The organism is Paenibacillus auburnensis, from assembly GCF_927798115.1.
Lineage (GTDB): Bacteria > Bacillota > Bacilli > Paenibacillales > Paenibacillaceae > Paenibacillus_AQ > Paenibacillus_AQ auburnensis.
The window spans coordinates 1,958,129-2,073,471 of sequence record NZ_CAKMMG010000001.1; the positions used below are offsets into that span (position 1 = coordinate 1,958,129).

The window sequence follows — 115,343 nt, forward strand, 5'->3', positions numbered from 1 at the left end:
GCGTTTGCGGATATCCATGAATTTCTGTTTCAATCCGTCAAAGTCAGCATCTGGGTGTTCATAGAACAACCACATTCCTTTTGCAGCATCCATTGGGGAACCGCCGCCGAGTGCGATGATACAGTCCGGTTGGAATCTGTTCATCATAGCAGTACCTTTTTCAACAGTAGTAGTCGATGGATCCGGTTCAACTTCCGAGAACACTTCGATAGCTACAGGTGTTTGGCGTTGACGCAGGTAGTGCTCTACTCTTTCAACATAACCCAGTTTAACCATCATAGGGTCCGTGATGATTGCTACACGGCTGATGTTAGGCATTTTAGTCAGGTACTGTGTGGATCCTTTTTCAAAGTAAATTTTGTCAGGTACTTTAAACCATTGCATATTCACGGTACGACGGTTCACCCTTTTCACGTTGATCAGATTGATTGCAGTAACGTTCTGCGATACCGAGTTGCGTCCATAAGATCCGCAGCCCAGGGTAAGCGAAGGGATATTCGTATTGTAAATGTCGCCGATGGCGCCATGTGTCGAAGGCGAGTTCACAAGAATACGTCCTGTTTGCAGGCGGTTCGAGAACTTCATGATAACTTCTTCGTTGTTGGAGTGGATAGCCGAGCTGTGGCCCATGCCGCCAAATTCAACGATTTCTGCAGCGCGTTCGATACCTTGGTCTGCATTTTTAACTTTGTAGCAAGCCAGAACCGGGCTGAGTTTTTCAGCAGACAGCGGATATTTAGTGCCTACGCCTTCGATTTCAGCTACCAGAATCTTAGTACCAGCCGGAACCTGAATACCGCACATTTCAGCGATTTTCACTGCCGATTGACCTACGATTGCTGGGTTGACTGCGCATTTTTCAACGTTCATTGCGCCGTTTGTCAGCTTAGCAGCTTCATCTTTGTTAACGAAGTAGCAGCCATTCGCGATCATTTTCTTTTTCACTTGGTCAAAGATTGCTTCTTCAATAATAACGGCTTGCTCGGAAGCACAGATCATACCATTGTCAAAGGTTTTGGAAAGGATGATGTCTGTTACGGCTTGATCGATGTTAGCACTCTTCTCGATGAAGGCAGGAACGTTACCAGGACCTACGCCGAGTGCCGGTTTGCCGCAGCTGTAAGCTGCTTTAACCATTGCCGATCCGCCGGTTGCCAGGATCAGTGCAACATCAGGATTGTTCATCAGTGCGTTTGTTTTGTCCATAGTAGGAAGTTCAATCCATTGGATGAAGTTCTCAGGTGCACCAGCTTTTACGCCTGCATCATGAAGGATTTTGGCTGCTGCAGCACTACACTCTTGCGCTGATGGATGGAAACCGAATATAATAGGGTTACGTGTCTTAGCGGCGATCAGTGCTTTAAACATCGTGGTGGATGTTGGGTTGGTTACCGGTGTGATACCCATTACAATTCCGACTGGTTCAGCAATCTTCTGGAAGTTGTCATAAGTGTTATCTTCAATAACGCCTACTGTCTTGTCGTACTTAATTCCGTGCCAGATATATTCAGTTGAGAAGATATTCTTCGTAATTTTGTCTTCGTATACTCCGCGTCCTGTTTCTTCGACGGCCAATTTCGCCAAGTACATATGTTTGTCGAGACCTGCCAACGCCATTGCATGAACGATTGTGTTAACCTGCTCTTGATCTAGCTCCATGAACGCATCCAGGGCTTTCTTTGCTTTATCCACCAAAGTCTGAATATACTCTTCAGCGGTGGTTTGTTTCACTTGGGCGGCGACTTCGTTTTTAACTGCCATCTCCCTCGTCCTCCTGTCAATTTTTAGGTTGTTTTTCTCTACACATTTATCTTATCACATCCTCCTCGTCTTGTATAGTGAATTCTTTCACAAAGTATAAAGTTTTTTTGATTTGTTTTCAAAGCGCTTTCATTCGATCATAATCAGGATTTAATTCCAGTTTTTATAAATTATTTTGGTAATATTTATAATGTAACTCCATGCTGCTTCTGAAATCCAGGATTCTCCAGGTTCTCAGGGATATGAAATTGCTGCTTTTTGTCTGATATTGGCAAACAAAAAACAAGACGAGCTGTTCTCCCGATCCGGAAGAATGGCCCGTCTTGTTTTCATTTTTGGTGTTACCAGCGCATTCTATTCTACTTTAATAGTATCGAAGAATTTCTCCTGCACCGTTTTGGCGGCTGCATCCAGCTGCGCTTTGGAGTCTGTGCCTTTTTTGGAGAACAGCTCCTGGATCACATTGGACATAGTTGCATAATAATCCTGAGTGTTGTACTGTGCTTCAGGCTTACCATCCAGCAGAGCCATAATGTCAGGGTTGTATTGATATACAATGTCGGAATACTTGTCGTATACGGCTTTTGTTTTCTTGCCGAAATCAGAATCAGCAGCATAGTAGTCCAGAAGCGGCGGGATAAAATACTTGCCGTCCGCCTTGCGCTGCTGCAGAATCGCATCGAGCGCATCCAGGCCTTTATCAGAGAAATAATCAAATGTAATATAGCGGAAGGCCATTTCCTGCTCATCTTTAGAAGCGTTCGGATTGATTACCAGGTAATCGCCGCCGAGCACCCCGGTATGCTTGCCGCCTTTTTCAGCTGCCGGCATCGGATAGGTAAGCACATCCTCCGGTTTGAGTCCGCCCTGATTCAGCGCCTGTTCAATGACACCGTCGGAGCCGGCCATTACCATCGCCGTACGCCCCTGTTGGAACGCCCCTACAGCATCCCCCCAGCCGAGTGCCCAGTCCTGCGGAATAGCATTCGCTTCCCATCTCAGCTTCTTATAGAAATCCAGTGCTTTTACCCCTGCTTCGGAATTGAAGGTAGCAACGACCTTGCCGCCCTCCACATTCTGGATCTCTCCACCGGCTTCGAACAGGAAGTTGGTCCAGTTCCAGCCAGCTTCATTGCCTTTCCCCATTGGGGCGATCCCGGAAATCCCTTTTTTGGTATCAGCTACCCCTTTGGCGGTGTTCAGCATATCCTCCCAGGTCCAGTCCATCGCCGGAACGGCTACACCTTTGTCATCCAGCATCTTCTTATTAATCATTGTGGTGGTTACATACCCTTTTTGGGTGACACCGTAGACCTTACCATCAATGATGAACTGATTTTGCAGCACCGGATTGATTTGATCCTTGTACTCATATTTGTTCCAAAGCTCCGTTATATCAGCAGCCCATCCCTTTTCCACCAGGAATTTGGCTTCTGTAGCATAGGTGTTAAAGAAGGTTGGCGCTTCATTGGCAGCCATTTTCACTCCGATTTCACTGACATTGTACTGCCAGTCATCCTTGATAATCTCTACGTTCGGATATTCCGCCTGAAAGCGTTTGATCCTGTCGTCCTCCTGCGCCCTCATCTCAGTCAGGTCAGGCGTCGGATAGTGAATTTTGATCGTTACTTTTCTCTGGGTAATATCATCGGCAGGTGCATTTGTAGCAGCAGTGCTGTTATCCGTATTTGCTGTGGCAGGTGCCGGAGACGCTTCCTCCCCTGTATTTCCCTGGGCATTTCCGTTGTTGTTATTGTTGCCGCCGCAAGCGGATAACAACGAACCGGCCACAAGGAGACATGCTAATACGCTGGAAAATTTACGCATTGAAACTCCCCTTTTCAATTCATAATTAACTTACAAATTCATCTTAAAAGAGAAATCGTTTACAAACGAGGTGTATTTATATTCCTTTCATGTGCAGGTTTACGATCCCTTGTAAAATCAGTTATCGTACTTAACCTTTCACAGCCGACAAGGTCACTCCGCGCATGATGAACTTCTGGAAAATCAGGAACACTAGAATCGGCGGCAGAGACACCAGGAAGAGAATTGCAAACTTAATATTCGTATTCAGCGCCTTGACGTTGATAACATACTTATAGATCGCAGTCGCGAGCGTATATTTATCCTCAGTATGCATGACCAGTGATGGCCAGAACCAGTCATTCCAGGCTGTAGAAAATATAAAGATGGCCAGCGTAGCAAAAATCGGCACGGACAGCGGAACAGCTATAGAGAAAAAGCTTCTCGGCTCCGAGGCCCCGTCAATCCGCGCAGCTTCAAAGATTTCCGGGTGAATTCCGTCAAAAAAGTTCTTCAGCAGCAGGAAAAAGAACGTGTTCGCTCCGGCTGGCAGCCAGAATGCCGCATACTGGTTGAGCAGGCCCAGCTCCTTCAGATTGACAAAGTTCGGAATCATATAGCTGGTTGCCGGGATAAACAGTGTCATCAGGAAAAAGAAATAGAAAGCTTTGCGGTACGGGACATTCATCCGGGAAATACTGAACGAGGCCATGCCGAGTACCACGAGTGTCACTACCATATTCCCGACAAATATATAAAGGGTATTCTTCAGGAACATCAGCAGATCAATGTAATTCACCGCATCCTTCAGATTGCTGAAATGCCACTCCTGTGGGAAAAAATGCGGCGGAAAGGAGTTGACCTCCTGGTTGGATTTCAGGCCGTTAAACATGGTCATCAGGATTGGATACATCATGGTGAAAACCATTATGGCAATAAAGAATACCATAAGGCCGTAGACGACTTTATTACTTGTCTTTTTCAGGTCATGCTCGGATAAAATCCCTCTCTCTGCGCTCTTCATCCTAATTATCCTCCTTCCCCAGTTTGAACTGTAAAATGCCCAAACCGCCCAGGACGATGAACATCAGCATGCCTAGTGCCGTTGCCGTTCCATAATCAAGCTGGGTGAACGCATACTTCACGATCAGGAGTGCATAGGTCAGCGTGGTCTTATTCGGCCCGCCGTCCAGCAGCGCCAGCTGTGACTGGTATCCTTGAGAGGTCGCGATAATCTGCAGAATCAGCATCAGGACAATCAGATTGCGCAGGGAAGGCAGTGTAATATGGCGGATACGCGCCCAGACACCGGCTCCGTCAATCTCTGCCGCTTCATACCAGTCACGTGGAATACTGAGTACGGCGGCCAGATAGATCAGCATCCCCGAGCCAAACTGCTGCCATGTTTCCATAAACACAAGCGAGAGCATAGACCACCTGCTGTCCGTCAAAAAAGGGATCTGGTCCGCCCCAAGCGTGCCAAGTAAGGCATTAATCGGTCCGACTGGATCATAGAGCCATCTCCACAGCCCATACAGAACCACCGCAGGCATCACATAGGGAAGATAAGCTGCTACACGCACAACCCCTCCGAATCTCCGGAGTTCTGAGATCGCAATAGCGAAGGCAATCGGCACCCAGAAGCCGACGACCAGACAGAGCAGCATGTAATACAGTGTATTTTTGACTGCGATCAGGACATCGGGGTCCGTGAGTGCTGTAGCATAATTGTCGAAGCCTACAAAGGTATTTCCTTTGACAAAATCCACAGTATAAAAGCTGTACAGAAAGCCTTTGAAAATCGGCACCCACATAAACATAATGAAGATGACAAGGGCGGGCACGAGAAACATATAGCCCCAAAAATTCTTTTTCCAGCGGTTCTGTTTGTACGGTTTACTCCCCGGCTTCGCCGGCAGCTCATCGTTTAAGATAGCAGTCTGGTTCATCTGGCTCCCTCATTCCTTTCGTCCTTCAGCACATTGATAAAGTGCTTCTCAACTTAATTGTAGGAAAGGCGGAGGAGGCTGAACATGTCTATATCTACCGAAGTCATGAGCGATCTTACTTCTTCAGTTCACTTGGGCTGATGCCATAGTATTTTTTGAAAATCTTGCTGAAGTGCTCCGGCGATTCATACCCGACCCGCTCGGCAATCTCATAGCGGCGCAGATCAGTATTCAGAATCATCTCCCGGCTGTCCTCCATCCGCAGCTTAATCACATATTCCCACAGGTTATGGCCTGTGTTTTTTTTGAAGAGGTAGCTGAGGTAGTTGGGGCTGACATGATTTTTTTTGGCAACCTCATGGATGGTTAATCCCTTCTGGGCGTAATTCTCATCGATATACTCCTTGGCCTTCTGCACGATCAAGTTGCTGCGCGTATGCAGTTCCTCTGCTGAAGGATCGGCGGCATAATTGTTCCAGTTGAAATCGCCGTAATAGAACACATAATGGTCGCTATGCTCCTTGTTCCAGAGAATGGCCTTGGATGCCTGCCGGTTCAGCACCTCCATGAATGACAGCCCCTTAAGGATCTGGCTGATTCCAATGACTGCATTCAGATGCAAAAATTTATGGACATTAAAATGCAGACTGCGGCCCAGCGCATCCAGCCTGCCTACCTGGCCCGTCCCCGCTTCTTCGTAGCTCTTCTCGTCCCATTGGATAATGATCGTGATTTCTTCATCCGGGGAGTAAAACGCAGTAGAGCTCCATTCCTGATCCAGCAATTCTTTGGCAATATTGAGCGCCCCATAACGAAGCAGGCCTCTGTCACGGGAGCTATAGTTCTTGCCCCCCATACTTTCGTCAGGCAGCGGAAGCTTGATTTTGATTACGGAGAAATAAGGACCCTCCAGCATCAATTCATCCAGCTTAGCCATCCCTGCCTCGTCGTTTAGAACAGCGGCCGGGTCTGCCAGCAGCGCATTCAGCACCTTACTGTATTCCGGCAGCGGCTCCTCCAGCTTGAAGCTCTCGCCAAGGCCGGCCATGAAGGTGGCCAGCTCCGGCGACGGCCGGTCCATTTTGAGCAAAACATTCCGCACAGAATCAAGAAACTGCTCGCTGTTGAGCGGTTTAATTAAATAATCCTTCGCCCCCAGCCTTACGGCCATCTGGGCATATTGAAAGGTTTCATGCGCTGAGATTACAATCGTCTGCACCCAGGGCTTCGCCAGCTTGGCATGCTGCATCAGCTCAATACCGCTCATCGCGCCCATCTGGATATCAGTCACCAGCAAGTCGACCTCCTCCATCCGGATACAGTCAAGCGCTTCAAACCCGCTGTTCGCGGTATAAATATGGTCGATATCCAGTCCGGAAGAAGCAAGCAGATTGCTGAGCCCCTTGCAAATTAGCGGTTCATCGTCCACAACCAGAATATTGAACATATGGTGATTCCCCCTTCTATTCTTGAACTTCCGTTTTCGGCAGCATGACAGAAGCCACTGTTCCGCCTCCCGGACGGGGGCCGTAGCGGATACCATAGCCAGGGCCGAAATGCAGCTGCACCCGCTGGTTAATATTGCGGATGCCGTAGCCGCCCGTTGGATTAGGACTATCATCATTCAGCACATGAGCGATCGCCTCGTAGTCGACCTGCCTATAACCGTTATCTGCAATAGTGATCAGCACCGTATCATCTATGGCTGCTGCTGTAATGATGATCTCGCCGTCCTCATCCATATTTTTGACCCCGTGAATAATGGCATTCTCAATCAGAGGCTGCAGTGTTATCTTGGGAATCAGATTGCTTTTCGTTTCCGGTGCGATGTTCCAGATGACGGCAAACACATAATCATACCGGTGCTGCTGCAGCTTGATATAGGCGCCGGCATGCTCCAGCTCCTCCTCCAGGGTAATCAGCTCTCTGCCCCGGCTTAAACTGATTTTCATCAGCTTGGATAATTCCTTAATCATTTCCGCAGATTCCACATTGCCTTCCAGCGAGCTTTTCCAATAGATACTCTCCAGTGTGTTATATAGAAGATGAGGGTTGATCTGCTGATACAGCAGCTGCAGCTGTGACTCCTTCTGCTTGATCTCCATCTGGTATTTGTACATTATGAGGCTGTTCAGCCTGCGCGCCATATCATAGGTCGAGGCGATCAGCACGCTGACTTCATCATTGCTGCCTCTTTTGGGCGTCTCGGGGACCCGGTTGCCCGGCTCATATTTACGTACAAAAAAAGCCAGCTTCTGCAGCGGTGTCATCAGGGAACGCCAAAAATAAGTGATAATGATCAGACCAAACAAGGCGTAGGCAACCGTTATGTATTGAATGACCCGCTTCATTTCATTCTGCTGCTGCAGGAGCGCTTTTACCGGAACCTTATAGACCAGCTTCTGCCCCAGCATATGATTATTGTTCACGACATAAATAAAATCATTGGTAATCACATCCCGCGTGCCCTCCGGATCTCCGCTCTCCGCACCCTCGGGCAGCTCTATAATCTCTCCGGTGGAATTCGTGGTCGAAGCCAGCACCCGGTTACTCATATCCGTCAAGTAGATTTCCCCGTCGGGCAGTGAAATGGATTTCATCGACGCGCCGATTTTCGCCTCCATTTTGGTCACCACCAGCACGCCTATTGTTCCTGCCCCAAGATAGATGTTATTTACCGCTCTGACGTAGGTAAGGGTCTTCAGGTTCTCAGCCTGCGGGCTAAGACGGTCCATGAACATCAGATACCCCCGCCCCTTCTGCCCCACTACCTGCTTAAACCAGAAAGGCTCCTCTTCCTTAGTAAAAAAATAAACGCCCGCCTTCTTCACCTGCGGAAAATTGGGGGCAAAAAAGTAATAATTGTGCGGATCGTATACGTACAGCGAGTAATAAATCGCATCGCCCCGCTCCGCTCCCTGCGAATAGCTGCCGAGCAGCTTTTCTACCGTTTCATACCGTTCAACGCGCTCCAGCACCGGATCAAGTCCGCTCATATTCAGCTGCTGCAGAATCGGATTCTGAATCACTGTCGTGGTGATCTTATTCACCGTATCGATATCCCTGTTAATGATCGCAAAATTTTGTTTATTCAGCTCCACATAGGCATTCGTCACATGACGCTTTAAAATCTGCTCCGCCTTGTAGTTCCCAAAGCTGTTAAGAATCAGGATCGGCGCAAACATAATCAGGAACAGCAGAATCAGCTGCTGCTTGACGCTCAGCCTGACAATAGGTTTCATAAATGCGGACAACATCCCGGATTCACCTCCAGTTTCAATAATATAACAAATGGATAAGCGCTTACATAGGTTTATTTTAAAGTCAATTAGGTGTGTTTGTATGCAATTTTTCCGGTGAGCAGTGGTTAGAGAGGCTTGTAGGAGTCATTGCGCGGAACATTTGGACCTCCGGCCGCTGTTGTCTCCGGATTTCTATGATTTATACCGCGCAGCGGATCAAATCCGGAGACAAAGGCGGACGCTTGCGCTCCTCCGGTTCCAAATTTCCACTCCATGACTCCCTGCCTCTCCGGTTACTGCAAAACGGAAAAATTGCATTCGGGGTGGTGGCAGGGGAGGAAGAACTCAGAGAGTAATAAGGAGTCATTACGTAGAACATTTGGACCTCCGGCCGCTGTTGTCTCCGGATTTCTATGATTTATACCGCGCAGCGGATCAAATCCGGAGACAAAGGCGGACGCTTGCACTCCTCCGGTTCCAAATTTCCACTCCATGACTCCCTGCCTCTCCGGTTACTGCAAAACGGAAAGATTGCATTCGGGGTGGTGGCAGGGGAGGAAGAGGGCAGCAGCAAAAAAGGAACTGTCACCTGACAGCTCCCTTCCGTTTACTTGTTTAGCACATTATGATATTAGGATTTATTGTGATCAGTTCTTTCTCCACAAATCTGTACCGGTGGTAGGCAATCGTGCAAGTAAGAGAATTGGGGCCATTCCTAAGGTTAAAATAAGCAGCTTTGAAGGCTCTGTCCAGACGTGATACGTTATCAATGTTAACTGCCGTCCCCCGATTTACGATGCTGAAATGACATCCGGTGCTGTTAAGCGCACTGACCCAGTAACGCAAGGGACCCATGATGTAATATACGCTTTCCCTCGTTTGTACCAGGATAGACTGTGATTCGCTAGTATTGCACTTAAGAAACAAGATGTGCTGGAAGTCGACAGAGATGATCCCGCCAGATCCGTCCGGAGCTTCGGTCACGGATAAACAATTCACGGAACACACTCTACTTTCTTGTTTTTTTAAAAAGAGGAGACCATACGTGCCAAAACAAAACACAGTGATAGCTTACATTTTTTTCAAAATACAATGCTATTATATTCAATATTTATCCACTCGTATAGCAAATATTTAGAGGACTATTGCAGAAAGTTATGCCGAAACGTTAATCGGAATAACTGGTCGCCGATCGCAGTTAAATCGTTGTAAATTCCCGTTGGTTCTGCAATACTATCTATAAAATTATGAATTAAAGGGGATTAGATTATGGAACCCGTTGCACATAAGGGCAGTTACTCACTGGTCCGCGCACGATCCGCTATCGCGGCAGGTTATCGCCATACCGTCGGGCTTCATTCGGACGGCACGGTGACGGCTGTGGGCGATAATAAGTATGGACAATGCGATGTAAGCGGCTGGCACGATATTGTGGCGGTTGCGGCGGGTAATGCACACATAGGTAGTGCTCATACTATCGGACTTAAAATGGATGGTACGGTTGCGGCTGTAGGGTGGAATAAGTATGACCAATGCAATGTAAGCGGCTGGCACGATATTGTGGCGGTTGCAGCGGGTTGGCGCCGTACCGTCGGGCTTCAATCAGATAGCTCGGTGGTTGCTGTGGGCCGAAATAATGAAGGCCAATGTAATGTAAGCGGCTGGCGTGACATCATAGCAGTTGCAGCAGGTGACTGGCATACCGCCGGGCTTAAATTGGACGGTACGGTGGTGATAGCCGGCAATAACCGGTATGGACAAAGCAATGTAAGTGACTGGCACGATATTGTGGCGGTTGCGGCGGGTTACCTTCATACCGTAGGGCTTAAATCAGACGGCACGGTGGCGGCCGCGGGTTGGAATAAACGTGAACAATGCAATGTAAGCAGCTGGCACGATATTGTAGCGATTGCGGCGGGTAGTAGTCATACCATCGGGCTTAAATCGGACGGCACGGTGGCGGCCGCAGGCTGGAATGTGCATGGGCAATGTAATGTAAGCGGCTGGCGTGATATTGTGGCGGTTACGGCGGGTTGCGCTCATACGATCGGGCTTAAAACGGATGGTACGGTTGTTGCTGCGGGTGATAATCAGAATGGTCAATGCGATATAAACGGCTGGCGTGACATCGAGCTGCCTGGCAAATAGTTATCAACACATCATATAATTAGAAAAGCCATGCGACTATTTCTCTCGCATGGCTTTATTGCTAAAGTGGGACAACCGGATTATTTACCGTAGCCGTTCATCTGCAGCCAGGAAGCGCAGGCTCCCGTCCAGCCGCTGGTATGCAGCTCCCCGGTGGCGAGCCCCAAACCATGTGTCCCGTGGGTATAGACATGAAGATCAAACGGAACCCCCTGTTGGCGCAGTGCGGCGGCGAGCAGCAAACTGTTCTCCACCGGCACACTCTCGTCATCCGCAGTATGCCAGAGGAATGTAGGCGGTGTATCGGCTGTAACTTGCAGCTCGCCGCTGAGCTGACGGACCAGCTCTTCTGCGGGATGCTCTCCGAGCAGATTGGCTTTGGAGCCTTCATGCGTCACACCTTCCATCATGGAAATGACCGGGTAGCAAAGGATCGAGAAATCCGGCCGGCAGGACTGGCGGTCCAGCTCCTCGCCCGCTTCCGGATTCCCCCGGTCAAATAAGCTGGAAGCAGTCGAAGCCAGATGCCCCCCGGCGGAGAATCCCAGGATTCCAAGCCTGCCCGGATCAATTCCATATTCATCCGCCCGCAGGCGGATGGTGCGCAGCGCTCTCTGAGCATCCTGCAGTGCACTTGGATATTGATATGGTGCTACGCGGTAACGCAGCACAAAGGCTGAAATCCCAAGCGTATTCAACCACTCGGCTACTGGGCCTCCTTCATGATCGGCACGCAGCCAATAGCCGCCCCCCGGACAGATCAGTACTGCGGCATTCCCTTTGCCTTCCACCTGATACGGCGTAATCGCCGGACAATCTTCCTCGCTGCTTCCCAGTGCCCCCGGAGCCCCCTCCGGCCATAACAATAATGTTTCCATCTGCATCCCTCAAGCTTTCTTCTATAATAGAATAATTAGTCTAAGGAGTTGCTTTACCCTCGACCATTAGTCTATCAAGCCCTTACAATTCATGCAATCCGGTAATGACAAGATCCGCCTCACGCAGGACTTCCGGTCTGCCGATGCCGACCACCTGCATGCCTGCCGCTTTTCCTGCCGCCACTCCCGCCTCCGCATCCTCGAACACCACGCACTCCCGTGGCTGCAGCCCGAGCTCATGACATGCTGTCTGAAACACCTCGGGATCCGGCTTCGCTCTAGATACTTTGTTGCCGTCAATAACAGCGTCGAACATCCCGGCAATATTCAGCTTATCCAGAATAAACTGCGCATTTTTGCTGGCTGAACCCAGCGCGATGCCTACACCCCTTTCTCTCAGCCTGTTCAGATATTCCTTAACGCCGGGCAGCAGCTCGGACTGATCCAATTGCGAGATATACTCTACATAGAGACGGTTCTTCCTGTCAGCCATCTCAAGCTTCTCGGCCTCCGTAAATTCCAGGCTGCCAATCTCCAGCAAAATATCGAGTGACGTCATCCGGCTGACTCCCTTCAGCCGTTCATTATGTTCTTCTGTAAATTCGAAGCCCAGCTCTTCGGCCAGTGAACGCCAAGCCAGAAAATGATATTTGGCTGTGTCCACAATTACACCGTCCAGATCAAAAATCGCGCCTTTCATTTGCTCCAGCATGATTTCCTGTCCTCCCTAATCTTGAACATTCTGCAAAATTACAGTGCGCCTTGCTGTTCATCCGCGGTTATTGTGCCTGCCAGCTGCAGCCGCAATCGCACTCCCGGCCGGCACAGCTGCCGCTCACCGCCAAACGCAATCAGTGCCAAAGCATTGCGATTACCCGTTGCCGCGGTCACTGTAATCTCATTCCGGCTAATCCGCAACCTGAAGCTGTCCCCAAGCAGGATCAGCGGTAATTCCACGACATTCCACTGCTCCGGTAACGCTGGTTTGATGTAGAGCACCTTACCGTCAAACTGCACGCCCGCAAAGCCAAGCACTGCCGCCATCCAGGCTCCCCCATTAGCAGCCGGATGAGTTCCTCCAATATAGAGGTCCCCGACATACTGCTTGGACTCACCGGTAAGATCCACGGTTGCGGTCCGCATAAAATAAGGATATCCCCAATCCGGTGAACCGATATCGGCGGCCACCAGCGCATAGATACACGGGCTGAGGCTGGAGCCGTGCTCTGTCCGGGGCTCATAGAACTCCCAGTTTGCCTGCTTCACTTCCCTGGAGTAGGAGCGTTTGAACAGATTAAGCATCAGCACAACATCCGCCTGCTTCAAAATAGTGGTTGTCGTTGCCAGGCCATTGCCCCCGCCCCAATATTCGTTTTTGTGGATGACCCGTGATTTCAGTTCTGCCAGTCCCACCTCTTCCAGCTGGAAATAGCGGTCGAATTGCTCAATGAGTAGTGTCTCCGAATCTGGCTGCGGCACATAAAAGCTGTCCAGCATCGTTTGGAATTCTTTCAAAAACGGGCCGTCCACGAATTGCCTGGTCAGCTTCCGGAACTCCTCCGGGAATTTGGCCTGCAGCAACTCTGCACTCTTCAGCGCAACCTCCAGCGTTTCTTTCACCAGGGCATTTGTGAACGCATTGTTGTTCACCCGCTCATGATATTCGTCCGGCCCGGTAACATCGAGAATCTCATACCGCTGTTTGACCGGATTGTAGTAGGCATAAGAATAGAAGAAGCGCGCACATTCCCAGATAACCTCAGCACCGCCCTCTGTCAGTAAGGTGTCATCTCCGGTGAATATCACATACTGCCAGATCCCGTGCACCACATCCGCGCTGATATGCACCTGCTTGTCGCGGAAATAGGTGCGCAGCGGACGGCCGGTAAACACATCATTAACATTGAAAAGGGTACAGGCGTCATCACCGGAATCCTGGCTTTCCCAGGCGTAGAACGCGCCTAAGAATCCGTATTCTGCCGCCTTCCGCCGTGCTCCTTCCAGCGTATGGATGCGGTACATCAGCAGATTCCGGGCTGTCCTAGGATCACTGTGGAGGAAGAAAGGCAGCATGAACATTTCAGTATCCCAGAACACAGCGCCTTTATACACTTGCCCCGACAACCCCCGGGCCGGTATCGAAACCTTCTCTGAGCCGGTTGGCGCAATAATCAGCAGCTGATAGATGCTGTACCGGAGCGCAAACTGGGCAGCATCATCCCCTTCAATCATGCAATCACTCTGCAGCCATCTCTCCTCCCATGCATCACGGTGAGCCTCAAGCAGACGATTATAACCCGCTTCTTCCGCAGCACGGACATTCTGCTCGGCAAGTAAGGCCGGATTGTCACCAGCATCGAGCCCCGTATAGACCGCTGCAAATTTAAACCATTCATAAGTCTCTCCTGCTTTGGCATCGAATGAGATCACCCGGATTGCACTGTCACCGGCTGTTTCTTTTGCATCGAAGCTGAATACCGTCCTTTCAGCTACTGATACCGACACCCCCAGCTCACCGGTAACCGCACTTGAGCGGAGCACACCTTCCACGAACTGCTCCTGCCGCGCATGCAGATGCGGGCCGTTTATATCCCATACATCCCCATCGATTCCGCTCTCAATCACAATCCGGCAATCCACCGTACTGTTTATGCTTAGCTTGCCGGCCAGGAGATGTAATTGATCCATGCTGACGAAACGTTCAGCAGTGAATACCAGCTGTCCGCCTCCGGCGAGGCCGTAAACCGTCTCCCGCTTGTGAACCGCGCTGCGTATATCAAGCTCCTGTGTGTGTCTCTCAGGTTCAGTGTTCAGCACTCCGAGCTGTTGTCCGTTGCAGCTGAGTCTGGTAAACAGCCCGTTCGGGGCGTTCACCGGCTCGCGCCACTTCCCGCCTGCCTGATCATATACACCAGCCAAGGTGACCGCGGCAAGCTGTTCCTTGCCGAACTCCTCTAGCGTTCCTCGGTATCCCATATAACCGTTGCCGGTCATAAATTTGTTGCCGTTCGTCGTGATCCGCTCCCGGTCAAAGCTCTGATCTTGTACCGTCCAGCTCATCCGGCCATCATCCCTTCGCCCAGCGGGAGTACGATGCGGTCCGCACCAACCTTGATCTGTAGACCATTCATAATGATCTCTGTGCTTCCGCCGGAGACAGCCTGTATCCGCACTGAATCCTTAGTAACCTCCAGTTTCAACAGAACTCCCTCATACATAACCTGGAAGCTGTAGGAGGTCCAGCGTTCTGGCAGTGAAGGCTGGAAGCTTAACCGTTCCCCGTCCGAGCGCATGCCGCCGAAGCCGTAGACGATGTTCATCCAGGCAGCGGCAATGGAGGTGGTGTGCAGACCCTCTCGGGTGTTGCGGTTATAATTATCCAGATCAAGCCGGGTTGCGAATTCGAAGAAATGATAGGCTTCCTCAGGTTTGCCGATTTCACTGGCCAGAATCGAATGGATGGATGGTGAAAGCGATGATTCATGAATACAGCGCGGCTCATAATATTCGTAATTGGCACGTTTGGCCTCCTTGGAGAATTGGCCGCTATAAAGGAACATGAACATCAGTACATCAGGCTGCTTAATCATGTCATAGCGGTACAGGCGGTCATAAGACCAATTCGAATATAGCGGAAATTCCGTCACCGGAATCGAATGAATATCAATATGCGGCATATCAAAAAATCCGTCATGCTCTTCATAAACACCGCTGTCTTGATCTAACGGAATCCGCATATGCTCCGCCTTGCTGCTCCAGTCTGCCAATTCGTCTTCACGGAGCGCTGTCTTAGCAGCCAGTTGGGCAAAGGCCTCCGGCACAGCCGCCTGCATATGAGCCACCGTTTCCAGGGTATATTCGAACGATTTTTTTGCCATCAGGTTGATATAGCAGTTATTATTCACCATTAATTGGAATTCATCAGGACCCATTACGCCAAAATAACCGAACTGGCCGCTGCGTGCCCCCCATTGACCGCGTGTGGCATAAAACCGGCTGATCTGAATCAGCATTTCAGCACCTTTATTGTAGAGGAATTCCCTGTCGCCCGTATTTTTTACATAATGCCAGATACCGTAGGACACAGCCGTCCCGACATGAAGCTGCAGGTTAGAATGCTGCCACAGATCGCAGCTTTCGGTTCCGTCAATTGTCGCAATCGGATAACAGGCCCCCTCGCAATCTACAGCCTTGGCCCGCTGCATAGCCTCGGGTAATGTTTTATAACGGAATTCCAGCAGGCTTTTGGCCGCCTTCGGATTGTTGAACATATAGAATGGCAGACAGTACGACTCCGTATCCCAGAAAGCAAGCCCGCGGTAGGCTTCACCCGTCAAGCCTTTTGCGCCGATATTATAGCCGGGATGGTCGCCATGGTACGTCTGGTACAGCTGAAAAATACAAAAACGGATGCCCTGCTGATTCTCCGGGTCACCTTCAATAACGATATCGCTGGTCTCCCAAATCCCTTTCCAGTATTCGGTTTGCGCGTTGAATATTTCAGCCTCATTCAGCCCTGCAGTTGTTGCAGCAAGCTCCATCCCTTCTTTCCATAGTACATCTGCTGCCATGGAACCGCTGCTGTCTGCACAATTGACGGCAAGCTTCGTATAATGGACCCTTTCTCCTTCTATTAAAGGTAGGGTGAATGACTCTCCGATAAATTTATCCCGCTCTACACGCGATGGGCTTAGCTGGACCGGAGACTGCAGGACAAACCCGGAAAACAGCTTATTGCCCGTAGTCAGTGTCTCCGCCATAATCGCGGTAATCCCGTCCGCCCCTCCGCTGCAAAGTCCATTCCACATGCTCTGGCCACGTTCCTCATGGATCATCCCAAAATCAAGTCCCGTACACACCTGGATATTGCCCGTGAAATTTAGCGGCTCAAAGTCAACCCTCTGCAATCCGAGATGGGACATGGTCATACTAACCAGCCGGGTAAAGGTTAGCTTCAGTTGTTTGCCGTTCTCCAGGTGCCAGACAAATTCGCGGCAATAGGTGCCGGTGCGGAAATCCAGCCTGCGGCTGTAATCCGATATCTTACTGAAAGCCAAATCTAGCTGTTCGCCGTCAAGCGTAATCCGGGTATACAGCCAGTCCACCGCATTCACCATATAGCGCAGAGAACGGATAATGCCTTTGTAATGGTTGCCGATTGCCTGCTCTTCATTCAGACCGTTGAAATAACTGCCCGGGAGCGTATCCCCGCTGTAGCCCTCCTCAGCATAACCACGCACACCCATATACTCATTGCCCAGTGAAAAAATCGATTCCGAGGTCCGGTTCCGCTCCTGATCAAAGCCCTCTTCAATAATCGCCCAAGGGTCAACCTTTAAATATTTATCTGCTACTTTTGCCATATCTGATTTCTCCTTCTCCCGAGTGTTAACGCTCCTATTCAGCGTACCTTTCAGGAGATAAGAGGCCAATGTCCGACTGTATCAGAGGTATGTGCATTTTTACGGAGATAAAAAAACAGCCTCCCCACAATTGTGTAAATTGGGAAATGACTGTTATAATAAACGTTAACTATGGATTTTCTCCCCCTGTTACGGAGAAAATCATATTAAATCTCACACGTTCGAAGTGAAAATTATCACAATGTTAAAAATTCGACACTTTTTATCGAAAATTTTTAACCATTATGAGGAATTACAAGGTATAATTAATTTAAAATTTACTGAAAAACTGAGGGAATAAAGGGGATGTCGATTATGATAAAGGAACATTACAATGTTATCGAAGCCCACGGAAATACAAACTGTTTCTCCGAACAGAACTTTAACAGACTTCTAGTCACAATGAAAGAACGTATGGTCCCTGAAGGATCACATCTGTTCTGGGAGGGTGACTACTCGGATAAATTGTTTTATATCAAACGTGGACGTGTGAAACTGACCAAATCTACCGACGAAGGCAAAGAACTGATTCTTTATATGTATCAGGCTGGTGACATGGTAGGCCAAGCTGACCCGTTCTTCAGCACGAAGCACAGCTTCACTGCCGAAGTAATTGAGGAAAGCGAGGTTGGCGTAATTGAGCAGAAGGATCTGGAGATTCTGATCTGTCAACACTGCGACTTCGCCATCGACTTTATGAAATGGATGGGTATCCATCACCGTCTCACACAGACGAAATTCCGTGACTTAATGATGTACGGCAAACCGGGCGCACTCTGCTCCACACTGATTCGTCTTGGCAACACCTACGGCGAGAAGAATGGTGACAATATTCTGATCAACAAGAAAATTACGCATACGGATCTGTCCAACATGATCGGTGCTACTCGTGAGAGTGTCAACCGGATGCTGAGCGATCTGCGTAAAAAAGATGCAGTTGAATATGAGAATGGCATGATTGTCATTAAGGATCTTAGCATGCTGCAGGAAATCTGCCATTGCGAATTATGTCCTAACGAAATTTGCCGTATCTAATTTCCTAGTAACATTACCCTCTATTCTCCTCATTGAAACATATATGGCCCAAATATTCTGCACAATAAAATAGAGTGGTCAAGGCGCTTATCTGGCGTCTTTTTTCTTATGTATGAGTTCTATGGCTCCCAAGCACTTTCATCTCCCAATGCTCATGGTAACCTGTCTGTGAAGGCAGACATCCGCTGGTTAGCCACTCTGCTGCAAGCACTGCAATAGGCGACGCCGAGTCCAGTGTTATTGCCGGTAAATCCACCCATTCACAGCCGAGGGAATCCTGCAAGGCAAAGGTTGCGATATCGGACACAGGGTGATCCTCATTGACCTCAACCGTATACAGTGCAGCAATGTGATGCATATGTGTAAAAGAATCCTCTTGATAGCGCACAAAAAAATCAAAAGCTCCCAGGTTGTTCTTCACCCGGACAGACAGTCCAGTCTCCTCCAGGAACTCTCGCACCAGTCCGTCTGTCAGCGCCTCATTCTCCTCCAGCCGCCCCCCGGGAAGATCAAAGCTTCCGGTATACGCTCCTCTGCCTTTGTGAATAACCAGCAGCTTACCAGCCTGCTCACAAATCCCGTAAACCCCAAAATGGATAAAGCTCTTCATTGTGGCCCTCCCCCGGACATTTCTAAATCCAGTGTAACAAAAAAACTGTCCTGAGGGCTATTGCCTCAGAACAGTTTATCAATCTATGCTTAATGTTTGCTGAATTTTGAGCGAACCGGAGAGATCAGCCAATACGCCATACCGACGAACAGACCGCCGCCGATTATATTTCCCAGTGTGACCGGAATCATATTGTGAATCCAGCCTGCAACCGTTACCGTCTCTGGATGATTCGGCAATAAAACGGCCACACTAAGCAGTGTCATGTTAGCCACGCTATGCTCATAACCGCTGGCGATGAAGGCGAACAGACACCACCAGATAAGCACCAGCTTGGCAGCTTCACTTTTAGCACGTGAAGACATCCATATGGCCAGACAGACCAGCCAGTTACAGAGAATACCCCGGAAGAATAGCTCTGAGAAGGGAAGTGTCATCTTTTTGGCTGCTGCAGCGAAAATCAGATGCTCCGCAGGTGCAGCCTTAAACAATCCGGTCCCCTGAATCAGCAGGGCAAGAATAATGGCCCCGCCGACATTGCCTATAAAGACAATAACCCAGTTCTTGAGCGTATCCCACACCGTAGTTCTTCCGGCAAGTGTACTTACTGTAAAGAACATATTGTTCCCGGTAAACAGCTCGGAGCCCGCAAAGATAACCAGTGTCAGCGCGATCCCGAAGGAGGCTCCCATGACCAACGGCTGAAACGGTGATTTGATAGCAGCCAGAGGCGCACCAAGGGAGAAGATAAGGATAATTCCGATTCCGACGTAAGCCCCGGCCAGTAATGCAGCCAGAAAGTACCTCGGCAGACTCTCATTCATTTTGTCACGTTTGCTGACTGCTGCCTCTACGATGTTCTCGACACTTTGCGTAAACATCTTTCCACCCCGCCATTTCTCTACATAATTTAGCTTTGGATCATTGTTTCTTACAGGATGACATTTACGTTATCGCCATCCACCGTAACGGGGAATGTGGCAACGATGCCTTTATCCGGAGCCTGAACCTCTCCATTGCGAAGATCGATCTTCCAATCGTACAGCGGATCGTACAGATAATAGCCGGATACAATTCCTTCTGCCAACGGACCGCCTTTTGGATGCGGACTCCGGTTTTCTACGGCATAGAATTGGTCATCAGAAGTCCGGAATATAGCCAGCTCCACCGGACCGCAGGCGACTACACGGCCTATCTGCGGCAGGAATTGCTGAGGCGTGCCTAGCGTATACTTTAGTTTTGTGCTTTCCATCGTCATCTCTCCCTTGGGTTCCGTTTTAGAGGTTAGCTTTTTCGAACAGTGCGCTGCGGGTATTATCATCATCCAGCATTTTTTTCCATGGATCTGAAACCTGGGCCAAGGCAAAATCAATCCGTGCAGCCAGTTCCTTGCGGTTCTCCGCATTGTCCATAATCACGCGTTGGATGTTCTCAAGACCCATACGTTCCACCCACTCGGAGGTTCTTTCCAGATAGTTCCCGGTTTCACGGTAGTACTGCATAACGGCTGAACAGACCTCAACCAATTCTTCATCCGTCTTCACCTTGCAGAAGGCATCAGCGATACGCGGCTTAATTCCGCCGTTTCCGCCAATGAACACTTCCCAGCCGCCGTCATTGCCGACGATACCGATATCCTTGGTGCAGGATTCCGCACAGTTACGCGGGCAGCCGTTAACAGCCATTTTGAATTTGGCCGGGAAATCAAGCCGTTCATATTTGCGCTCAAGCATAGCTCCTACACCCATCGAGTCCTGGGTGCCGAAGCGGCAGAACTGGTTACCGACACAGGTTTTGACGGTCCGAAGCGACTTGGCATACGCATAACCGGATGGCATATCCAGCTCTTCCCAGACTTTAGGCACATCCTCTTTTTTGACACCAATCAGGTCCAGACGCTGTCCGCCGGTTACCTTCACTACCTTCACATCATATTTAATAGAGACATCAGCAATCCGTTTCAGATCCTCCGGTGTAGTTACACCGCCATACATCCGGGGAACGACGGTAAATGTGCCGTCCTTCTGGATATTCGCACTCATACGCTCATTAACGAAGCGCGATTCCTTCTCGTCTTCATGCGTGTCCGGATAGATCATACCCAGGTAGTAGTTCACAGCCGGACGGCATTTGGAGCAGCCCTCAGCCTGTTTCCAGTCCAGTACATTCATGACTTCCTTGGTAGTCTTGAGCCCTTTGGCAGTAATCTCGGCAACAATCTCATCACGGCTGAGTGTTGTACAGCTGCAAATGCCGGCCTTGGCACTCTCCTGGAAGCTGTCACCAAGGACAAACTGGAGAATCTGTTCCACTACAGGCTTACAGCCGCCGCAGGAACGCGTGGCTCCGGTGCAGGCTTTGATTTCATCCACAGTGGTAAATCCGTTCTCTGTCACTGCATCGACAATCGCCTTTTTGGTGACCCCATTACAGCCGCAGACGATTTCTTCATCGGCCATCGTTTCGACAGACAAGCCTTGTTTGGCTCCGCCACCGCCGCAGCAGCCGGTGCCCATTACTTCATTGTATATTTCATCAGTCATTTCAGAGCCCTGCTTCACCAGCTTCTGCAGGCTGGCCGATTCGGTAACATCACCGAACAATACTGCACCGACGATAATATTGTCCTTCAGCAAAATCTTCTTGTAGGTTCTCTTCCACTCGTCTTTCGCTGAAATAACCGTATGCTCAGCTGTTTCCGTAAATTCACCAGCGGAGAATACATCTACTCCGGAAATCTTCAGCTTCGTAGCCACAACCGATCCTTCATACGGCTGGGTGGATGCTCCGACGAGATGTTTGGCTAATACCATACCCTGTTCAAACAGTGGTGCTACCAGACCGTAGCAAGTCCCGCGGTGTTCCGTACACTCTCCGACAGAATAGACGTTCTCCATAGAAGTCTGGAGATAGTCGTTCACAACAATCCCGCGGTTAACGGTAATGCCGGAGTCTTTGGCAAGCTGAGTATTCGGCTTAATGCCGACAGCCATCACCACGAAATCCGCCTGCAGCTCCGTACCGTCACTGAATCGCAGACCGTTAACCCGCTCTTCGCCTGTCAGCTCAACTGTCTGCTTACCCATGGCAAACTTCACGCCTTGACGTTTCAGTTCTGCCTGCAGCATGGACGAAGCTGTATGATCCAACTGACGCTCCATCAGGTCCTCCAGCAGATGCACTACCGTCACATCCATGCCGAGATTAACCAGACCTTTGGCTGCTTCGAGTCCTAGCAATCCGCCGCCAATTACCGCTGCTGTACGGTACTGTTGTGCTGCCGCTAGCATGGCATCGCAATCCGCGATATCGCGGAAGCCAACCACACCTTCTTTAGTGCTGCCCGGTACGGGAAGAATAAAAGAGTTCGAGCCTGTTGCAATAATCACTTTATCGTATGAAACGCTTAATCCGTTATCCGCAATGACCTGACGGGTATCTTCATCAATCCGGACTACAGTAGTCCCAGTATGCAAGGTAATATGGTTGTCTTCATACCACTGGCGGTCATTCAGAATAATGTCCTCAATGCTTTTGCTGCCTTCAAGAACATATGACAGCATAATCCGGTTGTAGTTAGGATGAGGCTCGCTGCCGAAGATGGTAATATCATAAGCGCCGCCCAGCTTGAGAATCTGTTCAATTGTGCCTACGCCTGCCATCCCGTTGCCTATTAATACTAATTTTTCTCTCTCCACTCTCACTGTTAAAACCTCCCCGAAGCATCTAAATTCCTATGAAAACATATCTCTTAAGAGAATTATACATTTTAAATTTGAACTGCATTTGTGATTGTAATCACATTAAATGTGAATCTTTTCACAATTTACATCCCATGTTAGCTTGCAACGATTCAGTGGATATTTCCAAATAAAACAGCCATGTTTCTCTGCAGCCGGTAGCGGCAACAAAGAAACATGGCTATAGAAAAAGACTGGTCAGATCACAGCATTACTATCGCACTTCAAGTGATAACTCCAGTTCGTCCTGTATTCTCAGCTTCATATCGATACCGCTGTCCAGCAGCGTCTTATCGTTCAATTTCAGCTTCCATTCCTCATTGGTTAGCGGTTTATACTCCTTGACAGTCAGCACCGTCCTATTATTCTCCGCCAAATGAACAATTCCGCTGCTTATCAGCAGGCCCCTTACAGACAGATTATCCGTAAACGGCTGAACGTAAGAATGAGTCAGCTCCGGCTGCTCACTCCCCCCGTTCACTGTAAGGATAACAGGCAGAAACGGAGTATTGGGTGCTGCCTCCTGTGCAGTAATCACTATATTATCTTCCTGCCTAACTCTGGTATTCATATCTGTAATCCGCTTGCCGTTCAATTGAATTTCCCACACCATATCTTTAGCCAGTGATACTTTATTTACAGTAAGCAGCGTAGATCCATCTTCAGCAAAAGTGACGAGACCGCTGTTCTTAAGCAATTCCTGAATCGTTATCTCCTGCTTATATGCATCACTAAGCTGTCTGCCTGAACTCCCGGTTAGATCATTGTCTCCAACCTTAAGAGAAAAACCAGGCTGGATTGCCCCAGCGTCTGCAATATTCCCCTCCAGATTGCTATTATGCTCAGAACAGCCTCCCATGATCACGATAAATAGAAGTCCCAGACATACGCGTCCCATCAACTTCACTGACATTCCCGGCACCGCCCTTTTTGCCTGAATCACAGCTTCCAGCATTTTCTCAGGCTTGTAGTCTTTATGTATAATGTCCTTTTCGCTTCATTATTTTCACATGATTTATTAATTAAGGCAATATGAACATGGCCCTTCTGCCTAAAAAAATATCTCAGCCATCGCAATTCCGGCAGTACAACAAAAAAAGTCCCCGCAGGGACTTCTTTTTACGATTCATCGGATTATTGATAGCGCAGGAAAAGGTTATTATTCTCCAGATGCACATGCTCGAAGGTCATTCCTTCCAGCTCCTCAAGCCGGGCATACGTCAACCGGTAAGTCGTGCAGGCATGCTCAGGCGGGGTAAAGTCATTCGTCACAGCGCGGAGCTCACGCAAAATCTCCCCTGCTCCATCATGTTCCGCTTCCAGACCACTCAGCAGGCCGCGCAGTTCAGCCAAAGCTTCCTCGCTCGGATTCGCGCTGTAGGCAAGCATTTTCGGAAACTCAATTTCTTCTTCCTGTGCTGTATGCTTCAGCAGATCTTCACGCAGCAGGTTGAATAAGCGGTAGACTTCGGCCAAATGCGGGGAATCCTCGCCGTGGACACGGAATACCTTGGTTACATTCTGGCTGATCAAAGGCAGCTCTTCACGCAGGTAACGGTGATGCTTGTTCACGATATGTTCCACCAGTTCCTCTGAAGATGCCCCGTTCCACTTGGTGTCTTCTTCTAGCACAGGATGCTCCTGGGCTAGCTTGTGCAGATCGCTTAGCATCGCATCCGAATCAAGCCCTTTCTCTGCAGCAGCCTCCGCCAGCGGCTTCACGCCTCCGCAGCAGAAATCGATCCGTTGTCCTTTGAAATAATCCGCCGCCTTGGGAAATTGCAGTACGATATCTCTCACCAGATCCTCGCCGCTAAAGCTAAGCGCCTCTGTTGTATGGTTTAATTGATTGGCCGTCATATGGGGCCCTCCCTCACGTTATTGGTTTAGGTTTTTCTTTACTCCTACACCATAACGCTCGCCGGAACCTCAGTTTGTGATTGTACGCACAAATACATAAAATTTTATTGAAAGAGGAGATTTGATGACAAGCTGCGTACAAAAAAACACCTCTTAATAGAGGTGTTTTCCTTGAAGATCTGCAATACTTCACTGAACCGTAGCCTGCATATAGGTCCGTTTGCCCTGCGCATCCTTCAGGTAGGGTCCGAGTCCGGCAAAACGGGAATGGTCCACATACACACCGGTCATCCACCTGCCCTCGGTCAACCCGCCGTTCCACTGCAGGACAAGATCGGGGGCGGATATCCATTCCTGATATACTTTTATATTATTCTCTTTATATTCTTTAGAAGGTTTGCCGTTCTCCGTCAGACGCACCTTGTTCAAATAGGTCGGCACAAAATAGGAAGAGATGGTATCGAGATCATCACCGTCTAGAAATGCTTCATCACCCAGATACGGCTGAAAAAGCACGGTATTCTCATACATTGACCAGATTAGCGCCTGCAGAACCATACTCTGCCGGATCCCGTTGTGAAAGGTAAACAACCGCTGATTGCCTGCAGGTTTTCCTAGTGCAGCAGCTGAAGGCTCCAGGCAATGCCGCTCGCAGCCTATACATTTCCAGCCCGAGGGACTCTGAATCCACTTTTGAAAAACGCTACCGCTATCATTGTCTCCTTTATATAAAGAAGAGATAATTTCATAGGGCACTCCTATCCACGCGTCCCACAAGGAATCAGGAAGATGGCCGTGCAGCATGAACAGCGCTTTATCATAAATGAGCTGCACTTTGATCGAAGCGGCTTCCAGTTCGGCAACATCCTCTTTTCCATAGGTTATTTCCCGGGAAAACAAGGTGGTTTTCATCTTCCTCGCCTCCTAAAAGTTTTGTTAGCGTTACATCTTCGAGTCACAACGACAAAACTTGCTCCGAAAGCATACACTTAGTTTTGTTTGCGTTACATCTTCGAGTTCACTACGACAAAACTTACTCCGAAAGCATATCACGAAAGCATATCCCAATTTTGGTTGCGCTTCCACAATAAATATGCAGAATAGCGATAGGTACTGAACAGGCGGGTGGCAGCAGTTTTTTTCTATTATATTACATCCTGCAGTGTGTTGTGCAAGTTTTATTTATTAAAATTTGAAAAAGCCCCTTCTCCGGCATGCGGATAAAAGGGGCTATCAATAGGGCTCATACGGTGGGACTACTCAACCCAGCTCTCGGCCCAGGACTGAATCTGCTGCATAACCGGCTCAAGTGCACGGCCTTTAGGAGTTAATTCATACTCAATGCGCACCGGTGTTTCAGGGTACACATGTCTTACCAGAATACCTTCGCACTCCAAATCCTTCATTCGTTCAGACAGCATCTTATCACTCATCGACGGAATCAGTCCCGAAATATCCTTGAAACGCTTCGGGCCGCTCATCAATGTCTGGATAATAAGTCCATTCCAACGTTTGCCTAAGAAAGAGAAGGCCGTTTCGAATCTTGGGCACATCGTCAGCTGATGTTCTTCCATTGTTCTCACCTCTCAGTTGTGAAACTTACGATTAGTTAGTATATATAATTTTAACACATTTAAAGCATAATGAACATCGTTTACCAAAAAAAAGTTCATCAGCCCCACCTTATTATATCCTCGGTGTCAATCCCCTGTGCCTTGCCGCGGCTTGCGCTGGGCAATTGCCTCTGTGACCACGTATGCGAGGTCATCGTTGCTGTATAAGGACAGCACGCCAAGAACTGTATCATCAGAAATATAACCTGCCTCATCCTCAGGTACAGTAAGTGCAAGTGCATGGCTAAGTGCGGCATTGCCTTCCTGCTGTGGATAGGCCTGCAGATAGAGTGCATGCGGATCAAGCTTGTTGTTCACACACCACTGGGCAAACACAAGGATCATCATTTCCTCATCCCGCTTATAGCTCTCGATGATCTGTTCCTCCATTGATTTGCTGTAATCGTCCATACCCGTACTCCTCTCTGTTCATCTGTCAATCGGCAAGCTCAGCCGCCAGCTTATGGCTGGCTAACACGGCGGAAGCTGAAATGCCGCATTGCTCCGGTGTATTCATGGTACTTAGAAAATGGTTCACGACACCGCTGAAGCCCCTCCGCTCTAGGACCGTATCCCAGCTTCCGAAGCCTTGAGTACGCGGCAGCGCCCCCTTCTCATAAAGGATCGCCCGTTCCATATCGGACACTTCCACCGATCTTCCGCTGCCGTGAAGCTCCAGCTTCTCAATATCCGCTCCGGCATCCCGGACCATACTGTACATTCCGGTAGCGCCTGAATTCCAGCCAAGCATTCCGGAAGATTGCAGGAGCCGGCCTTCACTGTCGGAATTCAGGCTGCTTCTCAGCAGCTCATAATCATTGCCGCACAGCCAAAGCAGCAGATCCAGCATATGAATCAGGTCATCATGGATGGTCTCGCGGCTGCTGCCGGATTGCAGCTTGGTGCGGTGTTTGACCGCATGGCAATGGCTAATCCCGCCCGCCTTCTCAAGCCAGGCTTTGGCTGCCGTATACATCGGTGCGAAGCGGCGGTTAAAGCCGACAGCGAGGAGTTGTCCTTTATTCTCTGCCATTTCCGCCATCCGACGTGATTGTTCCAAGTCATATGAAAGAGGCTTATCTACATATACTGCCAACCCGTGCTCGAGACACTTCGTAACAAGCTCATAATGGGTAGGCGTAGGACTGTGCACGAACACGGCATCCAGTTCCCAGGACAGCAGCTCATTTACATCTGTCGTACCCTTGGGAAAACGGTAGGAGCGGACAGCTCCCTGGACAGTGGATTGTGAATGACTGAGTACGCCGACAACCTCCGCCTGATCATGCCGGGAGAGCAGCGGCAAATACACTTTACGGGCAATATCGCCGATTCCGATCATCGCCACTCTTTTACGTACAGGAGTATTCATGGCATATCTTCCTTTACAAGTTGTCTTATAGAAGTATTATACCGTGACATCCCGCCGGGACAATGATCTTTGCTTCATTAATTACTTTTTTTTCAGTATGATGAGATGAACAGGTTAAGAAAGGGCATAGTAAAATGAGAAAATGGCTTACAGCAATACTTTATGTTTCGGGTATTATTCTTGCGTTTATCTACAGATATGATCTGCTGGACTGGCTGCGCGAGGATCATAACCCCTTTTTGTCCTTGCTGGCCGCAACGGCGCTGGCATTGTTTCCGGTCCTGCCTTATAAGTTAATCATTGGCTTGTTCGGCTATGCATATGGGAGTCTCACCGGCGCGCTGATTTGCTGGAGTGCCACAACACTTGCAGCAGCGATAATGTACGGTGTTGTTAAATATTTGTTTCAAAAGCAAGCCCGAACCTATCTCGCGTCCGTTCCAGCGATGGAAAAATTCACATCCGCTGTGCAGCGGCGTCCGTTCGCTTCCATCATCCTGGCCCGGCTTGCACCGGTTGTGCCGCAGACCGCAGTAAATATCTATGCCGGTGCTGCCGGCTTGCCCTTTTGGAGCTATCTCGCCGCTTCCGGACTCGGTAAAATCCCTGGAATCACACTCTACGCGTATCTCGGAGGCCAGTTATTCCAGCATCCGCGGAGCGCTGCTATCGCAGTAGTACTTTATGCCGCTGTACTCTTACTGGCCGGTTTGTCCCTGCGCCCACGTGCAGCCGGCAGTACAAAAGGCCGATAAGAACTGAAGGACGGTGCTGGCAGACAGCGCCTCTTTGCTTTATAATTAAATTGAATTGTGATCTATTTAATTGCATTCTACGGATGGAGGGATATTTATGAGTGATGTTCAATCTGACAATATAGGCTTCAAAACGGAAAAAGCGACCTTTGCAGGTGGATGTTTCTGGTGTATGGTATCCCCTTTTGAAGATTTACCGGGAATTGAAGGGATCATTTCCGGATATACAGGCGGACATACGGTTAATCCGACCTATCAGGAGGTTTGCTCGGAGACAACCGGTCATGTCGAAGCGGTTCAGATTACGTTTAACCCGGATATTTTCCCGTATAGCAAGCTGCTTGAGCTGTTCTGGCAGCAAATTGACCCTACTGATGCCGGCGGCCAGTTTCATGACCGCGGAACTTCTTACGGTACGGCAATCTTCTATCATTCTGAAGAACAACGGCTCGAAGCAGAAGCTTCCAAAGCTGCGCTTGCGGCCAGCGGACGCTTTTCAGCACCAATTGTGACGCCGATTCTTCCAGCCAAGCCCTTCTATCCCGCTGAAGAATATCACCAGGATTATCATCATAAGAATCCCGGACATTACAAACGTTACCGGAAGGGCTCCGGCCGGGAAGCTTTTATCGAAACCCACTGGAAGCATAAAGAGGACAAACAGAGCCTCAAGGAACGGCTCACCCCGCTTCAGTATGAAGTAACCCAGAATAATGCTACCGAGTCGCCGTTCCGCAATGAATTCTGGGATCACCATGGTGACGGCATCTATGTGGATATCGTATCAGGCGAGCCGCTGTTCAGCTCCCAGGATAAGTACGATTCCGGCTGCGGCTGGCCAAGCTTTACCCGCCCGATCCGCGACTATGCGGTCAAAGAAAAAACAGACCTCAGCCATCTGATGATCCGCACCGAAGTACGCAGCAAAACCGCCGATTCGCATCTCGGTCATGTATTCAACGATGGTCCCGGCGAGAACGGATTGCGCTATTGTATTAATTCAGCGGCACTGCGGTTCGTCCCCAAAGAAGATCTGGAAAAGGAAGGCTATGGCGAATACCAGGTACTTTTCCAGCATGCATAAGCTATAGGCCACATTTCAAGCCACAAAGCCTCCACTCCGTGATTGTACGGAACTGGAGGCTTTGTTATTCTCACGAATCCGAATTGTTCATAAAAGCCGGCTTTGCCTCTAATCATTGCTGTCCGGAAATTCCGTCTGAAAAGAAAAAATCACAACGATTCCCCACTTCTAAATACAGCGTATCAACCTTTATTCTCTGTCTCTTTCCCGGTTTCCTCTGTGACTGGAGCATCACCATGTATTTCTTCTCCGCCGTCCCGGCCAGACAATTCCCGGTTCTGCGCACGATTAGCCGCCCGGATCCGCTGCATGTAACCGTCATCCCGCCGCTTCAACTTTTTCCGCAGCCACAGTACGATAACAAGAATGATTCCCGCGACAATCAGGATAGGAAGTGCAGCCGCCAAGAAAACGATCAGCCACTGGAACATGACGGATAAGGCATGCAGACTGCTCGTCAGCGCATCGGAAGCCCGCGTCAGCAGCGGCCCCTGCTCTTTTTGCTTGATATCCGCGATACTTTTATCGGTCTGATAGAGCCGCAGCTCTACAGTTGAGAACGATACATTCTGATCAATGTAACGCATTCTGCCTTTAATCTGTTCGATTTGCTCCTGAATTGCACCAAGCTGATTGGCAAAAGCAACGAGATCTGCGGATTTGGTCGCTTTTTTCATAAATTCGATATATTGGCTCTCCATTAGCTGTTTAGCTTTGAGCCGTGACTCCAGATCCACATATTCTTCCGACACATCCTGGCCTTCAATATTCCGCTGAATCCCCTCATTTTTAATCTTCTCCAAATTATTCAGAAAAGGGGAAAAGCCGGACGCAGGAACCTTCATAATAAAGGTCCCGCCTTTTTCATATTCAGACATGCTCTCCGTAAATCCAATGATATATCCGCCGGACAGCGTGATCATATTACGTACTTCAGACTGTGCGGCAGCATAATCTTCGACTTCCATCGTGAGGTTTGCTTTATACATCAGCTTTTTGTTCAGTCCCGCTACGACATCAGTACCAGTCAACCCCGCCGCTGCTTCTGCCGCCTTATCTGAATCAGAACCCTTGACTGCCATGCCTTTTGTTCCGGCGGCAGCATTGGCATCAACACTAGAAGAGCTTGCGGATTTATCCGCACTACCTGATCCCGCTTCAACTTCAGCGGCAGCAGGTGCTGCTTCCTCTGCAGGAGCATTCGCTACTCCTTGATCTGACTTCATATTGCTTGTGCTGGCTGAATTAGCCGCCGAGTTCTCATTACTGGAACCACAGCCAGCCAGTACAACCGCCAAAACTAATAATCCAGCCAAGTAATGCAGACCCCATTTTCGCATTCTCATTCCTCCAAAAGTGTAGTGGATTCCCGCTTCTTTTGTTCCGCAGATACCCTTTGTCTATTTTTGTGAATATCCGCCTAACTCTTTGACGCTCCAGATACTGGAAGGTTGCATTAAAACTATGGATCCGAAGCCTTTTTTGAACCTTTTTTCCAAAATTAACAATCTGCACAAAAAAACAGGACCATTCAGCGGCTGAATGGTCCTGTTTGCGAATCCCCTCTATATTTGCTACAATTAAAATGTCTGAAAAAGGAAAAAATCCAAATACCCTTTATTCAGAAGAATAAGGGTAAGGTTCTGTTCGGACAAGCTCCACCTTGCTGAACAGAGCAGCACTATTTGCACTGAGCATATTACCAATCTACTATAAGGGGAGGTGACCCTCATGGCAAAAGACGTACTGTGTGCAGTGAACTCTTGCACCTATTGGGCTGAAGAGAACAAATGTAACGCTGAATCCATTTTTGTAGCTTATCACAGCTCCAAGGAGCCTACGCAATCTGAAGAAACAGATTGCAAAACATTCGAAAGTAAATAAGTTAGACATCGAAGGGACCCTCCACGGTTCCTTCTTTTCTGTTTCTCATTCTATCAAGAATGAGAATTATTATCAAGTGTTTACATGAAAAAATCTGTATCTAACACTGCAACCTCCGGACTGGCGCTAAATTGCATGACTTGATGTAAAAACGTGCACTTTTAATGCTTTATCAAGAGGACACAAATCGGAGGGTGCAATTAGTTTTGAAAGGCCAGCTGAGAGAATCTCCCCCCCAGCTGGCCTACCGTTTATACTCTGGCTTCCTTTCTAATAATCTCTGCCGCCTGTACCATGTTGCGCAGGGCAGCTCCCGTCTCCTCCCATCCTCTTGTCTTCAGCCCGCAGTCCGGATTGATCCAGAACTGCTCGGCATCCAGCACGCGCAAAGCCCGTTCAATACTCACGGTCATTTCCGTCACGTCCGGCACACGCGGGCTATGAATATCATATACGCCTAGTCCGATCCCCTTATCATATTCCTGCTCTTCAAAGCTTACGATTAGCTCTCCGTGGCTGCGTGAAGTTTCAATAGAGATGACATCCGCGTCCATCGCTGAGATCGATCCGATCATGTCATTGAAATCACTGTAGCACATATGGGTATGAATTTGTGTTGTAGCCTTCACCGGGTTCGTAGCGATCCGGAACGATCTGACGGCCCAGTTCAAATAGTGCTCATGGTCTTCTGCCTTCAGCGGCAGCCCCTCACGGATGGCCGGCTCATCTACCTGGATCATTTCGATTCCGGCTTGCTCCAATGCCTGAACCTCTTGGCGGAGGGCGAGTGCAATCTGCTTCGCTACCTCTTCGCGGCTTAGGTCATCCCGCACGAAGGACCAGTTGAGGATGGTCACCGGTCCGGTCAGCATCCCTTTCACCGGCAGCTTCGTCAAGGACTGGGCATAGACACTTTCCTTGACCGTCATCGGTTCGATGAAGGCGACATCGGCATATATGACCGGCGGCTTCACGCAGCGAGAGCCGTAGGATTGTACCCAACCGCCTTTGGTAAAGAGATATCCGTCCAGCTTCTCGCCGAAGAACTCTACCATATCCGCCCGCTCAAACTCCCCATGCACCAGCACGTCCAGTCCAAGCTCTTCCTGGAAGGCAATCGCACCCTCAATCTGTTCGCGGACAAAGCCGTCGTACCGCTCCTGATTCCACACGCCTTTGCGCCATTTGAGCCGGGCCTGGCGTACCTCAGCGGTCTGCGGGAAGCTTCCGATGGTCGTCGTCGGCAGCAGCGGCAGCTGCCACTTCTCGCGCTGCACCTTCAGCCGCTCTGCATACGGCAGGCTGCGGCTATCCGGAAGCTGCTCCAGCGCGCGGACCTGCTCTGCTACATCCCGGCGCCCGCGCTCAGGCAGCGCCCGGAAGCGGGCCAGCGCTTCACGGCTTTCTGCCAGCGCTGCAGCATAGGTGTCTTGCTCGCCCCCGGCTGCGGCTGCGATCAGACTCAGCTCGGCCAGCTTCTCATCCGCGAAGGCAATGGCGTTCTTCACTGTGCTCTTCAACCGGTCTTCGCCCTGTACCGATACAGGCACATGTAGTAGGCTGCAGGAAGGCTGCAGAATCAGACGGCTGGCCGGCACATGGGTGCTCAGTTCGCTGACCAGCTCCAGCTTGGCATCAGCATCACTGCGCCAGATGTTGCGTCCGTCAATAATGCCGGCGAAGAGCCATTTATCCTCCGGCCAGCCCAGTCGCCGGACCGACTCCAGATTGTCACCGCCATCATGGACGAAATCAAGGCCGATACCTTGTACAGGTAGCTTCAACAGGGCTTCCAAAGGCTCTACGGCTTCGAAATAAGTCTGGAGCAGCAGCTGAAGCCCCGGTACCTCTGCGGCGATTCTGCTGTAAATTGACTCCAGCAGCGCTCTCTCTTCTATAGTCAGCCCTGTTACAACTGCTGGCTCATCGATTTGTACCCAGGCTACTCCCTCTTGCTGCAATTCCTGCAGCAGCTGCACATAGACAGGCAGGAATCGCTCGGCAACCTGCGCGATTTCCGCCGCAGGGTACCCTTTGGATAATTTAAGGAAGGTATAGAGTCCGGTAATAACAGGTTTGCCCTCAATGCCCGCCTGCTCCTTGGCGAACCGGTATGCGGCAAGCGGCTTGTTGGCTGTCAGGCGCGGAGTCTGGTTGCCAATCTCAGGTACGATATAATGGTAATTTGTATTAAACCATTTGGTCATTTCGCAGGCGGTTGCTTCGGTGTTACCGCGCGCCATGGCGAAATAAAGATCGAGGGAGACTTCGCCTCCGTCATAACCATAACGCGGCGGGATAATGCCGAACATCGCGGCCGTATCAAGCACATGATCATAGAACGTGAAATCATTGACCGGGATTAGGGTGATTCCTGCCTCCTGCTGTGTTTTGAGATGCTGAAGCTGAAGCCCGGCCATTTCTGTGCGGAAATCCTCCTCATTGATTTTACCGCCCCAAAACGCCTCAAGGAGCTTCTTCCATTCCCGGTTTCTGCCGATTCTCGGATACCCGAGACTGCTTGTTATAATCTTGTCAGCCATATTGAATCCCTCCTATTTTGAATAAACCATATGAATATCGTTGTTATACGATGCATTGAGATAACAGGTTAAGTGCCATGTATCTCTGACTCTGGCTCTTGAATTGGCTCGAGCTCTGCCGCTGCCCGCTTTCCTAATCTGATGCCATCATACTGAATCGCAGGGGGCTGCCGCAACAGATTCCTGGCTTTCCAGCTATACACTTTCTCTATAGCAGGTGCTGCCTGGAACTTCTAAGCACTGCTTATGCAGCATAAGCCCATGCACTTTCTCCTCACGATTTCCACTCCAAAAGACCGGAAACAACGGAGAGGACGCAGAAAAACGGCAATACCTTCCGTTAACCGGTTGGCACTGCCGTTCTACTGAGCGGGCTATAAATTAGGTTTATGGGTAACGTTTGTCCGCTGCTTAGAACCAGATCAGATAGACCACTAAGGCCAGCAGAATCCGGTAAATCGCGAACGGCAGCAGCTTGATCCGGTTAATCAGTTTCAGGAAGAAGCGCATCGAGATCAGTGCGAACAGAAAGGCGCTGATAAAGCCGGCGATAAAAAAAGGCAGTGCATCCAGCGTGAAATACTGCCAGTTCTTGATCAATGAAATCATACTCGCGCCGGCCATGATCGGTACCGCCATAATAAAGGTGAAATCCGCTGCGGCCCGGTGGCTCATCCCCAGCAGCACGCCTCCGGATATTGTCGAGCCGGAGCGTGAGAAGCCCGGCCAGAGGGAAATGCACTGGATTAACCCGACCGATATCGCCTGCCGGTATGTAATTTGATCGACACTTTCTGTTTTGACCTTCTTAGGGGCAAACCGGTCGGCGCAGATCATGAACACCGCCCCGACTACCAGCCCGATTAGCACCGTCGAGGTCGAGAACAAATGTTCATCAATGTAATCCTCGAACAAGAAGCCGAAGATCCCCGCCGGAATAAGTCCGACAATGACCTGTGCCAGCTTCAGCCGGCCTTCCGTCTCCACCTGCGGCACTCCATCCGGCACAGCCGTCATCTCTTTGCGGCTGAACCGCTTCAAGCCCAGCAAATCAATGAACCGGTTACGGAAGATAATAACCACCGCAAGAATGGATCCCAACTGGATCACGACCTTGAACGTATTGGCCGTGTATTTTCCCAGAAACTCCTGCGATTTCAGCCACATATCATCGACAATGATCATATGGCCTGTGGAGGAAACCGGAGCAAACTCGGTCAACCCTTCTACAATACCCAGAATAATAGCTTTAATAATAGTTAGCAGCTCCATGTCTATCCCTCCTTATGATTAAGCTTATCCGCGGGCTTTGCCCGCTGTCTGGCGTCTGCGGAAATACAGCAGTCCCAGTATAAGAACTCCAGCCGCAAGCAAGACGTATACGATGTTCGAGTACGTATCCATATACCCTGCGATATCCTCCCATGATTCCCCCAGCGCCGCACCCAGCAGAATGAGCAGGAGATTCCAGGCCAATGTGCCGATGGTGGTGAACAGCAGGAAGTGGCCGAATTTCATCCCGGACATCCCGGCCGGAATCGAGATCAGACTGCGCACCAGCGGAATCATCCGGCAGAACAGCACGGTCCAGTAGCCGTATTTATCAAACCAAGCATCGGCCCTGCGGATATCCTTCCCACTGATCCGGATCCATCCGCCCCAGCGTTCGACGATCCGCTCCAGTCTGCTTACATCCAACATCCGGCCGATCCAGTACAGCACGACTGCACCAAGTAGTGATCCGGCAGTAGCCGCAATCAGCACACCGGTAATGGTCATATCGGAGGTGGTGGTCATGAATCCGCCGAACGGGAGGATGATCTCTGATGGAATCGGCGGAAAAATATTTTCCAGAGCCAGCATCAGCAGAATACCGGCGTAGCCGAACTGCTCCATAAAGTCAGTAATCCATGTTTTCATTAGCAGATCCCCGCTTTCAGATCAGATTTTTTTTGAGATTGCGCAGATAACGGCCGCGGATCAGGATGAAATACAGCCCCTGCGCTGCCAGGTAACCGGCCAGCACCGCCCCTGTTTCAGCAGCAATGGACAGATAGAAGAGCCGCTGCAGGGCAATAAAAGCAAACAAACTATGCATAATGGCTATCCCTACCGGCACGAAGAACATCAGCGCAAGCTGCAGGGTTAAGGAACGGTCCAGCTCCTGATCGGTCAGCCCCATTTTGGACAAAGTGGAATACTGCAGCCGGTCATGGTCAAGATCCGTATAGAGCCGGAAATACAGGAAGCTGCCTGCGGCGATAAAAAACACGGTACCGACCAAGAGCGAAGCGAACAGCATTGTGCTGTACAGCGTCTTCTGAATTTCAAACAGCGTCCCGCTGACCACAACCGCATAGGGGGAGTCCCTTTCATAGGCTACCTTTCCTTTATCAGCGAGTGTCCCTGCAATACCGGAAGTTTGCGGGAAATCATCAACGTAGAAGCCGGTATAATAGTCAATCTGCGCCGGAATAATCGAGTGGAACAGACTGTCACTGACTACAACTCCGCTGAAATCCCCGCCGTCCCGCCCATCCAGCTCAGGCAGCAGGTATTCGGCAATCGGGACATGCTCCGTATAACCGGTCTCCGCAATCTCCGTGCCCTGTTCTAGGGTGTACACCGCTTTGATCCGGCCCCACGTTAAGCTGCGGTCCCGCTGGGAGCCGATCATCACCAGTCCTTCGTTCCCTTGGAGCGGCTGCTCATGGGAAATGAATCCGGCATGCTGGAGAGCCAGCTTATAATCGCTGTAGGCCATCAGCGGAAGCTGACGGGTCCGGTCCGGCCCGGTCTGGGACTTCACTTCCGCGTATTTGACCGGTATTGACAGAGTTTCATAAGGCAGGCCCAGACGCTCCAGCTCATCCCGGATGCCCCGTAAATCTCCTTCTGCGTTGTAGCCGGCCTGACTCCCTTTGGCCACATAACCTACTGCCGCAGGATAATCCAGCTTCAGCTCTCTAGACAAGGTATGAATGGATGCAAATACCCCTACAGAAGTGAATGAGACTGCGGAAACAATGGTCACCATAAAAAACATCCGCCCGTTGTCCTTCCAGCGGTGAGACAAGCCTGAGAGCATAATCATATGGGTCTTATGCCAATAGAAACGGCGCATCCCCCGCAGGAGCTTAACGATGTAGAGACTCAGCTGTGTATAGAACAGATAGGTCCCGGCAACCGTAATGGCCACCACCGGGAACATGACCATCTCAACGGAAGCTGCTGTTGCCGAAGCTGCCAGACCATAACCGCCCAACAGCAGCAGCGCAGAGACAACAGCCAGCAACGGAGACACCCGCGGCTCCTGCTCCGCTTTGCGTCCGCTCTGGAACAACCCGCGTGGTGATTCCCGGCCGATAAAGGCAAAGGTGCACAGGGAGATCAGCACGAACAGGAGGGCGAAGCTGCTGACCGTTAACAGGGGTGCCTGCCAGGAGAAATAAAATTTCAGCGGAGCGATCCCGAGAAATTCAGCTCCGATCATTAGAAACAGCTTGCCGAGCAGCAGCCCAAGCACAGTGCCGGTCAGAATTGCAGAGCTGCCGATCAGCATATTTTCCAGAAACACCATCTTGTTCAGCTGTCCCTTGGTCATCCCGTGCATCAGCAGAACGCTGAATTCCAGCTTGCGTGACTGGAGAAAAGAGCCTACGGAAACGAGCATGAACAGCGAGGAGAATACAAAGATAATCCCTTCCGCCACCATCATCGTATTAGCCGCCGTGCTCAGAATCGTATCCCTGGCGATGTCCGGATGAAAAATAAACAGCGCACAGAGAAAGAAAACCATTACGGAAAAGGCACTGCTCACAAAATAAGCGGCATACTTGCGTTTATTCCTTGCGACATTCCTATAAGCGAACTGGCGAAAGGTCATGAGTAGCTCCCCCCAGCAGCGACAGCATATCGATGATGTTCTGGAAAAAAGCCGCCCTGCTGCTGCCACGGTACATCTCGCTGTAGAAACGCCCGTCTTTAATAAAAATCACCCGGTGGCAAAAGCTCGCTGCCACCGCATCATGTGTAACCATCAGTACTGTGGCACCTTCCGCCTCATTCACCTCGGCCAGCAGATTCATGACTTCGCCTGCTGCCTTGGAGTCCAGGCTGCCTGTCGGCTCATCCGCCAGAATCAGCGAAGGGCGGTGAATCATCGCCCGGGCAATCGCTACCCGCTGCATCTGGCCGCCGGAAAGCTCATAGGTCCGTTTGGACAATAGTGGCGTAATTTCCAGTCTCAGCGCGGCTTCCTTCAGTCTGCTCTCCATCTCCGCTACGGAGACGCCGGCAAGCGTCAGCGGAAGCACGATGTTCTCCTCCACGGTGAGCGTATCAAGCAAATTATACTGCTGAAAGACAAATCCCAGCTCCTTGCGGCGGAACAGGGCCTTATCCTTACGCCCCAGCTTGTTCGGGTCCCGTCCGCCGATCATGACTTCACCCGAGGTAGGTTCATCGATCGTTGCGATGACGTTCAGCAGGGTAGTTTTTCCGCTGCCTGAAGGTCCCATAATACCGACAAACTCCCCTTTCTCCACAGCAAAGCGGATATGGTTCAGCGCATGGATGGACACCTTGCCCTCATATATTTTGGATAGATTATGAACGTCTAACAGGGGCAAGTGCGACCGCTCCTTCTGTGATTTGTATTGTCTTCATTATACAAACTGTAAACTTTAGCTGCTATTTCTGAAACTTACAGTCACCTTACATAATTGTAAGCAAGACAGGGTTGACAGCGATTAGTGGAACGACTATATTTATATGCATGAGCATGCATTTATTATTTTCCTAGACCTCTTTACATAAAAGCATGCCAAATTCAGAACCCTGCCAAGGAGAGATAAAAATGAACGATCTGTTCACGCCTTATGAGCTAAAGGATTTAAAGCTGAAAAACCGTGTGGTTATGCCTCCTATGTGCCAATATTCAGTTACAGACAAGGACGGGATCGCTACGGATTGGCATTATAATCACTACGTAAGCCGGGCCGTTGGCGGAACCGGACTGATTATTATAGAAATGACCGACGTAGATCCGGATGGCCGGATTACCGATTATGATCTGGGCATCTGGTCGAATGAGCATATTGCCGGTTTGGCGAGAATTGTAGACGCCTGCCATGCCTATGGGGCCAAGGTGGGGATTCAGATTGCCCATGCCGGACGCAAAGCCGAAGATGCAGCGGTGCCTGTGTCCTCCTCTCCTATCCCGTTTGATGACAAATCCAAAACACCGCGTGAGCTGACAACGGCGGAAGTGAAAGAAATGGTGAACAAATTCCAGGCTGGTGTAAGACGGGCCGTTCAGGCCGGTTTCGATGTCATTGAGCTGCACGGCGCCCACGGTTATCTGATTCATCAGTTTCATTCCCCGCTCACCAACCGCAGAACCGATGAATACGGCCAGGATCTTACTCTGTTCGGAAAAGAAGTCATCGCTGCCGCCAAACGTGAGATGCCGGAAGGTATGCCGCTCATTATGCGCATCTCGGCGCAGGAATATGTTGAAGGCGGCTACGGCATCAAGGAGAGTCTTGCTATTGGCGCAGCCTATAAGGAAGCGGGAGCCGATATTTTCCATATCAGCGCCGGTGGTGAAGGAGCGATTGCTGCTGCAGGCAGACCGGGTACACATGCTGCCTATCAGGTTCCGCTTGCACGGGCCTTCAAGCAGGAGCTGGCAGTTCCGGTAATTGCTGTAGGCCGGCTGGATGAAGCAGCGCTCGCCAACGCGGTTATCGGCAATGAGGACGCTGATCTTATAGCTGTGGGCCGGGGGATGCTGAGAAATCCATACTGGACGCTGGAAGCCGGCGTACAGCTCGGTAAGAACCCGGGGCTGCCAAAGCAGTATGCCTTTGGTTTCCCCAGAATCAGCAACTAAGCTAGAGGCTGATTCATTCAGATCGGCTGCGCGTGCGGTTTTCAATCCCTCGGGCTTCTTTTCTCGCAACCTGCGGGGTGATGATGGTATAATGGATACTACTTAATTTCATGTGCCGGCATACACCGGGAGAGGATTTTGCAGATGAAGAATAACCTGGAGGATGAGCTGATTACCAGCTGGTTGTCTCTGACTCATATACAGATGAATGTGGCAAATGAACTTGAAGCGAGGCTACAGGAGAATTACCAGCTATCCCTGAAGGAATTCTACCTGCTGCTCTTTCTCTCTGAGGCTCCGGAGAAGAAGCTGAAGCTCCAGCAGCTGGAGTCGATGGTCGGGCTTAGCCAGAGCGCTGTTTCCCGGCTGGTCAGCCGCTTTGAAGCCAAGGGCTGCGGAGCGCTGGAGCGGAAATCCTGCGATGCTGACCGCAGAAGTATTTATACTTCGCTGACTGACTACGGGCAGAGCAAGGTAGACCGCGCGCGGGTAACCGTGAACGAGGTGCTGGCTGAGGCCTTTCCCCGGAGCGAAACCGCGCAGCTGCTGGAGCAGCTTGCCCGCCTGAAACAGCAATAAACTTCTGCTGTCTTTGGCAGAGACAACGCAAAACCCGCCGGCCCTTTTATGGGACGGCGGGTTTTCTGTAGTGGACAAGAACACACATCACCACCCCGGCATACACCAGTAATAAACGAACCGTGAGGTGTGTGTATGCTGTTTGCGCTGATGCAGCTGATTGGCGGTATTATTCTTTCTATAGGATGGATTCCGCAAATTGTTCAAATCTTAAAGACGAGGTCTGTCTCCGATTTAAGCTTGAAAGCCTATCTGTTGATGCTGCTCGGCATCGGTCTGATGGAGGCTTATGCGGTAAACTTGGCTGCTGACGGGAACGGCTTGGCCTTTCTGATTACCAATACGCTGTCCCTCGCCGTTGTTTCTACCGTCGTTCTCCTGATCCTGCGCTACCGTTCACCGCGTTTCCCGAAAAAGTAATCCGCACCGTCGTCCCCTTGCCGACCTCAGAGGAAATCTCGACCTCATGCCCCAGCTTGCCGCAGATCTGCTTGACGAGATACAGGCCCATCCCGGTTGATTCCTGAAAGCTGCGCCCGTTCACACCGGTAAAATACGGATCGAATACCCGCGGCAGGTCGCCGGGGGGAATGCCTACCCCTTCATCACGCACCTCAAGGATAACCCTTCCCTGCTCCCCTGCATAACCATGAAAATATACAAATTTGCCTTCCTCAACCGTATATCGCAGCGCATTAGTAATTAGCTGAGTGAGTACAAAAGTCAGCCATTTCTCATCTGAAGTGATGGTGATGCCGCTGTCCACGGAAATGGCCGGAAAGACCCGTTTGCGGATGAACAGCCGCTTCTGCTCAGAAGTCACACTGCGCACAATGTCTGTAAGTTTCAGCTGCTCTACGTAAAAATCATGCTCGAACGTATCCAGCCGGGCGGTGTAGAGCACCGTATCCAGCCCTTTTTTCAGCCGGTCCAGCTCGTCGCCGATTGCGGTGAATGGAGGTCCGTCCTTGTCCTGTATGATCAAATGGATCACCGAGAGCGGTGTCTTCATGCCATGCACCCACTGATTAATGAAATGGATATGCTCCTCCAGCTTGTGGCGGTAGCTGTGCAGATCATTCTGATAGAGCCGGAACTGCTGGGTCAGCAGTGTGCGCAGGCTGTCAGCAAGCGGTGAGCTCTGGGCGGGACCGCCTGCTTCATCAAGCGAGCCCGGCGGCGACTGCAGCCGCTCATAGAATGAGCGGTTGCTAAGATAACGGTAAGCCAGATATCCCAACAGCAGGCAGGTGCTGAGCAGCCCAGCATAGAGGCTCACCTCTACCGCACTTCCGCCATCCAGCCGGTATATCAGTGTGATGATCAGCAATTGGGCTATGTAGACTACGATCAGCGGCGTCTGTTCCCGCAAAAACAGCTTCATCCTACGCTTCCCCCCAGTTGCCCGATAACCGGTAGCCTTGACCGCGCACGGTCTGAAGCCCGTCCTGGATATCCAGCACGGCCAACTTTTTGCGTACCCGGGTGACATAGACATTCAGCGTATTATCATCAACGAACGCCTGCTCATCCCAGATTTTCTCCAGCAGCCGGTCGCGTGTGACGATCATGCCGACTTTTTTCATCAGTTCATCGAGAATTTTCGCTTCGGTGTGGCTAAGCTCAACCTTAGCGCTGCCGCGTGACAGAACCAGCCGCTCTACATCAAGCATCAGTCCGGAAACGCTCAGGCTGCGCTCATTGCTCCCCGCGGCATAGGAGCCGTAGGCACGGCGGAGATGGCTTTTGATTTTGGCAAAGGCAATCTCATAATCAAACGGCTTCGTAATATAATCATCCGCACCGTTCTCCAGTGCCATGACCTGATCCATTTTACCGTCACGGGCAGAGATGAACAGAATCGGGCAGGTGGAAATCCCGCGGATCTGGCGGCACCAGTAGTAACCGTCGAATTTGGGCAGATTCACATCCAGCAGCACCAGATGCGGCGCATATTGCTCAAACTCCGCTTTTACCGCATCAAAATCGCGCACGGCCTGCGTCTCATAGCCGAACTTATGTAGATAATTCTGAAGCAGGGTTACCAGTCCCTGGTCATCCTCAATAATGAATATTTTGAACATAGGAGGCCTCCGGTTGCATCCTTAGCGTAAGCCAAGGGGGTTGCCCATAATATATACAGTCCCTGCAGGCTAGTCAAATATTAACCCATCATGCTATCCTCACAAAATAAAAAGCCGTCCTTCCGGCAATCCGGTAGGAACGGCTGATTAACTTGTTGCAGGCTATCTGCCGTCAAGCAGATTGCCCAGCCCGCCGAGGATGCTTCCTTCTTCCTTGCGTCCGGAATTGCCTGCAGCGGACAATATGCGGTCCGCCATCCGGCTGAACGGCAGCGACTGCACCCATACCTTGCCCGGTCCGCGCAGGGTGGCGAAGAACAGGCCTTCACCGCCGAACAGCGCTGTTTTTACACCTTTAACGAATTCGATATTGTACTCCACCGATGAAGTCATAGCGACCAGACAGCCGGTATCAAGCTTAATGGTTTCGCCTGGCTGAAGGGTCCGCTCCATCACGTAACCGCCGGAATGAACGAAGGAGAGGCCATCTCCCTCGAGCTTTTGCATAATAAACCCTTCCCCCCCGAAGAACCCTACACCCAGCTTGCGCTGGAATTCGATGCCCACAGACACCCCTTTGGCCGCACAGAGGAATGCATCCTTCTGACAGATGATTTTCCCGTTATACTGCTGCAGGTCGAGCGGGATGATTTTGCCCGGATAAGGGGCGGCAAAGGTTACACTCTTCCGTCCATACCCCCCGGTGTGAGTAAAGAGGGTCATAAAGAGACTTTCCCCCGTCAGTATACGTTTACCCGCACCCATCAGCTTGCCCATCAGCCCGTTCCCCCGCTGGGAACCCGAGCCGTCGCCAAAAATGGTCTCCATGGTGATCTCCGGGTCCATCATCATAAAGCTGCCCGCTTCCGCAATTACACTCTCTCCGGGGTCAAGCTGCACCTCTACACACTGAATTTCTTCACCCATAATGACATAATCGATTTCGTGAGCACTCATTCCTGTTTCCTCCTAAGTGTTTTGTTGAGCACAGCTCCCAGACTTCCTGCAATTCTATGATGTTTGAATGAGATATATACGTTCAGTGTAGAGGGGCGGTTCCTGATTATCAATGAAAAAAGAAACAAAAAGAGGCCTGCAGGAATCTAATCCCGCTGGCCTCTCATCATGAACCCTGTGACTGAGGGTTAACTTTGCATTATTCACATTACTGTACCATCGTGCGGCTTACCCAGCTTCGGCTGAAGCTTTGGCACTTTGCTCAGCTTCGCTCTGCCGAAAGAAGTGGTAAAGGTGATTACATAACCGGCAACTACCACGGCCATCACCGTATACAGCGTCTCCTTAACCGGCATGTAGAACAGCGACAATGCCAGAACAATTACATCCATCAGGATGAATACAGTACCTACTTTAATTCCTTTCCATTCACTGATCAGCAGCGACAATATATCATCACCGCCGCTCGCCCCGCCGCCGCGCAGGACCAATCCCGCTCCTAGACCTGTCAGTACACCGGACAACAACGCCGCAAGCGGCAAGTTATCCTGCAAGTTGATCACCCATCCGGAATAGCGTTCCATCAGTCCATAGAACAGCGTGAAGGCTCCTACGGAGATGAAGGTGTTGACCACGAACGACTTTCCTTTGAATATCACTGCGATTAGAAGTACTGGAATGTCTAAGAGTAGTGTAGATAATGAAGGCGAAATTCCTAATACGTATTTGCCGAGTAATGCCAGGCCAACAAACCCGCCCTCGGTCAAATGATTCTGATAATTAATGTGATAATAAGTAAACGCTAATAGCAAAGTTCCGGACAAAATAACGGTGAGTCTTAGCGGCAAATTTGTGCCACTGTTGTGATTCCTCATACAGGTCTCCCCTTATCGTAGATGGCGGCTTAGACGTCACCGATGCCTCTACGAGGGTCATACCAGAGGAGCTATTCCTTCGCATACAATACTCCCTTCCCTTGTGAGAGGCGGCTTCGTCAATGAACAACGTACGCACATTCTACAGGGAAGCTAAGTATAAGACAGATCATAACGTTTCCAAATCGTCCTTTGGGGAATCGTCCTTCGGGGACACATGGTATCCTGATCCTTTCTCTAATTTAATAAGTTCTGAATAGATTATACCACGCCGCAGGTACTCTCTAAACATTTTTCCAGTAAAATAGTTCACGAACTGTGTAAAATCTGTGGTTATTCCTGATTACGGAGCAAACGGTTGACCGTTTCACGCCGGACGCCGATCAATTGCCCAATTTCTTCCTGTGTTAACAGATCTGTCAGCTGTGCGCCATACGCATATTCATTCATCCAGCGGGTCAGCAGGTCCATCCGTTCAGCCGGCGATCCAACCGTAAGATGATCTACCCGCGTCTGCATAAAACGCACCTTTTCCTGGAGCAGTAGTGCAATCTCCATGACTTTCCCCGGATTCTCACGCAGCTCGCGGTACCATTCCGCAGCCGGAATGACATCAACCTCGCTTTTCATCATCGCGACAGCTGTTCCATGCGCCTCCTTTGGCGAAATGAGGGAATGGTGGGGAACGGTCTCGCCGGGATACAGAAGGTTAAACAGCACCATATTCCCGTTCTCATGCAGCCTTGTTACTTTAAACAGCCCGCTTTTCACCCGATACAGATAATCGCAGCTGTCTCCCTGTCGGAACAAGGCTTCCCCTTTGTGCAGAATCATCTCGCTCTCTCCTTTAGCTTCACTTTATATATATTGGTCATTATACAGAAATACGCCTGAAAAATGCAGCAGACTACAACAAAAAAACTGCGGGCAGCAGAAAGGTGTCTGATGTCCCGCAGTTTTTTATTGTGATTAATGAAATTATTGTTTATCCTGCAGCGGCTTCTTCCATAGTCCAAATGCCAGACCGGAGATGACGGAACCGATCAGAACGGCTAGCAGGAACAGCAGCGCATTGCTGGAAAGAGCGGCGACGAAAATCCCGCCGTGAGGCGCAGGGACGTTAATATGCCAAAGCTGAGTGAGGCCGCCGGCTACGGCTGAGCCTAAGATACAGGTAGTCAGGACACGCAGCGGATCGGCTGCAGCAAAAGGAATCGCGCCTTCCGTGATAAACGATAAACCAAGCACATAGTTGGTGATACCGGATTTGCGTTCGGTTTCCGTGAATTTATTCTTGAACAGCGTAGTTGCCAGTGCAATTGCCAGCGGAGGAACCATCCCCCCTGCCATAACGGCTGCCATCATCAATCCGTTCTCATTGCCGCTTGAGGTAAATACCCCGATTGCAAAGGTGTATGCTGCTTTATTGAAGGGACCGCCCATATCAATAGCCATCATTCCGCCAAGAACAATTCCCAAAAGGACCATGTTTCCGGTACCCAGATTGTTAAGCGCATCAATGAGCCCTTCGTTGAGCCAGCTGAAGACTGGATCAAACAGGTAAAACATTATGGCACCAGTGATCAGCAGACCAAACACTGGGTACAGTAGAATCGGCTTCAACCCGTCAAGGGTACGCGGCAATCCGGCAAACGCCTTGCGGAGGCCAACGATTACATAACCGGCCAGGAAACCTGCAGCCAGACCGCCGAGGAAACCGGCGTTGGAATTCAGGGCCATGATACCGCCAACCATCCCGGGCATGAGCGCCGGCCGGTCGCCGATGCTCATCGCGATAAATCCGGCGAGAATCGGGATCAGGAAGTGGAACGCACCGTCTCCGCCGCCGATCGTCTGGAGCAGCTTCACTAGCGGATTGTCAACGCTGGCCACCTGCTCGATCAGGAAGGAGATCGCCAGCAGAATACCTCCGCCGACTACAAACGGGAGCATATGCGAAATACCGTTCATCAGGTCTTTATAGATTTTGCTGCCGATGCTGCCGGACTTCGCAGCCGCTGTGTCATCATGGCTGCTTCGTCCTTCGCTCTGGTAGATCGGAGCATCGCCTTTTACAGCCTTGCTGATCAGCTCTTCCGGCTTCCGTATGCCGTCGCTGACCGGTCTTTGCAGCACCGGCTTGCCGGCGAAGCGGGCCATCTCTACATTCTTGTCGGCGGCAATAATAACGCCGCTGGCCCGGCGGATCTCATCCGCAGTCAGCACATTCTGCGCACCTTCGGAGCCGTTGGTCTCCACTCGGATATTGACACCCATTGCCAGCGCTTTTTTCTTAAGGGCATCCTCTGCCATAAAGGTGTGGGCAATCCCGGTAGGGCAAGCTGTTACAGCGACAACGAAGCTTGAGGAAGCCGGATTTCCTGTAATTACAGAAGCTGACTTAGCTGCTCCTGCAGCCTCGTTCTCTTGCGCTTTAGCCTCTTCTTCTGCCTGCTTGGCATCAAACAGGGCAGCAACTTCATCCGGCGTATCTGCATTCATGAGCGCTTCGATGAATTCGCTTTCAATCAGTAGCCTGGACAACGAAGCCAAGGTGCGCAGGTGCATATTTCCAGCACCATCGGGTGCTGCAATCATAAAGAACAGCTTAGCAGGTTCATCATCCAGTGAAGCAAAATCGACACCGGCACGGCTTTTGGCGAACACTACGGTTGCTTCATTGACCGCCTTTGTCTTGGCATGAGGCATTGCAATCCCTCCGCCGATCCCCGTGCTGGACTGGGCTTCGCGCGCCAGAATCTTTTCTTTGAACAGCTTCTTGTCACTGATCCGTCCGCTGGCCGCAAGACTGGCGATCAGTTCATCAATCGCCGCTTCTTTCGTTGTGGCCTGCAGGTTCATGATCATTGTATCTTTTATCATCAGGTCTGTAATTCTCATGTTAATCAGCTCCCTATTTTCCTATAAATGCCGCTTGCTTATAACTGTGAAATTTGGATCTGCGGCCGAAGCTGCTCAATAAGCTCCCCGTCCGCCAAATCATCAGAGAATGCAGTCGCACTTCCCGATGCAACGCCTGTGCGGAATGCCTCCAGCACATCCCCCGTCTTGGACAACGTACCCACGAACCCGGCAATCATCGAATCCCCGGCACCTACAGAATTCTTCACCTTGCCTGCCGGCGCGTTCGCATAAAACACCCCCTGCTCTGAAATGAACAGCGCTCCTTCACCTGCCATGGATACAAGCACATGCTGCGCACCCGATTCCAGCAGCTTGCGTCCGTAAGTGATAATTTCCGCTCTGGTGCTGATGGTCACGCCAAACAATTCGGCAAGTTCATGATGATTCGGCTTGACGAGCAGCGGACCATGGATAAGCGCCTGCTTCAAGGCCTGGCCGGTCGTATCGATGACGAATTCCGCCCCCTGCTCCTTGCATACTCCAATCAGCTTGTTATAGAAGTCTTCGCCAAGCGACGGGGGAATGCTCCCGGACATGATAACGATATCTCCGGACTTAAGATTATAAAGCTTGTTCATCAGTGCATCGGCTTCCACCATACTGATGTCCGGTCCGGCTCCGTTGATCTCGGTTTCTTCGCCGGATTTCAGCTTTATATTGATCCGGGTGTCACCACAGACCGGAACAAAATCGCTGGAGGTGCCTTCTTCCTGCAGCCAGTCCTCAATGAACTGTCCGGTGAACCCGCCAAGGAAGCCGGTCGCCGTATTTCTAACTTTGAGCTGATTCAGCACGCGTGATACGTTGATCCCTTTGCCTCCCGGCAGTTTCAGATCACGTGTCATACGGTTTAAGCTGCCGAGCCTCAAATCTTCAACTTCCACGATATAGTCAATGGAAGGATTGAGTGTGACTGTATATATCATTTTTATCCCTCATTATTGTGGTTTACTTGATTTCAGACGATGGTAAAGTCTACATCCAGCGCTTCGAGCCCGCGGATAAAGCTGTCCGGCGTGTCCGAATCCAGGATGAAATGATCGATTTCCTGCAGGTCAGCCACTTTGCAAAAGGAGACCTGCCCGATTTTGCTGTGATCCGCCAGCAGAATGGCCTGCTTGGCAACGGCAATCATTTTGCGTTTCGTGGCTGCCTCCAGCATATTCGGGGTGGAAATCCCGTCGTGCAGATCAAGTCCGTTCGTACCGAGAAAGGCTTTATCCACCCGTACCATCTCCAGAGACCGTTCCGTCATCGGGCCTACAAAAGCCATTGTATCCGGCCGCAGCATGCCCCCGGTAATCGAAACTTCGATATTCCGGAAATCCTTCAGCTCGTTCAGCGCCATAATCGAATTGGTAATGACCTTAAGATTGGAGAAGCCCTTCAGCATCTTGGCAATCTGCAGGGTCGTCGTTCCTCCATCCAGCAGGATCGCGTCGCCTTCCTGAATCAGCTCGACCGCCTTACGGGCTATCCGTAGCTTCTCCTCCTGGAACCGGTCTTCCTTGTCCGGAAATGCGGCCTCAAAGTTGACACTTTGCAGTGAAACCGCTCCGCCATGTGTCCGCTTCAGCAGCCTTGCTTCCTCCAGCTCCTTCAGATCCCTGCGAACCGTCGATTCCGAGACACCAAGCTGCTGGCTGAGCTCCTGCACGGATGCTCTCGTCTGCTGCTCCACGAACTGCACAATGCTGCGTTTTCTTTCCTCTTCAAACAGCACATCCATCACTCCTTGGATGCAGTACGCGGGCTTATATTCTGCCAGCCCTGCATCATCTATGCTTACAATTGATAATTTTGCTCATTTGCTTGGATCGTAATGACCGTTATTGATCATTTGTGCTCATTTATGATTTTAACAGCGTTTTCAAGGTCTGTAAAGCGCTTTTTTGATCACAAATGCGCATTCAGCTCTTTGCTGGAAATATCCTCCCGATTGCCTATCTCATCTAGGTAGACAATGACATATTTTATAATACATATGGCGAAAAGCGGGTGAACAGAAAATGGCCTATAACAATAACGGGAACGGTGGCAGTAAGAGCAATAAGAAAAGCAGCAGTAGTTCCGCCAGCAATGGAAATCAGGTTGAATCTGCGGAACTGTCAGCTGACGATTATGAGATTATTGCTGCCGGACTTTCCGTTCTGGGAGAATTCTTCGCTTTCTTAGCACTCGTCAAGGCAAAAGAAGTTACTAAGGAAACAGGGGGGCAGGTAGATCTGGCGCCGGATCTGTTTATTCAATCACGAAAAAAGGCGATGAAACGGAAATCCCGTCCATCGCGCTGATGTTTTTTATATGCAGCCGTCTTCCCTCAAGAGCCTGTTAAACGGACTCCAATGGAAGGGTCTGATGCTGCTCCAATATTTCACTAACCTGCTTGCGCTGATCCTCCGGAACATTCACAATAACAAGAATGTGCTCCTGCTCCGCATGCTCCGCATACCGGGCGGCATCCTGCTTAGGAATTCCTATACTAATCAGGCTGACAGTAAGGCCATCACCTTCCAGGTCAGCCCCTGCCAGCTTGCGCGCAGCTGGTCCTGCGGCCACAGCAGTATCATCAATCATATCCAGCCCTACCCCAAGCTCCCGGTCGGTTCCGAACAAGCCCGAATTGCCATTTCCGCTCTCCGTTTTTCCAATACCGGTATCATGGCTGATGATCTCCAGCGTATTCTTTTGTTTCGTGACGGCTGAGATTTGCTTCGCTTTAATTCCACTTTTACGCAAGGACTCGATAGCAAGTGCAGCATCGCTCCTGTGCCCGAATATCCCTATAACCAGTGTAGTCATCTGCAGTCCCCTCCTATTATTGCGATATTAACCGCCTATTTTACCGCTTAAACCAGGATAGGGGGTATGGGGTGCGTAACCCGGCTGAATCAATCCCTAGCAATTCGGTTATAAAGATAGAATCGGGATTATGTTACTAGAACATCCATGATCCTAAATGATACATAATGTGTAATTAGATAATAGGAGGTGCTGCTATGCTGCAAAGTAAGTATTTTCGGACCTGTCTGTCCATTATCGCCTTCTTGACGATTCTCTATCTGGGCTCCAAGGTTTTTTTTCTGTTTAATCCTGTGCTGGCGATTCTAAATCTGCTGCTGGTGCCAATGATGCTGTCGGGATTCATGTATTATCTGCTGCGGCCGCTCGTAAAGTTTCTGGAGAAGCATAATCTGAACCGGGCACTGTCTATTCTTTTAATCTATCTGGTGTTCATCGGCCTGTTCGTGCTCTTCTGGATCCTCGTCTGGCCAACGCTGCGCGAGCAGTTCCAGAATTTTATCGAGAATATGCCTAACTTTGTCCAAGGAATACAAGATCAATTCACCAAGCTGCAGAGTGATCCTACCTTCTCGCGCTTTTTCAAAGGCGATACCGATCTTTCGGTGAGAGTCTCCGAATATTTGAGCAATGGCGTCACATGGGTGACCAACTCTATGTCCAATCTTATCGGCGTCATCTCCAGTATTGTCGTCATCATAGCCACGCTGCCGGTTATTCTGTATTACATGCTCAAAGACGGGCATAAGCTGTCGCCGATTCTGCAAAGCCTGATTCCACGGAAATACCGCAAGGAAGGCCAGGATATTCTGGCGGATATCGACAGTGCGCTGAGCGGTTTTATCGTTACCCGTGTGCTGCTGAATGTTGTACTTGGCATCATGCTGTACATCGGGTTTTTAATTATCGGGCTGCCCTATTCACTGCTGCTCGCAGTTATCTCCATACCGCTTAACTTCATTCCTTATGTTGGTTCGCTGCTTGCCGCTGTACCGGTGGTTATCGTCGGATTCATTGAATCGCCATCGATGGCGGTCTGGTCGCTCGTCATTATTGTCATTGCCCAGCAAATTCAGGATAATGTACTTTCTCCGATCATTTACGGTAAATCGCTGGATGTGCATCCGCTGACCACGGTTGTTCTTGTACTGGTGGGTGGAGATTTCTTCGGGATTATCGGGGTATTAATTGCTCTGCCGGTCTACATGATTGCCAAAATCATCTTTTTGCGGATCTACGAGATTGTCATTGCAGAAAGGGTGGAGGAAATTCATATCACCCCGGAGGAGAAGCTATAGGAAAAATAAAAAAGGCTGTGCCACTCCTTCCGGAGGGCACGGCCTTTTGTTAGGGGATCTGCTCAGCCCCGCAGGGAACGGACCACAAATAGATGTGAGCCTTTCATCAGGTTCTGTCCGTCCTGGAGGGTAACCGAGCCTTTGGTATGCGAGATGATTACCGAATTAAACGCGATCAGCTGATCACCTCTCCAGACGGTTACCGCTGATTTAAAATAAACTGCATTGTCAAACTGCTGCCGTTCTCTCATGACGTATCCGACGGAGTGTAGAACCGGGGGCAAAGCTCTCTCTTTGGGAGCGAGTGCCTTTATGAACACAATGTCACGAAAAGGTACAGCAATTTCCTGATGGCCGATAACAGCCACCGAAGCCGCAGGGTCCCATTTGCGCAGCACGCCCTTCATGATCGTATACGGCGGTTCGCCGCAATACATAATGACAGGTCTGCCTACCCAATGCTTCATTGCTACACCCCCTTCGCTGTGTCCTAGCTACCTATACATTCGGTATGGACCAATCTATTCCTTTCAAACCATGCGACTCCAAAAATTGATTTGCCTGTGAAAAGGGCCGGCTGCCTAAAAATCCGCGGTGTGCGGAGAACGGACTTGGGTGCGGAGACTGAATGATTTTATGCCGGCTCTGGTCAATGTTAGCCCCTTTTTGCTGGGCATGGCTGCCCCAGAGGATAAATACGACCGGTTCTGTCCGTTCATTCAGCTTCTCCATAATGGCACCGGTAAATGTCTCCCAGCCCAGTCCTTTATGAGAATTGGGTTGTCCTTCACGTACAGTTAAGACTGTATTGAGCATCAGCACGCCTTCTTCGGCCCAATGCAGCAATGAGCCATGATTCGGAGCCGTTACCCCTATATCGTTCTGCAGCTCCTGGTAAATATTGCGCAGTGAAGGCGGAATCCGCACCCCGGGCTTCACCGAAAAGCTTAACCCGTGAGCCTGGCCCGCTCCATGATAAGGGTCCTGTCCCAGTATAACGACCCGCGTCTTGCTGTAAGGCGTCAGCTTGAGTGCCGAGAACAGCAAATCCTTCGGCGGGTAGACCGTATATTGGCCGTACTCCGCATCTAATGCATTAAGCAGCTCCTGAAAATAGGGTTTCTCCGTTTCCTGCTGCAGTACCTCGTCCCAATCGTTGCCAAACATCCCCGGTCTCCTCCCGCTTTTGCCTGTTGGTAAATCTATCGTTAACTAATATAATCTATTACCCAATATCCGGGGGCTATTTCCGCCCGTAGTCCGCCTTGATCTCGCCCCACTCCTTGGTCTGCCATTTCAGGACCTTATTGTCATAGGTGTTCGTCCGCAGCCAGTGCTCTGCCCTGTCAATCAGCGTCCAGATCTCCTCTGTAGAAGCATCCCGCGCCAGTGTTGTGGCTACCTTCTTCTGCTTGACCCATTTCATGGCATTGACGGAATCGCTGTAAACAGTTTTGCTGCTGCCCTCTTTTTTCAACAGCGCCAGCGCGTGGACGATCGCCAGAAACTCACCAAGATTGTTCGTGCCTTTCTTAATCGGACCGCAGGAGAAGATAATATCCCCAGTCTGAGTATCCACGCCCTTGTACTCTACCGGACCCGGGTTGCCCCGGGTACCGACATCCACAGAGATACTGTCGTAATCAATCTCCGCCGACGTCGGAACGGAAGCGCTCCGGCTCCACGAGCTTGCCGGTTTGCCCTTAGCCCCGCCGGATGCTGCAGCACCTGTTCCCCAATTGCCTTTCCAGCCCGCCTTATAGGCGGTATCGGCTGCTGCCTTAGACTCATAGGACTTGTATTTGGCCCCTGTATAATGATCGGTCTGGGCCTGGCATTCAGCCCAAGTGCTGTATACTCCCGGCTGCTTGCCTTCCCATACTACATAATATTTCTGTTTTGCCATGGTTACTGCACCCCCTGCCGCCAAAAATTCATCAGAAGAATATTGTAATCTAAACCGCGTCCAGATTGAAGTGCATTTATTGGGACGGCTTTCAGCCCGGAAGAAATGCCGGATAATTAATAATAATAGGGCTCATACTATGGCAGGCTGTTCAATCCAGCACCTTGAGCGCAGTATCGATGATATTCTGCAGTTTGCCCCGATCCTGTGTTGTTTTGACCATAACCCGCAAGCCTACCAGCACGTTATGAAGATAGGCTGCCATATCAGCCGGTTCATAGCTGCGCTTAAGCTCTCCGCTCTCCTGTCCGTGCCGAAGTAAACGCTCAAAGAGCCGCTCGGTATTCAGGAAGGCGTCATTCACTTTGGCTGCCGCGTCCGGATCCAAATTGGAAAGCTCCACCGCAGTATTGACGAGCAGGCACCCTTTCGGTTCAATCTCTTCCCGAAGTACGGCCATTTCAAACAACAGCCGGATAGCCTCCTTGGCGGAAGACAGCCCTTCGACCCGGTTCTCCATCTTGGAAGAAAAGATTTCCGCATAACGGTCTATCACTTTCATATATAAAGTATGCTTATCGCCAAAGGTATCGTACATGCTCCGTTTATGGATCCCCATACCGGAAACCAGGTCCTGCATGGAGGTTTTCTCATAACCTTGCTGCCAGAAGATCATCATTGCCTTTCTAAGTACGTTGTCAACATCAAATTCCTTGCTTCTAGCCATAATCATGCTCCTTTCTGGTGCTATTTTACCATTTATAGAACGTTCGGTAAATATTACTCAAAATCGTGAACTAAATCACTTCGATTCTGCACCATTCATTCTATATTAATTTTGAAGCTATCCGTTTAGGTAATGCTATAACACAACTTTGTCCAAAAGAAATGAGGTGCAGCGATGCATTCACCAGTACGCCGACTGCTTCTATGGATCCTGCTGTCTTTACTGTTCCTTCTCTTGTCCTGCAGCAGACAGGCGGAGCAGAATCCGGTATTCCGGATTCAGTCCGGCCAGAATATAAAACTTCTCACGACAACAGATACACATTATTTATCCCCCGGACTAACCGATAACGGCCCGGCTTTCAGCCGTTTTCTGGCTGCCGGAGACGGCAAACAGGTCACCTACAGCGACGAAACGCTGAATGCTCTGGAATATGATATCGGACTTCAGCGGCCGGCGGCAGTTATTATCAGCGGAGACCTGACCCATAACGGGGAAAAAGCCAGCCATCAGGACTTAGCCAAACACCTGCAATCCATCGAGCAGCGTACCGGTACGCGGGTGTATGTGATTCCCGGTAATCACGATGTGCAGAACCCTTGGGCCCGGAGCTTCCAAGGAGAGCGGCAAATCCCTGTGGACTCCGTCTCCCCCAGAGCATTCCGCAGTATTTACGGCGCTTTCGGTTATGAAGAAGCGGTGTTATCGGATAAAGATTCGCTTAGTTACCTGGCTGCACCTTCGGATGACCTATGGCTCCTGATGCTCGATACCAGCCAATACCGGAGCAATAAAAAACTGGGTCACCCCCAGCTGGATGGTCAGCTCTCTGCCTCCACGCTGAAATGGATTGATAAATGCAGCAGGCTTGCGGCAGACCACGGGGCACATATGGTAGCAGTTATGCATCACAGCCTGCTGGATCACAGTGAATTCATTCAGGATGGATTCACGATTAACAACAATAAACAGGTCATCGAAACGCTTGTCCGAAGCGGCATTACCACTGTTCTCAGCGGACATATCCATATTCAGGATATCCGCAAGTACAGCGCAGAGGCTACGGATATCTATGATATTGCTGAAAGCGCGCTCTCCGTCTACCCGCATCAATATGGTGTTCTTAACTATTCTCCCGCAGATCAGACACTTGATTACAGTACCTCCAGGCTGAACGTGGAGCTGTGGGCAAAAGCAGCAGGAAACACAGATTCAAACCTGCTTCACTTCGATGCCTACAGCGAAGAGGCATTCCGGAAGCTGTCCGCTGACCGGAGTTACGCGCGTTTAGCACAGGACAGCAGGTATGCCAACTATACGTCCATCCGGCTCCAGGCTATGGCTGACGTTGTCGGAAAGCTTAATGAAATTTATTTTGCCGGGACAGCGGATTCGGATCTTGCGGCCGTTCTTGCCTCGGAAGGATACCGTCTCTGGCAGGACGCACCTGCAAGCGGATTACGGAGTTATGTTGTGGGTATGGCACAGCTGGAACAACAGGATAATCATCACCTGCTGGTAAAATTAACCGGCCGGTAGGGTTTAAGCAGCGTGAATTACGTTTAAGTAGGGTCGAGCAGAATAATTCAATAAGCTCAAAGGAGGATGACAAATCAATGTTCAAACGCATGGATGAAATCATGATTGAGATCCCCGATGTCGAGAAGCCGGACCCGAATGCTGCAGCAGCCGTACAGGAGCTTTTAGGCGGGAAGTTCGGAGAAATGTCCACCCTCAACAATTATCTGTACCAGTCCTTTAATTTCCGCTCCAAAGAAAAGCTGAAGCCGTTCTACGATCTGGTGATGAGTATTACCGCCGAAGAACTTGGGCATGTGGAGCTGGTCTCACACGCGGTCAATAAATGCCTTAGAGGATCCACCGAATATAAAAAACCGGATTCCACACCACTGGAAGCTGTAAAGGATGCCCGCTTATCCTATCATTTCCTGGCCGGGGCACAGGGTGCCATGCCATTTGACTCGATGGGTAATCCCTGGACCGGTGCCAATGTCTTCAATAGCGGCAATCTCGTGGAGGACCTGCTGCATAATTTCTTCCTCGAATGCGGGGCAAGAACACATAAAATGAAAGTCTATGAAATGACCGATCATCCGGCTGCACGTGCGGTCGTCGGCTTCCTGCTGGTCCGCGGCGGCGTCCATGTTGTCGCTTACGCCAAGGCGCTGGAAATCGCTACAGGCGTGAATGTGACCAAGCTGGTGCCGGTTCCGTCATTAAGCAATAAATCCTTTAACGAAGCTAGAAAATATGAGGAAAAAGGTGTTCATACGAAGCTATATACCTGGAGTGACCAGGATTTCAGCTCCATTGACCAGATCTGGAAGGGCACTCATCCGGAGGACGGGCTCCCGCTTGAAGTTATCGCCGGCGCACCAAAGGGCGTACCGATTCCAGAAGCCCCAGAATCCAAAGAAGAGTTCGCACCCGGCATTTCTGCTGAAGACTTTAAGGAAATAGCCAAACGGCTTAAAATGGCCGGCAACATTACGGACTAGATTATATAAAACATAAGGGCGCCTTCCTGTGCAGGACGCCCTTTTTTATTGTTTCAATCATATCCGCCCACTGCTTCAGGCAGCTCCAGATATTCCGTCTTAGTTATGACCCGTTCCCAGATATAGCTCCGCAGCTCCTTAAGCCGCTTTGCATCCCCGCCAACCTCGCAGTTCTCCTCACTCCAGTCAAAGGAGTGCTGGTCCCCATTCAGCTGAATCTGCCAGCCCATAATCCCAAATCGGACAGAGAAGGCAAAACCTCGGGCATTTCTTCCGGCATTTGAAGAGCCACCGCGGTTGGATCCGCTGACCGATCGGTCGTATTCCCCTCACACCCGGCAAGCCAAAACACAAGCAGCAGCGAGAACAGAGGCAGCAATGGCCGCATCATCCTTCCTCCTTCAATACAGATTCTGCAAAAAAGATACCTCCCGTGTACGGGAAAGTATCTTAGAATGAATCACTTATCTAGGTTTCATAGCAAAAAGATGCCGCCGATTCCAGCACACCGGCAATATAAGCGGAAACTTCAACATGAACAGGATGGATAAGAGAGGCAGCAATACTTTCAGGACTGTGTTCTTTCAGTTTAATCATTAAATTATTAATGATCATCTTCCGGTTTCTCCTGCCTGATCAGCTTCAAGATTGAGCAGCGCTGTTGCGGCTTCGCGCCCGTTCACCAGCAGCGTGATCCGATGCTCTCCCGGATAATGGCGGCGGGTCGTCAAGTCTGCCCACCGGTGCGTCCGCACCGCTGACAGCCTCGATCCTCCCGGCACTGTCTTATCGGACAGCAGGAACAGCTTGCGTGAGGTTTTCCCGCCCGCCTTCACGAAATCTATGCCGTATTCAATCCGGATACGCACCGGATCACCTTCACGGACCGTAAGACTGTAGCGCAGCTTGCAGCTGCCGCCAATCTGCAGCACAGACGGTTCTAGAGACAGAGAAGCAGCAGCCACCAGCGGCATATCCTTCGTCTCGTCCGCATACCCGAATAAAGCCATAATCTCAGGGTTTGCTTGGCGGATTAGGGAGCGGCAGCCATGCCGCACAATCCAATCCGTGTGCTCATTAATGCCCTTCCAGCGGCGTGCGATGTCTATGACCACATCCGGGTGGTCCTTGGCGATGTCGTTCAGATTGTTGGCAACACTTTTGCGTACATACAGCGAAGGGTCTGCCTTCAGCTGCTCCAGCACCGGCAGGACCGGAGACGGGTCGAGCTTGAACATCGGCAGCGCCTGGCCCCAGGGCAGGCGTGGCCGGCTACCTTCGCTGGCCAGCCGCCGCACATGCTCATTGTCATGGCGCGACCAGACCCGCATCTGTGCCATCATCCGCTGCGGGTCACGCAGCATGAACGGCCTGACGGCGAACTCAGCCGACGATCCCAGCGTAAACCGTTCCAGCGCCGCCATCGACAGCTCCCAGTGCTCTTCCCCCTGCCCGTAAACCTCAACGAAATCGGGAAAAATCAGGTATGGAAAACCAATGCATTCCCTGTCTATCGCATACAGAACAGCCAACGCCTCTTCGTAATCCGCAGGCAGAAAAGCCCCCAGTATCTCTGTAATCCGCCGCATCCGGGCTTTCAGCTCCAGCTCCTCCCACGGCTCTTTCATCGCAGCCGCAACGAAATTCTCCGTGTTGAATGCGCTATACACCCGGTGCAGCTTCCTGCCGAAGCCCCGCAGAAATTCTTCATTGTACATTGCTTTTAACGGTTCCGCCATGAGTTAATTCCTCCTGCTGATTCTTCAGACCTTCTGGATGCAAGCTTACCATGGAGTACTGGACAGCCTTGTGTCATGTTCGTTGTCAGCTTTGGAAAATCTCTTTTCGGAGATTTATTCCTCCTACCGCGCAGCCCTTCCGGCGATACCAACACCCGGTTCATACTCTTCGTCCTCCAAAAACGGGGAGACGGTCCAAAGCTCTGCCATGCTGATTACGTCATCTTCACCAGGCACAGAGAGTTCTTCATACTCTTCCTCGCTAAATTCGTCAATAGTACCGGCTTCAACATTAGCATCATCTTCTTCGTAATTATCATATCCGGCGAAGATCAAGCCATTGTCTAATTCCTCCGCCGTCAGCTCTCCTTCGTCAACTAGCACCTCATCAGACTCGCCCACATAGCTGTAGGCACGGATCAACTCCCCGTCTACAGCCTTAGCCCAGGCATGGTAATCGACAACCCGGTGTGTAGCGAAATAATAAGCCTCACCATACCGGCTGCTGAGCCGTTTCACTCTTTCCAGCGGATTGTCTTCCCCTGATGCGTTCAAATCCGGCATAAAGGAATTAACGGCAAGAGTCCAGCCATTAACAGGGGGAGACACGAAGTAATATCCTTGGTAGGCACCAGCCAACCCTGTCTGCCAGTTAGCCGGCTGCAGTTCATTCAAATTGAAAAACGCGGCAACCGATGCCGTATCCGCTGTCCGGATTGCATACCACTGGCATTTATAGCCGAAGCTTACCGGAGAATCCGGGCTTGGATCAAACATATGAACACTCTCCTTAGTTCAGTCTAGGTCATTAATACCGCTCTGGATTAAGATTGATCAAAAGAATGCAGCAGGATATTTCAGCTCACCCCTGAGACCGTTCAGCCCGCCATCATATAGCTCACATACCTGAAACACATTGTCCTCCACCGGGAACTGCAGAAGCTCCAGCCCATGCGCTCTCGCCGGTACAAAACCGAATCTGGGGTAGTAGGAGGGATATCCGATCAGCAGGATTACACCGAAGCCAAGCTTCGCGGCCCGTCTTTTCCCCTCTTCAATCAGCAGTCCGCCGACGCCTCTTCCCTGGTAATCCGGACGAACTGCAATTGGCGCTAGTACAGTCACCTGATGTTCCCGGTTATCCTCCATGACCTTGGCTCCGCTGATCAAGACATGGCCGACAATCTCTCCCGCCTCTTCAGCTACTATGGACAGCCCCGGAATAAACTCTTCAGAGGCTCTAATTCTTTCAACCAGCTTCGCTTCATCCTCACGATTGCCGAACGCAATCTCATTTAATTGGAAGACCTGCTCATAATCCTTCACCATTTCGGTTCTAATCTGCATGCGCTGCTCTCCTCGCATCGTTAACTCATATCCAACTAGTATTTGACTATTCACGTCGAGCCGAAGTTTAGGTGGAGGGAATCCCACTAATGTACTGCCATCCAAATTCATCAGTTAAGCAGCTTTTCCACTTCTTCAATGCTTTTCTTCGCTCTGCTGTTCAGCGTTCGCTTGTCCCGAAGCCCAAGCTGCTGCAGCTCATGACCCGGGTCGAGCACCAGCGGCTGGATTATGACCGCCTCCAGAATCTGTACAGCCGTGCGACACGCGCTGAACAGCTGCTCACGGGAAATCAGCAGCTTATGGGCACGGATAATGCCAACCAGCCCCTCCGCATACATCAGCCTGACGATGCTGTCCGCGCTCATGATGTTGCGGTACGCGAACGAAGCTGTTTTATCCACGATAATCGGGTCCTGATATTGTTTGGAGAGTGTCTCCAGCCCCGCAACCGCTTCCCAGTCTCTTATAGACAACCGCTGCAGATAATCGCCCGCCAGCTCCTGGAGCCACTGCTGCTCAGTATCTTTTGTAATGTTGTACTCTTGATAGGTCTTCAGTGCACCTTCACGGTGCATCTGAACCAGGCTGCCGGAATAGCGGACAAACAGCTCACGGGCCTGCAGAAATTCCTCATTCATTTTCCCGCTTCCCGCCCTTCATACAAATTGTTATGTTTTCATCACTTTTGCAAAATAAAACCTGTTTTCAAAATTCACAGCCTGTCGTAAAATAATTGAAAAGCTTTTTCGGGTAAATTGAATTGAAGCTACTCAACGGGGGAGGGACCGGGACGATGCCGAAAACACTTGTTAAAAACATTGATTTTTTTGTTGCTGCCATGTCGCAGACCTTTGTATCCGCGCTGCAGCTTGACCCTGACGGAATGTATTCCCAGGTCGGCTACGGAATTATTGAGAAGTTCTCTGAAGAATATGTGCGTGTAAAACGTTTTGACGGCTCCGTCTCGCATTATGACCGGGAAATCACGAAATTTCAGCATAACCGGGCGTAGCACCTAAGTAATACTTCCCTTTCCGCACGGATTTTCCTGCTTCTGGTATGTAATAAACCTCACATGTGCTCTGGTTCAAATGCTCCGGACCGGTTTACTGGTTACATAGTATATGCGTTTCTGGCATATCCTAACTTTTACTGACCGGAAAGGATGAGCGACATGAGCGATAAGGACAAGTTCAAGGATGAACGGGGAGCTGCATTTGAGCAGATTCCGGATCCTGACCACAGCAGGCTTGGGCAAGAAGGCGCCACCGGCAAGGTAGAGGATATTGTCGGAGGCATTGTAGACAATGTGCAGGAGAGCCTGACTGGGGAGAAGGGTAAGGATACCGGCAAGGACGAGTGAGCAGTAGCCTGAAAAGGGTAAAATAAGAGCAGGGGTACGCCCCGTCCTCTCACACCATTGTACATGCGGGACTGCATAGGACAGTCCCATAAGGTTAACCAAGTTCAAGATAACCTGAAAGTAAACCTGTCAGCCCTTTCGCTTCTTAATAGGAAGCTGGAAGGGCATTATTCGCGTTCTGTGACGACAATATAAAGGAGCTACATGGCTGCAGCTCCTCTATCGTTCTAATATATTTATAAATCAGAGTATTAATGTCTATCCGTTGTCCGGTTGACATGGACATCCCGGTCCCGCCGTTTCAAACCGGCCAATCCTGCTAAACCCAACAGACCCAGCAGGCCCCAGTTGCCGTGATCCTCATCGTCATTGTCATTGTCAATGTTGTCTGCCGCAGCCTGGACTTGAGTTGTCGCAGTGTTACCAGCATTATTATTAGTACTAGTGTTCTCAACTGAATCCGCAAAGGCTGCCGATGCACCAAGACTTGAAACGATGAGTACTGTCAGAAACATTGTTTTAACTTTTAACATAATGATCAGCTCCTCTAGGTTGATGTTAAGTCTGATTATTATCTAACCTATGTGAGCTACTGTGAATCATCCGCCAGAAATGAGAACCACATAAAAAGCCGGCGGACACCCTTAAGAGTGTCCGCCGGCTTACATGATGTGGCCGATCATTTCAGAACAAATTCCCCCCGGTTTTTACCGGAGTTGTTGATTTGACAAGACTCCGGTTTTGAAACTCGCCAGATAACTCTCAGGATGCACCTTTAATTTCTGCTGACAGTTGGTTACAGCTACCTTCCATGTCAGCCCTGCAGCTGCTTCAGCTCATAAAAAGCTCCCTTGCGGCTCATCAGCTCTTCAAAGGTTCCAGCCTCCGCCACCTGACCGTCCTTCATGACCACAATCCGGTCCGCATCGCGGATGGTGGACAGCCGGTGAGCCACGATAAAGGTCGTCCGCCCGCGCATCAGCTCCCGCATCGCCTTTTGGACGATGAATTCGGAGATGTTGTCCAGGGCAGAGGTGGCTTCATCCAGCAAAATAATCTCCGGATCACGGATCATCGCCCGGGCAATGGCAATCCTCTGGCGCTGTCCGCCTGACAGCTTGCCGCCGTGTTCCCCAATCAGGGTATCGATGCCCTGCGGCATCTGGGCGATCACATCCTGCAGATTGGCCAGCCGGATGACTTCCTCCAGCTTGCTGTCCGGTACATCCGTCAGCCCGAAGGTGATATTGCTGCGGATGGTGCCTGAGAACAGCACGGTGCTCTGCGGCACGACAGCCAGCTTCTGGCGGTACATGCGCATATCCAGCTCCTCCAGCGGCCTGCCGTCCACGAGTATCCTGCCGCAGGTCGGGCGGTAAAAGCCTACTACCATGTTAAGCACCGTTGATTTGCCCGCACCCGATTCACCCACCAGTGCAATGCATTCCCCGGGCCGGACGGTTAAATTGAAATCCTTGAGCACATGCTTGTCTGTATCTTTATAGCTGAACTGCACCTGGCGGAATTCATAAGCGCCGCGCAGCGAGTCGACCGCCGCAGTTCCCTGATATTCTTCAATCTGCGTGGAGGTCAGCACCTCCGAGATGGAATAGATGGACTCAAACCCCCTGGCAAATTGCGGATATACCCCCAGCAGACTGTTGATCGAAGCCAGAATCGTCGAGAAAAATCCCTGATACATGACCACATCCCCGACCTGAATCTTCCCCTGATACGCGAGCACGCAGGTGAAGCCGAGGCATAGCAGCTGAAACAGTGTGAACACAACCCAGCTGGAAGCCCCAAACAGCGCTTCGGTGATATCCAGCCGGTATCCTTTTCCCTTCAGCTCAGACAGCGTCGTATCCACTTTGCCGATTTCCACCTCTTCCAGCCCGTGTGCCCGGGTCACCGGGATCATCTCCACCGTTTCCGCCACCTGTCCGGACATATTCTCAATCTGGCGGCGGAATTCACGGTTGCGGGTGCGGATCTTTTTGCGGAAAAAGGTAATTAGCAGGACGCCAAAAGGAATGACCAGCACGAAGAACAGGGTTACCTGCAAGCTTTTGAAGGCGGTAATGGTGGTAGCAATCAGCACATTCGTTACAGCCGGTACAAAAGAATACATCATTTGCTTGGATAGTGTCTCAATGGCTTCCACATCACGCAGCACCTTGGACTGCAGCCGCCCGGCCCGCAGATCCGTGTGATAGGTCATGGACAGATGCTGGAGCTTGCGGATCAGTGTTCCGCGTAAACCCGCCTCAACCTGACGGGAGGACCGGCTCATGAAGCTGACATGCATATAGGCGGACGGGATATTTTGCACAATGACAACGGATACAATCGCCAGATCGATCCATAGCCAACGCAGACTGTTTAAGTCCGGGCGGCTGAGATGATTAATGATATCGGCGGTAATAACGGGTATGACCCAGGTTGGAGCATGCTTAAGGATATAGAACAACAGCGAGACGAGCAGATTGATTCGCATGCCTCTATACAGCAGTATCAGTGTATGGAATGGGCGGTCCTTCTTGATCTCACGGCTCATAAAAAGCTGCTCATAATCCGGCACGCCTTCCCTTGTCTGCTCCATACTCTTCACCTTCCTTTCCGTTTATGGCTTAGCCGGGCAGCTGCTTCCAGAACTCCGTCCCTTCAAAGACCTGCGCTTTATCCGGCACCGCCTCCGCCTCCCCTGGTAAAAGAGCCCAAGGCACACGCTGCTCCCGCAGCTTATCCTCATCCGCTATGCCGTATTCCCGGAAACGAACCGTTGTTTCATTGGCAGGATTGCCCCAGTTATCCCAGCCTGCGGGATGAATATGGGATCCGAGCCGGCAATTCACAAACTCTGTCCTAGCATTACCGCGCCACGGGCGTCCCAGATACACCCCGGATACACCTTCCGCAGCCGTCAGATAACATTCATCAAAAACATATCCGTAGCTCTGCCCCTGCGGAGTAGACGCTGCTGTTATGAAGCCGGACCCTTCGTTTGTGGATTTCAGGCTGCGGATTTCACAATGCTCAAAATAGGCGGCCGCTCCGCCGAAAATAAAGTCCACCGTTCCTTCGATATAGCAGCCCGTGTACAGCTGGCGGCAGATTTCATGCCGCTCCTGCAGATGGATGCCGCCGAAGGGCCCGCCGTGCTTATTGGCCGCAGGCAGAGGGCCGGTAAAAATAGTGTCCTGGTGCCCCTTAAAGGTACAGTTGCGGAACACCGTCTCATCGCAGTGGGCATACAAGGCAAGCGCCTGCCCGATATCAGGGCCTTGCCCCGCAGTATTAACGACGATAAGATTCTCAACAACCAGCCTGCTGCCGCCCAGAAACAGGGTCGGTGTGGCAAAGGTTCCCTGTTCTTCTCCGGCTTCATCCAGCTGCCGGGCATAGCGGTTACCCCTGATTATCACCTCTCCGATGCCGGTTATCGTCAGGTCCGACCGGTATATCTGCACATTCTCTTCATACACGCCAGCCAAAATATACAGCGTCTGCGCTTCACCCGCAGGCAGCCGCTCAAGCACCTCTACTGCCTCTGCGATTGTCTGATAATCGCAGAAGGCTTCTTTTCCCACCAGCATGACTTATCCTCCCAGTCCTTATTCGCCCGTTCTTGCCGGAAATATACTACCCATTCCAGTTCCCTATTTCACCTTCCGGTCTTGTCAAACAAGCAAGTTGATTATAGCGCTCCAGTGAGGTCTATGCCAACAATAATTTTAACGTGTGCATTTCATTATCCTCTTGACTTGAAGGGGCTTGAGGACTACACTGAAATCGTTAACAATTCTATTGCCGGGGAGAACTTATGATTACCATCAAAGACATTGCCCGTGTTGCCGGCGTCTCCCACACCACTGTGTCCAGAGCGCTGAACGGCAGCCCGCTGATCAAGAAGGTCACCCGCGACAAGATTGAGAAAATCGCCGCGGAAATGAATTATGTGCCGAATTACAGCGCCAAGAGCCTGGTTACCAAGCGCTCCTTTACCATCGGGCTGTTCTTCTCCAGTATTGATCAGGGAACCTCGTCAAGCTTTCTTGTGGATGCGATCAAAGGGATCAGCCATGTGCTGGATGAGAATTTCAACCTGACCGTGCACGGGATCGACGGCGTCCACAACTTTGGGAATATTCAGCCGCAGCGTTTTGACGGCATTCTCGTCATGAGCCAGAGCGATGAGGATAATGCTTTTATATACCACGTGAAGACGATGGGCATTCCGCTGGTCGTGCTGAACCGCCAGCTGGAGGACCCGGGTATTATGAACGTGGTGGCGAACGACCGTGAAGGCGTCAAGGAAGCTATAGATTATGCGGTCTCGCAAGGACATCAGCGGCTGGCTATTATTGAAGGAAAACCCGGATTCAAATCTTCGACTGAACGCAAGCAAGGCTTTATGGACAGTCTGATTGAACACCGCCTGCAGCTGAATTCCGACTATTTTGCAGCGGGGGATTACAGCATTGAGAGCGGTTATGCCGCAATGACTACCCTGCTTAGCCTTTCGGAGCGGCCGACTGCCGTATTCTGTTCCAATGATGATATGGCCATCGGTGCTATGAATGCCTGCTACGCCCACAAGATCAGCATCCCGCAGCAGATTTCCCTGCTCGGATTCGACGATATTATGTTCGCCCGGTATACCAATCCCGCGCTGACGACAGTACGCAAGCCGATTGCCGATATCAGTGAGCTAGGCACGAAGATGCTGATCCAGCTGCTGCAGCAGCCGGAGACGAAACCGCAGCAATTGTTCGTGAAGACCTCACTCGTCGTGCGTGATACTGTTGCAGGGTGTTAAGCAGCCCCTATCATCTTTGTTTCTTGCAGAACCGGATTGCCCTTCCCAAGCGGAGGAATAATCCGCTTCTTCCTGATAAAAATGTTCACGTGTGCATTCATTATGTATCTTAAAGGAGATTGTGAAACCCATGACAAAACGCCTATCCAGAAGCAACCAGCCCGGCTTGCCCGTGTATCCTGAACGGATGATCCAATTCGGTGAAGGTAACTTCATGCGCGCCTTTGTAGACTGGCAGCTACAGCAGATGAATAACCAGGGATTGTTTAACGGCAGTGCAGTGCTGGTGCAGCCGATCGGCCAGGGGCTTGGCGCTCTGATGGCTGAACAGGATAATCTGTACACCGTGCTGCTAAACGGCATTATGCAGGAGCAAACCGTGAATTCCCGGGAGATCATCGGAAGCGTCAGCCGGGTCATCAGTCCCTACGAAGACTACGCTGCCTATCTGGCATTAGCTGAGGATGACGGCCTTGAATTCATCACCTCCAACACCACCGAAGCCGGTATTGCCTATCACGCGGGAGATGCACTAAATGATGCTCCGCCGAAGAGCTTCCCGGCCAAGCTGACGGCGCTGCTCCATAGACGTTTTGAACTGGGCAAAAAGGGCTTTGTCATTATCCCATGCGAGCTGATTGACCGTAACGGTGAGAAGCTGCGGGAGATTGTGCAGCAGTACGCTGCTGAGTGGCAGCTCGGCGATGCCTTCGCGAAGTGGCTGGAGGAAGAGAACACCTTCTGCTGCAGCCTGGTGGACCGGATCGTACCGGGCTACCCGCGCGACAAGGCTGCGCAGCTGGAAGCAGAGCTTGGATATCTGGACAATCTGATGGTCACCGCCGAGCCTTTCCTGTTCTGGGTGATTGAAGGACCTTCGTGGCTGGCCGAGAAGCTGCCGCTGACAGAAGCCGGACTTAATGTAGTCATAACAGACGATATGACGCCTTACCGCGAACGCAAGGTGCATCTGCTGAACGGGCCGCATACCGCAATGGTTCCGCTCGGTATGATGGCTGGCCTGGAAACTGTTGAGGATGTGATGAATGACGAGACCTTCTTGCGGTTTGTGAAGGAGCTGATGAACGATGAGCTGATCCCGATGCTGGATCTGCCTGCTGACGAGCTGACCTCCTACTCTGCTGCTGTACTGGAGCGGTTCAAGAATCCGTTCGTCCGTCATGAGCTGGCATCCATCTCCCTGAACAGCATATCTAAATTCAAGTCCCGGCTGCTTCCGGTTCTGCTCCGCTACCAGCAGGAGCGCGGTAAATTGCCTGAGCTCATGACGCTCGCCTTTGCCGCCCTGCTGCTTAGCTACCGGGGAGACCGTGTAGCCAGACAAGACGGTGCGGAAGTGCTGGCCGTGTTTGATCAGGCCTGGAGCAGTCCGGGCAGCTTCGTGCAGACCATCCTGAAGAATGACAGCTTGTGGGGTCAGGATCTGACCCTGGTGCCAGGTCTTTCGGACGCCATCTCCGCCAACCTGCAGAAGCTGGAAAGCACGGACAGCCGCGCTGCTCTGACGCAGGTCGTGAGCTGATGGCTACCTATAATTCTATCTTGATTTAACTTGAAATATACATTTTGGGAAAAGTGGCGGAAGGGAATTTTGGAACTGTAGGAGCGATAGCGTCCGCCTTTGTCTGCGGATTTCTACCGCTATTAGCGGTAAAATCAAGAAATCTGCAGACAACAGCGGCCGGAAGTCCAAAGATTCTCTGTAGCTACGATCAATCCCCAAATCAGAACATTAATAGTTTAATGTATTTAATCAAACCTTTTTAGGAGGGATAGACAGCATGAAACGATTAATGAAAATGAACCCCCGGGATACAGTGGCTGTAGCGCTGCGCCCCATCCCTGCCGGTGAACAGCTTGAATTCGAAGGGCTGACGCTCCAGGCAGGCCAGGATATTCCTCAAGGCCACAAAATTGCACTCACCGCCTTCGCAGCGGAGGACGTAATTACCAAATACGGCTATCCTATCGGCCACGCGACTGCACCTATTGCAGCGGGCGACTGGGTCCACACGCATAACATCAAGACCAACCTGGCCGGAGAAGAGGAATATGACTACAAGCCCGAGCTCCATCCGGTCACCTATCCGAAGCGGGAGTTGACCTTTCAAGGCTACCGGCGTGCTAACGGCAAGGTCGGCATCCGCAATGACCTGTTCATTATCCCTACAGTCGGCTGTGTGAACGGCATTGCTGAACAAATGCTAACGGAGTTCAAGGCCGCGCATCCGGATCTTGGCGGCTTCGATAATTTCACTGTGCTTAAGCATCCTTACGGCTGCTCGCAGCTGGGAGATGATCACCGCATGACCCGCAGTATCCTGCTGGATGCCGTAAATCATCCCAATGCCGGAGGTGTGCTCGTGTTCGGCCTCGGCTGTGAGAACAATATCGTCGCAGAATTCCGCAGCATGCTGGGCGATTACGACGAATCAAGGGTCAAATTCCTTGTAGCCCAAGAGGTAGGCGATGAGGTAGAGGCTGGGCTTGCCCTGCTGGAGGAGCTGTATGAAGCAGCAAAGGATGATATCCGCGAGCCGGTTCCGCTCAGCGAGCTGAACATCGGCCTGAAATGCGGCGGCTCTGACGGTTTCTCCGGCATTACCGCCAACCCGCTGCTGGGTGCCTTCTCCGATTTTATTATCTCCCAGGGCGGCACTTCGGTATTGACGGAAGTACCAGAAATGTTCGGTGCAGAAAAAATGCTGATGGCCCGCGCAGAAAGCCGCGAGGTCTACGAAGATATCGTCTCCCTGATCAATAATTTCAAGCAGTATTTCCTCTCCTACGGTGAACCGGTGTACGAGAATCCTTCGCCGGGCAACAAGGCCGGGGGCATTAGCACCCTGGAGGACAAATCACTCGGCTGTACCCAAAAGGCCGGAACCTCTCCGGTTGTCGATGTGCTGCAATACGGCGTGAAGCTGCGCAAAAAAGGCCTCAGCCTGCTGCAGGCGCCCGGCAACGACCTTGTAGCCGCTTCTGCACTGGCTGCCTCCGACTGCCAGCTGGTACTGTTCACCACCGGCCGGGGCACACCGTTCGGGAGCTTCGTGCCTACGGTTAAGGTTGCTACCAACAATGAGCTTTTCGCCAAAAAAGGCCACTGGATGGACTTCAACGCCGGACCGCTGCTGGAAGTGCCGATGGCCGAGGTGCTCGAAGAATTCATCAGCTATATTATCGCTGTTGCCAGCGGCCAAAAAACACGCAATGAGCAGAACGAAGTGCGCGAGCTGGCCATATTTAAAACCGGAGTAACGCTATAATCTCATATCCTAAATCCATGTAAAGGGAGCGTCATCATGTTTTTAAACGACGATTTTTTATTAACCACCGAACCTGCACGGCAGCTCTTTCATCAACACGCCAAAGCAATGCCGATCATCGACTACCACTGCCACCTCGACCCGCGGGAAATTTATGAGGATCAGCCGTTCAAAAACCTGACTGCCGCCTGGCTCTACGGCGATCACTACAAATGGCGGCTGATGCGTGCTAACGGCGTTCCGGAATCACATATTACGGGAGACGCTTCGGATTACGACAAGTTCCTGGCCTGGGCCAAGACGCTTCCCAAAGCTGTCGGCAACCCGCTCTACAGCTGGACCCATCTGGAGCTCCGCCGCTTCTTCGGCGTATCAGAGCTGCTGAATGAGGATTCTGCCCCGGCCATCTGGGAGCAGGTGAACCGCAAGCTGGCTGAACCGGAATTCACACGGCGCGGGCTGATCCGCAGCTCCCGGGTGAAAACGATCTGTACCACCGATGATCCGGCAGATTCGCTTGAATATCATAAGCTGCTGAAGGAATCAGAGAAGGATTTCAGCGTATTCCCGACCTTCCGTCCTGACAAGGCGCTGAATATTGACGCTCCCGGATTCCCGGCTTGGCTTACGTCACTGGAAAAGGCAGCCGGAACCCCAGTAACCACGTATGCCGAGCTGCTTGACGCACTGCGCGCACGTGTTGAATTCTTCCATGACCACGGCTGCCGTCTGTCCGACCATGCACTGGACGTGCTGCGTTACCGTGCCGGATCTGATGCTGACGCCCAGGCCTTCTTCGCCAAAAGACTGGAGGGTACAGAGTTATCCGCTGAGGAAATTACGCTCTACCGCACGGAGCTGCTTACCGCACTCATCGGCTTCTATCATGATAAAGGCTGGACCATGCAGCTCCATATCCATGCCTACCGCAACAACAATACGCCGATGTTCCAGAAGCTGGGGCCGGATACCGGTTATGACGGCATAAATGACCTGTCGCTGACCGAAGCGCTGTCCAAGCTGCTTGACCGGGCCGAATGCGGCAAAGGTCTGCCGAAGACAATTCTCTACTCGCTCAATCCGGGGGATTATCCTGCCCTGCTTGCTTTGATGGGCTGCTATCAGAAGGATACGGCAGGCAAAATGCAGCTCGGCTCCGGCTGGTGGTATAACGATACCCGCAGCGGTATGCGCCAGCAGCTCACCCTGCTTGCCGACAACAGCCTGCTGGGCAACTTTGTCGGCATGTTGACTGACTCCCGCAGCTTCCTTTCCTACACGCGCCACGAATATTTCCGCCGGGTGCTATGCGGGCTGATCGGAGAACTGGCCGAGCGCGGTGAAGCACCAGACGACATGGAGCTGCTGGGACAGCTGGTCCGGGATATCTCCTATAACAATGCCGCCGGTTATTTCGGATTTCCGTCTGCGGAGTAAATAAAGGGGGAGCAAGCATGCTGCAGGTATGCCTTGAAGGGGATGGAGCTGCGCCGGAGGAGTCCGGCGAGTCCATCCTCTCCCTCTATCCGCTCCCTGTTCAGGAGGAGCGGCCCTTTATTCTGGTTCTGCCCGGCGGAGGCTATCATCATCTGGCCCGGCATGAGGGGGAACCGGTAGTTCAGTGGCTCAATAGCCTCGGCATTCATGCCGGGGTACTGAAATACCGGACGCAGGACATTGATCCGTCCCTGCTAATCAAGGATGTAGAGGATGCGCTGGCCTGGGTGCGTGAAGAACCAAAGGAATGGAAGGTCCGCACAGGGCAGATTGGTCTTACCGGCTTCTCGGCAGGCGGGCATCTTGCGGCCATTACTGCCGTAACAGCTGCCGCGGAATCTAAGCCAGATCTGCTGCTGCTGGGCTATCCTGTTATCACCTTCGAGGAGCCCTACGCCCATGCCGGAAGCCGACTAAATTTGCTTGGGGTGAATCCCGTGGAGGCAAGCCTCATTGCCTATTCTGCCGACCGGCAGGTTGACAGCCGGACACCTCCCGCTTTCATTTGGGCTACGGCGAACGATGCCAGTGTTCCAGTGGAGAACAGCCTGAAATTTGCCGCTGCATTATCTCAGAGCGGCATTTCATTTGAGCTGCATATTTTTGAAGAAGGACGCCATGGACTCGGCTTATCCGCCGGGAATAAGGAATGCAGGCAATGGCTGCAGCTATGTGCCGCCTGGTTAAAGAAACATCACTATGTGACAGAGGGGGAAGATTGATGCCAACACTATATATTGCCGGAGACTCTACTGCCGCCTTAAAGGGTGCGGAGGCAAAGCCGATGGCAGGGTGGGGTGAATATCTCCAGAAGTATTTCGGCCCGGAGGTTATCATCGACAACCGCGCCATCAACGGGCGTAGCACCAAGTCGTTTCTGGCAGAAAGACGCTTAGCGGACATTGAGAAGGATTTCCGGCCCGGAGACTTTCTGCTGATCCAGTTCGGACATAATGATGAGAAGCAGGAAGATCCGTCCCGATACACCGATCCTGATACCGGGTACAAGCAGAATCTGCAGCTGTATATCGAATCTGCCCGCAGCCGGGGCGGGCAGCCTGTCCTGCTGACCTCAGTCAGCCGCCGCCGCTTCACTGCGTATGGTGAACCCGATCCGCTGGCAGTCGGAGCCTATCCTGCGGCTATGCGTGCTGTGGCGGAGCTGACCGGAACGCCGCTGCTCGATATATTCGCCGCCTCCCAGCAGCTGTACAGGACACTCAGCTTCGAGGGCTCGCAGCATTTATTCATGCATCTGCCGCCCGGACAGCATCCTAATTACCCGGATGGCGTCACGGATGATACGCACTTCAGCACCGAAGGGGCCAAACGGATTGCTGAGCTTGTAGCCGTGGCCATCAGAGAGTCTTCAGCCTTATCAGGGTTGCACCCGTTTCTACATTTGAATGCGAATACATAGTATAGATTGAGCCAGTTCGTATTAACTGCTTGCATTTAAAGGGGGATTCCATATCATGACCGTTCCGCTGCATCTCGGCATCCGCGCCCATGACTTTCCCCGGCATTACTTGCCGGAGCTGATCGGGAAGCTGAAGCACTACCGGTTCAGCCATATTCAGTTTGCAGTCCATAAATCTTTCCCGGAAAGCGTCCCTTCCCTCTCCTCGCTCAGCCCGGGTACGGCTGCTTATTTCGGCGAAAGCTTCCGTCAGGCCGGTATAAGGATCGCCGTGCTCGGCTGCTATGTTAACATCGTCGACACGGATCCAGCCAAGCGGGCCCAAGCGCTGAACGATTTCAGCACCCATCTGCGCTTGGCCCGCGATTTCGGGGCCAGTCTGGTCGGGACGGAAACAGGCAGTGTAGGCAAGGGCTATACCCCGGACAATTTTACCGAGGAAGCCTTTCAGGAAGTGGTCACTTCGGTAAGGGCGATGGTGGCCGAAGCGGAACGTTTCGGGGTAACGGTAGGGATTGAAGCGGGACAGAATCATCCCCTGCATACCGCACAGCTGACCAAGCGGCTGCTGGAGCTCGTTCCCTCCAATAATCTGCAGATTATCCTTGACTGTGCGAATCTGATGTCACCGGACAATTATTTGCAGCAGGAATCCGTTATTGCCGAGGCGCTGGAACTGCTAGGCGACCGGATTGCTATCATCCACCTGAAGGATTTCACCGTTGAAGACGGCCGGATTGTTATCGTTCCCGTCGGCCAGGGTCAGCTGCAATTCGCACCTATTCTTCATTATATGAAATACAAGCGGCCACATATTCAGGGACTTCTGGAGAGCACTACAGAGCCGTATTTACAGGAAAGCGTAGATTTTCTGCACCGGCTGTATAACGAAGTGTAGCCAATCGGATGTTTACACAGATAATCAAAGCACCTGCGAATGCGCAGGTGCTTTTTGGTGCTGAGGTACAAGTGTAATTTCTGCATCGTTATGTCTGATCATTATTGAAAGGCCTGCAACCGATGTGTTCCTCAAGATTTTCATGTAAAATAGTAAATAATGCCGGTAAGCATACTATGGCTGCAGACCCTTTCAGATTATTTTGAGGAGGCCGGGATTTGATTTATGCATTGAAATGGGCTGGCCAATAAACAAAGCGGTTCACTGCTGATTCGCCTGCTTTTCCCTTACATATGTTAGTGAGTCAAGATCATGGGTACAATTATTACAAAGTGTCATTATACAAAGGATAGGTGAAACCATGCATAATTTCGGATTCGCTCGTGTCGCTGCCGCTTCCCCTGAACTGCGGGTGGCCGACTGCGAGTTTAATGCAGGACAAATTATTGAAGTTATTAAGCAGGCGGACGGGCAGCAGGTGGAATATCTGGTACTGCCGGAGCTATGTATCACAGGATATACGTGTGCAGACCTGTTTCTGCAGCCCAAACTGCTGGATTCGGCCCTGCAGGCGCTGTATGAGATCACTGCCGCAACAGCGGGATCAAGTCTGGTCATCATTGCCGGGCTTCCAATCGCGGTCCGGGGCCGCCTGTTCAACTGCGCTGCTGTCATTCAGCAGGGAGCTATTCTGGGTATTGTCCCTAAGACCTGCCTACCAGGCTACAGCGAGTTCTATGAACCCCGCTGGTTCGCCGGAGCCGAGGAGTTGGAGCTTACAGAGCTGCGCCTGGGGAATCAGATCGTCCCGATCGGCAACGACCTGATCTTCGCAAACGAAGCGGACGGCAACCTGTCCTTTGGCGTAGAGATCTGCGAGGATCTGTGGGTGCCTGTTCCGCCAAGCAGCCTGCTGGCTCAGGCTGGCGCGGTGCTGCTGTTCAACCCTTCTGCCAGCAACGAGTTGGTCGGTAAAGCGGATTACCGGCGCCAGCTGGTAACCAGCCAGTCCGCCTCCTGCGTGGCGGCATATGTCTATGCCGGCAGCAATACCGGCGAATCGACAACGGATGTGGTCTTTGGCGGACACTCGCTGATCGCTGAGAACGGACAGACTCTGGCCGAATCCGAGCGGTTCACCCATGAGAGCCGGATGATCACTGCCGATGTTGATGTGCCGCGGCTGCAGTACTCCCGTTCGGTAATGGGTACGTTCCGTGCCGGCAAGGGCAGACGCAATTACCGCGAAGTACTGTACGCCGATCCGGCAGCGCAGCACAGTGAACGGAAACTGAAGCGCCCTGTAGGTGTCAATCCTTTCGTACCCGGCATTCCGCAGCAGCGGGACGAACGCTGCCGGGAGATCCTCTCCATTCAGGTCTCCGGCCTGATGAAGCGGATCCGCCATATCGGCACCAAACAGGCTGTCATCGGAATCTCCGGCGGACTTGATTCCACTCTCGCACTGCTTGTCGCTGTTCGTGCCATGGAGCGCCTCGGCCGCCCGGCCAGCGATGTGCTTGCCGTAACCATGCCGGGCTTCGGTACGACGAACCGGACCTATGACAATGCCGTAGGCCTAATCAAAGCCCTCGGAGCCTCGCTTAAGGTCGTTGATATCAAAGCCGCCTGTCTTCAGCATTTCGAGGACATCGGCCATGACAAGGATGTCCATGACTTGACCTATGAGAATGTGCAGGCGCGGGAACGGACGCAGATTCTGATGGATCTGGCCAACAAAAACGGCGGCATAGTCATCGGTACCGGCGACCTGTCAGAGCTCGCCCTCGGATGGTGTACCTATAACGGTGACCATATGTCGATGTACAGTGTTAACTCGGGAATCCCCAAAACACTGATCCAGTACGTCGTTGCGTGGTACGCCGATCATGAAGCGGATGAGACGGTAAACAAACTGCTGTACAGCATCATTGAAACAGGCATCAGCCCCGAGCTTCTGCCGCCGTCAGCAACAGGCGAAATTGTGCAATTGACCGAGAACATCCTGGGACCGTACATTGTTCATGATTTCTTCCTCTACTATATGCTGCGGACAGGTGCTGCTCCAGCAAAAATGCTGTACCTCGCCCAGCATGCGTTCGGGGAGTCTTATCCTAAAGAACAGCTGGTTGCCTGGCTCAAGGTGTTCATCTCCCGCTTCTTTACCCAGCAGTTCAAACGCTCCTGCCTGCCGGATGGCCCAAAAGTCGGAACCGTAAGCCTCTCGCCGCGCGGCGACTGGCGTATGCCAAGCGACGCTTCCGCCGCTCTATGGCTGCGTGAAGTGGAGAACCTGTAAATATTATTGCTTGAATAAAGCTGTTCCTTGCGTCAGATAATGCTGATGCACGGGACAGCTTTTTTGTGCGTAAAAAAATTAGTTAGGTTCTTGACGTATTTCTGCTCAGATGATATATTGTTTCATGCTTTAATAATTAAGTTGTTAATTATTTATAGCTAAATTATTTTTCAGTTAATATCTAAACTTTGATCTAATAAATGGTTTATCTATCCGTAAGCAGCCATGGAGGTGAAGAATTGACAGAACGGGATGATTATTTTGAAATCTCCTTGCTATTCAAGACTTTCTTGAAGGGGGTTGCCCAGGAATGGAACAAACAAGGCTTTCGTTTAAGCCAGACTCAGTTCAAGGCGCTATATGTCTTGTCGAAGGAAGGACCGATGATGGTCTCGCAGCTTGCCGCTGCCCTTGATTTGACTCCTGCCGCAGTTACCGGCATTACGGATCAGCTGCTCGCTGATGCTTATATTCAGAAAGAGCGCGCCGAAGGAGACCGCCGGGCGGTAAAAATTACACTCACAGCCGAAGGTAAATCCATCATCAAAGAGGTGAAGGATAAGCAGAAGGAAGTTATGCATTCCTATTTCAGTATCCTGCCCGAAGAAGACATGGATCATTTAAGAAGAATTTTTGCTGTATTGATTAAAGAAATAGACAAAAACTAAAAAGAGACGGTGACGAAGAGAATCATGGAACATTTATCTGACAAGCGCAAGCTTTCTATTATGATCGCCATTATGGCAGCTATGCTGTTTGCCGCGATCAACCAGACGATTACAAGCACGGCGATGCCGCGCATTATCGCTATCCTAGACGGTATGGATTACTATACCTGGACTATCAATATTTATCTGCTTACCTCGACGATTGCTACTGTCCTTGTCGGCAAGCTCTCTGATATGTTCGGACGCAAGCCGTTCTTGCTGGCCGGGATTCTGCTGTTTATGGTTGGCGCCTTTTTGACAGGTACTTCTGATGATGTGTATCAATTTATTATTTACCGCGGGATTCAAGGGATTGGCGCAGGTATTATCCAGTCCACCGCATTCACAGCTGTAGGCGACCTGTTCCCTCCACGTGAACGCGGCAAATGGATGGGCCTCATGACAGCGGTCTTCGGTTTCTCCAGCGTACTTGGACCGACACTCGGCGGGTATCTGATTGATCATCTCGACTGGCACTGGCTCTTCTGGATCTTCCTGCCGCTTGGTTTTGTAGCGTTCGCCATGATCCTTGCCCTGTTCCCGAAAGCAAAACGCGGAGAATCGACCAGTATCGATTACCTGGGTTCTCTATTTATGACAACTACGATTGTACCTCTGCTGCTGGCGTTTTCCTGGGCGGGTACAGAATATGAGTGGGGTTCTTCGCAGATTCTCGGCTTGCTGGCAGCAACTGTCGTGTCGGCTGTCATCTTTATCTTTATTGAGACCAAAGCTAAGAATCCGATCCTGCCTCTTCATTTATTTAAAAATAGCGTCGTTACCATCTCCAATCTGATCGGGTTTCTGATGAACTTCGGTATGATGGGGGCAATGATCTACCTTTCCTTCTTCGTGCAAGGCGTGCTGGGGATTTCCGCAACTTATGCAGGTTATGTCACCATGCCGATGTCGATCGTCATGGTAGTAGCCAGCGCCTTAACTGGTCAGATGATTGCCAAGAAAGGCAAATACAAACGTTTTGCACTGATCGGTGTACCGATTATGGTTGCCGGGATGGCAATCATGGTATTTATGAACAACGTGCCGATGGCTGTCCTCAGTATGATCGTATTCGGTCTTGGCCTTGGTCTCGGGATGCCTGTATTCTCCCTGGCTACACAAAATGCCGTATCCCATACCGAGCTCGGTGCAGTTACGGCTTCTACCCAGCTGTTCCGTAACCTTGGCGGTACGATTGGTATTGCAGTAATGGGTACGGTTATGTCGAACAATCTGACCAAGCATCTAAAAGAAGCATTGACGTCACCATCAGCACCGGATTTCAGCACGCTGGATCCCAAGATGGCCGAGCAGCTGACAGCCTTCGCCAATCCGCAGGCGCTGATGAACAAGCCGCTGCTGGAGCAGACGCAAGCAAGTCTTCCTGCTGATGTCCAGCCGCTCTTCGCACAGATGATTGACAGCATCCGTGACGCACTGGGCCAGACCTTGTCCACTGTATTCTTAACCGGTACGATTGTACTGTGTGCTGCCTTCGTGCTCGTCTTCTTCCTGAAGGAGCTTCCGCTGCGTTCCTCGAACAAGGCACAGGCAGAAGGTGAAGCGCCAGAAGCCGTAGACACCGGTAAGCTGGCTGTAGATAAAGCTTAAGCATAACGCATCCATAATTAACGACATTCAAAAAGGGTAATCTCCGGTCATTGTGACTGCGGGATTGCCCTTTTGCCTGTTCAAGAGATGGTTAGACGCGGAACGATCCGGGTAAAACTATTCACATATTCCTTACAAACTGCAGCAGTTCAATAATGCTAGAATTGTTAAAAGGAGGCGGCGGTGCATGACTTTCTCCGAACCTTCACAGCCGGGAGCGGACCATTCCATAGAGACTTTATATTTCAAGGCTGACGGCTTACTGCCGAACAATCCGGAGCTTCCGGCAGTTCTGTATACGGATGCTCTTCAGGACAAACCGGAAAATGCAGAGCAGATCTTTAATAGCAACGGCTGGCTGAACAGCTGGGTAAATGGCGTGTTCAGCTATCACCATTATCACAGCAATGCGCATGAGGTGCTTGGGGTGATGTCCGGCAGCGCCAGTCTGCAGCTTGGCGGTGATTCCGGCCGTACTGTTCAAGTATCGGCCGGAGATGTGCTGGTGCTTCCGGCAGGAACGGCGCACAAGCGTCTATCGGCCACACAGGACTTCCGTGTGGCAGGCGCTTATCCCGGCGGAGCCGACTACAATACCCGCCGGGCCACACCCGCCGATCTTGAAGCGGCGCTCCCGGAAATCGCCAGGGTGCCGCTGCCGGAAAGCGACCCCGTCTACGGTAAGGCGGGACCGCTGCTGAGGATTTGGCGGGCAGACTAACTACGTGAGGATATAGCAAAAAGCGCTTTGCCCGGTTTCAGCAAAGCGCTTGCCCTCGCAGACAGGCTTAATGTCTGCTGTACATATTCTGATCCCGCAGCCGGATCAGTACCTTACCGAAGCGTCCGCCCTGCTGCACTACTACTGTCCCCTCCGGATACGTGGTGTGCACATAGTCAGTTACGATTTGCCGGGTGCTGCCGCCGGAAGCCAGCCTGTGATGATTCAGCAGCTCCAGCACCTCTTCGATGGCCTCGTCTGCCGTTAGCTCAGTGTTCTTCATTTCCTTCGTCACAATCGACTCATACGCGTAATCGTTCAAATAGAGCAGATGCAGCAGATATGCCATATCCGAGGATTCTACCTTAGTCTCCTTGCCGGTCAGCAGCGGCAGCACCTCATTCAGCAGACTATGCTGCCTGGCCCCTGCCGCAAAGCTGATATAGCAGTATTGGCTGGCACAGCTGAGCACCCTCTTCACACTCTCCCAGTCATAAACCGCCGGACACATCGAGACAAAGACGAGATCAAACGCCTGCTCCCAGCCTTTGCCCGCAAGATCAATATTTTCAAAGGCTTCTCGCACCAGGCTGATTTCCGCTTTTCCCGGACTGACTCTGGATTTATTGGCTTCCAATAAACCGGCAAGCCGCACATTCGGCTCAACAGCTGTAACCTTTGCTCCACGCTCGGCAAACGGCACACTGAATCCGCCTGAAGCTGCGCCGACATCCAGTACAGACAAGCCGTCAAAATCAACGCCCTGCCCTTCAAGCCAGCCGATAATCCGCTCAGCTCTGTGTCTTCCGCCTTCACTGAATACCTCTGCATTAAAACTCTCTGCCTTTTTATCAAAAGAATGCGTAGGATCAATGCCTGCCTGTTTCATCAGATTGCCGTGTGCTCTCGCGTCCTCCTTCCATGCTTGCTCCCATACCTGAACATTAAATAAATCCTCACTCATGTTTATCATTCCTTTCGCGGGATATACTCCTGTAACTACGGAGACTTAAAAGACTTATAATATCTATAATGAAGCCGTAAAAATAACGGCGATGATCAATCTACCGTTATTTGTGCAGCAAGTTCGGCAATTTTTTTATTCCGCAAATAGTCTTCCATCCGGTTCTCGGCTTCCACCATCACCTGCTGGATCAGACATTCGCTGGAATGATTAAGTGTGCAGTCAAACAGTGAAGCCGTTCCTTCAATCGCGTGGATAATATCGAGAAAAGAAATATCGTCCTTCTTCCGCTTGAGCAGATAACCGCCATTCGCCCCGGAAGCCGACTGAATCAGTCCAGCCTTCACCAGCTTGGTCAGAATCTTGGACAGATACGTGGGCGAGACATCCTGCCGTTCAGCCAGCTGTTGAACACCCACCGGCTTATCAGGAGAAGCAGCGACCAGAAAAAGCATCGTATGCAGTGCATAATTCGTGGCTTTGGAGTACTTCATCTTCCACCTCAATTAAAGACTTTATTAGTCTATAATAGCCTTTATTCAGATGAAAGGCAAGCTCTTTAATCATTGAGGAGCACCCATAGGATTAAAGAGCGCCAACGCAGGTAATTAGGCTTCCATCACATAAACAAACTTAACGGGAAAACCTCCATCTAATTTGTCCAATTTCCCCTAGAACATCGAATCAGATGGAAAAACTCCATTTAATTTCCCTGAAAACGCGGCACTCCGCCCGTATCTAAGAAATTAGTTGGAGAAAATCCCACTAACGTCCGCCCCAGGCACCTCGAGAGAAAATTAGATGGAGAAAATCCAACTTGTGTCCGTCCCCGTGGCCCGCCCTTACTCTATTGTTGCCGTTAAGATTTCACACAACGCGCCAAACAGCGAATGCTCAAGCTTAAGCGCTGCCAGGGAAGCCAGCGCAGCCGCGGGCGATGCTGATGACTTAACCAAGCCGAAGATCTGCTCCTTCAGCTGAAACTCAATTTGTGCCCGGTCCAGCAGGGCGAATACGTCTGCTTCCACCCGGTTTCCGGCGAGCACAACAGCGGCGAATTCAACCTCAATGGGGGTGTCCACCGCTACCTCCGTTATCATAACCGTAAGGGTATGCGATGCATCGTCATACCCGGTTACCGCCCCGGCTTCCTCGCCACCAATAAGCACCCGCACCTGCGAATCGGCCACTCCCGTGAAGCAGAGCTTCCAGCTCCGCCGCCCCGGAATGGCAGCTGTATTCCCGCGGGCAGCGCCAATCGTAAAGCGGGCAGCTTCTTCCCAGGCCAGCGTCATTTCCGTGCAGCACCAGTTCTCTTCCCGGTCTTCTGCCGCTTCCTCCGCATCTTCCCACAGCTGAAAGAAGCCGCCGCTGCCGGCAAATACCCTAACCTCCAGCTGCTGCGGATTCGCCACCGAGGAGGTATACCGGGTCAGGTCGGCCAGTGGAACAATCGCTCCCGCCTTGGCCAGCACCGGAATGCTCTCCAGATTCCGGTAGAGCGCTAATGAGCGTCCGCCGTCATACACTCTGCCGCTGAAGAAATCGATCCAGCGGCCCTCCGGCAGCCATGCCGAAAATTCTGCAACGCCGGTTCTGCGGTCCACCGGCCGGGTCACCGGACAGGCGATCAGCTCCGTGCCGAAGTAGTACTGATTCGGCACCTCATAAGCCCCGGGCTGCTCCGCATGATGATAATACATCGGCCGGACCAGCGGAAGTCCGTTCCGGCTGGCATAACGGTTCATCGTATATAAGTACGGAATCAGCCGGTGCCGCAGCGTCAGCGAAGCTTTCATCGCTGCCTCTGCGACCGGGTTGAACCGCCACGGTTCCTTGCTGTTGAACGGACTGGCAGAGCTGTGCAGGCGCAGGACCGGCGAGAATACGCCGAACTGTACCCAGCGCATGACCAGCTCATCATCCAGAACCCCCTGCATATGCCCGCCGATGTCATGGCTCCACCAGCCGTACCCTGCATTCGCGGCATTAGCCGTGAAATACGGCTGGAAATCGAGCGATTCCCAGGTGACAATCGTGTCGCCCGAGAACCCTACCGGATAACGGTGGCTGCCAAGCCCGGCATAGCGGGAGAAGGTCAGCTGTCTGCTCCCCCGCCGCCCGCTGTCCAGATAGTGATAGTGATTCAGCATCCAGAGCGGATCAAGGCCCGGAACCTTGGTCACACCGCCCTGCTGCCAGTCGATCCACCAGAAGTCCACACCTTCTTCTTCCAGCGGGTGGTGCAGATACTTGAAATAGACCTGCAGAAATTTCGGATCTGTAATATCAAAATCCACGGCATCGCCCCGCTCAGGGTCTATACCCAGCTCCGCGGCAATCGCCAGATAAGGGTCTTCGAATGCCCGTACCCCATCCGCCGGATGAACATTAAGTGTCACATGCAGCCCCCGCTCATGCAGCCAGGAGAGAAATTGCCCCGGATCCGGGAACAGCTCACGGTTCCAGGTATAACCTGTCCAGCCGCTGCCGTACTGCGGATCCACGTCGACCAGATGCCAGTCCATGTCCATCACCGCCACCGAGAACGGAATCTGCTCCGACTCAAACCGCTCCATCAGCGCTTTGTATTCATCCGCCGTGTAGCGGTAATACCGGCTCCACCAGTTGCCGAGCGCATACCGCGGCAGGAGCGGCGCCGGCCCGCACAGCTGATAGAAGTCCTTCAGGCAGGCCAGATAATCATGGCCGTAGCCGAAGAAATACAGGTCCTGCCCTTCCATGGCACGCGGAGTCACCTGACCGTCCTCCTCCAGCAGGAGTGAGCGGCTGTCGTCCACAAGCGTATACCCGCTGCGGGACAACAGCCCGGGCTCCAGCGGAATTGCCCCGTCCGCGTTGTCCAGCGTACGCGCCGTACCGCCGAGATCCTGCGGCGTGTCGCCATAATTCCACACACTCATCAGATGTCCCGAGCCGTTCCGGACGCGCATGCTGAGGCCGTGGCGGGAGAATGGCTGCTTGTCATAACTCAAATGAAGGTGCTGCGTAAACACCTCAAGCTTGTTCCCGTGATCGATCACGCGGAATTCAGGGACGGCAAACTCCCGGTTCACCACAGTCTGTGTAGCCCGGTCCTCGAAGCTTCCCCCGGCGCTGTATTCCAGACGGATCAGCTGCGGAGTCAGGACCGCGAACCGGTAACAATCCCCCTGAATAATTGCGTCCGTGTTAGCGTCTGGCCGCACCTTCAGCTTCAGATGATCAGGCAGCGGGCGCTGCTCTTGGATTGCATTGTTCATGGTTTTGCAAACCTCTTTTCCGGTCAGCCGGCTTGGATGAAGACTACTCCTTCACCGCACCGATCATGACCCCTTGGTTAAAGTATTTTTGGATAAACGGATATACGCACATGATCGGAACAGTAGCCACGATGATGACCGAATAGCGCATCATATTCGCCAGCCGCAGCGCAAGCTGCGCAGCCTCACCCGACCCTATGCCAGACTGCATTTGATTCGTAATCAGAATGTTACGGAGAATCAGCTGCAGCGGGTGCAGATTCGGATTTTTCAGATAAATTAGGGCATTGAAATAAGAATTCCAGTGGCCGACAGCGATCCATAAGCCCAGCACGGCAATAATCGCTTTGGATAACGGCAGCACGACCTGTGTAAAAAAGCGGAGATTCCCGCAGCCATCAATTTGCGCCGCTTCCCATAAATCTCCGGGAATACTCGTCTGGAAGAAGGTGCGTGCGACAATAATGTTATATACGCCCACAGAGAACGGCAGCACCATCACCAGAAAGGTGTCATACAGATGAAAATCGCGGATGGTCAGAAAGGTCGGAATCAGCCCGCCGTTAAAGAACATCGTAAAAATAAAGAACAGCGACAGAAACTTGCGTCCCCGAAGATCCTTGCGCGAGAGCGCATAAGCCGCCGAGATATTTACGACCAGGCCGATGGCTGTCCCGGCAATGGTGTACAGAATGGTATTCCGGTAGCCGATCCAAATATTTTTGTGGCGCAGCAGCTCCTGATAGCCTTCGAGGGTGAACCCTTTCGGAAACAGCCAGACCTGACCGCCGGACACCGCCGAAGGATCACTGAAGGAAGCGATAATAATAAAATACAGCGGATAAATCAGGATGATCAGAAAGATTACCGCAACAACATACATTACAATTTCCATGACCGTGTCCGAGGACCGGTTGTTTTTGATTTTCCCCTTATTCCCTTTAACTACAGGCGTTAGTACTCCCATCGCTTTGCTCCTCCCTTCTACCACAAGCTGTTTTCGCTGATTTTTTTGGAAATCTGATTGACAATGATGAGCAGAATAAAGTTAATGACGGTATTGAACAGGTTGACCGCTGAAGAAAAGCTGTACTGGCTGCTGAGTAGACCGATTTTGTACACATAAGTAGACAGAATTTCACTGGAGGTGGCATTAAGATCATTCTGCATCAGATAGACCTTCTCAAAGCCAACCCCAAGCAGCCCCCCGACACGCAAAATCAGCAGAGTAACCGCTGTCGGCATCAGCATCGGAATATCGATAAACCGCACTTTATGCCAGCGGCTTGCGCCATCAACGGTAGCGGCCTCATACAGACTGGGGTCAACCGCCGATAAGGCGGCAATGAAGATGATGCTGTCCCAGCCGACATGCTGCCACACATCCGACCAGACATACACGCTGCTGAACAGCGCGGAGGAGCCCATCAGATCAGGAGCTTCTTTTCCGAACAAGCTGTACAGATTTCCCACTAACCCTGTACTCGGAGAGAGCAGAATGACCATCAGCCCGACCATAACCACTGTAGAGATGAAATGCGGCATGTAAGATACGGTCTGAAAAAACCGCCGGAACCGGTTCGGCCGCATCTGATTGACCATCAGCGCCAGGATAACCGGAATCGGAAAGGTAACGAGACTGTACAGGCTGATAATCAACGTGTTCTTAATCGTGGCCGAAAATTGATAGGAATTAAAAAACTTCTCGAAATATTTGAACCCTGCCCACGGACTTTCGGCAATCCCCATAGCCGGGCTGTAATCCTTAAAGGCAATAAGTATGCCGTACATCGGCTTGTAGGCGAATAACAGTGAAAGCACCACAGCGGGGAGCAGCAGCAAATACAGTCCCCAGTTTCTTTTCACCGCTCCGAACGTCCCCCCGGGACTGGCTTGGCCGGATCTCATGAAATCCCCTCCTGAATCATTAGTTGTCCGGACTCTAAGATAAGCGGCCGTGCGGCGCAGAACAGCCTGCCTCCGGCCACAGTAACTTCACTGCCGTCAATCAAATTACGGTAAACACCATCCGGGAGTTCTGTATCCACCTCTGCGGACTTTCCTCTCAGACTGAACACACCAACCAGTTTCTGTCCCCCCCAGGTATAGGTCCCGGTGATAATGTGTTCTTCCTCAAGTGCGCGCAGCTTACAGATGCCCTGGGCCATAATCTTCTTCTGCTTGATGGGATAGAGCGCTGCGAACAGCCAGGACAGATCAGAGCCTGTGTTCCAGCTGACCGTATCCTTGTCGAAGAGATCAGGGCAGACCTCATTCGCCGTTTCCTGTCCGCCGTAAATCAGTGTCATCCCCTTCTGGAAGTACAGGAAAGCTGTCCAGTTGATCAGATCCTGTTCACCCGGAATCACCGCCTTGGCCCGGGCCCGGTCATGATTCTCCAGAAACCGCAGCTTGACATAGTTGTCCGGATACAGATATTCCTGGGCGTTGATCTTCTCCACATAGCTGCCCAGTGTATTCTCTCCGGCCAGATATCCGCTGTAATACGGATAAATATCATAATCATAGCAAGCGTCGAAGGCCTGCAGAATTTCCGCATCGCTGAGGCCGATCAAGCCCAATGAGCGGAGATGCATAATAAAGCCGGGCTCGATGGATTCGGCCAGCCACAGGCAGTCCGGATTGACCGCTGCAACCTCCTCATGGGCACGCTCCCAGAACGCAAGCGGCAGCAGCGGCGCTACGTCGCAGCGGAAGCCGTCCACGAAACCGGCCCACATCCGCAGCGTCTCGATCTGATACTCCCATAGTTCTGCACTCGTATAATCCAAATCTACGATATCGGCCCAATCACCGGCACGGTTGCCAAACTGGCCTTCTGGCGTCTTGTAGAAAAATTCCGGATGCTGCGTCACCAGCACCGAATCCGGCGAGGTGTGATTGTACACCACGTCCATGATACATTTCATTCCGTGGTCATGGATCGCGCTGACCAAACGTGTGAAATCCTCCAGCGTTCCCAGCTCCGGGTTAATCTCCCGGTAGTCCTGATTGGCATACGGGCTGCCGAGTCCGCCTTTGCGGGCCATGCGTCCGATCGGATGAACCGGCAGCAGCCAGATGATATCCACACCCAGCCTGCGGATGCGCCCGAGATCCCGCTCCACAGCCCGGAAGGTTCCTTCTTCACTGTGATTGCGGACATAAACTGAATATACAACACTGCTGCGCAGCGATTTCGCAGTTACCTTCGCCATTCTGTTACACTCCTATAGTTGAAATAGACATACGGTGGGACGCGTTGATGAAGCGCCCCTCCCGGAGCGGCGTTTTATCCGGTTTTTGGATGCTTTCAATCAGCATTTGCGAGGCCATAGAGCCCATCCGCGAGATGCTGTCGTCCATCAGGAAGTCAAATAATGGCGTTCCCGGTGAGCTGCCTGTAAAGCCTGTAATTGCCGGATCAATCGCCTGAGACGTGAAATTGAGCTGCTGCCCTTGACTGCGGTTCCTGCCAGCGCCATCCGCCTGGACTAGGTTATTGCTCAAGCCAAAGGCAGTCCGGTCATCCTCGACCAGCACGAACGGATAACCGCCCTGCCTCAAGAAACCGGTAACTTCGCTGTTTTTGCGGCCGGACAGCAGGATAGCCCCATCGGCACGTCCACCCTTTAACAGGCGGGAAACAACCTCCAGTTCCTCTTGTTCCCCTGCACCTGAGCCGACCTGAATGTCATAGCCCATCCGCCGGGCCCCCAGCACAATTCCGCGGATCAATTCCATAAAGAACAGATTGGAGGACCATTTCTCCGCCGTACCCGGCAGCAGCACGCAGATGCTGCGTGTTGTCCGTGAAACCAGGTTCTGCGCGATAATATTGGGCGTATACCCTAATTCCTCTATCGTTTGGCGGACCCTGCGGGAAGTCTCCTCCCTGACATTCGAATGGCCCGTCAATACCCGGGAGACTGTGGAAATGGAGACTCCCGCACGGCGGGCCACTTTCTTCATCGTAACTGTCATCCTATCCTCCTCCAGCAGACCACTCGCATCTTCTTGTCATTGGCTCCCTCTCCCTGCATGCTTAACTGGCGCATGCCCCGAGACAATACCGCCCCGCGCAATGGGCTGCGCAGGGCGGATGAACAGAGAGGGCAAGTAATTATTTTACACTTACATAACGGCTGTAAGCTTCGGTACGGATCTTCAGCAGCTTTTCCAGACCCATGTCGTTCAGCTTCTTCACATAAGCCTCCCAGCCTTCATCAATCCCGCCTTTGCTGATGAACTGGGCACGCATGGTGTTCACATAGGTGTCAATGTCCGTAGTCAGGGTCGGCAGCTCCTGGAATTCCTCGGCCGTGTACATCACGTTAGGGAATGGCTCAGTCACATATTCACTGCCCAGCTTATCGAGCTGCAGCTTCAGGCCGTCTCCGCTTTCCGCGCTCAGGACAATGTTCTTCTCAAATGCAGGGCTTACGTATTTCGGACCGAAATCGCGAAGCGACTGATCCCAGTACCAGGCATCTGCGCTGGTTCCGGCTGGTGGGTCCATAAGGGTATAAGTGCCGTCATCGTTCTTCTGGATAACGGTTCCGATCGCACCCCAGAAGTTCTGGATACTTGCTTCATTGGTGTAGAACTGATCGGCCCAGCGTGCAGCGATTTCCGGTGTTTTGCAGGAAGAGGTGATCAGCAGCTCATTGCGTGCCAGGTTCATCCCGATCGGATTACCGATGGTGTAGCGCTTGCCGTCCGGTCCGGCGATTGGCGGAATGGTTTCATACTGGTCGCCCCATTTGCCGAATACGGCATCCGGTGTCCACTGGTAGGAGAAGCCGACAACCGGAGCATCCGGATTCTGGAACTTCGCGGATCTCATCGTGTCGTCCTGGGTGAACAGCTCTTTGTCGAGCAGACCTTCGTTATACAATTTATTTTCCCATTTGAGGCCTTCCTTGTATTCTTCTGAAGTCGGGTAATAGACCGCTTTGCCGTCCTTCACCAGCATGTTGTTATTGTTCAGGTCGGCAATTCCGAAGGGGCTGATCAGGTCATTGCTCACTTCGATGTAAGGAATCTCATCCTGCTTGCCGTTGCCGTTCGGGTCCTGCTCTTTGAAGGCTTTCATCACGTTGTAGAGATCGTCGATAGTATCCGGAACCTTCAGGCCCAGCTTGTCGAGCCAGGTTTTGTTGATGACCGGCTGGCGTGAGCTCATCGGACGCGAAGGCAGTCTGGCCGGCATCGAGTAGATTTTTCCGTCGGGGAAGGTGCTGATCTTCTTCATATCCGGTGTTTCTTCCATGGCTGCCTTGAGGTTAGGCATATACTGGTCGATATAGTCATCCAGCGGGCGGAAATAGCTCAGGTTGTTCACGATATCGGAGTCGGAGAAGGTCTGGTCACCCAGCACCACATCCGGCAGCGTCCCGCTGGCCAGCATGATCGATTTCTGTTCGGCCCAGTCATTGGAGGACATGACCTGCCAGTCTATTTTCACATTTGTATTGGTTTCGAGATCCTTCAGCCATTGGTTCTGGGTAAACGTATCGCCCATGCTGCCCCAGCGTACGGTCAGTACCTTCAGCGTCACCGGCTCGCTTACTATCGGCAGCCCTTCTTTGTTAAAGCTGCCCGTATCGCTCGCTGCGGAGTTATTCTCCTTATTATTGCCGCTGCAGCCGGCGAGTCCCGCTACCATTACAGCTGCCAGAAGGCCGGTAGCCAGTTTCTTGGCCGTAAATTTTCTGCTCTGTTCAACCATTGTGTACATCCCCCGTTTCTGTTGTGTGCATCCTCTTTACATGTCTAATCATAACTGCTCGCATCTCTGTATTCCGGACGCCTTACCGCCGTTATTCGGACCTTTGCCTCCGTCTGTACATGCTTGAGCATCTTAGCACTGCCCGCTATAAAATTCATATAGCAGTTTCCAGACTTTTGTTAGCGCTTTCCGGACTTTGCGGGGCTTCGGCTGTCTGTTCTTATGTTTTTTTTGCGTAAAGGTTTTATAATGATTTTGTTACCTACAATAAAACGCATTCATAGATATGATTGCTTAGAAAGGACCCGGGAAGACAGAGCCTATGGCCAAAAATACACCAAGAACTAAACCGCTTCCAATCCGTCATTATGTGAAAGTTATGATTATGATTGCAGTCACTGTACTCCTGGTAGACCTGGTAATCAGCATCGCTTCTATAATAATCGTCAAGCAGCAGTCCACGCGGTATCTGAAAGATACGGCTGCGCTTTACATCAACCGGATCGATCATGATTTTGCTTACATGAATCACTATATGGGCTGGACGCTGGCGAATGATGAAACACTGAACACCATGAACGCCTACGGCATCAACAGCATCGAGTTCCTCAAATCCAACGAGAATCTGCACAAACGGTTCACCGAGCTCCAAAGGAACTACGGGCAGGAATACAATTTCTTCTACTATTTAAAGAACCAGTCCTACTTTTTGAACTGTTCGCCGATCAGTATTAGCTATTCGGATTATCTGGAACTGCGAAAGCAGATCATTTCTTTTATCGACGACAAAGAGGTGTACGAGAAGTATTATTCCAAATGGACCCCTGTACTCGTGAGCGGCAAATATTATGTGATCAACATTGTCCCTTACTACAACCGCTATTTAATCGGACTAATCTCCGCCGACAACCTGATCCGTCCGCTGCGCGACATCAATCTGGGAGCTAACGGTTATGCTTCACTCGTCGATGATCAGGGCACAGCCCTTTCCAGTCCTCTTTCGAACAGCGGTAGACCGCTGCAGGAACATAAAGGCCTTGCCTCCCTGATACAGCCGCGCACTACGATCATAAGTGATTTTCTGGGGACAACGTTCAGCGCGAAGATGGTCATTAAATTCGGGGCTTTTGAAAAAATTATGATTGCCCAGCTCCTGATCGTCCTGCTGTTCTTCATGGTCACCTCATCGCTGTTTGTGATCATGCTCTTCTTCAATAAAAGAGTGCTCGGCCCGATTCAGAGCTTCTCTGAAAATTTGGCGTGTATTAATGAAGAAAGCCAGCCGGCGGATTACAAAGGCAGCAAAATTATCGAGCTGGAGCAGGCGAATGATCAGTTCAAAGATCTGGTAGGCCAGATCAAAACGTTCAAAATCACCATGTACGAGCAGGAACTGGAGAAGCAGCGCATCCAGCTGGATTATATGAAGCAGCAGATCAAGCCGCATTTCTTCCTGAACTGCCTGACCAGCATTTACAGCATGGCACAAATTCAAATGTATCAGGAAATTGAGGATATGGCGATGACCACCTCCAAGTATTTCCGCTACCTGTTCCAGAACGGCGAGAATTTTGTTCCGCTAGCGAATGAAATCGAGCATGTGCAGATGTATCTGGAGATTCAGAAGCAGCGTTACCGGGATGCCTTCAGCTACCACGTGGAGCTGGCCGAGGATGCCAAGGACGTGAACATCCCGCCGCTCGTGCTGCAGACGTTCATTGAGAACTCCGTCAAATATGCCATCTCCCGTGAAAATGAAGTGCAGATCCGGCTCAGCGTTAAGCGCCACATGCTGGAGCATGACATCGAGGGTACCCGGATTATACTCTCGGACACCGGACCCGGCTTCCCGCAGGATGTGCTGGAGAAGCTTCATTCCGGGCTGCCGCTAGATCAGACAAAGGGCACGCATATCGGCATTATGAACACGCTGAAACGGCTGGAATATCTGTACTATAATCTGGCCATCGTCAGCTTCTCCAATCTTGAAGACGGCGGTGCCTGTGTCACCCTGTTGCTGCCGGATCTCCCCGACAACTCATTAGAAATGGAGCACAGCCTATGAATATCTTGCTTGTAGATGATGACTACTACGTAATCGCTGCGTTGCAGAAAAAAATCGATTGGACGCTGCTGGATATCGAAACGGTGTATACGGCCAACAATGTCGCGCAAGCCCGTGAGATTCTGGAGAAGCATTCCGTTCAGATCCTGATTTCTGATATTGAAATGCCGCAGGGCAGCGGCCTGGAGCTGCTGGCTTGGATCCGGGAGCGGCAGTTCAGCATCCAGGCGATCCTCCTGACCAACTATGCGGATTTCAATTATGCCCAGAAGGCGATCGAGCTGCAGAGCTTTGAATATTTCCTGAAGCCGATTGAATTCGACAAGCTGATGCTGATCATCCAAAAGGCGGTGGTCCGGGCCAAGGAGCAGCAGAGCAACGAGCAGGCGATCCTTGGAGGCTACTACTGGCAAAAAAACCAGTCCAAAAACGTGGAGCACTTCTGGCGCAGGCTGGTCAGCGGCAGCACCTCCTTCCCGCTTAAACAGGCGGACATTACTCATGCGATCCAAGAACAAAATCTGTCCTATCAGATGAGTGACCTCATCCAGCCGTTGTTATTCAATGTATTTCCCCATAACGGCAGCATGGGCAAGGAAGAGAAGGATCTGTTTGATTTTGCGCTACTGAATGTGCTCTATGAGCTGCTGCAGAACCCGGGATACAAGGTAGAGAGTATTCTGGAGGTGAAAGAGTACAACTGGATCGCCATCCTGAAATGGAACGGACACCCGGAGGATGCCGGAGAGCTGCAGGCGTTCGGGGCTTCTTTTATCCAAAAGGCCGTCCCATATCTGAAATGTGATGCCTGCTGCAACATCGGTATATCCGGCGAGCTGCACCATATCGGGAATATCCTGAAGCAGCTGCTGAATATGGACGAAGAGCTGACCAAATGCCGGAACCGGACCTATCTCGTGGCCAATTACCTGCAGCAGCCCAAAACTACCTATACCCCGCCGGATCTGGCCCAGCTGGAAGAGCTGCTGAACCAGAACAAGCTGGCTGTTTTTCTGGAGGAGGCCATCCGTTATCTAAAAAGCATGCTGAGCCATCATTGTCTTGATACCTCTGTGCTCGGCCTGTACCGGCTGGATATTGTGCAGCTTGTCTACTCTTTTCTCAAGCTCAAAGGTATTCAGGCGCATAAATTATATGCCGGCCGGGTCAATGATCAAATGCTGCTGCACTCCCTGCATTCGATCGAGGATATGGAGGAATATCTCAGGTATCTCGTCAATACTGCTATGGAATACCGCGACTTCGCCGCCCAGCCCAAATCGATCGCAGAGGAAATCAAGCAGTATATTCATGCGCACTATGGCGATGATCTGACCCGCAACGATCTGGCGGAAATCGTCTACCTTAATCCGGATTATCTGGCCAGACTGTTCAAGCGGGAAACCGGCATCTCCCTCGGCAGCTACGTCATTCAGGTCCGTATCGCCGCCGCCAAACATCTGCTGGAAACAACCAGCCTGTCGGTGTACACCATTGCGAGCAAAACCGGATATACGAACTATTCTTATTTCTCGAAGCTGTTCAAACAGGAGGTCGGCCTGTCGCCGAATGAGTATAAGAAGGAGCAGCATTCGCATGGGGTGGGGTAGGTAGAGGGGAATAAAAAGAGCGACAGTCCTGGGCTGCCGCTCTTTTTTTAAATTATATTAAGGTTTAATGCTTGCTTTAACTGCATACCACTTTCCGGATTTTAATCTTACGCTTAAGTTGACGGGTTCTCTAAATGCCAGCTTTTTTCATACTTAAATTTATCTGCGGTCATGCCGCGTTCGTCCGGATTAATACTTTTATTAGCAGAGCTGTTCATGTATGAAGTATCAGCATTCCCCTGCATTGCTTCTTCCAGAATAATCTTAGTATCATGTGCGAGGACAAATACAAGAACCAGTGAAAGAACTAACTTTCCGGAGATCTTCATTCGTCATTCCTCTCCCGCGTTTACTGTAAAGTTTAACAGCCTGGTTTTTGTAATCATACCTGCACTTTCCAGTGTTGATTTTGATGCCTCATTATAATACCAGCATCCGCAAACCGGCTTTAATCCGTGATCATAGCACCATTGTTTTAATTTTAGAATAATGTTTCTCCCAATCCCCTGCTTGCGGTACGACTCATTCGTAAACATGCCTATACTTGCCAGTCCATTAAGCATTTTACTCTGTTCAAGAACTCCAATTCCCAGCAGGACAGAGCCCCGATAGTATGAGAAAAGCTCTCCGTTCGCAATCCTTCTCTCATAATGATCAACAAAATCCCCGCACATCTGCTGTATAGGTTCAAGATCATCTAATGTTGCCGGAACGAAACGATCAACTTGTAGTGAATCATGCTCCGGAGTATTTACGTGACTGTCTTGAAAGAAATAGGCTTGTTTGGTGATTGGATAGCCTTTATCTATGGCTAAGCTTACAAACAGCTCGTCACAGGTCGGTACGAATAGGGACTTCACGGCATGCTTCTCAATCACCTTACTAAAAAGCTCTTGAGCATGCCTTAGATACGACGGCCGGATGTAAAATTGAGTAAGCAGCTGATTCTGATGAATCGCATAATAGCCGGCTTCATTGAATTCATCGAGGATTACATAAAACGTTGAGATTAGAATATGTTCCTCCAGGAAGGAATCAAAGGGCGAGGACAAGGTATGAATATAATCCTGAATGAGATGCTGCACCTCGTTAATTGGGCATTGTTTAAAAAGCAATCTTATCATCCTTCCGTAATATAGATGAGCATTCAGTTAATCATAGCATCAAAATGGAAGCCTATCCCAGTAGAATATTAATAAAATTATTCTCAGCTTACGTTAGGTCCTTACAGAATCCTTAGAATCTCCCCTTACACTGTGGAGGTAGAAAGGATGATATAATATGCAGGACATTATTTTAGAAACCAGAGATTTATGCAAAAGCTTCAAACATCAGCCAGCTGTCAACAAAGTATCATTAACCATACCCCGTAATTCGATCTACGGGCTGCTGGGTCCGAACGGCGCAGGCAAATCGACAACACTCAAAATGATCGCCGGCATGCTGCGCCCCGATTCCGGGAGTATCCGCATTCATGGTCATGAATGGACCCGTAAGGCTCTAAGTCGGATTGGTGTACTGATAGAAGCACCTCCGCTGTATGAAAATCTGACAGCCCGCGAGAATCTCAAGGTACGTACGCTTTCCCTCGGACTGCCGCACTCCCGAATCGAGGAGGTACTCGCCGTTGTGGATTTGACGCATACCGGCAAGAAACGTGCCGGGCAATTCTCCATGGGCATGAAGCAGCGGCTGGGCATCGCTATTGCACTGTTAAACCAGCCGGAGCTGCTGATTCTGGACGAACCGATGAACGGGCTGGACCCTATCGGGATTCAGGAGCTGCGGGAGCTGATCCGTTCGTTTCCACAGCAAGGGATTACCGTAATTCTGTCGAGTCATATTCTCACCGAAGTCGAGCAGGTTGCCGATCAGATTGGAATTATTGCCGGCGGAGTTCTAGGGTATCAGGGAGCCGTTCCTCACGGGCAAGAGCTGGAAGCCTTGTTCATGCAGGTGGCAGCAGCAGCCCGGAGGGAGGGTACGGTTCATGCTTAGTCATCTCCGGGCTGAACGCTTAAAATGGCGGGGCACGTTCATTCCCAAGCTTGTCTGGATCGCCCCTGTGTTCACCATTCTCCTTTGCGTTATATTAATGGGCGGACGTTATTTTCAGAGCGGGGCTTATAACTGGTGGTATACCATGCTCTTGCCGGGAGCGCTGACCCTCGCCTGTTCGCTAGCTCTGCAGAAAGACGCTAAGATGAAATACCGCGGACTGCTGGCTCTGCCCGTTGACCTGAGGACACTTTGGGCCGGGAAAATCATCGCCTGTGCAGGATGGCTCTTGGCCGCTCTCCTCCTTTTCCTGATTGGCATTACGTCAGGGGGATTGCTGTTTGGCCAAACCATTCCGTTACTGAACAGCATGGCCGGCAGTTTCCTGATCTTCGTCACGTTTCTGTGGCAGATTCCACTGTGCCTGTTCCTGGCTGCACGGTTCGGATTATTCGCCGCCGTACTGCTTAATATGTTCGGTAATGTCATGGGTGTTGTTGCCTTCGATTCCGGAGGGCTGTGGCATTTCCTCCCTTATACGATTACTTTCAGACTCATGTGCCCGGTATTATTGATTCTGCCGAACGGTCTTCCCGTACCGGCGGACAGTCCTCTGAGAAGTACGGACATGATCCTTCCGGATGCCCTGATCTCCCTGGCCTGGTTCGGAGTGCTTTCCTCCCTTACTGCGCTATGGTTCCGTAAACAGGAGGCGAAGTAACATGGCCTCACTACTGGGCTTGCTGAAGGCGGATCTGCTCAAAACCCGGCACACGCCGTTCCTGCTCATTCATCTGCTGGCTCCGCTTGCCGGAGCCGGGGTGTTCTTGGCGTATTATTCGTACTCTCCTTGGAGTGCAGCCGATAAAGCTTTGGCATTCATGCAGTCCATAGGGTGTGCATTTCCTACTCTGATCGGGCTGGTCTGCTCCATGTCAGTGGAACAGGAGGCGAATGCAGGACAGTTCCAGGGCATGCTTGCCATTCCCGCAAATAAAATCACAGCCTTTACAAGCAAGCTGCTGCTTTTGCTGTTATTTGGCCTTGGAGCTGTTCTGTTTGCTTACGTGCTCTTTGGACTGGGGTTCGGCGGGATTCTTCAGCAAGACCGGCTGGGCATCCCCTTTTATATCACCGGGGCAGTTATTCTGTTTGGGAGTAATGTGTTTCTCTACCTGCTTCACCTGACGGTCAGCCTGCGCTTTGGAAGAGGGGCTTCCATTGGGGCAGGGATTGTGGGGAGTCTGATAGCCGCCTTAATGCTAACCGGGCTGGGCGATGCCGCCTGGGCGTATATTCCCTTTGCATGGGGCGTCCGCTTGATCTCGGTCTGGACAATCCACGCTTCCGGTACCACTTTATCCTCCGCTCTACCCGAGCTGAACACCGGAGTAACCGTCTGTACGCTGGCAACGGTAATCTCGGTTCTCCTAAGCTGCTTATGGTTCCGGCGGTGGGAAGGACGCTCAACGGATAATTAGACATACAACTAACAATCGAGGGAACGAATATGGCAAAAATACTCGTAGTAGACGATGAACCCGCCATCTTGTCGCTGATCCGTAACGCACTGATTACAGATCAGCACCTGGTGACGGCAATCTCTGATTCTGCACAGGTGCGCCGGGCCGACCTTGGCGCGTATGATCTTATTTTGCTCGATGTGATGATGCCGGGGGTGGACGGGTTTACTCTTTGCCGGGAGATCCGCGGGGCTGTGGATTGTCCAATCCTCTTTTTAACGGCCAAAACACTGGAAAGCGATCTGATGTACGGTCTGGGTCTGGGCGCAGATGATTATATTGTGAAGCCCTTCGGCATAGGTGCGCTGCGGGCACGGATTGGCGCTCACCTCAGGCGGGAAACCAGGGAGCGGCGGAATGTTCTGTATCTGGAGAATGTTCACTTTAACCTCTCCGGTAAAGAGCTGTTTGTCCAAGAGGACAAGGTGCCTCTAACCAAAAGCGAATATGAAATTTGCGAATTTCTGGCCCGCAGCCGCGGACAGGTCTTCTCTAAAGAGCATATCTATGAAACGGTCTTCGGGTTGGACGGGGTAAGCGACAGCAGCGCTATTACGGAGCATATCAAGAACATCCGCGCCAAGCTGAGCAAATACAGTATCGACGCCATTGAGACCATCTGGGGGATCGGATATAAGTGGAAGCTGTAAAACGAATCAAAACCGTGCGTCTTCGCACCTTTTTCCTGCAATACCTTCTGTTCTTAAGCACGGGAACGATCCTGCTGCTGGTAGTGCTGCTTGGCTTGTTTACGCTGGCTTTTGCCTCAAACACCATACTGCCTGCCAACTATGCCGAGAAGGAGATTGCGGTCTTCAAGGAACGTCTTGCCTCAAATGAATCGGTATCACCCGAAACCGTTCCGGACCTGCTGGATTATACGGTTTTCACCAGCCAAGGAGAGCTCCTCGCGGGCAATCTGAGCCGGAGCGAAGCAGCAGATGCCTGGGAGATTACACAACAAGGAGATAATCAGGACTCTCATTTCTATACAACCGCCCGGCGCGGCCAGGAAATCTGGATATTCCGCTATAGCTTAACGCCACAGTACGCCTCCCCTTTGCTGCGCAGCTATCTGCCGAATCCACAGCTGCTGGGAATCCTGCTCTTCATCTTCGGGGTTCTGCTCCAGGCAGCCTTGCTCGCCGCCCTGTTCGGCAGAAGACTCTCAGAGAAAATGGCCGGGTTACAGGAAGCGACAGAGAACATCCAGCGCGAGAATCTCGAGTTCACCGTCAAGCCCAGCGGGATCCGTGAAATCGACGATGTGCTGGCCTCACTGGACCAGATGAAGAAAGCCTTGCATACTTCCCTCAAGCAGCAGTGGGAGCTGGAGCGTTCCCGCAGAGAGCAGATTTCCGCGCTGGCCCACGATATCAAGACGCCGCTTACTGTGATCCGGGGAAATGCCGAGCTGCTGAAGGAGACCACTCAGAATGAGTCCCAGCAGGAATATAACGGATACATTCTCCGCAGCGCCGGGGATATTGAAGCCTTCGTACAGGAGGTGATTGACCTGTCCAGCCTACAGGCCAGCCCGGTCCCCCGGCAATCCCTTGTATCTACAGCAGAGTTTATTGAAGAATTAGAACTACAGATGAAGGCTCTGTCCTCCGGCAAGAATCTGCATCCTTCTGTCCAGAAGGAGAACCTTCCGGAATTCCTCTTCATCCATAAGGAGCTGTTTCAGCGGGGAATTGCCAACGTGTTATCCAATGCGGCGGAGCATACTCCTCAGCAGGGAAGCATCACTTTACAGGTCCGGGGGGATGGCGATGCCGTCCATTTCACAGTCACGGACACAGGTAGCGGCTTCTCACCTGCCGACCTGAAAGAAGCCGCCACCCAGTTCTACAGAGGCGACCAGAGCCGGACCTCGGGCAAGCATCACGGAATGGGACTGTACATCGCCAAATCTGCCGCCCAGCTGCACGGAGGCAGCTTAACCCTAGACAATGTGTCCCCGTCCGGCGGAGGCAGAGTAACGATTAGTATTCCTGTTCCGAAGGGGCAATGGCTGTAAATCAGTAATTGCCCTCTTCGGGATCCTCCAACATAAATTTGGAGTGTTACGTAGTCGGCATTGAACGGTGCTTTAGCTCTTCGAGCTTTTTCCTGTCAAACCCCTTTACTATTAACCACACCGCCAGACTCATTTCATAAACCCCCACAGGCAGAGCGATCAGCCCTTTTACTGCAGAGAGAGGTTCTACGACACTGAACATTTCTAACAGCCCGGCTATGAACACTAGTACAGCAGTAATCATACCAAATAGCGCCAGCGGTCTTGGGACTATACCCGTTCTAAACAGTAAATAGCTGTATATGGCCGTATTCACACCCAGCATAAAATTGGGACCTAACATGGAAGTCCAGCGGTGAAAAGCCTGCAGCATATAGCCGAGCTCGTGAAGATTATCTACACTTTTTAAGCTATCAGCCTCATAATGTACACTAAGCTGCAATAAACCCAATATACTCACCACACCTATGGCAATGAGAACGGCTTCCATAAACCGAAAGCATAAATACCCCAGCGCCAGATGCTCATTCCAGCGGCGAAGATAGGGGAACAGCATAACTGCTGTACCAACTGCTGTCAGCACAAGCAAGAGGTCGTTAATCACTCCCAGCAATACCTTTGTTTTAAACCCGTCAGCTACGGCCATATACCATTGTTCTGACAATACCGGCTCATATGAAATTACAGCAATGACTGAAGTAACCGCAGCTACAATATAAAATATTCCAATGATCATTCCGTTTAGTCTGTCTTGTGTCATAAACTCTGCCTCCTGTAGTACAGTTGTCAAATTATTGCGGTACACTCCAAAACATTACGCGGGGGTTATTATGGATCATTATGAAGTCATCGAGCGCGCTTTAACCCATATCGAGAATCATTTAGACCAGCCTTTGTCCATAGAGTCTGTGGCTGATAGCTTCAACATGTCGAAATATTACTTTCACCGGCTTTTTTCGGCCATAATGGGCTCTTCTTTGAACAATTACATCTTATCCAGAAGATTGAACGCTTCTCTACAATACATTCAGTCCGGCGAATTATCTCTAACCGATATTGCCTACCAGCTAAACTTTGGAGCTCAATCCTCATTCACCCGTGCTTTCAAACGCCAGTACGGAATGGCTCCCAGCGCTCTAAAAGAACAAAAGATCAACATTTCTCCAGTTCCTATTCCAGCGGTGGTCAAAAGACCCGTTAAAAACATCAACGGTGATGTCGTTACCGATTTCACCCTGACAGAGTTTGAATCCATCCGGGTAACCGGTATAGCCTTTGAAGTAGATCTTGCTGGTGACTACAGGACGACGATCCGGTCTCACTCAGACAAACTGTTGCAGGCCATTGATACCACTGTGCATGGCCCTTGTTATGTCATTTATTCCAATTGCCAGCCCAACTCCACCCGCTTCAGGGTCCTGTTCGGAATTCCGGCTGACATCCGGATAGATCAACCGTTTTATTTCACCGTAGATGTACCCCAGCTCTTCTGTGCTAAATTCAAATATTCCGGTGATCTCCTCGATATTGGGGATGTCCTAAAAACGGATTATGCACGCTTTCTAAAGATCTCCCGGCAGGAGACAGAGGATTCACATATCGAACTCATTCAAGCTTTTGATGACATCCATAATCTCCAATCTGCCTATCACATCTATGCACCTGTCAAAAAACTGTCTATGGATTCAGCCTGTTAAATCCTCCCTTTTATTTAAGTTTCTTTGATATACCCAAAATAACATCAAATTTGAAGATACACTTTTCAAATCTTGCTGTAATCAATAAAACGCCCTCTACAAGGCCAGAAAGACCAGGTAGAAGGCGTTTGCTGTTAAAAGCGGTTATCTTCATCCGCGTGCAATGATTGGTTCGGTGATTACCGGCATAAACTTACGGTCCCGCCTGGAACCAGTCCTCCGGAAACTAAGGAAGGCACTGCCTATTTTCTCCGATAGGGTCACCGAAATAATTACTATAAGGCTCAAACTCCGCTAACACCGCGTCTACCTTGCGCATGCGTTCCTCCAGCGTTCCCCTCAGCGTTATATAGGGGATCCGCCGTTCCTGCAAATCTGCCAGTATCTGCTTGTGAAAAACATGCCGCTTCTGATCCCCGCTGCGGTCCCATGTATCGTCGTAAGGAATATCGTCGTCGCACAGGAAAAACAGATCATACCGCTGCGCGTTCTCCAGGGCGAGCCGGGTTAGCAGCTCCGGAGCCCTTCCGTGGTAATCCAAGGCATACATATAAGTGGTAATCGCATTGGTATCTACAAAAAGATACCGGTCTGCCTCCAGGAGCGCCTGCTCTTCCCGCTTCATATGACCTACGGCAATTTCATCAAAAGCCTCAAGGCTGATCCGCCGGTCCACCTGATGTTCAGTCCAATACTCCCGCCCGTATTCGCTGGCAAAAGTAGTCTGGTACCGCCGCGCCAACGCTTCGGTGATCGTGGACTTGCCGGTTGACATTGCTCCCACAAAAACCACTTTCGTGATTAAATCCCGGTACACCAGATCACTAACATATTTCCGGTACTTATAAGGATCGGAACGAACCATTGTGGCGGATACCGGTACTTTTATACGCGCTTCATCCACCCGCCGGTCAGCCGCACCTAAAGCGATGCTCATATGCCCGCCATAGAACTCACTCGAATAGAAATGGGTCACCTGCTCTCCCTGAAGCAACCCCAGAATATACTGCTCTTCCCGGATCTCATGCTCCCTGTCATCAGAATATCCGTCCGGGCCATCCCAGGCTTCAATTACCCTAACCTGCGGATAGAGCCTGCGGATCCAGTTCGCCCGGATATGCAGCGGAATGCTGATAACCGTGGTCTCGTAAATCACTACGATTAATTCGTCGACCTCCTGCAGCGCCGTTTCGATCATATACTGATGCCCTTTATGCAGCGGGGCGAATTTTCCAAGGGTTAATCCAAGAGTTTTCATAGAAGTGCCTCCTTAGCGCCTTTATTCCAGTTATAGTATCCGTATGCCGCGTTAATCAGATAGGCGCTCCACATGACGATCATCAGCAGGCCCTCACCGCTGCCTTCCAGCGTCCGGATGACCCATAGCAGCACCGTAAACATATTCAGCACGATATAGAGCAGCCATTGTTCCTTGAATCTTCTCACCATCAAAATCGTGGCTACGACAGATAACACGGTAGTTACGGCATCAATGTAAGGCGAATTCTGTCCCGGAATGAACGACAGGCCGAATCCCAGCAGCAGCGAACCTGCAATACAGACCGCGAGGGTGAGCAGCATTCCCGAATGCTCCATCTGGCGCATGGACAGCTTGCCGCTCTGAAAATTCTTCTTCCACATGTAAAAGCCTATGAAGTTCATCGGGACAAAAAACAGCAAATTCAGCATGACCTCTCCAAATAACCCGTTGATATAAGCCAAGTAGGCGTAGCCGAAGGTATTATACATGCCAAAAGCATAACTCGTCAGCTTTCCCTTCGCCGTGAGTACCACGCATAGCACCCCGGTGATAAAAACCGTGAATCCGAACAATGAATCCTTGGATAAGAATGTAAAACTGACAGCCACCAACGTAAACAAAACCAGCCAGACGACTTCGAACATTTTCCACCCGCCCAGAACCTTCTTCACTTTGCATCGCCTCCGCTTATTTTTGTTAATAACTACTTATTAACTTATTGATAATTACAACTTGTTAATATCAAAATAGCAGATGAACCGGCAGGATGCAAGTAAAATTTTCCTCCATCCAAAACAAAGCGGCCCCAGTCCTGTAGAATTCAGGACCGAGGCCGATTAAGGTATGATTATCATTCATGAAAAGTCATTGCAGCACGGATATCCACGATAGCTGTCTTCAAGTTTGGCTATTCAACCATTCTTTTTGTAACATGCTCATTTCCCACAGATTCCAGAATTCATTATCCACTTTACGCGCTTCCCGGAGTAAACCTTCTTTTACAAACCCTGCTTTCTCGTAACAGGCAATTGCAGCATGGTTAAAATCAAATACACCGAGGCTGACTCTGTGTAATTTCATTTGTCCGAATGCGATATCCAGAACCTTTTGTACCATCAGCTGCCCTATGCCCAGTCCCTGCAGGTTTCTATTCCCGACGATGACCTTACCGATTCTTCCCGAATGATTGGATGGATCCATCGTTAAATTGATATGCCCAATAACCTCATTGTTATCTTCATATACCACCCTATAAATTAGCGCATTACTGCAAATATAAGTCTCTAATTGTTGTTCCGTTAAAGGGTAGCTAAACGTCTTCCCTCCCCAAACCACCATAAACTCCGGCGAATCAATCCAGGCCATTAATTGCTTAAAATCGCTACGTTCGAACGGCTCCAGTCTGATCACAGGCGATCCCGCCTTTCTCAATGGTATTGGCCCGAGATATGCTCATTCGTATCCTGCAGCATTTTGGCAAGCACTACGATCTGTCCGGCATGATATCCGTAGTGAGCTGAGACCTGAACAATCAGCCGGCCAATTTCTCTTGTATCATAGGTTTCGTCGGCACCTGCAGCCTTCCGGTACATCCGGTTCCAGTCTTCCTGGTCATAGTGGATGATGACCTCCCGGGACAAATCGTCATTCGACAGACCCGACAACACGTCTTCCGATTGTGTCCGCGTATCCCGCAGAAGGCCAATCAGCTCGTCTTTGGATATTCCTCCGTCCGTTGTGAACTCGCGGGTACGCTCCCGGATGAATGGCCTGTTGCCGATGGCGCTGACAAAATTCTGATATTCATTCCCTGCCAGATGCAGACAGAGATTACCGATGCTGTTCATGGATTCCTTCGTTCTTGTCCAGACCAGCTCATTGTTCAATAGATTCAAGCTCTTCTCAATCCGGTCAAGCTGCTTATTCATATCTTCCATAACGTACTGGATCAGTGCAATCAAACCAATCCCTCCCTTTATGTGGTTAAATACATCATAATGAGATTCCCGCAAGGCGTAAATTGAAAATTTGCTGTCCTTATTCCTCCCACGTAACCGACCACCCGTAAGAGCCGAGGTTAAACTATTTATTGAACTCAGCAACTATCGATTTCGAATGCTCTCAGAGGTTGCCCGAAATCTAGTGGTGCCTCTTATATTGCACCTGTGAATATCCGTGAGACCGCTAATTCTCTGTGCATCCACTCAGATTTCCCGCAGGCTCAGACAGATTCGGGATCCGGGATCAACGGGATTTTTCCCGTTAATTCCGGAGAAAACAGCAGATCCGGCGGGATCAAAGGGATTTTTCCCGTTAATTCCGTGGAAATCAGCAGATTCGGCGGGATCAACGGGATTTTTCCCGTTAATTCCGTGGAAAACAGCAGATCCGGCGGGATCAACGGGATTTTTCCCGTTAATCCCGTGGAAACCAGCAGATCCAACGGAATCAACGGGATTTTTCCCGTTAATTCCGTACCGGTCTATAGTAAGCTACAATTCATCCATTTTTTCGTTCGGCGTCTCTCCATTTACCTCTCACTGCCGCTCGCAGGCACCGAAGTCCCTACTCTATCTTCAGTAACATTAACTTTCCGCTGCCTTTAGCTCCCATAATGCCAACGGTTTTACCTATAGGCCACCCGGAGAAATATCATTTAGCTCGGTCCGGTTTGTATACTTCTTCGTAACGTTGGTCAAAAAGGCATGAATTCCGTATATACCGGATTCATGCCTTCTTTTTGAGAATATAACACGTTTCTCCACTTGTTATAGGGTTTTATGTCAGTCTTTCTACTCCCCGTCCCCTATACAAAAATCAACGGCAGCCTCGGCATGAAGCCGCGTTGTATCATAAACCGGGATAGTACAGTCCTCCTGTGAGATGAGCATTGTAATTTCCGTACATCCGAGAATAACGGCTTCCGCCCCCTTTCGGATAAGACTATCAATGATATCCAGATATTTTTTCTTTGAATGCTCATTTATAATTCCAAGACAAAGCTCATGATAAATAATATCGTGAACAACCGCTCTGTCTGCTTCATCCGGCACAACAACCTCAAGCCCATACTGACCGGTCAGCCGATCCTTATAAAAGGGTTGCTCCATCGTAAAGGCGGTTCCTAACAAGGCCACCTTATTTATTTTATCGGAAACAATTTTTTCTGCCGTCGGATCAGCGATATGAAGTAATGGAATCGAAATCGAGTTCATCACTTCAGGTGCCATCTTGTGCATCGTATTCGTGCATATGACTATGACATCTGCTCCGCCTGCTTCAAGTTTTTGTGCCGCTTCTATCATAATCTTCGTAGCTTCCGCCCAATTTCCCTGATGCTGGAGATCCTTGATTTCTTGAAAATCCACAGAATACAGCAGACTCTTAGCAGAATGGTGCCCCCCCTTCCTTACCTTTACCGTCTCATTGATGATTTGGTAATACAGCATGGAGGATTCCCAACTCATACCACCTATTAGTCCTATTGTCTTCATGGTCATATTCACACTCCATCATTCTTTTTTCATCCTAATGTGCTTAAAGAATTGTGCACTGGATTGTATAAGATTGTACAACATGAAAGACCTGGAAAGATTACAACAAATTCAGACTAAATACTACTTCCCTCCGGAACAAGGATGACATGGCTCTGTAAAGGCAAGCCGCCAATCAATCAACCGGAGCACTTATGATCTTGCGCATTTGTTTAACATCGCTCATTGGGGGACGTCCAAACATGCGGCTGTACTCCCTGCTAAACTGCGACGGACTCTCGTAGCCAACCCGAAAGCCCGCATCAGCGGCTTCCAGGCCTTCTGAGAGCAGCATGCGGCGTGCGGTCTGCAGCCGGATCGCCTTCTGATACTGCAGCGGGCTGACCGCCGTTACTCTTTTAAAATGCTTATGCAAAGAAGAAGGACTCATATTGGTTTCCTTCGCCAGCTCTTCAATCACAAGCGGCTTTGCATAATCACGGTTAATCAGATGGATCGCTTTGGAAATGCTATGCGCATAGCTGCCGGCTACGGCAAATTGTCTGATTAAAGCACCCTGCTCATCTTTTAGCACACGATAAAGAATCTCACGGATAAAAAGTGGCGCTAGGACCTCAATATCCTCAGGGGCATCCAGCAGCCGGACAAGCCGCAGCAGCCCGTCAACCAGCGGAGGCGCTGAATGGCTTACCAACATCCCCCGCCCCGTCTTTCCTTTCCATTGACTGCTGCTTCTATGGATTATGTCGAGAATGACATCCGGACTAATCAATAATTGAAGACTCAGATAAGGAAGCTCAGGTGAGGCCTCTGTAATTCGCCCGATTACAGGCAGATGCACAGAGGAGACCATGTAGGTGCTGGGATCATATTTGTACTCTTCTCCAGCCAGTGTCGCCGTCTTTGAACCTTGGGCCACAACATATAGAGAGGGCAGATTGACTGTATGCTTCGGCTCAGACATTTGGCTCGCGCGCCTGAAACAAAGCTCCGGCACAGCTGTTTCATGGGTTCCATCCGAAGGCGCATGACGCGCAATAAGCAGAGCCAGCTCCTGCAGTTTGGCAGAAATCATGGGCGGGGAGATAAATTCCTGCATGCTTCACCCTTCCTTCCCAACAACCTTAATGGCTAATTATATCTGTACCGGATAGGATTAGGCAAGAATCGGCAGCGATCGGTCTACCTTATGAGATTGTATTTTGCTTAGAATGTACTAGCAAGGATAATTGAAATAAGAAATGAGGATTGGGCGATGGTTAGGGTTGGAAGTTTGGCGGGTAAAGTCGTTATTATCACGGGTGCAAGCAGCGGGATTGGAGAAGCGACAGCACTCCGGCTTGCGGAGCACGGAGCAAAGGTTGTGCTTGGCGCACGCGGCAAAGATCGCCTTGAAGCTCTGGCTGCCAGGATTACAGATAGCGGCGGCGAAGCCGTTTATGCAAGCACGGATGTAAGAAAGCGCGAAGATTTGGACAGACTTGTTGCACTGGCTTGCGAACGATACGGACAGCTGGATGTCCTCGTCAGCAATGCAGGGGTTATGCCTATTTCCCCGCTCGATGATCTGCGCGTTGAGGACTGGGAGGACATGATTGATGTCAATATTAAAGGCGTCCTATATGGTATTGCTGCAGCGTTGCCTGTCTTTCGTAGACAGGGCTTCGGACACTTTGTGAACACGGCTTCTACAGCAGGACACAAGACCGTGCCGAACCAGTCCGTCTACTCCGGAACGAAATTCGCAGTGCGCGCCATCTCCGAGGGACTGCGCCAGGAGGCTGGCGATAAGCTGCGAGTAACGGTAATTTCGCCCGGCATTGTACAGACCAATTTCACGGAGGGCGTGACTGACCCGGCTTTGAGAGAACAGCTTACTGCAGTCCGGGATAAATTAGCAATGGCACCGGACGCTGTAGCCCGCGCAATTGCTTATGCCATTGAACAGCCGGATGAGATCGATGTGAACGAGATTGTGATCCGTCCTACAGCCCAAGTGTAACGCAACCATGGAGTTCTGCCGCTGTTTGGGCAAAACTCCATTTGCTTTAGAAATCTATCCGTTAATCCGACTAGCCAGCCGCCGGATCTCGTCGCTTAGCCTTGAATTAACCGGATACACGCCTTCGATGAAATTTAAAATACGGAGTGCCGATTCGGGAACACGATCGTATCCCTGGATCATGTCTCCGATGATTTCCGCAAAACGGGGGTATCTCTTCTCTAGCCGCCGCTCATTACCGAACGGGTCGGGAAAGTAATCCACCTCTTGCTCCAGCAGATGGAGCACGGACAGAATCCGGTCTATTGCATATACCTCAATAAACCTCATAGCAGACAGGCGTTCTCCCCTTGCATAACGGCCCAGCCCCACATACAGATTGGTTAAGGCTTCGTTTAAAGGAAAGTCCAGGGAGTCACTTTTTTGAGAAGGCAGCTGAATTACAGGCTTGGCGATTTCCGTGTTGCCATACAGCGGATCCTTCCATACAACCCGCCCCTCTGTGTAGGAGACTTCCGCCAGCTCCCGTTCCTCGAATATAGCATATTCCCCGTAAATTCCGTCCTCGAACAGGATCTTGCATCCTGCATCTGAATTCTTAAAAGAATAGGCAAGAGGATGTGCATCTTCGAGCCAATCCAGCCGGTCAATATATCTGTCCTTCTCCCCCGGTCTCACAATCACAAAAAAATCCAAATCCGAATATTCATCCAGCCGTGCTGTCTCGACCCCAACGGAACCCACCCCTAATAATGCAAGAGCTCCCCCTTTACGTTCGAGCGACTTGCCGATCTCATGAAGCCGCTGAAGTAGCAATTCTGTTCTTAACATACCTAATCCTCCTTTATAGGTTGAATGCAAAAAGGGTTCAACCCGCACTTCTCAGCGAGGTTGAACCCTAAGGTTACATTGCCTTTATTCTAGTGATAAATTACCATGTCTAAATTGCGGCTGTCAACCCTATTAACCCGCTTCCTGAAGTAAGCTTAACCATTCATCTAAAGTGAACCGGCCTACTACCTCAAAGCCTTTTCCTTGCCCGTTTGGTTTTATAATTACAGTACCCAAATTTGCGACTTCCCCTAATCCAACCCCTTGAGGGAAACCATGGGCGATGATAATCCGGTTAGTCCCGGGGGAGGGCAATACTTCTAATACAGAAGTTAAGTCATTGACAATCCTTTGCTGCTCGGCGGGAGACAAGGAACCACTTAATTGATATATTCTGACCCAGAACGGATCAGTTTGGACCTTACCCTTACCAAAAGCCAACTCTGCGGTCTCCACGGTCCGGCAAAAGGGACTCGCCAGAACCGGAGTCTCGACCGGAATGTGCAGTCTGCGCAGCGCCTCACCAAAATGCGCAGCTTGTCTTCTCCCGGTCTCCGAAAGATTTTTTTGGGTAGAGCAATCATTGAAATCAATTTCTGCCATGTCCTCTCCTGCTGTAGCCTCACCGTGCCTGACATAAAGAATATATCCACCCTGACGAAGTGAATTTAGCAATGAGGGGTCTACCGGCCTTGATTTCAAAATACCTCCTGACGCTTCAGCCGGCTGCGTATGAAACATAAGGATCACGCAAAAGATACTGGTGATCATATGCCCTTTCATCATTTATATTGCTCCCTTCAGGATCGTAAGCATCAGGACATAGTATCCCTCAAAGGGCCAGCAACATTCCGCCTGCTGCACCAGCTACTACAACCACCCAAGGGGGCAGCTTCCAGAAGACCAGCATTACAAATAAAATGACCGCCAGGGCGAAATCCATTGGCTTCAAAATAGCAGTAGTCCAAAGGGGATCATACCATGCAGCAAGCAGGATACCGACTACAGCGGCGTTGATTCCAACCAAGGCCCCTTGGATTTTTGGGTTGTTTCGTAATCCGTTCCAAAAAGGGAGCGCACCGATCACAAGAAGAAAAGCCGGCAGGAAAATGCCGAAAGTGGCAACCACTGCCCCAATAATTCCTCCGGCCATAGTCCCAAGGTAAGCTGCAAAAGTGAACAACGGGCCTGGAACCGCCTGTGTAGCCCCGTAGCCCGCCAAAAAATCCTGTTGGCTAACCCAACCCGGAGGAACTACTTCACGTTCCAAAAGGGGGAGGACGACATGTCCCCCGCCGAACACCAAAGAACCGGAGCGGTAAAAGCTGTCAAACATGGCTAACCACCCGGTGTCTCCTGCCCCCCTGAGAAGAGGTAGTCCTGCCAGCAGCGCAAAAAATAAAACTAAACAGACGACCCCGAGGGTTCTGCTGATTGGTATTTGCAGGTCAGGTGTTTGCTCCGCAGCTTTTTTTCGATAAAGCCATAAACCTGCTGCTCCGGCAGCAACGATAATCAGGACCTGACTGAATGCCGTTTGCCAAGACAATGTAATGGCTGCTCCTATGACAGCGATTGTTACCCTGTTTCTGTCCGGTGTAAGCTTTTGCCCCATTCCAAGAATAGCATGGGCAACGATGGCTACCGCTACGATCTTCAGTCCATGAATCCACCCCGCACTGCCAATATCAAAGCCTTGAAGCAGGAAGGCAAACGCAACTAACGCAATGACTGACGGCAAAGTGAAGCCTAGCCACGCCACAAGCCCCCCAAGCAGACCCGCTCTTACAACACCTATTCCAATTCCAACCTGACTACTCGCTGGACCGGGCAGGAATTGACAAAGAGCTACAAGGTCAGCATAACTGCGTTCATCCAACCATTTTCGGCGGCGTATGTATTCATTATGAAAGTACCCCAGATGGGCAACCGGCCCCCCAAAAGAGGTGAAGCCCAATTTGGCAGAAACCGTCAGCACTTCTAAAAGTGCGCCTAACCTCCCTTTCTGAGTATCTTTCTGTGCTTCCTGCTGATCCGTTTGCATACCGTCACCGCTCCTTTGCTGCAATAACCACGTTCTCAATTTATAGGGAACAACATAAGGGGACTTAAATGTTCAAACTATTATGACACTTGTATATGTGGTGTACACAAGATTTTGGTTAAAATACGGTTAAGTTATTGTACACAATCCTCACAATCCCCGAAACAGCCTCTCCCCATTCCCCTTCATAGATCTATATAACCCCAAACTCACAACAATCATAATTACGGCTGCTCCAAGCAAGATAATCTTCCCGTCCACACCCGTCAGCAGAATCGACAGTCCTGCCGGAACAAGCAAACTAATAATCCCGATCAGCATTGCCACCAGCACCGCCGCACTCTGCTTGACCACTTGAACCTCACTTGTCCACTCCAGCTTAGGCAGTTTCAGGTTAACCATAACGCCTATCAGCGCAGAAAAGCAGGCAAAGATAACAGGAATTACAAGCAGTAAAAGGCTATCCATCCATCCTGTCCGCAGCGATATAATCAGTAGTACGCAGCTTATCATCGTGATAGGTACGGTAATGGTGAGATTTACGGCAACCTTGGCGAGCAGGATGATGTGCTTAGGTACTGGAGAGCTTTTGAGTATCCAAAGATTATTGCCTTCCAGAGAAATGGAGCTCGACGTTGTGCAGCTTAAAGCTATGAACATGGAGACGAAGACAGGCGCCAGTGTATTCAAGTAATGCTGCAGCTCAGGAATTTTGGCCACCTCTCCCAGCTGCTCCGGGCTGATGAATAACAGGGAAACCGACGACATCAATAACAGAACCATGCCAATGCTTGTATTCAAAATATAATTGGAAGAGCTGAAATAGCGGCGCAGCTCCTTCTGATACAGGGCGTGAAATACCGTGGATGCTTTTAACGGCTTCATTGTATATTTACCGCCTGCATGGCTGGTCATTAGACCTGTATGAATCGCTTTATAGCGTGACCCTAGTACGGCAGCAAAGATTACAAAGGATAGCACCGATAACAAAATAAATAAAATAAATGAATCTATCCGGTAGTTGCAGACAGCATCGACATACATAGCTGTGAGCGGATATAGCTTATATATCGTATCTGCCAGTCCGGTGCCCAGATCAGCAAGTTCCTCCTGCCCGTTACCGTTCAGAGTAAATGAACCTGCCATGAACGCAATCACCGCGGCAAAGGTTAGGACAAGGCTGATCATCCGGCTGGCCCGGAAACGGGAAGAAAACCAGCTGATGAGCGCACCAATCACGGTTGCTGCAATAATCGGGACGAATGGAATACACAGCATTGCCGGCAGAAAAAGCAAATAATAATACGCCTCCGGATGTGCTTGAAGCGCATATACCGCACCTGCCGGCAGCATCACCATTAACGTAAAAAACAAATTCAGCACATAGAGCTGGAGAATACGGCTTGCCACCACATGGCTCGTCTTTACCGGCAGCGACATCACCAAATCGTAGTCCTTATAGCTGAACAAGACTCCGCTTGCCTTATAAACCGTCGTGAAGAACCCTACCATTGAAGTAACAGCCATCATGATGGCCAGCAGCAGTTCCACCCGGCCTATCTGTTCAAAAGCCAGTGCCATCGCATAGCTGTATCCAAATGAAAAAACCGCGATCATAAGCACACCAATGAGTATAGCGATACTTAGCAGCAGCAATTTGCGTCTTTCCTTCACCTCTTGGGTATGCAGGGCTTTATTCAAGCCGAAGGCAGAGAGCAGCTGGATCTTCGTTAATCTCCAGATATTAATCATTATCGATCAGCTCCATGAATACATCCTCCAGGCTGTTCTTGCCCTTAACTTCTTCCGTCTTGCCGTGGGCGATCAGCTGGCCTCCCTTGATGATGGCGATCTTATTGCAGAGCTTCTCTGCCGTATCCAGCACATGTGTGGAGAAAAAAATCGCACTGCCCTCATTACACAGCTCAGCCATGATTGTTTTTAGCATATGGGCAGCCTTGGGATCAAGTCCCACGAAGGGTTCGTCTAATACCAGCAGCTTCGGTTTATGAATAAGCGCCGAAATAATCGCCAGCTTCTGCTTCATCCCATGAGAATACGATGAGATCATATCGCCGAGATGCACAGTCATCTGAAAAGCATCGCTGTATTGTCGAATGAGCCGCTCACGGTCCGCTTTGGATACACTAAAGAGATCGCCGATAAAATTGAGGTACTGGATCCCTGTAAGATGTTCGTACAGGTCCGGATTGTCAGGAATATACGCGATACGGGACTTGCAGGCTAACGGGTCTTTTTTCATCGAAATCCCGTCAATTTCAATCTCTCCCTCTTCAAAATCAAGCACCCCCACTACCGCCCGGATAGTCGTCGTCTTGCCTGCACCGTTATGTCCAATGAAGCCGTAAATGTCTCCCCGCTCGACCACTAAGTTCAGGTCATTTACTGCTTTTTTTCCGCCTTTATAGCTCTTGGTAAAATGTCTGATGGTAAGCATGTCCCTTCACCTCTTCCTGACTGTTAGCAAATAATTATTATACGTACAGCATAGTGTAAACGTTCATTGAAGAATAAATAATCATTCGTGGAAACCTTTTTGTCCGATTGCACGTCTAAGAGCTCAAATAAACCACAAACTACATCACGAGGTGAAGAAAATGAAAAAAACATTCAAGCTTGTTACACTATCCGCCGCCGCTGCTCTGGCGCTAAGTTTTGCCGGACAACAATTCGCTTCCGCCGCAGCTTTCACAGACTTAAATAACGTCCCCGATAAAGAGAAGATCATCGCTCTGCAAAATAGCGGCCTGATCAAAGGGATCAGCGCCTCCCAGTTCGGCCCGCATATTCCCATCTCGGAAGCTGAAGGGGTTCAAATGATCGTCAATGCCTTAGGACTGAATCTGGATCTGATCCGATTCGTTAAGGAGCCCAAGGCTACGGACTATTTTGCCAATGCCAATGATTCCGCCTGGTACGCGCAGGCCCTCATTATTGCTGCTGTCCACGGACTGGACCTGCCGGCGGATTTGAAGCCGGGCCAGAAGTTAACACGCGAGGAATTCACGCATCAGCTGATTGATGCGATCGAAATCAGCGGCCGTCTGCCGATGATCAAGCCAGTCGTTGTGGAATTCAAAGACCAGGACCAAGTGAAGGCGGACTATTCCGGTTCGATCCAGCGCGCCCTGAACTACGGTGTTGTGCAGCTGGATGCAAACGGGAAGTTTAATCCGCAGCAGAAAATCACCCGGGCCGAAGCAGCCGTAGCCATCAGCAATGCGCTGGCATATCTGAAGGCTCACCCGGCACCTGAAGCCGCAAACGAGATCCTTACGGCAGAACAGGCTGTTCAATTGATCAAAGAAGCCGTAGGACCTGAAGCCGGCCTGCAGATCAAGATCGCTCCGGCTTCCAGCATGAGCCGTGAATCCTTCACTTACCTGCTGGTTCATACGCTACAAACAAGCGGTCAGCTGCCGATGATTAAGCTAAACCCGGTGGAGATCAAAGACAATAATGAGATCGACATCTTAAACTCCGGGGCTATTCAGACGGCGATTGCCCTCAAGATCGTGAGCCTGGACGCAGACGGCAATTTCCATCCAAAAGACGCCATCACCCGTGCAGACGCTACCGCCATGGTCAGCCAAGTCCATGAGATCCTGAAAAAATCCTCAACCAAGTAGGAGATCCTCCCTGTTTGTTCTAAAAAGGCCAGACCGTCACTTGCTGACGGTCTGGCCTTTTTATTGTGATTATCCACTGAAGGCGAACATAATCTCATGCTCTTTTCCCCAGATGGATTTAGCATAGGTGGATGGAACTTCGCTCGGCATTCTAGCGGGAAAAACTCCCACTAATTCAGTCATTTTACACTAAAATTGGATATTAGGTGGAAAAAGTCCCTCTAAATCCTCGAATTAGCTAATATTGAGCCGTAATGGAGATATTAGCGGGAGAAAATCCCACTAGCCACCATCACTATCCTTCCCGGGGGAATTTAGCGGGAGAAAATCTCGCTACCGCGCCTCCATCTCGTTATTTCTCCAGCAGCCGCTCAGTATGAATTGTTCGGTCGGCGTTGTTATATGACATTTACATCCTCCCCAATGTGAATCTTCGGCTGTGCTCCAGCCTCGTTCCCGTCTGCCTCGTTCCCGCTCACCTTTTTGAGCTTCCGGTTAAACATAACAAACAGCATAACACCCATCACACTCGTAATCACTTCTGTTACGGTCATAGACCAGATAACACCATTCAGTCCGAAAAGATAATGAAGCACGATAATCACCGGGATATACAGGATGCCTTGAGTAATGGCCATAATCGCTGTGGGTGCGCCTTGTCCGGTAGCCTGAAAAATACTCATGAACAGTCCCGTGAATCCATTAAACAAAGCCGAGATCAGCATCGCTGCCAGAATCGTTACGCCGCTGCTGATCACAGATGGGTCGTTGGAGAACCAGTGCAGGACCGTGTCTCTGAAGATAAATACCAGGCTGACGAACACAATAGAAATCGTTCCGATGCAGGCAAAGGCATATTTAATACTCGATTTTAAGCGCACGATATTGCGGCCGGCATAGGTAAATGCAAACAGCGGGATCAGACCGAGGAATAACCCCATTGACAGAAACTCCGGAACCTGAACGATTCTTAGCGCCACACCAAAGCCGGCGACCACATGGTCTCCATATTGAATAGCGTAGTTATTCAGCAGCAGCGTTGTCACAATCAGAAAAGCGGATTGCAGCAGCTCAGAGATTCCGATTTTATAGATTTCCAGCTTATCCTGAACCGAAATTCTAAAATGCTTCAAGAACCCCTTTAAGTGTTCACTCTTTGTCTCCAGGAAATAGATGTAATAAACTACCGAGCCCACATTCGCCAGAATCATCGCCAGCGCCGCGCCTGCCACATGCCAGTTCAGCACCAGAATAAACAGCGGATCAAAAATCAGGCTAAGCGCCGTGCTGATAAACACCCCGTACATCGATTCCTTCGATGCCCCCTCCGAGCGTACCAGCTGCTCCAGCGCAAAATTGAGCACAATCACGAACCCGCCAGCGAACAGGGTCAAGGCATAGGTTTTGGCAAAATCAAACGTAGCGTCATCCGCACCAAGCAGCCGTGTAATCGGGTTAATCGCCAAAAAAGCAAGCAGTGCAATTACAATGCCGGCGATAATACTCGCATAGAAGGAATAACCGGCGATTCTCCGGCCCTTCTCTGGATTCTTCTCACCAGCCAGCCGGGTCACAAACGTCCCGCCGCCTACTCCCAGCACATTGCCAAAGGCCATTAATACAGTAAAAATAGGCAGGCCCAGCGTAATCGCCGTCAGCATATGCGTATTGTGCAGCAGCCCGATGAAATAGGCGTTGATAACATTGTAAATGGTCCCGACCGACATTCCAATCATCATGGGTATCGACAGGTGGGTAATTGCCTTCTTCAGCGGAGCTGATTCCAGATAATATTGATTTGATGTTTCCTGGCTCATATTCATTCCTCCATGCGTTTCACGTCATCATGTTTAGTTAGAATTCTAAGTAACAAGGATATCATAATAGTTAGAATTCAAATTGTCAATGATCTAACTAAATATAAACAGCTATTTTATGTAACCCTAGTACACAAAAAAAACCTCTATTGCGCGGGCGGTCTAATGAACGCCCGCGCAATAGAGGACTAAGCTAGCTTATTACCTGACTTCGATGTAATCGAGTTCGGCGTATCCTGCCGCTCCTTTGGTGAACCGGATCGTATTCGCTCCAGCTTGGAGTGTTACGGTTAGCGTGAGTATTTTGCGATATCCGATGTTCGGAACAGCATTGATCCAGCCCCCGGTTGCAGCATAGGTTACGATACTCGCAGCGCCTCCGTTAATCGAGAGGTAGTGTGTAGAGTTCCCTGTAGTGCCGTTGGCATACCCGACATCCATCGTATACGTTCCGGCTGACGGGGCATTTACAGTAAACTGTACATAGCTGTCGGCATAATCAATCCCGCCAACATACCTGGCTTCCGAGGCATAACCGCCATCATGGACTGCAGCCTGATTAATCTCCGCTTTTTCAGCCTCGACTCTTTCTTTATAGGCCGGTTTTGGCATCAGCTGAATATAGTCAAGCTCGGTATATCCGCTGGCTCCCTTGGTGAATCGGATCGTGTTGCTGCCTGCATTTAGGCTGACGCTCGTGGACAATGTACCCACGTGTCCAGCCGATAACCAGCCGCCCGTCACTGGGTAGGTTAAGGTTGCAACCGTCCCGCCGTTGACTGACAGGGATTGATTGGAGTTGGCGTTGGTTCCGTTGGCATAACGGACATCAAGATTGTACACGCCTGCTGCCGCTGCATTGACTGTAAATTGAACATAACTGTCGTTATAATCGATTTGTCCGATATATTTTCCGTTCGAGGCACTGGCATTGCTGAAAAGATTGGCCCGGTTCACCGTGGCATTTTCTGCTTCATACAAGTTGTTATTTGAACCGGCTGCAGGAGTAATCGTCAAGTGATAACCCCAGGAAGCATTCATTTTGGTGACCGGTACATTAATTTGACCATTTGTTATGGCATAATCACCTTCAAATACGCTTGCCGGTGAGGAGACAGCAGTGTCCACTCCCAACCACGGCGTGGCTTCCAGCTTCACGTGGGCATTACCGGAGAACTTGGATACACTGCCAAACCCTTTGATTACTATTGTATGATCGCCGCTGCCGCCTCCGAAGACTACATGTACGGTACCCTTTGCATTGTCGACACTGGCAATGCCATCCAAAGCCAGCGAGCTTGTTGATACTGGAGTCGTCATTGCCATCTGCCCGGACATATCACCGTACCACTTATAAAGCCACCATCCGCCGTTTGCCGTTCCTGCATCCGTAACAATATTGCTCA

General features: G+C 50.7%; 111 protein-coding genes and 1 pseudogene (2 of these 112 running past the window's edge). 36 read left to right on the forward strand and 76 right to left on the reverse strand.

What is annotated here, in order from left to right:
• The 7 genes from adhE to L6H70_RS09230 form a co-directional block, all read right to left on the reverse strand.
• Positions 1 to 1,761 carry the 5' portion of a bifunctional acetaldehyde-CoA/alcohol dehydrogenase gene (gene adhE / locus L6H70_RS09200; protein WP_236332078.1) on the reverse strand. Its footprint begins 861 nt before the window's first position, so only the first 1,761 of its 2,622 coding nucleotides appear in the window; the start codon lies at positions 1,759 to 1,761; its stop codon lies beyond the left edge, outside the window.
• A 354-nt stretch (positions 1,762 to 2,115) separates the two neighbouring features.
• Positions 2,116 to 3,588: an ABC transporter substrate-binding protein gene (locus tag L6H70_RS09205; RefSeq protein WP_236332080.1), complete on the reverse strand. Its 1,473-nt coding sequence runs from the start codon at positions 3,586 to 3,588 to the stop codon at positions 2,116 to 2,118.
• Positions 3,589 to 3,718: 130 nt separating this feature from the next.
• On the reverse strand, positions 3,719 to 4,591 hold the full coding sequence (locus tag L6H70_RS09210) for a carbohydrate ABC transporter permease (RefSeq protein ID WP_236332082.1): 873 nt from the start codon (positions 4,589 to 4,591) through the stop codon (positions 3,719 to 3,721).
• A gap of 1 nt (position 4,592) precedes the next feature.
• The gene (locus L6H70_RS09215) at positions 4,593 to 5,516 is read right to left on the reverse strand and encodes a carbohydrate ABC transporter permease (RefSeq protein ID WP_236332084.1); all 924 of its coding nucleotides are present in this window, start codon (positions 5,514 to 5,516) and stop codon (positions 4,593 to 4,595) included.
• A 115-nt stretch (positions 5,517 to 5,631) separates the two neighbouring features.
• Entirely contained in the window at positions 5,632 to 6,963 is a 1,332-nt protein-coding gene (locus L6H70_RS09220) for a response regulator (RefSeq protein WP_236332086.1), read from the reverse strand.
• A 16-nt stretch (positions 6,964 to 6,979) separates the two neighbouring features.
• Positions 6,980 to 8,773, reverse strand: a complete 1,794-nt coding sequence (locus L6H70_RS09225; protein WP_423802783.1) for a sensor histidine kinase — start codon at positions 8,771 to 8,773, stop codon at positions 6,980 to 6,982.
• 110 nt (positions 8,774 to 8,883) lie between these two features.
• A complete protein-coding gene (locus L6H70_RS09230) occupies positions 8,884 to 9,033 on the reverse strand; it encodes a hypothetical protein (RefSeq protein WP_236332089.1) in 150 nt (49 codons plus the stop codon).
• A 138-nt stretch (positions 9,034 to 9,171) separates the two neighbouring features.
• Between L6H70_RS09230 and L6H70_RS09235 the strand changes: the two genes are divergently transcribed.
• Positions 9,172 to 9,351, forward strand: a complete 180-nt coding sequence (locus L6H70_RS09235; protein WP_236332091.1) for a hypothetical protein — start codon at positions 9,172 to 9,174, stop codon at positions 9,349 to 9,351.
• A 22-nt stretch (positions 9,352 to 9,373) separates the two neighbouring features.
• On the opposite strand, the gene L6H70_RS28910 is transcribed toward L6H70_RS09235, so the two are convergent.
• A complete protein-coding gene (locus tag L6H70_RS28910) occupies positions 9,374 to 9,820 on the reverse strand; it encodes a LytTR family transcriptional regulator DNA-binding domain-containing protein (RefSeq protein ID WP_423802784.1) in 447 nt (148 codons plus the stop codon).
• Positions 9,821 to 10,027: 207 nt separating this feature from the next.
• On the opposite strand from L6H70_RS28910, the gene L6H70_RS09240 reads away from it, so the two are divergent.
• Positions 10,028 to 10,906 (forward strand): RCC1 domain-containing protein, encoded by an 879-nt coding sequence (locus tag L6H70_RS09240; RefSeq protein WP_236332093.1) that lies wholly within the window; start codon positions 10,028 to 10,030, stop codon positions 10,904 to 10,906.
• An 80-nt stretch (positions 10,907 to 10,986) separates the two neighbouring features.
• Here the strand turns inward: L6H70_RS09240 and L6H70_RS09245 are convergent, their stop codons facing one another.
• From L6H70_RS09245 to L6H70_RS09260, 4 genes are all read right to left on the reverse strand, one after another.
• Positions 10,987 to 11,784 carry an alpha/beta hydrolase gene (locus L6H70_RS09245; RefSeq protein ID WP_236332095.1) on the reverse strand — a complete coding sequence of 266 codons (798 nt, stop codon included), beginning with the start codon at positions 11,782 to 11,784 and terminating at the stop codon, positions 10,987 to 10,989.
• Between the two features lie 82 nt (positions 11,785 to 11,866).
• Positions 11,867 to 12,496, reverse strand: coding sequence for a beta-phosphoglucomutase (pgmB, locus tag L6H70_RS09250; RefSeq protein ID WP_236332097.1), 630 nt, complete (start codon positions 12,494 to 12,496; stop codon positions 11,867 to 11,869).
• 38 nt (positions 12,497 to 12,534) lie between these two features.
• Positions 12,535 to 14,844, reverse strand: a complete 2,310-nt coding sequence (locus tag L6H70_RS09255; RefSeq protein ID WP_236332099.1) for a glycosyl hydrolase family 65 domain-containing protein — start codon at positions 14,842 to 14,844, stop codon at positions 12,535 to 12,537.
• A complete protein-coding gene (locus L6H70_RS09260) occupies positions 14,841 to 17,147 on the reverse strand; it encodes a glycoside hydrolase family 65 protein (RefSeq protein ID WP_236332101.1) in 2,307 nt (768 codons plus the stop codon). The genes L6H70_RS09255 and L6H70_RS09260 overlap by 4 nt, the downstream gene beginning before the upstream one ends.
• A gap of 354 nt (positions 17,148 to 17,501) precedes the next feature.
• On the opposite strand from L6H70_RS09260, the gene L6H70_RS09265 reads away from it, so the two are divergent.
• A complete protein-coding gene (locus L6H70_RS09265) occupies positions 17,502 to 18,221 on the forward strand; it encodes a Crp/Fnr family transcriptional regulator (RefSeq protein ID WP_370656199.1) in 720 nt (239 codons plus the stop codon).
• Between the two features lie 106 nt (positions 18,222 to 18,327).
• On the opposite strand, the gene L6H70_RS09270 is transcribed toward L6H70_RS09265, so the two are convergent.
• The 10 genes from L6H70_RS09270 to L6H70_RS09315 form a co-directional block, all read right to left on the reverse strand.
• On the reverse strand, positions 18,328 to 18,831 hold the full coding sequence (locus tag L6H70_RS09270; protein ID WP_236332104.1) for an NUDIX hydrolase: 504 nt from the start codon (positions 18,829 to 18,831) through the stop codon (positions 18,328 to 18,330).
• 89 nt (positions 18,832 to 18,920) lie between these two features.
• Positions 18,921 to 19,712: a formate/nitrite transporter family protein gene (locus L6H70_RS09275; RefSeq protein WP_236332106.1), complete on the reverse strand. Its 792-nt coding sequence runs from the start codon at positions 19,710 to 19,712 to the stop codon at positions 18,921 to 18,923.
• Positions 19,713 to 19,762: 50 nt separating this feature from the next.
• A complete protein-coding gene (nirD, locus tag L6H70_RS09280) occupies positions 19,763 to 20,083 on the reverse strand; it encodes a nitrite reductase small subunit NirD (RefSeq protein WP_236332108.1) in 321 nt (106 codons plus the stop codon).
• Between the two features lie 25 nt (positions 20,084 to 20,108).
• Positions 20,109 to 22,535: a nitrite reductase large subunit NirB gene (gene nirB / locus L6H70_RS09285; RefSeq protein WP_279306741.1), complete on the reverse strand. Its 2,427-nt coding sequence runs from the start codon at positions 22,533 to 22,535 to the stop codon at positions 20,109 to 20,111.
• Positions 22,536 to 22,785: 250 nt separating this feature from the next.
• Entirely contained in the window at positions 22,786 to 23,484 is a 699-nt protein-coding gene (locus tag L6H70_RS09290) for a hypothetical protein (protein ID WP_236332110.1), read from the reverse strand.
• 221 nt (positions 23,485 to 23,705) lie between these two features.
• The gene (ric, locus tag L6H70_RS09295) at positions 23,706 to 24,431 is read right to left on the reverse strand and encodes an iron-sulfur cluster repair di-iron protein (protein ID WP_236332112.1); all 726 of its coding nucleotides are present in this window, start codon (positions 24,429 to 24,431) and stop codon (positions 23,706 to 23,708) included.
• A gap of 189 nt (positions 24,432 to 24,620) precedes the next feature.
• Entirely contained in the window at positions 24,621 to 25,343 is a 723-nt protein-coding gene (locus L6H70_RS09300) for a hypothetical protein (RefSeq protein ID WP_236332114.1), read from the reverse strand.
• A 344-nt stretch (positions 25,344 to 25,687) separates the two neighbouring features.
• Complete coding sequence (locus L6H70_RS09305; protein ID WP_039875309.1) at positions 25,688 to 26,005, reverse strand: winged helix-turn-helix transcriptional regulator; 318 nt, start codon at positions 26,003 to 26,005, stop codon at positions 25,688 to 25,690.
• Between the two features lie 126 nt (positions 26,006 to 26,131).
• Positions 26,132 to 26,455 (reverse strand): hypothetical protein, encoded by a 324-nt coding sequence (locus L6H70_RS09310; protein WP_236332116.1) that lies wholly within the window; start codon positions 26,453 to 26,455, stop codon positions 26,132 to 26,134.
• A 25-nt stretch (positions 26,456 to 26,480) separates the two neighbouring features.
• The gene (locus tag L6H70_RS09315; RefSeq protein WP_236332118.1) at positions 26,481 to 27,416 is read right to left on the reverse strand and encodes a Gfo/Idh/MocA family protein; all 936 of its coding nucleotides are present in this window, start codon (positions 27,414 to 27,416) and stop codon (positions 26,481 to 26,483) included.
• A gap of 134 nt (positions 27,417 to 27,550) precedes the next feature.
• Between L6H70_RS09315 and L6H70_RS09320 the strand changes: the two genes are divergently transcribed.
• Positions 27,551 to 28,171, forward strand: coding sequence for a TVP38/TMEM64 family protein (locus tag L6H70_RS09320; RefSeq protein WP_236332120.1), 621 nt, complete (start codon positions 27,551 to 27,553; stop codon positions 28,169 to 28,171).
• Positions 28,172 to 28,268: 97 nt separating this feature from the next.
• The gene (gene msrB, locus L6H70_RS09325; RefSeq protein ID WP_236332122.1) at positions 28,269 to 29,255 is read left to right on the forward strand and encodes a peptide-methionine (R)-S-oxide reductase MsrB; all 987 of its coding nucleotides are present in this window, start codon (positions 28,269 to 28,271) and stop codon (positions 29,253 to 29,255) included.
• A gap of 182 nt (positions 29,256 to 29,437) precedes the next feature.
• Here the strand turns inward: msrB and L6H70_RS09330 are convergent, their stop codons facing one another.
• Complete coding sequence (locus L6H70_RS09330; RefSeq protein ID WP_236332124.1) at positions 29,438 to 30,595, reverse strand: DUF4349 domain-containing protein; 1,158 nt, start codon at positions 30,593 to 30,595, stop codon at positions 29,438 to 29,440.
• Positions 30,596 to 30,986: 391 nt separating this feature from the next.
• Here L6H70_RS09330 and L6H70_RS09335 point away from each other — a divergent pair, with 391 nt between their 5' ends.
• The gene (locus L6H70_RS09335) at positions 30,987 to 31,139 is read left to right on the forward strand and encodes a DUF1540 domain-containing protein (protein ID WP_076108838.1); all 153 of its coding nucleotides are present in this window, start codon (positions 30,987 to 30,989) and stop codon (positions 31,137 to 31,139) included.
• 251 nt (positions 31,140 to 31,390) lie between these two features.
• Here L6H70_RS09335 and metE read toward each other — a convergent pair whose 3' ends face one another.
• The 5 genes from metE to L6H70_RS09360 form a co-directional block, all read right to left on the reverse strand.
• Positions 31,391 to 33,682 (reverse strand): 5-methyltetrahydropteroyltriglutamate--homocysteine S-methyltransferase, encoded by a 2,292-nt coding sequence (gene metE, locus L6H70_RS09340; protein WP_236332126.1) that lies wholly within the window; start codon positions 33,680 to 33,682, stop codon positions 31,391 to 31,393.
• A gap of 411 nt (positions 33,683 to 34,093) precedes the next feature.
• Complete coding sequence (locus L6H70_RS09345; RefSeq protein ID WP_236332128.1) at positions 34,094 to 34,954, reverse strand: undecaprenyl-diphosphate phosphatase; 861 nt, start codon at positions 34,952 to 34,954, stop codon at positions 34,094 to 34,096.
• A gap of 24 nt (positions 34,955 to 34,978) precedes the next feature.
• Entirely contained in the window at positions 34,979 to 35,602 is a 624-nt protein-coding gene (locus tag L6H70_RS09350) for a DedA family protein (RefSeq protein WP_236332130.1), read from the reverse strand.
• Between the two features lie 16 nt (positions 35,603 to 35,618).
• Positions 35,619 to 37,568, reverse strand: a complete 1,950-nt coding sequence (locus L6H70_RS09355; protein WP_236332133.1) for an ABC transporter permease — start codon at positions 37,566 to 37,568, stop codon at positions 35,619 to 35,621.
• Entirely contained in the window at positions 37,543 to 38,313 is a 771-nt protein-coding gene (locus L6H70_RS09360) for an ABC transporter ATP-binding protein (RefSeq protein WP_236332134.1), read from the reverse strand. Before L6H70_RS09360 ends, L6H70_RS09355 begins: the two co-directional genes overlap by 26 nt.
• A 227-nt stretch (positions 38,314 to 38,540) precedes the next feature.
• On the opposite strand from L6H70_RS09360, the gene L6H70_RS09365 reads away from it, so the two are divergent.
• The 3 genes from L6H70_RS09365 (at position 38,541) to L6H70_RS09375 (ending at position 40,577) form a co-directional block, all read left to right on the forward strand.
• Positions 38,541 to 39,578: an NADH:flavin oxidoreductase/NADH oxidase gene (locus L6H70_RS09365; RefSeq protein WP_236332136.1), complete on the forward strand. Its 1,038-nt coding sequence runs from the start codon at positions 38,541 to 38,543 to the stop codon at positions 39,576 to 39,578.
• Between the two features lie 144 nt (positions 39,579 to 39,722).
• The gene (locus tag L6H70_RS09370) at positions 39,723 to 40,157 is read left to right on the forward strand and encodes a MarR family winged helix-turn-helix transcriptional regulator (protein ID WP_236332139.1); all 435 of its coding nucleotides are present in this window, start codon (positions 39,723 to 39,725) and stop codon (positions 40,155 to 40,157) included.
• 135 nt (positions 40,158 to 40,292) lie between these two features.
• Positions 40,293 to 40,577 carry a PQ-loop domain-containing transporter gene (locus L6H70_RS09375; protein ID WP_236332141.1) on the forward strand — a complete coding sequence of 95 codons (285 nt, stop codon included), beginning with the start codon at positions 40,293 to 40,295 and terminating at the stop codon, positions 40,575 to 40,577.
• Here the strand turns inward: L6H70_RS09375 and L6H70_RS09380 are convergent.
• The 8 genes from L6H70_RS09380 to L6H70_RS09415 all read right to left on the reverse strand — a co-directional run bounded on the left by L6H70_RS09380 (position 40,522) and on the right by L6H70_RS09415 (position 48,727).
• Complete coding sequence (locus L6H70_RS09380) at positions 40,522 to 41,541, reverse strand: sensor histidine kinase (RefSeq protein WP_236332143.1); 1,020 nt, start codon at positions 41,539 to 41,541, stop codon at positions 40,522 to 40,524. The genes L6H70_RS09375 and L6H70_RS09380 overlap by 56 nt on opposite strands.
• 1 nt (position 41,542) lies before the next feature.
• Positions 41,543 to 42,241, reverse strand: coding sequence for a response regulator transcription factor (locus L6H70_RS09385; protein ID WP_236332145.1), 699 nt, complete (start codon positions 42,239 to 42,241; stop codon positions 41,543 to 41,545).
• Positions 42,242 to 42,403: 162 nt separating this feature from the next.
• Positions 42,404 to 43,198 carry a TIGR00266 family protein gene (locus L6H70_RS09390; protein ID WP_236332147.1) on the reverse strand — a complete coding sequence of 265 codons (795 nt, stop codon included), beginning with the start codon at positions 43,196 to 43,198 and terminating at the stop codon, positions 42,404 to 42,406.
• Positions 43,199 to 43,401: 203 nt separating this feature from the next.
• Positions 43,402 to 44,073: a YitT family protein gene (locus L6H70_RS09395; protein WP_236332149.1), complete on the reverse strand. Its 672-nt coding sequence runs from the start codon at positions 44,071 to 44,073 to the stop codon at positions 43,402 to 43,404.
• Between the two features lie 333 nt (positions 44,074 to 44,406).
• Complete coding sequence (locus L6H70_RS09400; RefSeq protein ID WP_236332151.1) at positions 44,407 to 44,907, reverse strand: Crp/Fnr family transcriptional regulator; 501 nt, start codon at positions 44,905 to 44,907, stop codon at positions 44,407 to 44,409.
• A 144-nt stretch (positions 44,908 to 45,051) separates the two neighbouring features.
• On the reverse strand, positions 45,052 to 46,974 hold the full coding sequence (locus L6H70_RS09405; RefSeq protein ID WP_236332153.1) for a PTS fructose transporter subunit IIABC: 1,923 nt from the start codon (positions 46,972 to 46,974) through the stop codon (positions 45,052 to 45,054).
• Between the two features lie 38 nt (positions 46,975 to 47,012).
• The gene (pfkB, locus tag L6H70_RS09410; protein WP_236332155.1) at positions 47,013 to 47,924 is read right to left on the reverse strand and encodes a 1-phosphofructokinase; all 912 of its coding nucleotides are present in this window, start codon (positions 47,922 to 47,924) and stop codon (positions 47,013 to 47,015) included.
• Between the two features lie 32 nt (positions 47,925 to 47,956).
• Positions 47,957 to 48,727 carry a DeoR/GlpR family DNA-binding transcription regulator gene (locus L6H70_RS09415; protein WP_423802785.1) on the reverse strand — a complete coding sequence of 257 codons (771 nt, stop codon included), beginning with the start codon at positions 48,725 to 48,727 and terminating at the stop codon, positions 47,957 to 47,959.
• 280 nt (positions 48,728 to 49,007) lie between these two features.
• On the opposite strand from L6H70_RS09415, the gene L6H70_RS09420 reads away from it, so the two are divergent.
• Complete coding sequence (locus L6H70_RS09420; protein ID WP_236332160.1) at positions 49,008 to 49,292, forward strand: hypothetical protein; 285 nt, start codon at positions 49,008 to 49,010, stop codon at positions 49,290 to 49,292.
• 37 nt (positions 49,293 to 49,329) lie between these two features.
• On the opposite strand, the gene L6H70_RS09425 is transcribed toward L6H70_RS09420, so the two are convergent.
• The gene (locus L6H70_RS09425) at positions 49,330 to 49,800 is read right to left on the reverse strand and encodes a general stress protein (RefSeq protein WP_236332162.1); all 471 of its coding nucleotides are present in this window, start codon (positions 49,798 to 49,800) and stop codon (positions 49,330 to 49,332) included.
• A 197-nt stretch (positions 49,801 to 49,997) separates the two neighbouring features.
• On the opposite strand from L6H70_RS09425, the gene L6H70_RS09430 reads away from it, so the two are divergent.
• Positions 49,998 to 51,098 carry an AI-2E family transporter gene (locus tag L6H70_RS09430; protein ID WP_236332163.1) on the forward strand — a complete coding sequence of 367 codons (1,101 nt, stop codon included), beginning with the start codon at positions 49,998 to 50,000 and terminating at the stop codon, positions 51,096 to 51,098.
• Between the two features lie 62 nt (positions 51,099 to 51,160).
• Here L6H70_RS09430 and L6H70_RS09435 read toward each other — a convergent pair whose 3' ends face one another.
• The 4 genes from L6H70_RS09435 to L6H70_RS09450 form a co-directional block, all read right to left on the reverse strand.
• Positions 51,161 to 51,565: a hypothetical protein gene (locus L6H70_RS09435; RefSeq protein WP_236332165.1), complete on the reverse strand. Its 405-nt coding sequence runs from the start codon at positions 51,563 to 51,565 to the stop codon at positions 51,161 to 51,163.
• A gap of 31 nt (positions 51,566 to 51,596) precedes the next feature.
• A complete protein-coding gene (locus L6H70_RS09440; protein ID WP_236332168.1) occupies positions 51,597 to 52,265 on the reverse strand; it encodes a uracil-DNA glycosylase in 669 nt (222 codons plus the stop codon).
• 76 nt (positions 52,266 to 52,341) lie between these two features.
• A complete protein-coding gene (gene rnhA, locus L6H70_RS09445; protein WP_236332170.1) occupies positions 52,342 to 53,004 on the reverse strand; it encodes a ribonuclease H in 663 nt (220 codons plus the stop codon).
• A 151-nt stretch (positions 53,005 to 53,155) separates the two neighbouring features.
• Positions 53,156 to 53,731, reverse strand: a complete 576-nt coding sequence (locus tag L6H70_RS09450) for a TetR/AcrR family transcriptional regulator (protein ID WP_236332172.1) — start codon at positions 53,729 to 53,731, stop codon at positions 53,156 to 53,158.
• Positions 53,732 to 53,905: 174 nt separating this feature from the next.
• Here L6H70_RS09450 and L6H70_RS09455 point away from each other — a divergent pair, with 174 nt between their 5' ends.
• Positions 53,906 to 55,270, forward strand: coding sequence for a metallophosphoesterase (locus L6H70_RS09455; protein WP_236332174.1), 1,365 nt, complete (start codon positions 53,906 to 53,908; stop codon positions 55,268 to 55,270).
• 77 nt (positions 55,271 to 55,347) lie between these two features.
• Complete coding sequence (locus tag L6H70_RS09460) at positions 55,348 to 56,250, forward strand: manganese catalase family protein (protein WP_236332176.1); 903 nt, start codon at positions 55,348 to 55,350, stop codon at positions 56,248 to 56,250.
• Positions 56,251 to 56,303: 53 nt separating this feature from the next.
• On the opposite strand, the gene L6H70_RS09465 is transcribed toward L6H70_RS09460, so the two are convergent.
• The 7 genes from L6H70_RS09465 to L6H70_RS09495 form a co-directional block, all read right to left on the reverse strand.
• A complete protein-coding gene (locus L6H70_RS09465) occupies positions 56,304 to 56,480 on the reverse strand; it encodes a hypothetical protein (protein ID WP_236332178.1) in 177 nt (58 codons plus the stop codon).
• On the reverse strand, positions 56,459 to 56,638 hold the full coding sequence (locus L6H70_RS09470) for a hypothetical protein (RefSeq protein ID WP_236332180.1): 180 nt from the start codon (positions 56,636 to 56,638) through the stop codon (positions 56,459 to 56,461). The genes L6H70_RS09465 and L6H70_RS09470 overlap by 22 nt, the downstream gene beginning before the upstream one ends.
• Positions 56,639 to 56,718: 80 nt before the next feature.
• A complete protein-coding gene (locus L6H70_RS09475) occupies positions 56,719 to 56,865 on the reverse strand; it encodes a hypothetical protein (RefSeq protein WP_236332182.1) in 147 nt (48 codons plus the stop codon).
• A complete protein-coding gene (locus L6H70_RS09480) occupies positions 56,862 to 57,989 on the reverse strand; it encodes a DNA alkylation repair protein (RefSeq protein WP_236332185.1) in 1,128 nt (375 codons plus the stop codon). Before L6H70_RS09480 ends, L6H70_RS09475 begins: the two co-directional genes overlap by 4 nt.
• Before the next feature lie 123 nt (positions 57,990 to 58,112).
• Entirely contained in the window at positions 58,113 to 58,766 is a 654-nt protein-coding gene (locus L6H70_RS09485) for a hypothetical protein (protein ID WP_236332187.1), read from the reverse strand.
• 57 nt (positions 58,767 to 58,823) lie between these two features.
• Positions 58,824 to 59,336 carry a GNAT family N-acetyltransferase gene (locus tag L6H70_RS09490; protein ID WP_236332188.1) on the reverse strand — a complete coding sequence of 171 codons (513 nt, stop codon included), beginning with the start codon at positions 59,334 to 59,336 and terminating at the stop codon, positions 58,824 to 58,826.
• A gap of 110 nt (positions 59,337 to 59,446) precedes the next feature.
• Positions 59,447 to 59,977, reverse strand: a complete 531-nt coding sequence (locus L6H70_RS09495) for a hypothetical protein (RefSeq protein WP_236332190.1) — start codon at positions 59,975 to 59,977, stop codon at positions 59,447 to 59,449.
• A gap of 155 nt (positions 59,978 to 60,132) precedes the next feature.
• Here L6H70_RS09495 and L6H70_RS09500 point away from each other — a divergent pair, with 155 nt between their 5' ends.
• The gene (locus L6H70_RS09500) at positions 60,133 to 60,351 is read left to right on the forward strand and encodes a hypothetical protein (RefSeq protein ID WP_054941569.1); all 219 of its coding nucleotides are present in this window, start codon (positions 60,133 to 60,135) and stop codon (positions 60,349 to 60,351) included.
• Positions 60,352 to 60,513: 162 nt separating this feature from the next.
• Positions 60,514 to 60,702 (forward strand): hypothetical protein, encoded by a 189-nt coding sequence (locus tag L6H70_RS09505; RefSeq protein ID WP_236332192.1) that lies wholly within the window; start codon positions 60,514 to 60,516, stop codon positions 60,700 to 60,702.
• Between the two features lie 251 nt (positions 60,703 to 60,953).
• Here L6H70_RS09505 and L6H70_RS09510 read toward each other — a convergent pair whose 3' ends face one another.
• The 3 genes from L6H70_RS09510 to L6H70_RS09520 form a co-directional block, all read right to left on the reverse strand.
• On the reverse strand, positions 60,954 to 61,235 hold the full coding sequence (locus L6H70_RS09510; RefSeq protein WP_236332194.1) for a WGxxGxxG family protein: 282 nt from the start codon (positions 61,233 to 61,235) through the stop codon (positions 60,954 to 60,956).
• 281 nt (positions 61,236 to 61,516) lie between these two features.
• Entirely contained in the window at positions 61,517 to 63,304 is a 1,788-nt protein-coding gene (locus L6H70_RS09515) for an ABC transporter ATP-binding protein (protein ID WP_236332196.1), read from the reverse strand.
• Between the two features lie 28 nt (positions 63,305 to 63,332).
• Complete coding sequence (locus tag L6H70_RS09520; RefSeq protein WP_236332199.1) at positions 63,333 to 64,298, reverse strand: pectinesterase family protein; 966 nt, start codon at positions 64,296 to 64,298, stop codon at positions 63,333 to 63,335.
• A gap of 224 nt (positions 64,299 to 64,522) precedes the next feature.
• Here L6H70_RS09520 and L6H70_RS09525 point away from each other — a divergent pair.
• The 11 genes and pseudogenes from L6H70_RS09525 to L6H70_RS09575 all read left to right on the forward strand — a co-directional run.
• A pseudogene (locus tag L6H70_RS09525) lies at positions 64,523 to 65,521 on the forward strand (LacI family DNA-binding transcriptional regulator); the annotation flags it as partial.
• A gap of 130 nt (positions 65,522 to 65,651) precedes the next feature.
• Entirely contained in the window at positions 65,652 to 67,064 is a 1,413-nt protein-coding gene (locus tag L6H70_RS09530; protein ID WP_236332203.1) for a tagaturonate reductase, read from the forward strand.
• A 259-nt stretch (positions 67,065 to 67,323) separates the two neighbouring features.
• Complete coding sequence (locus L6H70_RS09535) at positions 67,324 to 68,811, forward strand: UxaA family hydrolase (protein WP_236332205.1); 1,488 nt, start codon at positions 67,324 to 67,326, stop codon at positions 68,809 to 68,811.
• A gap of 36 nt (positions 68,812 to 68,847) precedes the next feature.
• Positions 68,848 to 70,248: a glucuronate isomerase gene (uxaC, locus tag L6H70_RS09540; protein WP_236332207.1), complete on the forward strand. Its 1,401-nt coding sequence runs from the start codon at positions 68,848 to 68,850 to the stop codon at positions 70,246 to 70,248.
• A gap of 17 nt (positions 70,249 to 70,265) precedes the next feature.
• Positions 70,266 to 71,030, forward strand: coding sequence for an alpha/beta hydrolase (locus tag L6H70_RS09545; RefSeq protein WP_236332209.1), 765 nt, complete (start codon positions 70,266 to 70,268; stop codon positions 71,028 to 71,030).
• Positions 71,030 to 71,728, forward strand: a complete 699-nt coding sequence (locus tag L6H70_RS09550; RefSeq protein ID WP_236332211.1) for a rhamnogalacturonan acetylesterase — start codon at positions 71,030 to 71,032, stop codon at positions 71,726 to 71,728. Before L6H70_RS09545 ends, L6H70_RS09550 begins: the two co-directional genes overlap by 1 nt.
• Positions 71,729 to 71,783: 55 nt before the next feature.
• A complete protein-coding gene (locus L6H70_RS09555) occupies positions 71,784 to 72,626 on the forward strand; it encodes a sugar phosphate isomerase/epimerase family protein (RefSeq protein WP_236332213.1) in 843 nt (280 codons plus the stop codon).
• A gap of 361 nt (positions 72,627 to 72,987) precedes the next feature.
• A complete protein-coding gene (locus L6H70_RS09560) occupies positions 72,988 to 74,925 on the forward strand; it encodes an NAD(+) synthase (protein ID WP_236332215.1) in 1,938 nt (645 codons plus the stop codon).
• Between the two features lie 239 nt (positions 74,926 to 75,164).
• Positions 75,165 to 75,593, forward strand: a complete 429-nt coding sequence (locus L6H70_RS09565) for a MarR family winged helix-turn-helix transcriptional regulator (protein ID WP_236332218.1) — start codon at positions 75,165 to 75,167, stop codon at positions 75,591 to 75,593.
• Between the two features lie 24 nt (positions 75,594 to 75,617).
• Positions 75,618 to 77,243: an MDR family MFS transporter gene (locus L6H70_RS09570; protein WP_236332220.1), complete on the forward strand. Its 1,626-nt coding sequence runs from the start codon at positions 75,618 to 75,620 to the stop codon at positions 77,241 to 77,243.
• Between the two features lie 187 nt (positions 77,244 to 77,430).
• On the forward strand, positions 77,431 to 77,964 hold the full coding sequence (locus tag L6H70_RS09575) for a cupin domain-containing protein (protein ID WP_236332222.1): 534 nt from the start codon (positions 77,431 to 77,433) through the stop codon (positions 77,962 to 77,964).
• Positions 77,965 to 78,031: 67 nt separating this feature from the next.
• On the opposite strand, the gene L6H70_RS09580 is transcribed toward L6H70_RS09575, so the two are convergent.
• The 8 genes from L6H70_RS09580 to L6H70_RS09615 all read right to left on the reverse strand — a co-directional run bounded on the left by L6H70_RS09580 (position 78,032) and on the right by L6H70_RS09615 (position 87,859).
• Positions 78,032 to 78,928, reverse strand: a complete 897-nt coding sequence (locus L6H70_RS09580) for a class I SAM-dependent methyltransferase (protein ID WP_236332223.1) — start codon at positions 78,926 to 78,928, stop codon at positions 78,032 to 78,034.
• Between the two features lie 95 nt (positions 78,929 to 79,023).
• On the reverse strand, positions 79,024 to 79,422 hold the full coding sequence (locus L6H70_RS09585) for an Rrf2 family transcriptional regulator (protein ID WP_054941582.1): 399 nt from the start codon (positions 79,420 to 79,422) through the stop codon (positions 79,024 to 79,026).
• A 348-nt stretch (positions 79,423 to 79,770) separates the two neighbouring features.
• The gene (locus L6H70_RS09590) at positions 79,771 to 82,191 is read right to left on the reverse strand and encodes a glycoside hydrolase family 31 protein (RefSeq protein ID WP_236332226.1); all 2,421 of its coding nucleotides are present in this window, start codon (positions 82,189 to 82,191) and stop codon (positions 79,771 to 79,773) included.
• A gap of 43 nt (positions 82,192 to 82,234) precedes the next feature.
• The gene (locus L6H70_RS09595) at positions 82,235 to 83,158 is read right to left on the reverse strand and encodes a carbohydrate ABC transporter permease (protein WP_236332228.1); all 924 of its coding nucleotides are present in this window, start codon (positions 83,156 to 83,158) and stop codon (positions 82,235 to 82,237) included.
• Between the two features lie 17 nt (positions 83,159 to 83,175).
• Positions 83,176 to 84,099, reverse strand: coding sequence for an ABC transporter permease (locus L6H70_RS09600; RefSeq protein ID WP_236332230.1), 924 nt, complete (start codon positions 84,097 to 84,099; stop codon positions 83,176 to 83,178).
• The gene (locus tag L6H70_RS09605; RefSeq protein WP_236332232.1) at positions 84,096 to 85,409 is read right to left on the reverse strand and encodes an alpha-amylase family glycosyl hydrolase; all 1,314 of its coding nucleotides are present in this window, start codon (positions 85,407 to 85,409) and stop codon (positions 84,096 to 84,098) included. The genes L6H70_RS09600 and L6H70_RS09605 overlap by 4 nt, the downstream gene beginning before the upstream one ends.
• A gap of 4 nt (positions 85,410 to 85,413) precedes the next feature.
• Positions 85,414 to 86,175: a LacI family DNA-binding transcriptional regulator gene (locus L6H70_RS09610; protein WP_236332234.1), complete on the reverse strand. Its 762-nt coding sequence runs from the start codon at positions 86,173 to 86,175 to the stop codon at positions 85,414 to 85,416.
• A 139-nt stretch (positions 86,176 to 86,314) separates the two neighbouring features.
• Positions 86,315 to 87,859, reverse strand: coding sequence for an extracellular solute-binding protein (locus L6H70_RS09615; RefSeq protein ID WP_423802816.1), 1,545 nt, complete (start codon positions 87,857 to 87,859; stop codon positions 86,315 to 86,317).
• 385 nt (positions 87,860 to 88,244) lie between these two features.
• On the opposite strand from L6H70_RS09615, the gene L6H70_RS09620 reads away from it, so the two are divergent.
• On the forward strand, positions 88,245 to 89,987 hold the full coding sequence (locus L6H70_RS09620; protein ID WP_236332236.1) for a sensor histidine kinase: 1,743 nt from the start codon (positions 88,245 to 88,247) through the stop codon (positions 89,985 to 89,987).
• Positions 89,984 to 91,597 carry a helix-turn-helix domain-containing protein gene (locus tag L6H70_RS09625; RefSeq protein WP_236332238.1) on the forward strand — a complete coding sequence of 538 codons (1,614 nt, stop codon included), beginning with the start codon at positions 89,984 to 89,986 and terminating at the stop codon, positions 91,595 to 91,597. Before L6H70_RS09620 ends, L6H70_RS09625 begins: the two co-directional genes overlap by 4 nt.
• Before the next feature lie 113 nt (positions 91,598 to 91,710).
• Here L6H70_RS09625 and L6H70_RS09630 read toward each other — a convergent pair whose 3' ends face one another.
• Complete coding sequence (locus tag L6H70_RS09630) at positions 91,711 to 91,926, reverse strand: hypothetical protein (RefSeq protein ID WP_236332241.1); 216 nt, start codon at positions 91,924 to 91,926, stop codon at positions 91,711 to 91,713.
• Between the two features lie 3 nt (positions 91,927 to 91,929).
• On the reverse strand, positions 91,930 to 92,712 hold the full coding sequence (locus tag L6H70_RS09635; RefSeq protein WP_423802786.1) for a GNAT family N-acetyltransferase: 783 nt from the start codon (positions 92,710 to 92,712) through the stop codon (positions 91,930 to 91,932).
• A 166-nt stretch (positions 92,713 to 92,878) separates the two neighbouring features.
• On the opposite strand from L6H70_RS09635, the gene L6H70_RS09640 reads away from it, so the two are divergent.
• Genes L6H70_RS09640 through L6H70_RS09660 form a run of 5 tightly spaced genes read left to right on the forward strand, consistent with a single transcriptional unit; the run spans position 92,879 to position 97,141 of the window.
• Positions 92,879 to 93,595 carry a lantibiotic protection ABC transporter ATP-binding protein gene (locus L6H70_RS09640; RefSeq protein WP_236332244.1) on the forward strand — a complete coding sequence of 239 codons (717 nt, stop codon included), beginning with the start codon at positions 92,879 to 92,881 and terminating at the stop codon, positions 93,593 to 93,595.
• Positions 93,588 to 94,316: a lantibiotic immunity ABC transporter MutE/EpiE family permease subunit gene (locus tag L6H70_RS09645; protein ID WP_236332246.1), complete on the forward strand. Its 729-nt coding sequence runs from the start codon at positions 93,588 to 93,590 to the stop codon at positions 94,314 to 94,316. The genes L6H70_RS09640 and L6H70_RS09645 overlap by 8 nt, the downstream gene beginning before the upstream one ends.
• 1 nt (position 94,317) lies before the next feature.
• Positions 94,318 to 95,076, forward strand: a complete 759-nt coding sequence (locus tag L6H70_RS09650; protein ID WP_236332248.1) for a lantibiotic immunity ABC transporter MutG family permease subunit — start codon at positions 94,318 to 94,320, stop codon at positions 95,074 to 95,076.
• Between the two features lie 29 nt (positions 95,077 to 95,105).
• The gene (locus tag L6H70_RS09655) at positions 95,106 to 95,768 is read left to right on the forward strand and encodes a response regulator transcription factor (RefSeq protein WP_236332250.1); all 663 of its coding nucleotides are present in this window, start codon (positions 95,106 to 95,108) and stop codon (positions 95,766 to 95,768) included.
• Positions 95,756 to 97,141: a HAMP domain-containing sensor histidine kinase gene (locus L6H70_RS09660; protein WP_236332252.1), complete on the forward strand. Its 1,386-nt coding sequence runs from the start codon at positions 95,756 to 95,758 to the stop codon at positions 97,139 to 97,141. The genes L6H70_RS09655 and L6H70_RS09660 overlap by 13 nt, the downstream gene beginning before the upstream one ends.
• A 46-nt stretch (positions 97,142 to 97,187) precedes the next feature.
• Here L6H70_RS09660 and L6H70_RS09665 read toward each other — a convergent pair whose 3' ends face one another.
• A complete protein-coding gene (locus L6H70_RS09665) occupies positions 97,188 to 97,901 on the reverse strand; it encodes a DUF4386 domain-containing protein (protein WP_236332254.1) in 714 nt (237 codons plus the stop codon).
• 70 nt (positions 97,902 to 97,971) lie between these two features.
• Here L6H70_RS09665 and L6H70_RS09670 point away from each other — a divergent pair, with 70 nt between their 5' ends.
• On the forward strand, positions 97,972 to 98,838 hold the full coding sequence (locus L6H70_RS09670) for a helix-turn-helix transcriptional regulator (protein ID WP_236332256.1): 867 nt from the start codon (positions 97,972 to 97,974) through the stop codon (positions 98,836 to 98,838).
• A gap of 226 nt (positions 98,839 to 99,064) precedes the next feature.
• Here the strand turns inward: L6H70_RS09670 and L6H70_RS09675 are convergent, their stop codons facing one another.
• From L6H70_RS09675 to L6H70_RS09705, 7 genes are all read right to left on the reverse strand, one after another.
• Positions 99,065 to 100,096: an AAA family ATPase gene (locus L6H70_RS09675; protein WP_236332258.1), complete on the reverse strand. Its 1,032-nt coding sequence runs from the start codon at positions 100,094 to 100,096 to the stop codon at positions 99,065 to 99,067.
• Positions 100,093 to 100,770, reverse strand: a complete 678-nt coding sequence (gene pnuC / locus L6H70_RS09680; RefSeq protein ID WP_236332260.1) for a nicotinamide riboside transporter PnuC — start codon at positions 100,768 to 100,770, stop codon at positions 100,093 to 100,095. The genes L6H70_RS09675 and pnuC overlap by 4 nt, the downstream gene beginning before the upstream one ends.
• Before the next feature lie 226 nt (positions 100,771 to 100,996).
• A complete protein-coding gene (locus tag L6H70_RS09685; protein WP_236332263.1) occupies positions 100,997 to 101,509 on the reverse strand; it encodes a GNAT family N-acetyltransferase in 513 nt (170 codons plus the stop codon).
• A gap of 17 nt (positions 101,510 to 101,526) precedes the next feature.
• On the reverse strand, positions 101,527 to 102,060 hold the full coding sequence (locus tag L6H70_RS09690) for a DinB family protein (RefSeq protein ID WP_236332265.1): 534 nt from the start codon (positions 102,058 to 102,060) through the stop codon (positions 101,527 to 101,529).
• Positions 102,061 to 102,320: 260 nt separating this feature from the next.
• A complete protein-coding gene (locus tag L6H70_RS09695) occupies positions 102,321 to 102,542 on the reverse strand; it encodes a hypothetical protein (protein WP_236332267.1) in 222 nt (73 codons plus the stop codon).
• Positions 102,543 to 102,891: 349 nt separating this feature from the next.
• Positions 102,892 to 103,593 (reverse strand): aspartate/glutamate racemase family protein, encoded by a 702-nt coding sequence (locus L6H70_RS09700; protein WP_236333220.1) that lies wholly within the window; start codon positions 103,591 to 103,593, stop codon positions 102,892 to 102,894.
• A gap of 175 nt (positions 103,594 to 103,768) precedes the next feature.
• Positions 103,769 to 104,692: an AraC family transcriptional regulator gene (locus L6H70_RS09705; protein WP_236332270.1), complete on the reverse strand. Its 924-nt coding sequence runs from the start codon at positions 104,690 to 104,692 to the stop codon at positions 103,769 to 103,771.
• A gap of 156 nt (positions 104,693 to 104,848) precedes the next feature.
• Here L6H70_RS09705 and L6H70_RS09710 point away from each other — a divergent pair, with 156 nt between their 5' ends.
• Positions 104,849 to 105,595 carry an SDR family oxidoreductase gene (locus L6H70_RS09710; protein ID WP_236332272.1) on the forward strand — a complete coding sequence of 249 codons (747 nt, stop codon included), beginning with the start codon at positions 104,849 to 104,851 and terminating at the stop codon, positions 105,593 to 105,595.
• A 54-nt stretch (positions 105,596 to 105,649) separates the two neighbouring features.
• Here L6H70_RS09710 and L6H70_RS09715 read toward each other — a convergent pair whose 3' ends face one another.
• From L6H70_RS09715 to L6H70_RS09735, 5 genes are all read right to left on the reverse strand, one after another.
• Positions 105,650 to 106,426 (reverse strand): hypothetical protein, encoded by a 777-nt coding sequence (locus tag L6H70_RS09715; protein ID WP_236332273.1) that lies wholly within the window; start codon positions 106,424 to 106,426, stop codon positions 105,650 to 105,652.
• Positions 106,427 to 106,558: 132 nt separating this feature from the next.
• Entirely contained in the window at positions 106,559 to 107,212 is a 654-nt protein-coding gene (locus L6H70_RS09720; RefSeq protein WP_236332276.1) for a histidine phosphatase family protein, read from the reverse strand.
• Positions 107,213 to 107,258: 46 nt separating this feature from the next.
• A complete protein-coding gene (locus L6H70_RS09725) occupies positions 107,259 to 108,470 on the reverse strand; it encodes a chromate transporter (protein WP_236332277.1) in 1,212 nt (403 codons plus the stop codon).
• A gap of 150 nt (positions 108,471 to 108,620) precedes the next feature.
• Positions 108,621 to 110,222 (reverse strand): ABC transporter permease, encoded by a 1,602-nt coding sequence (locus tag L6H70_RS09730; protein WP_236332279.1) that lies wholly within the window; start codon positions 110,220 to 110,222, stop codon positions 108,621 to 108,623.
• The gene (locus tag L6H70_RS09735; RefSeq protein WP_236332281.1) at positions 110,215 to 110,928 is read right to left on the reverse strand and encodes an ABC transporter ATP-binding protein; all 714 of its coding nucleotides are present in this window, start codon (positions 110,926 to 110,928) and stop codon (positions 110,215 to 110,217) included. The genes L6H70_RS09730 and L6H70_RS09735 overlap by 8 nt, the downstream gene beginning before the upstream one ends.
• A 160-nt stretch (positions 110,929 to 111,088) precedes the next feature.
• Between L6H70_RS09735 and L6H70_RS09740 the strand changes: the two genes are divergently transcribed.
• Positions 111,089 to 112,120 carry an S-layer homology domain-containing protein gene (locus L6H70_RS09740; protein ID WP_236332283.1) on the forward strand — a complete coding sequence of 344 codons (1,032 nt, stop codon included), beginning with the start codon at positions 111,089 to 111,091 and terminating at the stop codon, positions 112,118 to 112,120.
• A 398-nt stretch (positions 112,121 to 112,518) separates the two neighbouring features.
• On the opposite strand, the gene L6H70_RS09745 is transcribed toward L6H70_RS09740, so the two are convergent.
• Positions 112,519 to 113,937 (reverse strand): MATE family efflux transporter, encoded by a 1,419-nt coding sequence (locus L6H70_RS09745; RefSeq protein WP_236332285.1) that lies wholly within the window; start codon positions 113,935 to 113,937, stop codon positions 112,519 to 112,521.
• A gap of 201 nt (positions 113,938 to 114,138) precedes the next feature.
• On the reverse strand, positions 114,139 to 115,343 hold the 3' portion of the coding sequence (locus tag L6H70_RS09750; RefSeq protein WP_236332287.1) for a CBM35 domain-containing protein. 886 nt of this gene lie beyond the right edge of the window; 1,205 of the gene's 2,091 nt are visible here — the last part of the coding sequence; its start codon lies off the right edge, out of view — the gene reads right to left on this strand; its stop codon occupies positions 114,139 to 114,141.

Excerpts from the sequence above, each read along its gene's own strand:
- L6H70_RS09205 (WP_236332080.1), bottom strand. The coding sequence starts at position 3,588 with ATGCGTAAATTTTCCAGCGTATTAGCATGTCTCCTTGTGGCCGGTTCG.
- L6H70_RS09210 (WP_236332082.1), bottom strand. The coding sequence starts at position 4,591 with ATGAAGAGCGCAGAGAGAGGGATTTTATCCGAGCATGACCTGAAAAAG.
- L6H70_RS09215 (WP_236332084.1), bottom strand. The coding sequence starts at position 5,516 with ATGAACCAGACTGCTATCTTAAACGATGAGCTGCCGGCGAAGCCGGGG.
- L6H70_RS09220 (WP_236332086.1), bottom strand. The coding sequence starts at position 6,963 with ATGTTCAATATTCTGGTTGTGGACGATGAACCGCTAATTTGCAAGGGG.
- L6H70_RS09225 (WP_423802783.1), bottom strand. The coding sequence starts at position 8,773 with ATGTTGTCCGCATTTATGAAACCTATTGTCAGGCTGAGCGTCAAGCAG.
- L6H70_RS09230 (WP_236332089.1), bottom strand. The coding sequence starts at position 9,033 with ATGGAGTGGAAATTTGGAACCGGAGGAGCGCAAGCGTCCGCCTTTGTC.
- L6H70_RS09235 (WP_236332091.1), top strand. The coding sequence starts at position 9,172 with ATGATTTATACCGCGCAGCGGATCAAATCCGGAGACAAAGGCGGACGC.
- L6H70_RS09240 (WP_236332093.1), top strand. The coding sequence starts at position 10,028 with ATGGAACCCGTTGCACATAAGGGCAGTTACTCACTGGTCCGCGCACGA.
- L6H70_RS09245 (WP_236332095.1), bottom strand. The coding sequence starts at position 11,784 with ATGGAAACATTATTGTTATGGCCGGAGGGGGCTCCGGGGGCACTGGGA.
- pgmB (WP_236332097.1), bottom strand. The coding sequence starts at position 12,496 with ATGCTGGAGCAAATGAAAGGCGCGATTTTTGATCTGGACGGTGTAATT.
- L6H70_RS09255 (WP_236332099.1), bottom strand. The coding sequence starts at position 14,844 with ATGAGCTGGACGGTACAAGATCAGAGCTTTGACCGGGAGCGGATCACG.
- L6H70_RS09260 (WP_236332101.1), bottom strand. The coding sequence starts at position 17,147 with ATGGCAAAAGTAGCAGATAAATATTTAAAGGTTGACCCTTGGGCGATT.
- L6H70_RS09265 (WP_370656199.1), top strand. The coding sequence starts at position 17,502 with ATGATAAAGGAACATTACAATGTTATCGAAGCCCACGGAAATACAAAC.
- L6H70_RS09270 (WP_236332104.1), bottom strand. The coding sequence starts at position 18,831 with ATGAAGAGCTTTATCCATTTTGGGGTTTACGGGATTTGTGAGCAGGCT.
- L6H70_RS09275 (WP_236332106.1), bottom strand. The coding sequence starts at position 19,712 with ATGTTTACGCAAAGTGTCGAGAACATCGTAGAGGCAGCAGTCAGCAAA.
- nirD (WP_236332108.1), bottom strand. The coding sequence starts at position 20,083 with ATGGAAAGCACAAAACTAAAGTATACGCTAGGCACGCCTCAGCAATTC.
- L6H70_RS09290 (WP_236332110.1), bottom strand. The coding sequence starts at position 23,484 with ATGTCAGTGAAGTTGATGGGACGCGTATGTCTGGGACTTCTATTTATC.
- ric (WP_236332112.1), bottom strand. The coding sequence starts at position 24,431 with ATGACGGCCAATCAATTAAACCATACAACAGAGGCGCTTAGCTTTAGC.
- L6H70_RS09300 (WP_236332114.1), bottom strand. The coding sequence starts at position 25,343 with ATGAAAACCACCTTGTTTTCCCGGGAAATAACCTATGGAAAAGAGGAT.
- L6H70_RS09305 (WP_039875309.1), bottom strand. The coding sequence starts at position 26,005 with ATGGAAGAACATCAGCTGACGATGTGCCCAAGATTCGAAACGGCCTTC.
- L6H70_RS09310 (WP_236332116.1), bottom strand. The coding sequence starts at position 26,455 with ATGGACGATTACAGCAAATCAATGGAGGAACAGATCATCGAGAGCTAT.
- L6H70_RS09315 (WP_236332118.1), bottom strand. The coding sequence starts at position 27,416 with ATGAATACTCCTGTACGTAAAAGAGTGGCGATGATCGGAATCGGCGAT.
- L6H70_RS09320 (WP_236332120.1), top strand. The coding sequence starts at position 27,551 with ATGAGAAAATGGCTTACAGCAATACTTTATGTTTCGGGTATTATTCTT.
- msrB (WP_236332122.1), top strand. The coding sequence starts at position 28,269 with ATGAGTGATGTTCAATCTGACAATATAGGCTTCAAAACGGAAAAAGCG.
- L6H70_RS09330 (WP_236332124.1), bottom strand. The coding sequence starts at position 30,595 with ATGCGAAAATGGGGTCTGCATTACTTGGCTGGATTATTAGTTTTGGCG.
- L6H70_RS09335 (WP_076108838.1), top strand. The coding sequence starts at position 30,987 with ATGGCAAAAGACGTACTGTGTGCAGTGAACTCTTGCACCTATTGGGCT.
- metE (WP_236332126.1), bottom strand. The coding sequence starts at position 33,682 with ATGGCTGACAAGATTATAACAAGCAGTCTCGGGTATCCGAGAATCGGC.
- L6H70_RS09345 (WP_236332128.1), bottom strand. The coding sequence starts at position 34,954 with ATGGAGCTGCTAACTATTATTAAAGCTATTATTCTGGGTATTGTAGAA.
- L6H70_RS09350 (WP_236332130.1), bottom strand. The coding sequence starts at position 35,602 with ATGAAAACATGGATTACTGACTTTATGGAGCAGTTCGGCTACGCCGGT.
- L6H70_RS09355 (WP_236332133.1), bottom strand. The coding sequence starts at position 37,568 with ATGACCTTTCGCCAGTTCGCTTATAGGAATGTCGCAAGGAATAAACGC.
- L6H70_RS09365 (WP_236332136.1), top strand. The coding sequence starts at position 38,541 with ATGAACGATCTGTTCACGCCTTATGAGCTAAAGGATTTAAAGCTGAAA.
- L6H70_RS09370 (WP_236332139.1), top strand. The coding sequence starts at position 39,723 with ATGAAGAATAACCTGGAGGATGAGCTGATTACCAGCTGGTTGTCTCTG.
- L6H70_RS09375 (WP_236332141.1), top strand. The coding sequence starts at position 40,293 with ATGCTGTTTGCGCTGATGCAGCTGATTGGCGGTATTATTCTTTCTATA.
- L6H70_RS09380 (WP_236332143.1), bottom strand. The coding sequence starts at position 41,541 with ATGAAGCTGTTTTTGCGGGAACAGACGCCGCTGATCGTAGTCTACATA.
- L6H70_RS09385 (WP_236332145.1), bottom strand. The coding sequence starts at position 42,241 with ATGTTCAAAATATTCATTATTGAGGATGACCAGGGACTGGTAACCCTG.
- L6H70_RS09390 (WP_236332147.1), bottom strand. The coding sequence starts at position 43,198 with ATGAGTGCTCACGAAATCGATTATGTCATTATGGGTGAAGAAATTCAG.
- L6H70_RS09395 (WP_236332149.1), bottom strand. The coding sequence starts at position 44,073 with ATGAGGAATCACAACAGTGGCACAAATTTGCCGCTAAGACTCACCGTT.
- L6H70_RS09400 (WP_236332151.1), bottom strand. The coding sequence starts at position 44,907 with ATGATTCTGCACAAAGGGGAAGCCTTGTTCCGACAGGGAGACAGCTGC.
- L6H70_RS09405 (WP_236332153.1), bottom strand. The coding sequence starts at position 46,974 with ATGAGAATTACAGACCTGATGATAAAAGATACAATGATCATGAACCTG.
- pfkB (WP_236332155.1), bottom strand. The coding sequence starts at position 47,924 with ATGATATATACAGTCACACTCAATCCTTCCATTGACTATATCGTGGAA.
- L6H70_RS09415 (WP_423802785.1), bottom strand. The coding sequence starts at position 48,727 with ATGGATGTGCTGTTTGAAGAGGAAAGAAAACGCAGCATTGTGCAGTTC.
- L6H70_RS09420 (WP_236332160.1), top strand. The coding sequence starts at position 49,008 with ATGGCCTATAACAATAACGGGAACGGTGGCAGTAAGAGCAATAAGAAA.
- L6H70_RS09425 (WP_236332162.1), bottom strand. The coding sequence starts at position 49,800 with ATGACTACACTGGTTATAGGGATATTCGGGCACAGGAGCGATGCTGCA.
- L6H70_RS09430 (WP_236332163.1), top strand. The coding sequence starts at position 49,998 with ATGCTGCAAAGTAAGTATTTTCGGACCTGTCTGTCCATTATCGCCTTC.
- L6H70_RS09435 (WP_236332165.1), bottom strand. The coding sequence starts at position 51,565 with ATGAAGCATTGGGTAGGCAGACCTGTCATTATGTATTGCGGCGAACCG.
- L6H70_RS09440 (WP_236332168.1), bottom strand. The coding sequence starts at position 52,265 with ATGTTTGGCAACGATTGGGACGAGGTACTGCAGCAGGAAACGGAGAAA.
- rnhA (WP_236332170.1), bottom strand. The coding sequence starts at position 53,004 with ATGGCAAAACAGAAATATTATGTAGTATGGGAAGGCAAGCAGCCGGGA.
- L6H70_RS09450 (WP_236332172.1), bottom strand. The coding sequence starts at position 53,731 with ATGGCTAGAAGCAAGGAATTTGATGTTGACAACGTACTTAGAAAGGCA.
- L6H70_RS09455 (WP_236332174.1), top strand. The coding sequence starts at position 53,906 with ATGCATTCACCAGTACGCCGACTGCTTCTATGGATCCTGCTGTCTTTA.
- L6H70_RS09460 (WP_236332176.1), top strand. The coding sequence starts at position 55,348 with ATGTTCAAACGCATGGATGAAATCATGATTGAGATCCCCGATGTCGAG.
- L6H70_RS09465 (WP_236332178.1), bottom strand. The coding sequence starts at position 56,480 with ATGGGCTGGCAGATTCAGCTGAATGGGGACCAGCACTCCTTTGACTGG.
- L6H70_RS09470 (WP_236332180.1), bottom strand. The coding sequence starts at position 56,638 with ATGCGGCCATTGCTGCCTCTGTTCTCGCTGCTGCTTGTGTTTTGGCTT.
- L6H70_RS09475 (WP_236332182.1), bottom strand. The coding sequence starts at position 56,865 with ATGATCATTAATAATTTAATGATTAAACTGAAAGAACACAGTCCTGAA.
- L6H70_RS09480 (WP_236332185.1), bottom strand. The coding sequence starts at position 57,989 with ATGGCGGAACCGTTAAAAGCAATGTACAATGAAGAATTTCTGCGGGGC.
- L6H70_RS09485 (WP_236332187.1), bottom strand. The coding sequence starts at position 58,766 with ATGTTTGATCCAAGCCCGGATTCTCCGGTAAGCTTCGGCTATAAATGC.
- L6H70_RS09490 (WP_236332188.1), bottom strand. The coding sequence starts at position 59,336 with ATGCAGATTAGAACCGAAATGGTGAAGGATTATGAGCAGGTCTTCCAA.
- L6H70_RS09495 (WP_236332190.1), bottom strand. The coding sequence starts at position 59,977 with ATGAATGAGGAATTTCTGCAGGCCCGTGAGCTGTTTGTCCGCTATTCC.
- L6H70_RS09500 (WP_054941569.1), top strand. The coding sequence starts at position 60,133 with ATGCCGAAAACACTTGTTAAAAACATTGATTTTTTTGTTGCTGCCATG.
- L6H70_RS09505 (WP_236332192.1), top strand. The coding sequence starts at position 60,514 with ATGAGCGATAAGGACAAGTTCAAGGATGAACGGGGAGCTGCATTTGAG.
- L6H70_RS09510 (WP_236332194.1), bottom strand. The coding sequence starts at position 61,235 with ATGTTAAAAGTTAAAACAATGTTTCTGACAGTACTCATCGTTTCAAGT.
- L6H70_RS09515 (WP_236332196.1), bottom strand. The coding sequence starts at position 63,304 with ATGGAGCAGACAAGGGAAGGCGTGCCGGATTATGAGCAGCTTTTTATG.
- L6H70_RS09520 (WP_236332199.1), bottom strand. The coding sequence starts at position 64,298 with ATGCTGGTGGGAAAAGAAGCCTTCTGCGATTATCAGACAATCGCAGAG.
- L6H70_RS09530 (WP_236332203.1), top strand. The coding sequence starts at position 65,652 with ATGACAAAACGCCTATCCAGAAGCAACCAGCCCGGCTTGCCCGTGTAT.
- L6H70_RS09535 (WP_236332205.1), top strand. The coding sequence starts at position 67,324 with ATGAAACGATTAATGAAAATGAACCCCCGGGATACAGTGGCTGTAGCG.
- uxaC (WP_236332207.1), top strand. The coding sequence starts at position 68,848 with ATGTTTTTAAACGACGATTTTTTATTAACCACCGAACCTGCACGGCAG.
- L6H70_RS09545 (WP_236332209.1), top strand. The coding sequence starts at position 70,266 with ATGCTGCAGGTATGCCTTGAAGGGGATGGAGCTGCGCCGGAGGAGTCC.
- L6H70_RS09550 (WP_236332211.1), top strand. The coding sequence starts at position 71,030 with ATGCCAACACTATATATTGCCGGAGACTCTACTGCCGCCTTAAAGGGT.
- L6H70_RS09555 (WP_236332213.1), top strand. The coding sequence starts at position 71,784 with ATGACCGTTCCGCTGCATCTCGGCATCCGCGCCCATGACTTTCCCCGG.
- L6H70_RS09560 (WP_236332215.1), top strand. The coding sequence starts at position 72,988 with ATGCATAATTTCGGATTCGCTCGTGTCGCTGCCGCTTCCCCTGAACTG.
- L6H70_RS09570 (WP_236332220.1), top strand. The coding sequence starts at position 75,618 with ATGGAACATTTATCTGACAAGCGCAAGCTTTCTATTATGATCGCCATT.
- L6H70_RS09575 (WP_236332222.1), top strand. The coding sequence starts at position 77,431 with ATGACTTTCTCCGAACCTTCACAGCCGGGAGCGGACCATTCCATAGAG.
- L6H70_RS09580 (WP_236332223.1), bottom strand. The coding sequence starts at position 78,928 with ATGAGTGAGGATTTATTTAATGTTCAGGTATGGGAGCAAGCATGGAAG.
- L6H70_RS09585 (WP_054941582.1), bottom strand. The coding sequence starts at position 79,422 with ATGAAGTACTCCAAAGCCACGAATTATGCACTGCATACGATGCTTTTT.
- L6H70_RS09590 (WP_236332226.1), bottom strand. The coding sequence starts at position 82,191 with ATGAACAATGCAATCCAAGAGCAGCGCCCGCTGCCTGATCATCTGAAG.
- L6H70_RS09595 (WP_236332228.1), bottom strand. The coding sequence starts at position 83,158 with ATGGGAGTACTAACGCCTGTAGTTAAAGGGAATAAGGGGAAAATCAAA.
- L6H70_RS09600 (WP_236332230.1), bottom strand. The coding sequence starts at position 84,099 with ATGAGATCCGGCCAAGCCAGTCCCGGGGGGACGTTCGGAGCGGTGAAA.
- L6H70_RS09605 (WP_236332232.1), bottom strand. The coding sequence starts at position 85,409 with ATGGCGAAGGTAACTGCGAAATCGCTGCGCAGCAGTGTTGTATATTCA.
- L6H70_RS09610 (WP_236332234.1), bottom strand. The coding sequence starts at position 86,175 with ATGACAGTTACGATGAAGAAAGTGGCCCGCCGTGCGGGAGTCTCCATT.
- L6H70_RS09615 (WP_423802816.1), bottom strand. The coding sequence starts at position 87,859 with ATGGTAGCGGGACTCGCCGGCTGCAGCGGCAATAATAAGGAGAATAAC.
- L6H70_RS09620 (WP_236332236.1), top strand. The coding sequence starts at position 88,245 with ATGGCCAAAAATACACCAAGAACTAAACCGCTTCCAATCCGTCATTAT.
- L6H70_RS09625 (WP_236332238.1), top strand. The coding sequence starts at position 89,984 with ATGAATATCTTGCTTGTAGATGATGACTACTACGTAATCGCTGCGTTG.
- L6H70_RS09630 (WP_236332241.1), bottom strand. The coding sequence starts at position 91,926 with ATGAAGATCTCCGGAAAGTTAGTTCTTTCACTGGTTCTTGTATTTGTC.
- L6H70_RS09640 (WP_236332244.1), top strand. The coding sequence starts at position 92,879 with ATGCAGGACATTATTTTAGAAACCAGAGATTTATGCAAAAGCTTCAAA.
- L6H70_RS09645 (WP_236332246.1), top strand. The coding sequence starts at position 93,588 with ATGCTTAGTCATCTCCGGGCTGAACGCTTAAAATGGCGGGGCACGTTC.
- L6H70_RS09650 (WP_236332248.1), top strand. The coding sequence starts at position 94,318 with ATGGCCTCACTACTGGGCTTGCTGAAGGCGGATCTGCTCAAAACCCGG.
- L6H70_RS09655 (WP_236332250.1), top strand. The coding sequence starts at position 95,106 with ATGGCAAAAATACTCGTAGTAGACGATGAACCCGCCATCTTGTCGCTG.
- L6H70_RS09665 (WP_236332254.1), bottom strand. The coding sequence starts at position 97,901 with ATGACACAAGACAGACTAAACGGAATGATCATTGGAATATTTTATATT.
- L6H70_RS09670 (WP_236332256.1), top strand. The coding sequence starts at position 97,972 with ATGGATCATTATGAAGTCATCGAGCGCGCTTTAACCCATATCGAGAAT.
- L6H70_RS09675 (WP_236332258.1), bottom strand. The coding sequence starts at position 100,096 with ATGAAAACTCTTGGATTAACCCTTGGAAAATTCGCCCCGCTGCATAAA.
- L6H70_RS09700 (WP_236333220.1), bottom strand. The coding sequence starts at position 103,593 with ATGAAGACAATAGGACTAATAGGTGGTATGAGTTGGGAATCCTCCATG.
- L6H70_RS09705 (WP_236332270.1), bottom strand. The coding sequence starts at position 104,692 with ATGCAGGAATTTATCTCCCCGCCCATGATTTCTGCCAAACTGCAGGAG.
- L6H70_RS09710 (WP_236332272.1), top strand. The coding sequence starts at position 104,849 with ATGGTTAGGGTTGGAAGTTTGGCGGGTAAAGTCGTTATTATCACGGGT.
- L6H70_RS09715 (WP_236332273.1), bottom strand. The coding sequence starts at position 106,426 with ATGTTAAGAACAGAATTGCTACTTCAGCGGCTTCATGAGATCGGCAAG.
- L6H70_RS09720 (WP_236332276.1), bottom strand. The coding sequence starts at position 107,212 with ATGATGAAAGGGCATATGATCACCAGTATCTTTTGCGTGATCCTTATG.
- L6H70_RS09725 (WP_236332277.1), bottom strand. The coding sequence starts at position 108,470 with ATGCAAACGGATCAGCAGGAAGCACAGAAAGATACTCAGAAAGGGAGG.
- L6H70_RS09730 (WP_236332279.1), bottom strand. The coding sequence starts at position 110,222 with ATGATTAATATCTGGAGATTAACGAAGATCCAGCTGCTCTCTGCCTTC.
- L6H70_RS09735 (WP_236332281.1), bottom strand. The coding sequence starts at position 110,928 with ATGCTTACCATCAGACATTTTACCAAGAGCTATAAAGGCGGAAAAAAA.
- L6H70_RS09740 (WP_236332283.1), top strand. The coding sequence starts at position 111,089 with ATGAAAAAAACATTCAAGCTTGTTACACTATCCGCCGCCGCTGCTCTG.
- L6H70_RS09745 (WP_236332285.1), bottom strand. The coding sequence starts at position 113,937 with ATGAGCCAGGAAACATCAAATCAATATTATCTGGAATCAGCTCCGCTG.